The following is a 115,343-nucleotide window of genomic DNA, read 5'->3' as shown; positions in this document are numbered from 1 at the left end:
ACCCTGTGCGGGTCGGTTTTGTCGTATCCAAAGCCGTGGGAAATTCCGTGGTGCGGCATCGGGTATACCGGCAACTGCGCCATCTTATGCGTGCCCGCCTAAGTTTTTTTGACGACGGCGATCTCGTCGTCGTTCGCGCTTTTCCCGCCGCGGCGGGAAGCAGCAGCGCGCAACTCGGTGCCGATGTGGACCGAGCGCTCGCCAAGGCACGCGCGCACCGTTCCCGGCTGGTGAGCAACCCATGACACCGGCGCGGGAAAACGGAGAAACGGAAGAACGACGCAAAGAAAGCATGCTGGTACGAGCGGTGCGCTGGTACCAACGCACAATCTCAGCCGCGCGTCCCCCGCGGTGCCGCTACGCACCGAGCTGTTCGGCCTATGCGATACAAGCCATACAGATTCACGGGACCGGCAAAGGTACACTTTTAACCGTGTGGCGCTTGCTACGGTGCAACCCGTTGACGAAGGGCGGCGTAGATAGAGTGCCACCACCGGGTCAGTGGCCAAAGAAACCATTGGACCAAGATGAGCTTCTCGAGCTTTACGCCAAAGAAGACGCGTTAGACGATAAGAACAACGCTACGGGCAATCCCAGCCAGGATCGCCCAGCAGCGTGAGGAGAAACTAAGTGGATACAATTCTCGCTCCCTTTATGTGGGCGGTCTCGTGGGTGATGTACGGCATCCATGAAGGCCTCGTACTCCTGGGTATGAACCAGGGCGCCGGGCCGGCCTGGGTATGCGCCATTATCGGTCTGACCATTGTGGTTCGTCTGCTCATCTTGCCGCTGTATAACCGGCAGATTCGCGCTTCCCGGGCAATGCAGGTGCTGCAACCCGATATCCAGAAGCTGCAGAAGAAGTACAAGGGAAAGCGGGACCAGGTGTCCATGCAGCGTCAGCAGGAAGAACTGCAGGCGCTCTACCGCAAACACGGGGCCTCCCCCATGGCATCGTGCTGGCCCATGCTCGTGCAGATGCCGATTCTCTTCTCCCTGTATCGGGTGCTTATTAACTTCCCCTCCATTGCGACGGGTAAGCGTGGCCCCATCGGGCCGATTACGCAGTCGGTTGCGCAGGATTTCGAAGACACCACCTTCTTTGGCGCCCCGATGTCCGCCACTATTTCCACCGCAGGACAATTTGCTAATGCCACCCAGGTGCGGATTGTCGCCGTCGTTCTGGTTGTCATCATGATCGTCAGTATGTTCTGGACGCAGCGTCAGCTCATGACGAAGAATATGCCGGAACAAAAGGATCCGAATAACGCAGCCCTGCGCATGCAGCGCATGATGCTTTATGGCATGCCGCTGATTTACGTGTTCTCCGGTGCGGTATTCCCGGTGGGCGTGCTCATCTACTGGTGTGCCGGTAACCTCTGGAATATGTGCCAGCAGAGCTGGTTCATTCGCCACAACCCCACTCCCGGTTCGCGGGCCTATATCGAACGCGAAAAACGCATCCTGGAAAAGCGCAAGCGCAAGGGGCTTACCGATGAGGAAATCGCCGAACTGGAAGCCGAAGAGCAGAAGGGCGGCCAGCGTTACCAGCCGATGAGCAAGGAACGCGCGAAGAAAGCCGGGCTAAGCCCGGATGCGTATCTGCCGCGTCCGGAGGATGAGGACGATGACGATAAGCCTGCCGTCGGTAAAGATGGTTTGACGGATGAAGAACGCGCCCGCAAGCGCTACGAGCGCCGCCAGGCCGAACGGGCTCGCGCCCGCGCCAAGAAGAATAAGAAAAACCGCGGGAAATAACACCCGGCTACCGGCGTAGAACAAGCTAAACTTAGTCAAAGAAAAGGAACGGACGGGTTGCGCAAAATCTTGGCAGCCCCAGAAGGGGATCCCCCGGATACCAGGAGAAAGAATGAGCGAAACGTCTGAGGATATTAAGAAGCTTGATCGCGAAGGCGATATTGCGGCTGACTACCTCGAAGAACTGCTGGATATTGCTGATCTCGACGGCGATATTGATATCTCGATTGACGAAGATCGTGCCACGATCGCCATTGTTACCGAAGGGGAAGCTGATGAGCGGCTGCGGCGCTTGGTGGGCCGGCACGGTGCCACTCTTAATGCACTCCAGGATCTAACCCGCCTCGCGGTTCAGGAAAAGACCGGGGAACGCTCGCGCCTCATGTTGGATATTGCGGGGTACCGCGATGAGCGGCGCGCCAAGATTGAGGAAATCGCCGCGGAAGCGATCCGCGAGGTACAGGAAACCGGCGACGAGATCGAACTCGATCCCATGAATCCCTTCGAGCGCAAGGTGGTGCACGATGCTGCTGCCGCTGCCGGACTCGTTTCCGATTCCGAGGGTGTAGGCGCGGGGCGTCACGTGGTCATCAAGCCCGCGGATGAGGATTAAGGCGAGGATTAATACGCATATATGGCGGAAGAACATCCGATGATCGAGGTTCCTCCTGCCGCCGGTGCCGAATATTTCGGTACGGCGACATGGGGAACCTTGCTTCATTTTGCGCGCCTGCTTGAAGAAGAAGGCGAGGTGCGCGGACTGGTGGGTCCGCGCGAACTGGGCCGCTTGTGGTCCCGGCACTTGCTCAATTCCCTAGCTATTGAGGAGTTCATCCCGGCCAAAGCCACGGTGGGAGATGTGGGTTCCGGCGCCGGTTTCCCCGGAATCGTACTGGCAATTGTGCGGCCAGATGTTACCGTGACCCTGATCGAATCCATGGAACGGCGAACCGAATGGTTACGCTACGTGGTGAGCGAATTAGGTTTGCGGAACGTGAAGGTGCGGACCGCCCGTGCTGAACAGCTCAAAGGCCGTTTCGCTGCGGATATTGTGACTGCCCGGGCGGTGGCGGCTCTCAAAAAACTACTGCCGTGGACGATGCCGCTGGTTAAACCCGGGGGCCGGTTGGTGGCTCTCAAGGGTGAGCGTGCCGCGCAAGAAATTGACGACGCCGCAGCGCAATTGCAGCGTTACGGAGCTATGGAGGTCGCGGTTCATGCGGTAGTTCCCTTCGGGACGGATGAGGTTACTCGGGTAGTAGAAGTGGTGAAAAAGGCGTCGTAGGTAGCTACCTTAGCGCGCCTCACCACTTAGGCGTGTGGCCAAGTAACGAGTGGAACGCGTGTCGGTTTCGCCGGGTATATCGAACAAATGTTCGTTATATGTGGTCGTTGTGGATAACGTACGTGACGCAGATGACGGCGGCACAGAGACGCCCTAATACCGGCTAGAATATTCTGAAGTAAGGAGGGCGTTATTTATGAGTGATCCCCGCAAAAAAGTTGGACGTCGTGCTGCGCCGAGTTCGGCACCTTCGCCTGCACCACAGGATCGGGACACTCCGATTGCCCGCGAACTTCGGGAGGATTTTAAGCGCCTCAAGAAGGTAAAAGCGAGTAAATTCCAGAAGCCGGCGCACACTCGCGTTATTGCGGTGACGAACCAAAAGGGTGGTGTCGGTAAAACCACCACTGCTGTGAATATGGCGGCTGCCCTCGCTCTTAATGGTATGCGGGTTTTGCTGGTTGATGCGGATGCGCAGGGGAATGCTTCAACCGGCTTGGGTATTAGTCCGAGGGAAGAACGCACTGACGTTTACGAAGTTTTTAAGGGCGAAGCGCGGCTTGAGGATGTTCTTATTCAACTCGAGGATATTCCGAATCTTTACGTGGCACCCTCGAGCATCACCTTGGCGGCCGTTGATTTTGAATTAGGCCAGGTTCCGGGGCGTTATTCTATTTTACGGGACGCGATCCGGGAAACAATGGATAGTTTCGCGGCGCAGGGCAAAGCTTTTGACTTCGTCTTTATTGATTGCCCGCCGAGTATGGCGCTGTTGCCGGTGAGTGCGCTGGTGGCTGCTGATGAGGTCCTGGTCCCGATTCAGGCGGAGTTTTATGCCCTGCAGGGTGTGGCGCAATTGGTGCAGACGGTTGAAGACGTACGCTCGTCTCGGAATGAGAAGTTGCATATCTCGGCTTTTATCGTGACGATGGTCGATACTCGTACAAATCTGGCGAAAGACGTATCGGAAGAAGTTCGGGCACACTTTGGTGATCGGGTACTTCATACGGAGATTCCTCGATCTGTGGCCGCTGCGGAGGCCCCGTCTTTTGGGAAGAGTGTGCTCACCCACGACCCCCGAAATCGGGCTGCTATTGCGTATCTTGCGGCGGCAAAAGAATTTTCAGCTCTCTCATAGTTAGGATCCATCGTGGCAACTCGCAAACGGCGTGGTTTAGGTAGTGGACTCGGTGCCCTCATTCCACCGGAACAGGCGGAGAATACCGAGAGTCCCATCGATATCTTTTTTGGAACTACGAAGAGGAAGGACGAAGGCGCGAGGGAGAAAGAGGATTCTCAGCAGAATGAGCGTTCTCATCGCGACGAGCCCAATCCCCTTGATCTTGGATATGGTCCGGTAGGAGAAAATGTTTCACGTGAAACATCGGGCGGTTCTCAGCATGCGGCTTCGAAATCGTCGACCGGCCCATCTAAGAAAAAAGTGGCCGGTAAGAAATCTGAAGCTAATAGCGGAGCAGTCCAGGCTAAGAGTGCTAGTGCAGAGTCTAAGGATGTAACAGCCGAGCAGACTATGGAAAGCTTGACAACCGCAGGGACCGCTGTAGCTGAGGCGCGCAATGTTTCACGTGAAACATCGGATGATGATCTTGTTGTAGTTCCGGGTGCCACCTACGGCGAGATTGACGTGAGTGTCATTGTCCCCAATCGCTCCCAACCCCGCACCAATTTCGACGATGATGATTTAGAGGAACTCTCACAGTCCATTAAGGAAGTAGGAGTTCTACAACCTATTGTCATTCGCCCGCTCAGTAAGCCTTTGGATAATCACCCCGAGGCACGTTACGAACTCATTATGGGCGAGCGGCGTTGGAGGGCGACCCAGCGGGCTGGCTTAACTCATATTCCGGCAATTATTCGGCGTACCTCAGATGAGGACCTGCTCCGCGATGCGCTTCTCGAGAATTTACATCGGGCGGATCTTAATCCTTTGGAAGAAGCAGCTGCATATCAGCAACTACTCGAGGATTTCCAATGCACCCAAGATGAGCTTGCGAAGAGGATTGCACGTTCACGGCCGCAGATCACCAATACGCTACGACTTCTGAAGCTCCCCGCTTTGGTGCAGCGGCGTGTTGCAGCAGGTGTACTCTCGTCCGGGCACGCGCGTGCCCTTCTTGGTCTCGCAGACGCTGGCGCAATGGAACGGCTCGCGCAGCGGATTGTGGCAGAAGGACTTTCTGTTCGAGCGGTTGAGGAAATCGTTGCCCTCGGGGATGAGTCGACCCCAGCTTCCGCGCGCCGAGTTCGGGTCAAGCGTTATGAAAACGAATTAAGTTCGGTAGCAACGCAACTTGGAGATAGGCTCAATACTCGCGTGAAAGTGGATATGGGTCGTACAAAGGGAACCATGCGCATCGACTTTGGTTCCCTTGAGGATCTCAATCGTATTCTGAGTGTGCTGGCACCGGATGTGACAGGTGTAGATATTCCTGAAGGGAAAGATATCTAGTAACAGGTTGTTTGTTGGTCTTGTGGATTACGGGGCAATGTTTCACGTGAAACATTGCCCCATTTTGTGATGAGACGGCGTTGCTTGCATGTGCTGTAAATAGTGTGGCGGTAGTTGGGAAATAGCGAAACTGCGAACACTAGGACGGGAGGATCCTGTTTTAGGACGTTTCACGTGAAACATTATAGTGGCCAGGGCAAGTTAGATCCGCGTGTTAATGACGCTGTCAGCACGATCGAAAAATAGTCCAGAATACCGCTCCAAGCGTGACTCACTGTCAACGATATGGAAATTACCCAGCTGTACATAGTTCGAACGATAACTTCAACCGGATCTTAGCGTGTAAAAATCTTCCTCCAGGAGAGTACTTTGCTCTAAGGAGTAGAAAGCGGGCAATGTTTCACGTGAAACATTGCCCGCTGCTTGGGGATTCTCCTGAAGTTGCTATGCGCGCTACTTCGCCATATCGGGGAGATCTTCCGGTTCGCTGACATCTCGATCCGCTGCACGGTGCAGGATTTGCAGGTAAAGCGATTCGGGACTGGTTCCATTTTCCCTTGCATATGCTTCGACAGCTTGGGGAAGTAGCGACGTCTCCGTCATTCCCGGTGCAATATTAACGTCGATGACGTACGGCGCACCATCTTTCAGGATCAGGTCGATTCGGGACACATCGCGAAGTCGGAGGGTGGTATGTGCTGTGAGTGCGGCCTCCGTAACCCGAGCGTTTTCCTCATCAGAAAGACGAGCCGGTACATAGTACTTAGCACGACCGGCGAAGTAGCGCGCGTCGTAATCATAAGGCCCATCGGTTTCAATTTCGACCGGAGGAAGCGCGATAGGTCCATCGGCTCCATCAATAACCGAAACAGAAACCTCAGTTCCATCGATAAAGGTTTCGACATGCGCTTCTTCCCCGTAAGCAAAGCAATCGACCATTGCGCGGGGGAGGTCCCCCGGCTTATCAACGATAGTTACTCCCAGCGCTGATCCACCCAAATTCGGCTTCACTACCAGCGGGAACTCATAGCGTTCCCCGAGAAGATCAAGAATAGGCGCGACCCCGACTTCTCGGAAAAGAGCTTCCGGGAAGCTAACCGACCAGGGAACAGCAAGCCCGGCGTGGCGCAAAAGTGATTGAGCAACTGTTTTATTAGAGGCGATGCGAGCGGCGTTCGCCGTCGATCCTACGAAACGGTACCCACTGAGAGAAAGCAGATCTTGAAGAGCTCCGTCTTCTCCGGTTGCGCCGTGCACCAGTGGCCAGACCACCGTAGGATTCATGGAGTTGAGGCGCTGGAGCAAGGTTGCATCAACATCGAGAACCTTGACCTGCGCGCCCGCTTCCCGCAGGAGCGTGGCGACCCGACGCCCCGAACTCAGCGATACATCGCGTTCGTGCGTGAGACCACCGGCAAGAATAGCAACGGTCAGAATATTGTCCATTTTCCCTCCGGACTTCACTCTACTCATCAGTGATGAGAACCGATAGCAATCGAATTACTTCGTTGCCTGTGGCGAGGAATCATCCACGCCGAACATTTGGACTAGATCATTTTCTTGGCTAATAACTTCACCGAGCCTGCGCACGCCCTCGGTAATACGTTCCGGGGTGGGGTAGCAGAAAGACAGGCGCATATGGTCATTACCCTGGCCGTCGGCGAAGAAGGCAGTGCCGGAAACGTACGCTACGAGGTTCTTCACCGCGCGGGGCAGCATTTCATGCGCGTTCAGGCCGCCGGGTAATTTTACCCAGGTATAGAAGCCACCGCGTGGCTTATTCCAGGTACACATGGGCATGTATTTCTCGAGCGCAGCCTGCATGGCCTGGCCCCGCTCGGCGTACATACCGCGGTATTCCTTGACCTGCTGGTACCAATCATAGGTACGCAGATACTCCGCGATAGCGAGCTGACCAAAAGTGGTCGGGCACAGGATCGCATTTTCCGCGGCGAGAGTAAGACGAGCACTCAGCGCAGCCGGTGCCAGCGCCCAGCCCACCCGGAACCCCGGTGCGAAGGTCTTGGAGAAAGATCCCAGGTATACAACACCATCCGGGTTGAAGGTTTGGATGGCAGGAATGGGGTCACCGTCAAAGCCAAGCAGACCGTAGGGATTATCTTCCACGATAAGAACATGGTGCTTATCGCAGATTTCGGCAATGCGCCGGCGGCGTTCCTCAGATTGGCTTACACCGGCAGGATTATGGAAATTCGGGATGGTGTACAGGAACTTGATCGGCTTCCCAACTGCCTCCAGATCCTTGATGGTTTCCTCAAGTTGCTCCGGAATTAGGCCATTGGCATCCATTTCTACGTGCACCACATGCGCTTGGTACGCACGGAAAGTTCCCAAGGCCCCAACATAAGAAGGCGCTTCGGCAATAACAACATCACCCGGGTTAATGAAGATTTGGGAAACAAGATCGAGGGCCTGCTGGCTGCCGGTCGTAATATTAATGTCGTCCGGGTGGGCGCGAATACCTTCGGGCCGCATAACCTCCACGATCATTTCACGCAGCTCTTCGGTGCCCTGACCGCCGCCGTACTGTAGCATTTTAGCTCCGTTATTACGGATGAGCCGTGCGGTCATTTCCGCGAGGAAGTCTAAAGGTAGCCCGCTAATATTAGGCATTCCCCCAGCAAGAGACACAACCTCGGGGCGATTTGCAACCGCGAAAAGCTGACGAACCTCAGATTGCTTCATTCCTAAAGCTCGATCAGCATAGACATTGTACCATGGATCAAGTCTGGTAAATCCGGGACCGGCGTGCTGCTCGCCCATACGTTCTCCTTCTCTTTTAACACACTAAGTGTGCCACGCTCGCGGCCGCGATAAAACAATGTTCGCCGGTGTGCTTCACGCATCACTCAATCGCGGGACCAATGCGGGGGACTACCGCGGAGCTACCGCAGTCCAGGCGTGTGAGTCCTATGGGGCAGTAGCGTACCCGCAAAGAAAGGTGTCTGTCAGCTCCACGCTTATTCGGATCCCGCGAGTTTGGGGAGTTTCACGAGTCCCCGAGGCCCGGGAGTTGTGCCAGAAGTTCAGCGCGGATCTCGAGTTTAGGAACCAACCCCGCAAAGCGTGCATATTCCCTGCCCTGGTGCACAAGAAGCAAGGTTGGCAGCCACTCGAGCCGCGGAATGAAAGCAGCGACTTCCTCCCACGGATTCGACGTGCAAGTATCGGCGGAACCGGCATTCGCAGGGTCACTATCCGTAGGGTCACTATCCGCGGGGCAACCACTCACAGGCCTACCTTCCGCGGGATCAATACCGTCATAACCCAGAGCATGCTGAATTGCGCGGGTTACTTCCGCGGAGAGCTCCGAAAAATCGATCTGATGCTCCGGAGCGCCACCGGGCAGAATATGCTGAGTCACAGCGCCCGCTCCAGCAGCAGCGGTGGTTTCGTAACCGCGCCGCGGGCCCACGGGTGGCTGGGTAAGAACATCGAGGTTGACGCACCACGCGTCGAAGCTTACGTCCGGCATTAAACGATGAAGGTCGACGACGCTCTCCTCGAAAATCACGCGCATTGGCCGATCATAGGGAACCCACGAAGCCGTGTAGAGCAGCAACGTAGGAACCTCAGGTCGATACCTGGGCATGGTGCCTCCTTCCGGCCTAGCGGGTAGAAACCCTAGCTCCACCATCCTAAACGTGAACCGGCGAGGCGGATCAGAAATCCACCTCGCCGGTTCGAAATAATAAAATGAGCGGTATCCGCGCTGAATTACGCGGAATTCTCACCGTGGAAGTTCCGTAGCGCTCCCATCACAAGAGTTACGCCGCACCACCAGCTGCGGCAGCCTGCTGGGCCGCAAGGTTCTCGAGGTAGCGTTCCGCATCGAGAGCCGCCCGGCACCCGGTGCCAGCTGCGGAAATAGCCTGGCGGTAGTACCGATCCACGACATCCCCGCAGGCGAAAACTCCGGGAACCGAGGTTTCGGTGTGCGGGTGGTTCACGACGATATAGCCGTCGTCGTCCAACTCAAGCTGACCGCCAAGGACGTCCGTACGAGGTAGGTGACCAATGGCAACGAAAAGGCCGGTCACATCGAGATTCGAATCTTCTCCGGTCACGTTGTTGTGGAGAGTAATAGCGTTCATGGATCCGCCGTCTTCCCCGCGAATATCCGTGACTTCACTATTCCAGTGCATCACGATCTTGGGGTTGGCCAGGAGGCGGTCCGCCATAATCTTCGAGGCGCGCAGCTCGTCGCGGCGGTGGATGACATGTACCTTGGTGGCGAAACGGGTAAGGAAGAGAGCATCCGTAACTGCGCTGTCCCCGCCGCCCACCACGGCAATTTCCTGGTCTTTGAAGAAGAATCCATCACAGGTGGCGCAGTAGGAAACCCCGCGGGAGGCGAACATGGTCTCGCCATCCAGACCGAGCTTCTTGTAGGCCGATCCGAGGGCCAGGATAACCGTACGGGCCCGGAATTCGGATTCCTCAGTGCGCACGATTTTGACATCGCCGCTCAGGTCCATGGAGAGGGCGTCGTCGTACTCCATTTCGGCACCGAATTTTTCGGCCTGCTGCTGCATATTAGCCATAAGGTCCGGGCCGAAGATTCCATCCGGGAAACCCGGGTAGTTTTCCACCTCGGTGGTGGTCATAAGTGCGCCGCCGGCATCAATGGCACCGCCGATTACCAGCGGCTTGAGACCCGCGCGTGCGGTGTACAGCGCAGCGGTCCAGCCCGCCGGTCCGGATCCGACGATGATGACGTCACGAATATCGCTCTCGGTCATATTTCTCCTGTGTTTTTACGAGTGAGTGTGCCGCGTTGCGCGAGCACACCGCTCCCCATCGGGCACATCATTGGGTACAACGTCCCGGGATGTGCAGCTATTCCCAGCCGGTTGTAAACACCGACTGTAAACACCGCTTACTTCACGCTGATTTCGGAAATCTGCAGCTTGAACTGCCCCGCTGCGTTCTTGGGCAGCTCCGTGAACCACAGCACCACGTGATCACTGTTTACCGGCGTCGGTGCAGTAAGCGTTGTTTTCGCGCTCATGGGGCCTTCGTACACAACGGTGCCGCCGCTGGGTTGATCCGCGGTGGTGTCACGCCACTGCACATGTCCACCCTGGCCGCTCAACTGCAAAGTAACTTCCTTGACGGTGGACGGCTTCGCCAGCCGCAGCTCTATCCCCATCCCCTCTTTGAGCAAGCCAAATTTTGGATTTCGCAGGTATTCCCAGCTGGCCCATTCCGTCGCCGGATTCTTATCGATGGCGAGTGGAAGCGTCTGCGGGTAGTCTTCGTCAGCTTCACTCTTCTGCGGGTTAAGAAGATTCGCTGAAACAATCTGCGGCGTTGTGGAGTTGGGCGTGGCGCTCGCACTCGGCTGGGCACCCTGGCCTTCCGAAGCCTGCGGATTGGCCGAAGCTGTGGGCGCGGCAGAAATAACCGGCGGCCGGGTGGACACGTCCGTGGGCCGGAAGAAAGTGGTCACAGCAAAGTACAAAGCCACTGCGACCAGGGCAATGGCGCCCGCAACGATGAGCTTGGAGGAGTCGAAGATACGCGATCCGAGATCCCGCCCATTTTCCTCGTCGGTGATAATCGGCCGCGAAGGAGCGGGTGGCCGGGTGGCCGGCTTGCGATCTCCGCGGGTGCGGGCGGCAACTTTTGCCGGCGCTCCGCTCGCGCGCGCGACCTCGGAAATCGGGTGAATACGGGGCGCGGCCGGGGCAGAGTGATGAGAGGTAGCGGATGGTGGCCGGGTGATTGCGGCGGGCGCGACCGTGGCTGCGGATGTAGTTGCCGCTGCACTTCTCGGGGACGTATCACTTCCCCGGGATGACCCGCTTTCCTCGTCATCTCCAACGTTCATAATGGAACGACGCTGCGGGCTCGCCGCACTGTGAACACTGTTTAAGGCAACCGTGGGTGCGGTATCGCGATCATGTTCCTGAGCAGCGGCTTCACCCTCTGCGCTTTCATATTGGGTGGCATCGCGCTCAGTACGGGCACGTTCGGCAGCTTCCTGTTCCGCAGCCTCGCGTTCGTATTCTTCCAGCTCACGTTCCGCTTCGCGTAACGAGGGGAAATGCGGCTGGAATCGCGGTGTTGCGGGATCCTGGGCGACGTCGCCGCCAGCGACATTGTTAGCACTGTGGCTATCAATGTGGACTGCGGGAGTTTCCTCAGTTTTCGTTTCTCCCCGATCGGGGTGAGCAGTGTTTACCTCGGTTTCTTCATCGCGGAATTCCTCCGGGGAGACCCACTGCGGGTGGAGCTCCACCTCCGGAGCTGCGGTAATACCTAATTCGGTATCAACGTCACCCTCGAAATTCGCTCCGGACACACCTTCGGGATCCAATTCCTGGGATCCAATAGCGGAGGAGGCCGATGCGGCGGAGGGAGCAACGGGAGTCTCATGAGCTTCGGACGGTTCGCCGGTTTCGGCCGGCTCGCCAGGATCATCGGATATCTCGCCAGTATCAGCGGAGCGTTCGCCCGTTTCAGGAAGATCAGCTGCCTCGCCAAAGTCCCCCGCCGCGCCGGATGCATCGGTGGCAGCTGCGGCGTCGTCGTGCTCAGAATCAGCGGCGCCGAAGGAAACGTGACTGGAACCCAAGGTGACGCGGCCAATCGCGCCCCCGCGTACGTGCCCGCCCAGCGGATCGAAACCGAAACGGGAATCCCCGCCGCCGGGCAGCTGCGGCGCCACGAGTACCGGAGTGGGGAATTCACGCAGGTCAGGCCGATTGAAGGGGACGAGGCTGCGCAGTACTTCCCCGGGGGAAAGCAGACGTTCGGGGGAAAGCGTGCGCCGGAAAACCTCCCGAATATCATCGGGCAGGGAATCATCGCGCGCCAGCGCCTCGAGTGTAGTTTCATCCGCCTGCGCGCCTTCGAGCAAGGTCGCCAAGAAAAGCACCAGGTCCGCGGCCTCGGCGTTATTGAGACTGGCCGGATCGTATTCATCCGTGCGCGCACCGGCCAGAGCAGCGTCAATACCGATGCCGTCCAGGTACACATCCCCGGCATCGCCCACCCGCACCCGCGAAGGCGTGATGCGCAAATGCCGCATACCGCGCCCGGATACCTGGGTGAGGATCGCGGCGAGTTCACACACCACGGCCTTGGCTTGCTCGGGCGCGAAACCCTCCCCGTGCACATAGCCGGTAAGTGAGGTGCCCAGCGGGATCTCGCTCACCACGAAATTTTCGCCGACGGAAAGTGTGCGCACAATATGCGCGTCGTCAAGCAGCCCGGTGCGCCGTGCCGCGTCCAGCGCATCCGCGCGCGTGGGAATATCCCCGATGAGCAGCACCCGCACCGCGGTGCCAAGCGCATCATCCACGGCGTACCACTGCTCGGTACCCGCAATATCGAGTTGCTCTTCGTACAAATTCTCCAGGCGGTAGCGACCGGCGAGAGTCATGCCCCTGGTTCCGATGGCGCTCACAGTTCCTCCTTGCCGTGCCTCGCGGCCACATTACTCCTATGGTATTTCGTGTTCCTCGCGCAGTTTATCGACGGCGCGCGGCCCGGCTTCTTCCGCCGCGCTAGCCTCACGTAAATTGTGGAGATGTTTTTCAGGGTCGACGCCGCCCGAACGCCGCCCGCTGCGCAGACTGCGCGCGATCCCGCCGAGCAAAAGCACCGCGAGCAGGGCGCCAATAATATACGTCCCCGTGGTTTCCCACCCGGCGCGCACCCGCACATTAATATCCTGCACCGCACCGATCGGCGTACCCACCGGATCGGTCACCGCGGCCGTCACCGTGACATTCCCCGAGCCGGAAGCCTGCACCGGCACCGCTACCGTCACCGAGGCAGCCGGCGGAATCGTTGCCGCAACGGGATCGGAGGGCACGATGCGGAAATCTTCGGCGCGCAATTCCACCACCGCGCCCACCGGAACGGGAAGGGAATTATGCACGTGCACGGGCAGATCCGCACTTTCCGAAATGATATTGATTGTGGAGGAGGGCTGGACCGTGACGGCACCGGACATCTCCTCGGCCAGCTGCTTGAGCTGCGTGGCGAGTTCCTCGCGTTGCTCGTGGTGGTCGCGCAGCGCCACCCCTGCCAGTTGCGCGGCGTGATGGGTGACGGGTCCGGTTATATCTGCGGGCCTCGGAGTCAGAGAGGCCGTGGTGGAAATTGTGGTGACGTGCGCATCACCCCGGGCCAGCTGCGCCGCGGAAATCTCCCCGGGCAGCACGCGCTCCTCGGGAAGCTGGGCGCACTCGGCCGCCGGTTTCTCAAGAAGATCACCGGCCGCGGTGGGCGCCAGCCACGGCGCGCTCGTGAGAGCCCCGAGCGCGGCCCCGATATCGCGATCCGGCAAAGCACCGGCCCGCGCCAGCGCCCCGCTTTCCGGCCGGTCCACCAGCACCACCTGGGCGCGCGGTGCGGCGGGTAGCTCCCGGTAGGTAGCTGCCGAGAGCGCGAGGGCCGTTTGGCGGGCATCAATGGCGGAGAGGCGGCTCCCGGCGGCTTCCGGCAAACCTTCCCCACCTCCGGAGGCTAGTACATTTGCCTCATCTGAGCTGGGCAGATATCCCTGCACCAGGGCAGAGAGCACGCCGTCCGCACGCAGTGCCGCGGCTTCATCCGGACCCGTTGCAATTTCACCCGAATCGGCCGTAGCTTCGTTTGTGGCGGTTCCGGAATCCGCATCCGCAAGGCCCGCGCCTTCTGCGCCGGCACCGTGAGCTTCACGCAAAGAACACGTTTTATTCCCCTCCGCGTCGAGCGGAATATTCACCCGCCCGCTCGGGCTGAGCCAGGAGGCGTGCGTCGCATCCACATCGGTAGTGATGAGCGCCGCGACTCCCGCATCGCGCAGCGCCCGCGCGGTGGCCCGGTCCACGCCCAGCGCCGTTACCGCAATATCCGAACGCGCCGCGAAGCCGGAAGCCTGCGCCGCCTGCACCGCGTCTTGCCGTGCCAGGGCGAGCTTATCCGCACGCCCGGCATGGGTGAGCGCCGCGGCATCCACGTCCGCGCCCAAACCGAAGAACACGCTGGTCCCGGCCGCAGATTCAAAATTGCGCAGCGCGGCCCGCTCCGGATCGCCCCCGATAAGAAGCGGATCGACGGCGGCACTCACACCAGGGTGGGCAAAATATTCCAGGGTGCTCAAGCGATGGGGTAGCCGCTCGGCCTCCGATGCGGAACTTGGAGCCGAAGCCGTTGGTGAAGAACTAGGTGCGGTGCTTGGGGCCGACGGCGCAGCTGGGGCACTCGCCCCCTGGGATGCTGCCGGCGCGGAAGGCGCGGCGCTCGCGGCCGGGTTGGAAGCTGAGGTGACACTCGGTGCGGCGAGGCTTCCCGAGGTGGCGGAAGGTGTGGTGGGCGAAGGAGTGGCCGTTCCGGCCGGAGCTGAGGGTGCCGGTGGTGTGGCCTGCGGCTGCGGGCTGGCCCCGGGCGCGGGTGCGGTCAGGCTGGTGTAGACCTGCTCCTCGAGGGCCGGGGTGCTGCTCACATCGCTCAGGGAGCGCGTGACCGGCACAATTGCACTGATGGGGGCAGGCGCGGCGTCGTCGCCGGGAGCGGTGACAATAAAACTACGGTCCGTTGCCGTTTCCCCATCCACCACGGCACTGACCTGGACCCCGCGCGGTCCCCACTCGGCGGGAATCCGCTCCCGCGGAACCGAAAAGGTGACGCGGGTGGAGGTTCCGGGTGCAAGATCCGCATCGGGGGTGAGGGTGTCGTAGAGGGCCAAGCCGGCGGGCTCCGCGCGCATGAAGCTCAGCACCGCGCTGCGCGAGGACGGCACATAGCGCTGGATATAGAGCGAGACCGAGTTGAGATGGCGGGTTTCCGTGGTGGAATTCGTCACGGTGGCGGTGAGGGTGAGGGTGGCGTCCTTACCGAGAACCGGGGCGCCCACGTCCACGATGTCCACGCTGGGGGCGGCCGCCGGGCGCGCGGGTAGAACCTGCGCGGGCAGGGCTTGCGCGCCTAGCGGCACCCAAGCGCTTAGCGGCACCCAGGCAGCCACAGCCCCGGCAAGAGCACCCCGCCACATCATTCCTCCCCCGCGAGAATCGCGCGGGCCGAGGCCACGATACGGCGTTCATTGGGGTAGGCGAGCCGGGATGCCACCCGATCAAGGCGCACCCACTCGGCCTTTTCGGCTTCGTGATCCGGATCGTTATCAACGGTGATATGCCCGGTGATCCCCTCCAATAAAAAGTGGTGGACAACTTTATGGACGCGGTGGTTGGTGCCGGAGAACCAGTAATCAATGGTGGCTAAATGCATAAGCACCCGCCCGGTAATCCCGGTTTCCTCCGCAATTTCCCGCACGGCCGCTTCTTCGGGCGTTTCATTACCTTCCAGGTGCCCCTTGGGGAGGCACCACTCCAGCCGCCCGCCACGGTTGCGCCGCGCGATAACGGCCACATAGGCCTTCCCGCCGCGCACCCCGATCACGATTCCCCCCGCACTCGTTTCGTTCACCACCGGAAGCGAATGGCGCCGCGCAGAGGCCTGGTGCACGGCAGCGGCGCGCCTCCAGGATCTACGGCCCCCAAACTTGGAGGGCAACGGTGCTGACTTCGACATACCTCTAACACTACAACTAACGGTCAGAGCCCCCGGATGTGGCAACCTTTAAGGGTGACCACTTCTCAACAGACTCCGAAGACTCCAACAACGGACGATATGCCTCCGGGCCAGCGCCGCGCTCTCCTGCTCCTGGCAGGCCAGCGCGCCCTGGCGAATCTCCCGGACGACATCTTGCAACTAGCTTCTATCTTCTCAGATCACGGCGAAGAATTGGCCCTCGTGGGCGGCCCGGTTCGTGATGCTTTCCTCGGTGCCCCCATTCACGACTTTGATTTGACTACCTCGGCGCGCCCGGAAACCACCGAAAAACTCCTGGCCCACTGGGGAACCACCTGGGATATCGGGCGTGAATTTGGCACGGTGGGGGCGCGGCGCGGTGACGTCGTCGTCGAAGTAACAACGTACCGCTCCGATACGTACACCATCGGTTCGCGCAAACCCGATGTGGATTTCGGTGACAACCTCGAAGGTGACCTCACCCGGCGCGATTTCACCGTCAACGCGATGGCGGTGCGGCTGCCCAGCCTGGAACTGGTGGATCCGTGCGGCGGGGTGGATGACCTCCTCGCCGGGCAGCTGCGCACCCCCGTCACGGCCGCGCAATCCTTCGATGACGATCCGCTGCGGATCATGCGGGCCGCGCGTTTCGCCGCGCAGCTGCGTTTTGACGTGGCCCCCGATGTGCTGCGGGCCATGGCCGATTACGCCGAGCGCTTGGAGATCGTCTCCCAGGAACGCATCCGCGCCGAACTGGAACGCCTCATGACCGCGCCCGCCCCGCGCCGCGGCATTGAGCTGCTGGTGTACACCGGGGTGGCCGAGCGCGTGCTGCCCGAAATCGCGGCGCTCACCGATACCGTGGACGCCCAGCATCGCCACAAGGACGTGTACCAGCACACCCTCCAGGTGGTGGATAACGCGATCGCGCTGGAAGATGAGGAGGTGCCCGGGCCGGATCTCATTTTGCGCCTGGCCGCGCTTTTCCACGATATCGGCAAGCCGGCCACCCGCCGTTTCGAAAGCGACGGTTCGGTCACGTTCCGCCACCACGATGTGGTGGGCGCGAAAATGACCCGTGCGCGCATGCGCGAACTGCGTTTTGATAAAACGACGACGAAAAGCGTGGCGCGGCTAGTCGAGCTGCACCTGCGGGCTTTCGGATTTGGCGAACACGACTGGACCGATAGCGCGGTGCGGCGTTTCGTGCGCGATGCCGGGGAGCTCCTCCCGCGCCTGCTGCGCCTTATCCGCGCCGATATCACCTCCCAGAACCGGCGCCGGGTGGCGCGGCTGCACGCCGCGAATGACGAACTAGAACGCCGCATTATTGAGCTGCGTGAACGCGAGGAACTCGAGGCGGTGCGCCCCGATATTGACGGAACCCGCATTATGGAGCTGCTCGGCCTTGAGCCCGGCCCGCAGGTGGGTAAAGCCCGCCAGTACCTGCTCTCCCTGCGCCTGGACGAAGGCCCGCTGGGTGTGGAAGAAGCCGAAAAGCGCCTGCTGGAATGGTGGGACGCCCAGTGAAACTCGTTGGCGATCTGCGCTCCCTGGCCCGTTCGCGAGGATTCCTCAAGCTGCTCTCAGTCCGGCTCGTCACCCAATGCGGCGACGGCATGTTCCAAATCGGCCTGGCCTCGCTTTTCTTCTTCAACCCGGCCGCGAGCGCGGATGTGCACGGGGTGGCACTTTCCCTCGTGGTGCTGCTGCTGCCCTTCTCCCTGGTGGGGCCTTTCACCGGTCCTTTTATTGATCGGTGGCGCCGCCGCCAGATCCTGGTGTACGGCAACCAGATCCGGGCTGGGCTCGCGGCGGCGCTAGTGGTCACCACCTTGGCGAATATCGTGTGGCTCACTTACGTGCTCGCCCTCGTCACCCTCGGCCTCAACCGGATTCTCCTCGCGTGCATGAGCGCGGGGCTGCCGAACGTGGTGGAATCGCGCGAGCGGCTCCTCGTGGCGAATTCCCTGGTGCCGACCCTCGGGGGTGCCTCCACCGCGCTGGGCGCGATTCTGGCTTTCTTCCTACGCTTGGCGCTACCCGGGGAAGCGATGCAAAAAGTGGGGGCGCTGGTGTGCGCACTGGTGCTCTACCTGGCCGGATCCGGGGTAGCGAGCCTGCTGGGGCGCGATGAGCTGGGTCCGCACACCCGCCCGCGCGGTTCTTTCGGCACCGCACTTGTGGCGGCGGCGCGCGACCTCGTGGCGGCGCTGCGCTACCTTATTGCCCGGCGCACCCCGGCCGCGGCCCTCACCACCATGTCCCTGCACCGCTTCGTTTACGGAATGCAGTTCATCACCATCGTGCTGGCTGGTCGCAACCTCTACGCCGACCCGGCCAATGCCGATGCCGGCATCGCCTACTTCGGCATGCTGCTCGGCATGATGGTGCTGGGGCACGGGATGTCGATTATCCTCACGCCCCTCGCCCACGAACGCATGAGCCCGAGCTGGTGGGTGGTGTGCGCCTTGGTGGGCGGCACCGCCGGGCAGGCGATCATCGCGGCCACCACGAACCTGACCTGGGTGATGGTCGGGCTGTTTATTTTCGGGATCGGGGTGCAGGGCGCCAAAATCGCGGTGGATACCATCGTGCAATCCGATACCGCGGATACTTTCCGCGGCCGCGCTTTCTCCATTTACGATGTGCTATTCAATATTTCCGAATGCATCGCGGCCGGGGTGGCGATTCTCGTATTGCCGACCATCGGGTGGTCGTGCGGGGTGCAGCTTGCCCTCATCGTCATGGTGTGGTGCGTGGCGGGAGCTTATGCGCTTTTCGTGCGTTCCAGCGGCGGGCGGCCCACCCCGGTCACGCCCTAGCCGCGGCTATTCCGCGCTAACTGCGGTGGTTCCGTTCTAGCTGCCGCGGTTTCGCCCGTGCCGCCGCGTTTTTAGTACGACGACGCCACCGCGGCCCGCGCGGTACTTTCCTGCGGGGCGTGGGACCTCCGTGCGGGGTGTGGAAAACTGGCAAGATAAGAAGTAAATGACCCGGCGCGCATCCGCCACCGGGACTCCCACCAGGACGGAGGATCCTATGGCCGCCACTCGACCAGGTGATATTCCACGTGATCGTATTGCCCAGGCTATTAACACCCTGCCCACCCAGGTTGCTGGCTCCCGGGCGGGTAGCGATAGTGGCGGTGAGGAGAGCGCCGGAGGGGCGGCGTCGTCGGCCTTGGGAAAGGTAAGCGATGCGGAGAATTCCGGCGGCGGTGACCAAAGCGGCTCTGGGAACTCGGAGGCCGGGCGCGGTGCGGACGGGAGTAGCGGCGGGGATTTCGGGGTGAAGCTGCTGCACGCGGCGGCGCTCCTCACCATCGTCTGCGTGGGTCTCTACCTCATTCACGATTTTGTGGGGCCGGTGTTCCTGGCCCTCACCCTGGTGCTGACGGTGCGCCCGGTACACCGCCTGCTGCTGCGCCACCACGTGCCGCGGTGGCTGTCCGGAACGCTGACCGTCTCCATTATTGTGGTGGTGCTCCTCGCGGTGGTGGGTTTGACGGCGTGGTCCCTGGCCGGGCTGCCGCGCACCCTCATGAGCTACGAAGATAAATTCACGAAGCTTTTCCAGGACACCATGACCTGGCTGGAAAGCTTGGGGCTCAGCACCGATCAGCTCAGCCAGCGCCTGGGCGACGTGCTCAATATGGACACGATTATTTCGCTGCTCAGCCAGGCGTCCGGGGCGCTCATGAGCGTGGGGAGCCTCATGTTTGTGCTGGCGCTCGCGATTTTCTTCATCACGATTGACACGCTGTCCGTGCCGGCGCGCGCCCATATCGTGCGCGATCACGATCCGGATCTCTACCGTGCCCTGGCCTCCTTCGAAGGGCGGGTGCGCCAATACTGGCTGGTGGCCACCCTCTTCGGGTTGCTGGTCTCCACCCTCAATTATTTCGTCATGATGTGGTTGGGGATTCCGTTGGCACTGGCCTGGGCGCTGTGGACCTTTGTTACGAATTACATTCCGAATATTGGTTTCATCCTCGGCGTGATTCCGCCGGCGCTCATGGGCCTGGTGGATAGTGGGCCGGCCACCGCGCTGTGGATTCTGGTGATTTTCACCTTCCTTAATGTCACGATTCAGGGCGTGCTGCAGCCGAAGATCGTGGGGGATGCGGTGGGACTATCTACTACCGTCACTTTCCTGTCGCTGCTGTTCTGGGCGGTGGTGCTCGGGCCGCTCGGAACTATTCTTGCTGTTCCGCTCACCCTGTTTATCAAGGCAATTTTCGTGGATTCTTCGTCGCGTTCGCGCTGGGTGGAGGCTTTCCTCGTGCCCGAATCGAATGCGAAAACCCGGGCGGATCGCGGCGTTTACGATCTTGATGAACCGGTGCGCGAGATCTACCGGGATTTCACTTCGCGGGATTCCGAGGTGCGAACCAAGATGCGGGACCTGCGGAAGATTTCGCGGCGTCGTAAGAAAGGGATCCGCGGGTAGCTGCGGTTGCGGCGCCGCGCAACTCCGGTTCAGCGCGGGGCGGCGGGTCGCAGGCGTTGCGGGTAGCTTGGACCACGCGGGTTAGCCACGAGCGCGTGACCTGAGGCAGACTAGATACGCGGCGCGACCGCGCGCCGGTAGGGAGTAACGATGGCTGGAACGCGAACGGGTCGGACACAGAAGGAGCGCACGCGCACGCAAGCTGGGCGCGGCGCAGTTCCCGCGGGTCGTGCCGGAGCGCGCCGGGGCGGACCCGGCGCTGGCGCGCGCCGCAAGCGCTCCGTATGGAATTATCCGCGCCGCGGCAAGGGGCCGATTCACCGCTGGATTCCCTCGTGGCGTTTCGTGCTCGGGCTGTTCTTCACCCTGGGCTTCGGCGGGCTGGTTGCCCTGGTGACCCTCTATATTTTCCTACCTGTCCCCAGCCCCGATGATATTGCGACCGCGGAAAAAACCACTCTCTACTACCGCGATGGCAGCACCGAATTGGGCAGCATGTACGAGGTGAACCGCACCCCGGTCCCCCTGGAAACCCTGCCCGATTATGTGGGAAATGCGGTGGTTGCTTCCGAAGACCGCACCTTCTACTCCAATTCCGGGATTGACCTGGGTGGCATTGCGCGCGCCGTCGTCAATAATATTCGCGGCGGGGCGCGCCAGGGCGGCTCCACCCTCACCCAGCAGTACGTGGAAAACTACTACCTGGGCACCACCACCGATTACATCGGCAAAGTGAAAGAAGCCGTACTCGCGGTCAAGGTGGATCGCAATTCCTCCAAGCAGGACATTCTGGAAAACTACCTCAATACGATTTACTTCGGGCGCGGCGCCTACGGGATTGAAAGCGCGGCCCAGAACTACTTCGGGATCCCCGCCGCGCAGCTGAGCCTGGATCAGGCCGCGCTCCTCACCGCGGTTATTCCGGCGCCCTCCGCCTGGGACCCGGCGGTTGATCCGGAGCGAGCCGCCCAACGTTTCGACCGTGTCATTAACCGCATGCTCGAAGACGGCTATATCACCGCTGAGCAGGCCGCGGCCGCCACCATGCCCGCAACCATCGAGTATGTTGCAGCCAAGCAATTCAGCGGAACGAACGGCTACCTGCTGGCCGCCGCCCAGCAGGAACTTATCGCCACGGAAAAGTTCACCGAGGACAGCCTCAACCGGGGTGGCTATACGATTGTCACCACAATAGACCCGACCATGCAGCAGGCCGCGGTCGATGTCGTCAATGCTCTCCCCAAGGACCGCCCGGAGAACAACTACGTGGGCATGCTTTCCGCGGACCCCTCCACCGGAGGTATTTACGCGATGTACGCCGGCGCGGACTACCAGGAACGCCAGCGCAATACCGTCACGCAGGATCGCGCTCAGGCCGGATCAACATTCAAACCCTTCGGCGCGCTCGCGGCCCTCAAGCAGGGCAAATCCATCGACGGCACCTATTACAATTCCCCCGCGGAATTGAAAATTGGCGATATCACGATCAGTAATTTCGACGACGCCAATATGGGCAATATCAATATGCGCACAGCTACCGCGAACTCGGTGAATACCTACTACGCGCAGCTCAACGAGGAAGTGGGGCCGCGCAATACCCGCGCCGCCGCGATTGAGGCCGGAATCCCGGAGACCACGCCGGGCCTGGATAATTCCCTCACCAATGTGCTCGGTTCGGCTTCGCCCACCAATAAGGAACTCACCCAGGCTTTCGCCGGGTTTGCCAACCGCGGCGTGAGTGTGCCTCTCCACCTGGTCAGCGAGGTGCGTGACGCGCAGGGCACCGTGGTATACCGTGCGGATACGGCCGGTAAGCGGGTGCTCGACCAGCGTGTTGCCGATAATCTCAACGAACTGCTCCGGGAGCCCACCGGCCCGCGCGGGACCGCGGATCGGGCCGGACGGCTCGGCTTCCAGGTGGCCGGGAAAACCGGAACTTCCACGGACTTGAAATCCGCGTGGTTCGTGGGCTACAACCCGAAGATTATTACCACGGTGAATATGTTCCAGATCGGGCCGAACGGTGAGGAGGAATCGCTGGGCGGCTGGGGTGCCTACCCGTGGGGTATCGGCGGGAACGGCTACCCGGTGGATATGTGGGTGGACTTCATGAAGGCCGTGACGGGCGGTATGGATTTGCCGAAATTCCCCGAACCGGAGCTTATTGGGGACAAGCGCCCCAGCTACCGCCCCACGCGCCCCGAACCGGTGGAAGAAGTAACGACGACGCCCGAACCGAGCGTGGAGCCTACCGAGCAGCCCGCGCCGGCCACCGAGGCACCGCAGGAGCCGGAACCGAGCGCGACCGTGCCCCCGGAGCTGCAGCCCACCCGGATGCCCGCCCCGCCCACGGAAACGATCCCGCTGCCCACCGAGCCGGCCGAACGTGAGCGCGTTCCCGGTGCGGTTGGGTGAGTGCGGCTAGTGGGCTAGGTTGCTCCGCACTCTCGAAGTGTGAGCCACCCGCGTTTTAGACTGGAGTCATGAAGATCTATCCCTTCTGGGCGCGGGAGAGCGCCCCGGTATCTACCACCTCGGGGCCGGCCACGGTGGCGCAATGGGGCTGGTCCGCGAATTCGGGAGAAGAAGCGCAAAAAGTCGCGAAGGTGCGGCTGCAGCGCCTCGTTGATCGCATTACCGAGCTCGGTCATTTTCCCCGCGAGCGCCAGGCTCGCGCGGAATACTATCCGGGCACCCCGCTGCGCGAAGAGATTCTTTCTGTTCTCAGCGAGGTTAACGGCACCCCCACCTGTGCGATAACCCGGAACCGCTACGGAGCCGAAGTTCTCAATACCTCGGATATCCTCATCGCGGATGTGGACGTTCCCGAATTAGAAGAAGCAGCCCGCGCCCGCGGCCGCAAACGAGCCGGTAGGCGAGCCGGGGAACATGCGGCAGGATCCCCCAAGAAGCCCGGTTTCTTCGCTCGACTTTTCAGGTTCGGCGCGCAGAAACAGGAGCGGCCCGCCGGATCGGCTTTTGATCCCGCACCGGAACCGGCATCGACTACCGCATTGCCCGCCGCACCCGATCCCGCCTCCATCCCGGGGCTCATCACCGAAACAGCTCCGGTACGCCAGTACATGATCGAAGCCGAGCTCATCGCTTTTGACCGTATCGAGCACTTCGCGCGCCTCAATGCGGCCTGGCCGATTTTCGTTTACCGCACCTTCAAAGGTTTCCGCGTCATCGTGGCGGTTGAAGGTATTGCCGCGGACTCCGGGGAAGCGCAGATGATCCTCAACCAGCTCGGTTCCGACCCGCTCTATATGCGCCTGTGCCGCGTGTACGAATCGTACCGGGCCCGCCTCACCGCCAAACCCTGGCGAGTTGGGATGGCGGCGCCCGGCGTGCGCTGGCCCGAGTACGATGCGTCGTCGGCGCTCTGCGATCCGGTTGCGCGCGAGAAAATGCAACGATGGTTGGCACAGTACGACGACGCCCGCACCGGCCACGCCACCACGCGCTTCATTGCTGCGTTCGGGCCCGCTCCTACCGGGCGCGCCGCGGAGGTGGTCGAGCTGCACGCGCGCGTGACCGGAGCGGAGTCCGGCCTACCGCTGGCCTAAAGCTGGTTCACCGGGTGCCCCAAGTTTGGCCTGCCGCCTGCCTGCGGCCCGCCTGAACGGTGACCTAGAGCTGGAGGGTGCCCGCCCACTGGTTGGCGACCGTATCAAGGTAGCCGAGGTGGTCGTCGAACAAACCGGCGTATCTTTCGGTCATCTCCAGGGTGATGGTTCCTACCAGTTCCGTCCACGCGCGGATCACGGAGACGATGAGGCCGTCTGGGAGCTCGGCCAGCTCCGCATCGAGGGAACCGAAGGTCATGCGAATCCGCCACAAATCCACCCCGAGCGCGCGGGTTTCCGGGCCGGTCAGGGCTTTATTGCGCCCACCTTTGGCGATGCGAGCCAATTCGAGGGGGACGCGCAGGGCCGCGGCCGTGGTCATTTCCGGATTGGAAAAATCAATGGCGCTGGCACCGTAAATAAGCGAGAAACGATTCGGGTAAGCAAGGGCCCAGGTGTGGGCGGCACGCCAGGCCGCCACCCAGCGTTCCCGCCCCGATATTTTCTGGTCCGCCGCCCGGCGCATCGCTCCGGCCAGGTCGCGGTAGGCTTCGGCCGCCAGGGCGGTGAGGAGTTCTTCGCGAGAGCGTACGTGGCGGTAGGGAGCACCCGGGGAAAGCTCCAGGGAGCGAGCGATCGCGCGCATAGAAAGTTGTTCGCCGCCAGCGCGGTCAAGTTGCGCGCGGGCCGCATCCAGCAGCTTTTCCCGCGTGGTGGGTGCTTCACCTTCACTCATAGCTCGCTCCTGTGTTTGTGCCCGGTAGGCCGCCACAATAGCGGTGGAGCGACCTAGGGAAAGTCTACCGTTCCCCCTGCGTTCAGGGCCGGGATTCTCACGGAAATACAGGCGAAAAGGCGTGGGCCGCTCCATATTTAACCATCTGGAAAACACTGCCGGTACCGGCTAGACTGAGGGACTGACCTATCTGTTCGCGGGCCTAAGCATGCGAACGGGCCGGTCAACGCATAACCCTTCTGCCGCGGACGGACCGCGGCCGTTTAGACCAGAGGAGGTGGGTAGACATGCGTGAATACGAGATGATGATCATCCTTTCTCCGAACGTTGACGAACGTAATTTGTCGACCAACGTTCAGAAGCTGCTCCAGGTTGTCCCCAATGAGGGCGGCGAACTGGAAAAGGTCGATATTTGGGGCCGCCGGAAGCTTGCTTATGACATTAACAAGCACTCCGAGGGTATTTACGTCGTCGTCGATATGAAGGCGACTCCCGCAACTGCAAGCGAACTTGACCGCCAGCTCGGCCTCAATGAGGACGTGCTCCGCATCAAGCTCCTGCGTCGCGAAGCAAAGTAAACGTACCACCAGCGTAAGAACCGAATCTGAGAAAACAACGGGGTAATAGGAGCGATTATGGCAAACGAACCGGTCATTACGATCGTCGGTAACCTCACCGCCGATCCGGAAATGCGTTTCACGTCAGGTGGTGTGGCGGTCGCGAGCTTCACGGTTGCTTCCACCCCGCGCAAGCGCAATGCCCAAACTGATCAGTGGGAAGATGGCGAGCCAATGTTCGTGCGGTGCTCGGCGTGGCGTGACTACGCGGAGAATGTCGCCGAATCGCTGTCCAAGGGCATGCGCGTGCTGGTAACGGGCCGGCTTACGGTCAACCGTTACCAGACCCAGAACGGAGAACAGCGCGAAGGTCTGGAACTTCAGGTTGATGAAATCGGGCCCTCGCTGCGTTACGCCAAGGCCCAGGTCACGAAAACCAGTGGCGGCGGTAATTACAACCGCGGCAACCAGGGTGGCTACGGCCAGAACCCGGGCGGTCAAGGTGCGCCAAGCGGCCAGGGCGGGCAGGGCTCCTACGGGGGTCAGGCCAGCTACAACGCTCCGCAGGGCGGCTCGGCTTACGATCCGTGGAGCCAGCAGCCGCAAGCCCCGCAGGGCGGTTCCGCTTTCGACGATATGCCCCCGTTCTAAATTTCCGTCTGGATTTCAGTTCTAGATTTTCGGGATTACGCACACACCAGTTATTGACATTTTGACTCGGGCAACCGCCCCGCAGCGCGCCGCGCAGTGTAACGCGCGGGATTCACGGGGATTGCGCTAGGCACGAGTCGCAGCAACATTAGGAGACAACTATGGCGAAGGGACATCTTCGCAAGCCGTTGAAGCGGAAGACCGCTCCGGTGAAGGCCATCAAGGTCGGCAATATTGACTACAAGGACACCGCTACGCTGCGCAAGTTCATTTCGGACCGCGGCAAGATCCGCGCCCGCCGCGTGACCGGTGTCAACGTTCAGGAGCAGCGCAAGATCGCCAAGGCGATTAAGAACGCCCGTGAGATGGCTCTGCTTCCCTACTCGAGCAACGCTCGCTAAGGAGGCACATAATGAAGCTCATTCTTACGCACGACGTCGAACGCCTCGGCACCGCCGGTGACGTTGTCACCGTCAAGGACGGCTACGGCCGTAACTACCTGCTGCCGCGTGGCTACGCCACTCCGTGGACCAAGGGTGCCCAGAAGCAGATCGACCAGATGGCCGAAGCGCGCCGCAAGCGCTCCATCACCGATCTGGAAGCCGCGCACGCGCTGCGCGATGCGCTCAACGAAGCCGTGGTGCAGGTGAAGAAGGCCGCCGGTGAAAACGGCCGCCTCTTCGGTGCGGTGACCTCCAAGGACATTGCCGAAGCCGCCACTGAAACCGTGGGCAAGCCGGTGGACAAGCGTTGGATTACGCTTGCCTCCCCGATCAAGTCCCTGGGCAGCTACACCGCCAAGGTGCGGGTGCATGAGGATGTCACGGCATCCCTTCAGGTGGATGTGCTGCGTGCACCCAAGAAGTAATAGCTGATAGCTAGCTGATCAGCACGCGAAGGCGGGGGAGACCGGATGTGGTCTCCCCCGCCTTTGTGCTGCCCGGGCAAGTTTCGTGCTGCCGCTGCTACCGTGCCCGTTGCCGTACCACGCCTGTTCGCACTCCCACGGGCTCCACGAGTCACGTGCTCTACGAATCACGGGCCACGGGTCACCTTCCACAAGAACCTCAGAAGTCACACTGGCACCAGCGGGGGTGCTAGGTGTTTTCGGAGGTGTACTTCGTATGTACGACATCCGCAGTACACCCCGGAAAACACATACCGGGTCCGGCGCCCTACCTCCCCGGCCCTGGGCCATGGCCTAGCTCGAGCTCCCGAGCTGCACCCACTTTTCCCCGCGTACCCGCAGGTACATGGGCAGGGCCCGCGCGTTCATGCACACCCCGGCATAGCCGATCCACAGCCAGATGAAGCCGGACTGCCCGGACGTCCATTCCAGCAGAGCGAGCACCATGGGCCCGTACAGGGCGAGGGGGATAAACATCATCCACGCGAGGGTTTTAAGATCGCCCGCGCCAATGAGGACGCCGTCGAGAATAAATGCCACCGAGGCGATGGGGAAAAACACCGCGATGACGAGGAGCCCCCAGAAAGCCAGCCAGCGCACGTCCCCCGCGGTGCTCATGATCCGCACGATCAGCGGCGAGGTCAGAACAGTGGCCGCGCCCAGCACCGCGCCGACGCTCATGCCGCGGCTCAGGCAGCGCCCGAGCACCGTTCGCAGGCGTGATTCGTCGCCGGCCCCGGAGGCTTGGCCCACGAGGATTTGCGCGGCCATGGCGAGGGCGTCCAGCCCGTAGGAGGCGAAATTCCAGATCGTCATGGTGATTTGGTTCGCGGCCAGCGCTTCGGTGCCGAGTTGGGTCGCCCCGGTTATTTGCAGCAGGATCAGCACGCGCAGCACCGCGGAACGCACGATGAGGGGCACGGAATCGTGGAGGGCGCGGAGCACACCCACTCCACGCGGTGCGAGCGGGGCGTGGTGCTCGCGCGCATGATGTACGACGACGCCGGTAAGGACCACGCCCATGACCGTTTGCGCCGCTGCGGTACCGATTCCGGCTCCCGCCAGGCCCAACCCGGCCGGGTAGATGAAAACGAAGTTGAGGGGAATGTTGACGAGTGCGCCGAGTACCGAAACTTTGAAGGGCGTGGTGGTGTTCCCGAGCCCGCGCAGAGTTCCGGTGGCGGCGAGGACGACGAGCATACCGGGGAGCCCCGCGGCGGAGAAACGCAAATAGCGTGCCCCCTCGGTGATAACGACTCCCTCCGCCCCGAAGACCGCCAGAATCTGGGGCGCCCAGATAGCCAGGATCGCTCCGAGCAGCACGCCCAGGGTACCGGCTAGCCAGAGCCCATCCATGCCCTGGGACAGGGCGGCTTTCATGCGCCCGGCTCCCACGTAGCGGGCGGTGGCGGAGGTGGTGGCGTAGGCCAGGAAAATGCACAGCCCCACGAGGGTGGTGAGAATTGTGGAGGCGAGGGCGAGGCCGGCAAGCGGCCCGGTGCCCAGGTGGCCGACCATAACGGTATCCGTGGCGACGAGGAGTGGTTCGGCCAGGAGAGAACCGAGGGAGGGTAGGGCCAGGCGCGCGATCTCGCGGTCGATAGCGTGCTTGGTTGTGGGGGTCTTGGAGCTGGTCGTACCGGAGTCAGTGGTGCAGGACTCGTCTTTGTTGGCACTGTTCGCGCGGTCCCCAACGGGGCCGTCATGATGCTTCTCGGGTGTCGTCACGTCCGCTAGCTTAGCTGAGTCACACCCGAGCGAGCCTACTTGAGGAAAGCCTCAACGTGAGTGACGTCACGTAGTTAAGATGTGGAGAACTCGAAGTCATATCTTTCCACAGTTGTGGACAAACTTGGGGACGGGATACCGGGGATTTCCCCCACTCCATCCACAGTTGTGGATAGTTGTGGGTACAAATGGTGAACAATCCCCAAGCTATCCACAGTTTGTCCACCGGTTATGCACGGATACCCCGGCGTGTTTACACATCCGCGCAGGAGAATTAACTTGAAATTCACCTCGTAAACGCGTTACGAAAGCCAGTGGAGATCTATCGCCGAGAAAGGGAAGCTATGTCCGTCATCAATAACGGTGCAAAGATGCAGGGGTCATCTTTCGAACGTACCCCTCCCCAAAACCTCTCGGCGGAACAATCTGTTTTGGGCGGGATGCTGCTCTCCAAAGATGCCATTGCCGATGTGGTGACAGTGCTGACCGCCGATGATTTTTACCATCCCTCAAATGCCACAGTCTTCACGGTTATCCTGGAGCTTTTCGGGCGTGGGGAGCCGGCAGATGCCATTACCGTGGGTGCGGAACTCAAGAAGCGCGGGGATCTTGAGCGTATCGGCGGGCTGCCGTATCTGCACACCCTGGTTGCTTCGGTGCCCACGGCTGCGAATGCCGGATATTACGCGAATATTGTGCGCGAACAATCCCAGCTGCGCGGCTTGGTGGAAGTGGGCACCCGCATCGCCCAGCTCGGCTACACCACGGACGGCGCGGATGTTATGGGCCTCATTAATATGGCCCAATCAGAAGTTTTTTCTCTCGGGCAATCGCGTGAGGCCACGGACTACGCCACGATGGCGGAAATCGTTCCCGGGCTTTTGGATGAGCTGGAGAAGAACGCGGAACGCGCCGGCCAATTAGAAGGTGTGGCTACCGGGTTTATCGACCTGGATGCCAAGCTCAACGGCCTGCGCGCCGGGCAGATGATTATTGTGGCGGCCCGCCCGGGTGCGGGTAAATCCACTCTGGCGATGGATTTTTGCCGGCAGGCTGCCATCCATAACCACCAGCCGGTGGTCTACTTCTCCCTGGAAATGAACCGTACGGAGTTGTCGATGCGTTTGCTCGCTGCCGAAGCGGGAGTGTTCCAAGATCGCATGATTAAAGGTGAGATGACACAGCAGGATTGGGACAAAGTCGCCGGTGCCGTCGAACGTATTTCTACCGCGCCGCTCATTGTGGATGATTCTCCGAATCTCACCTTGCCGGAAATCCGTGCGAAATCGCGCCGGCTTAAGCAGCAGCACGATATTCAGATGATCGTGATTGACTACCTCCAGCTTTTGGCTTCGGCCGGGAAGGTTCCCGAATCGCGCCAGCAGGAAGTCTCGGAGTTTTCGCGTTCGATTAAGTTGCTCGCTAAGGAATTGGAAATTCCTATTATTGCGGTGGCGCAGCTCAACCGTGATTCGGAAAAGCGTAATGATAAGCGCCCTCAGGTGGCTGACCTGCGTGAATCGGGTTCGCTGGAGCAGGATGCCGACGTCGTCCTTCTTATCCACCGCGATGATATGTACCATCAGGATTCTGAGAAGGCAGGCCTGGCGGAAGTCATTATCGGCAAGCAGCGTTCCGGGCCCACCGGCACGGTAGAGGTGGCTTTCCAGGGCCATTACGCGCGTTTCGCAAATCTCGCGGAAAACTAAGCCTGTGGAGCAAAATCGCGGGGGTGCCGCTGCCGATCTGCAACGCACCCCCGCGTAAAATACTTTTTCTACCACCGGCACTCTGCCGCTGGGTTAGTTAAGCCAACTCGAGGCTGTCCCGTACCGCGGCGAGGAGCCGGCAGACGCGCGCCTGCGGGAGCGGTTCGGAGGAGAGCTGGTTCTCCACGTAGGAGAAGGAGATCCCGGTGCCCGGGTCCGCGAAGGAAAGGCAGCCGCCGCGCCCATTGTGCCCGAAGCTGCCGCGGGAGAGCATGGGTTCGCGCTGGCTTCCCAGCTGGAAGACCAGCCCGTAGCGGGAGGTCGAATCACATAGGACTTCGTCGAAGCCTTCGGCGCGAGTGGCTGATACCGCGGTGATGAGCTCGGCGTCGTAGCGCGCATAGCGCCCGTCGCAGAACATGGCGTAGAGGGTTGCCAAGGAGAGCGCATCAGCATGCCCGTTGATAGAGGGCATTTCCGCATCGAGGAAATGCGGGTCGGTGATGGCCGAATCGGTATCCTTCGGGGATTGGTAGGCGTAGGAGGTTGTGGACTTCGGGTCGGCCTGGGCCTGGCGCAGCGCCCCGCCCCAGCCTTGGGTGCGAGGCCCCCAGAAATGCTTGGCGATGCGCGACCGCTCGGATTCGGGGCAACCGATCCACACGGAAAGGTTGAGGGGAGCCCGGAAGTTTTCTTCCAGGTAGTGCTTGGGAGTGAGGCCGGAAACCCGCCGCACCAGCTCTCCGGCCAGATAGCCCATGGAGAGTGCGTGGTAGCCGTGTTTGGTTCCGGGCTCCCAGCGCGGGGCCTGGGCGGCGAGCTCGGAGGTAATAAGATCCCAATCGAATAGCGCGCTCGCGGGCAGAATATGGTCAAAACCGGGCAGGCCGGCGGAGTGGCTGGCCAGCTGACTCACCCGAATATCTTCTTTGCCATTGGCGGCAAATTCGGGCCAATAGTCTGCCACTCGCGCATCCGGATCGATAAGCCCGCGTGCCACGGAATCCGCGAAGCAAATCCCGGTCAGGCCTTTCGTTTGGGAGAAAATAAGCTGCACCGCGTTATCCGGGTAGGGCGTGCGTTCCTCGATGGGGTCTTCAACGACGGCGCCATCGGCCACGCCGCCCCCGGTATTTGCACCGGCAGGCGGGTTCCAGCCCCCGTAAATATTAACCACGGGTTCGCCGTGCCAGAGGACCGCGATTTGCCCGCCGCGATCCTGGTTGGTGGCGATGGAGGCGGCGAAAGCGTCCACCACCCGTGCAAATTCCGGGGCGTAGGAGCCACGGATGGAATCGCGCGCCTGCGTGAATGTTGTCATGGATTCCTCCTTGAGTGCGCCGAGGGTAGTGATTTTCCCTCGGCAAGGTCCATATACGGGTGCGCGGTGGCTAGCTGCTCACGCATCCGGGAAAAGTAATACTCCTGAAATTCCAGTGCTTCAATCCAGAGGCGTTGCGCGCTCCGGGTGGCGCAGCGGTAGTTACGTTCGCGCCCCAGGCGCGCCAGGTATCCGTCGATAAAATTGAGCTGTTCAGGGAGCGGCATGGCGTCCATATTGTGATACAGCAGGGTGTCGTGGATGCGGTAGACACTGAAACGGTCCACGTTATCGCAGTCTCCGACCGACTGCGCGAGCACGCTGGCCTCCGCCGGGTATTCGCGCTGGCCGCGATATTCGGGGGAGTCTTCCGGATATTCGCTGCGGCCATCGGTGTGCATGGCGATGCCCTGGCAGATCTCCGTGACTTCCGCTTCCGGCATGCCCAGGCTTTCCAAAAATGGGCGGACGATTCGCGCGCCGGCCCGGCCGTGATCTACCGGCCGCGCGGAATCAAATTTCCCGATATCGTGCAGGAGGCAGGCAATTTCGAGGGTATCTACCGCGAGGCCTTCGGACATCGCGACCCCGCGCCCGATGGCCGCGACCCGTAAACAGTGTTCGTAGCGGTAGCGGCGGGCGCGCGCGCTGGCCGGGGCACCTTCCAGGTGCTCGCGCAGGAACGCGAGGGCGGGGCGCAGGTACGGATTCGTTGTCACGTTTCTATTGTGGCACGCCGCGCCAGCTCCCTTCCGTACTTAAGTGCTACGACGACGCTTGCGCACCCGGCGCGCCACTATCCGCGCCAGGTAAATCCCCACCGCTCCCAATTCCCAGATGAGGGCTTTCGGGGTGGTGGAGGGCGCAAGGCTGGCCCCGCGCATGACCGGGCTGAATCCGAATTTCACCGCGAAGTACCGGGTGCGGGGTACGTGCTGCCAGGAGGTCACGATGACCGCGGCGATGGTGCCATCCGGGAGCAAGCCGGGAACCGGCTCCCGCCCGCGGAGCAACGCGGCGCAATCGCCCATATTTTCTTCGGTGGTGCGCGAGTGGCTTTCTGCCAGGATCGCGCTGCGCGGCACTCCGCGAGAGGCGAGCCAGGAGGCCATGACCTGGGCTTCGCTGGGCACGCTGGGTGAGGACCGCCCGCCCGAGCAGATGAGGGCGGGGCGTGCCCCGCGCGACCGCGCGTAGCGATATTCGGCCAGGGCCCGTGCAAGGCGGCGTTTCAAACTCCCGCTGGGCAGGTAGCCATGGCGGGTGTGCATGATCCGGCCGCCCAGCACAATAATGACCGGGACGGCCGGATCGATGCCGGGCATGGCCTAGTCCTGATCCTGGTAAGCACCCTGCCACACGGTGGCGAAGGGGGTATTGGCTTCCACGCGGGCCTCAATACCGGCGGTCACCATATCCTTGGCACGCTGCACGGCTTCGTGGATCTCTACGCCCTTGGCCAGTTCCGCGGTGATGGCTGCGGCCAGGGTGCAGCCGGCACCCGATACGCGCTCTTCACCGATCTTCGGGGCGCGGTACACGGTGGCTTTCTCACCATCCCAGAGCACATCCACGGCATCCGGGCCGGGGAAATCAATCCCGCCCTTGACCACCACGTTCTTCGGGCCGAGCTCACCGATACGCTTGGCGGCTTCGATGAGATCCTCCTCAGTTTCCAGCGTATCCAAGCCGGAGAGGGTACGAGCCTCAAAATTATTTGGGGTGGTGACGGTGGCGAAGGGAAGAATCTTGGTGCGCAGCGCATTATCGGTATCCAGTGCCTGGCCCGGTTCCTGACCCTTGCAGATGAGGACCGGATCCACCACCACATTGTCCCATTCCTGGGAAGCGAGCCCGGCGCGCACTGCTTCAATAGTATCCGGGTGGCCGAGCATGCCGACCTTCGCGGTGCGAATATTCTGGGAGCGCAGCGCCGCTTCCATCTGGGCGCTAATCACTTCCGGAGGGACGGGCACGAAGCGATGGTTCCAGTTATTGTTCGGGTCGAAGGACACGATACACGTGAGCGTGCCCATGCCGTACACCCCGAGCTGCTGGAAGGTCTTCAAATCAACTTGGAATCCAGCACCGCCGGTAGCTTCAGACCCGGCGATGGTGTATGCAAAATACATTCCGCTCCTTTTCCTTACGGGTTCCTGGCACGGTGACGTTCACCTGATATTCCGCCCCGACCCACCGGGGCGTGACCTGCCTTTCACCACTTCTATGCTAGCGAAGGGCTACGCCATATTTATGGGGCGTTTTATGCGCTGGACACCAAAGCTCCGGCATTAGCCCAGCTCAGCGCGCGCGTCCAGGCCACCGCCCGGTTCAGGCCAGCCCGGTCCAGCCCCGCCCAGCTCAGCCGCTATTCCCCGTTGCGACGGAAGGTATCGGGGTGGCGCCCGGTGCGCCCGGCTTCGAAACGATCCATATTGTCGATCTCCTCGGCTTCTTCTTTGAGGAGAGTGAAATCGAGGCAGGCCAGGTTTTCAGCCAGGTGCGCGGCGGAGGACGCCCCGGGGAAGACGATCCGCCCGCGCGAGAGGTGCCAGAGCAATACCAGTTGGGCAACGGTGCACCCCTTAGCAGCCGCCAGCTCGGCAAGCACGGCGTCGTCGTTCACAGCCCCGCGCGCCAGCGGCGCCCACGCTTCCACGCGAATCCCGGCATCGGTGCAATACTGCGTGACCTCGGCGTTCTGGAAATAGGGGTGCGCTTCGATTTGATTGACGGCGGGCTGGATCTGCGCGGCGAAACGCAGCGCCTCGAGGTGGTGACGCTCGAAATTGGATACGCCAATCGCCAGGGCGCGTCCGTCGGCCACGAATTCCTCCATGACCTGGTACGCCTCCACGTAATCGCCGCTGAGCATGGGCCAGTGGATGAGGAAAAGATCAACGTAATCGGTGCCGAGCTGCGCGAGTGAACGCGCGAACGTTTCCCGCACGGCGCGCGGGGCGTGATTGGGGTTATCGAGTTTCGTGACGAGGAAAATATCTTCGCGATCCACGCCGGATTCCGCGATTGCCTGGCCGACCGCGGCTTCGTTGCCGTACATTTGCGCGGTGTCGATATGCCGGTAGCCCATGGCGAGTGCCTCGCGCACGGCCCGGCGCGCGGTGGCATCGTCCATGCGGTAGGTTCCGATTCCCAGTTGCGGAATCCAATGGCCGGAATTGAGGGGAAGAAGCGGGATTGTTGCCATGGCTCTATTCTTGCAGAAGGTACGACGGCGCAGCCGCACTCTGGCCCCCGGCCAGTTACTCTAACATTGTTAGAGTAACTTTAGAGTAGCTTCGGGAGAGCCCGAGAAAACGTTGCTATGGCGCGGATTTCTACTCTCACACCAGATGTTAGAGTACTTTAGAGTAGATGTGAGAGTAGCTGTTATAGCTACCGGGAAGCCCCGAGCCACCCGCCCCGGCGCCCGGGTGGCTTACTCACAGCTCAGAGCGAATCAATGGCATTTTTGGCGGTCACCAAATCCGCGCCGGTGCGCTCGCGGCCCCGCAGAAATGAGAGCTACCGTACAGCCGGCGAGAACTGCGCCTCGCTCAGGTAATCTTCACGGTATGAGCGCGGTTACCTATCGTTTTCAGGGCTACACAGTCATCGAGCACCGCATCCAGGTGCCCCTTGATTACTTTGGTGCGTTCACCGAGCTGCCCCCGGATGAAAATATCGCCCATGTTCCCGCTACTATCACGGTGTTTGCGCGGGAAATCGTGCGGGCCGGCCGCGAGGATGCGCCGCGATTGGTGTATCTGGAAGGCGGGCCGGGTCACGCGGCACCGCGCCCTGCGGGGCTGAGCGGCTGGCAGGACCTGCTACTCAACCACTATCGCCTCGTCCTGCTCGATGAACGCGGCACCGGCAATTCGTATCCGCTTGATTCCCTCACCATTACCGCGGCCGGCAGTCCCGCCGCACAGGCAGCGCTGCTGTCCTGTTTCCGCCAGGACTCTATTGTGAACGACGCCGAACACCTGCGCCGCCACCTCCAAGGCGATGAACCGTGGAGTGTGCTGGGGCAAAGCTTCGGGGGTTTCGCCGCGGTATCCTATCTCTCCCACGCGCCGGCGGGGCTGCGCGAAGCCATGATCACCGGCGGGCTGCCCAGTCTGGACGAGGGCCCGCAAGCCGTGTACCGGCAGACTTTCCCGCGGCTGGCCGCCCGGCATCGCGCCTATTTCGAGCGCTACCCGAATGACGAAGATACCGCCTGGTATATCGCCACCCACCTGGCGGATGTGGAAGAAATCCTGCCTACCGGGGAGCGCCTCACCCCGGCGCGGTTCCGCCAGCTCGGCCAGCGCCTCGGCTTCACCTACGGCTTCGAGCAGCTCCACTACCTGCTTGAAGACCCTGTCTGGTCCTTCCGCGGGCAACGCCGGCTACGCCCCGGTTTCCTTCAGCGCGTGGGAGAAGCGGTGTCCGCCGCGCGCGCCCCGCTCTATTTCGCGCTCCAGGAAGCCATTTATGCACAATCGGGCACCGGCCCGCTGGCCTGGGCCGCTCACCGGGTCCGCGGGGAATTCCCCGAATTTGCTATTCCCGCGCTCGCGATGGGCGGGGTGGGTGAAACTGATCTGCGCAAGGAAGGGCTGGGCTTCCGTTTCTCCGGGGAAAGTGTTTTCCCCTGGCAGTTCGAGCAGGATCCGGCGCTGCTTCCGCTGCGCGGGGCGGCTAATGAGCTGGCCTTCCGCACGTCCTGGCATGATCTGTATCGCCCGGATGTGCTGGGTGGCAACCAGGTGCCGGTGGCGGCGTGGATTTTCCGTGAGGATATGTACGTGCCGGCCGATATTTCCCTGGAAACCGCGGGGCGGATCCGCGGCCTGACCGCGCTGGTGAGTGATGATTACCAGCACGATGCGCTGGGCCGCGATCCGCATACCGTGATCAGTGCGCTGCTCGAGGCGGTGCACCGGGCGCGGTAAACGGTAGCTCAGCGGCCCCGGCCGCTCACGCCGCGCCACCGCGGTAGGTCCCGGCCGCTACTCGGTAATCCCCACCCCGCCGGTTTCCCGATTCATCCGAATCGCAAAAGCGCGCGCTTCGTCCAGGTCGATGCCGTCGAGGAGGTGGGCGCGGGCGGCGGCGTCGTCCTCAGCGCGCAAACGCGGTACCGAGCGCTTGATGCCGTTCTTCCCCACGAAATCGCGGTAAAAATCGCGCAGAATGTCCATATCTGCCTCGACGTCGCCGGAAAGATACAGGTGCTTCCACCACCCGTACGTTTTGGTGCGCGAATCAATGAAGCCGAGGGTGATGGGTAGGCGCCCGGCCAGGCCCATACGGTAGAAACCAGATTTCCAGTACTGAACGTCCTTCCGGGTGCCTTCCGGTGCGAGCGCCACGCAGAATTCTTCGCTGCGTTCGGCCTGTTCGAGCAGCGAGCCCACGATTCCGCTGGGGTGGTTGCGATCCACCGAAATTCCACCGACAGCGCGCACGATCGCCCCCAGCACCGGGGCCTGCACGAGCGAATTTTTGACCAGGAATTTCATGGAGCGCCCGTAACTCCAAAACGCGACAATATCGTAAATGCCATCCCAATTGGAGGAATGCGGGGCACCGATGAGGATGGTTTTTGGCGCGATGGGTTCGTGCACAAACGTCCAACGGGAGCAGGCGCGGAAAATGCGCGCGGCGGCGCTACGGAATGCCATGGGGGTCCTTTCGCGTAGGGTGGCGTCTGGCCGGTATTGTACCCGCTTCTTGCGCAGCGCTTTTAAGTACGACGGCGCAGCGCCGGCCAGGTGCCGTGCCTAGATAAAGAAACGGAATTCGGGCGAGCCGGGTTCGACCTTGTGAATATCAATCCCGGAGCGGTCCATGCGATCCAGCAGGTCAGCGAGGTTTTCCGGGTGTTGGATATCGATACCGACCAGCGCCGGGCCGGTTTCACGGTTGGTTTTCTTCGTGTATTCGAAGTACACGATGTCTTCGTCGGCCACGAGCACGCGATCGAGGAATTCCTTGAGCGCTCCGGGTTTCTGGGCGAAGGTCACCAGGAAGTAGTGGCGTAGCCCTTCGTAGACCATCGAGCGTTCCAAAATATCGGCATAGCGGGACACGTCATTATTTCCACCCGAAATCACCGCGATGAGCGGGCGCGGCGTGGCGGCGGGATCGGCGCCACTGCCGGAGAGAGCGGCGTCGTCGTTCCCACTAACGCGGGTTTCGACCAGGGTGTTCAGGCGCCCCACCGCGGCCGGGGCGAGTGCGCCGGAAGGTTCGGCAATAATGCCGTCCACCTGGTAGAGGTTGAGCATTTCAGTGCACAGCGCGCCTTCGGGCACGGTGATGAAGCCGTCCACCAGGTCGCGCGCCACGGCGTAGGTGAGGTCCCCCACGCGCGCCACCGCGGTGCCGTCCGCGAAATTATCAACGGAGTCCAGCGTGACCGGCCCGCCCGCGGCCAGCGCGGCCTGCATGGAGGCGGCACCGGTGGGTTCCACCCCGATCACGCGGGTCTGCGGGTGCGCGTTTTTCACCCAGATCGCGGTGCCGGCCAGCAGCCCACCGCCGCCCACCGGCACGAGTACCGCTTCGGGTTCCTGTCCGCTTTGCTCCACACACTGTTCGTAAGCTTCGGCGATGACGGTGCCCTGCCCGGCGATAATCGGGGCGGCGTCGAAAGGATGCACAAAGGTCGCACCGTGCTCAGAGGCGTAAGCCAAGGCGGCGCCGGCTGCGGCGTCGAACGTAGGCCCGCCAATAATCTGTTCCACCCAGGCGCCCCCGATATCGCGGATGCGTTCGCGTTTCTGGCGCGGAGTGGTGGCGGGCAGGAAAATCTTGCCGTGAATCCGCAGGTGGTTGCAGGCGTACGCCACGCCCTGCGCGTGATTGCCGGCCGATGCGCACACCACCCCGGCGGCGCGTTCCTTCTCCCCGAGCGCGTGAATCGCGTTGTATGCCCCGCGGACTTTATAGCTGCGCCCGACCTGCGTATCTTCGCGTTTGAGATAAACGGGCCGGCCAAGGGCGGCGGAGAGGCGCTCGGATAGCTGCAGCGGGGTGCGGCGCACCGTGCCCGCGAGGGTGCGGGCGGCTGCGGCGATGAGCTCGGGTGAAGGTAATTGAGTCATCCTCCTATTGTGCCGGGATGCGGGTGCGATGGCGTGGCTGTTTCACCACGTGGGTGCGCGCGTCTACGATGGAAGCATGATGGAACCCGGCCACGGCCCCGGCGTCGACGCGGACGCCGATTTCGAATTCGAACGCAAATTCCTGGTGCGCGAACTGCCCGACGACGTCGCCGAGCACGCCTCCACCCAGGTCATCATCCAGGCATACACTTTCGCGCAAGACGGCTACGCGGTACGGGTGCGGGTACGTTTCCCCGATGCGTTCGTACCTTTTGATGAGTTCGACGACGCCGCCGACTTCCGCGGTGGTTACGAACGCCGTGCGCTCGCGCGGATGCTGGGGGCGGGATGCCCGGCGAGCGCATCGGTGGCGGTGAAATCCCCGGTGGTGAGCGCGGAACGCTACGAGAAGGAAATGGAAATTGATACCGATGTGGCCGTGCAGATTCTGCGGCGGTCGGTGGACCTGGTCCTCAAGAATCGTTTCTCCCTGTGGATTGATGAGGACGGGTGGGAATTCGATGCTTTTGGCGGGCAAAACGCGGGGCTTATTATCGCGGAAGTGGAGCGGCGCGCGCCGGTGGTGGATCTGAAAATTCCGGATTTTTGCGCCACCGAGGTTTCCGACGATCTGCGTTTCACCAATGACCATCTTTCCAAGGACCCGTGGATGCAATGGGGTGCGGCCTATATGGAGGAGCTGGATGCGCGCGGGCCGCATTTCCTGGACTTGCGCACGCCGCAGCAGCGCGAGCCCGAGGGCGAAGGTGCGTGAGCGCGCTATTTCCTGAGCCGAAGTAGCATTGCTTATTTCAGTTCCGATATGGCGTACTGAAACGAGACCTACGGGGCGTGTAGGCGCGGGTGCATGGCCGGAATATCGTTGAATTCCCGTTGAATGTGAGTAATGGCACGGCTGCGGGTGTCTCAAAAACTGCAAGCATTGTTGCGCATGCGTTTAGACTTATACAAGTACTCACTCGTTGTTACATTAACGGACCTGTGTCGCCATATTGGCGTGCACACCACGGCATGTGTATCACTCAACCTGAGGTGAGCGGGTTGCTTGATCCTGCCGTTGAGGGGCGGCGTACAAACGTCGCCCCTCTTTATTTTCAAAGTCGCTCGACTTGTTAAGAAATTAGGCTGATAGATAAAAGCGGGTCTTGTGATGGTGTGTCGCTATCTTGGACTGTTCCCTAAATGTAATGCGGTTGTAGTAAGATTCTTACTACAACCGCTGTAGGGGGTGAGAGGGTGCTGAGGAGCTTTACTGTCAAGAATTTTGCTTCGTTTAGGGATGAGGCAACGTTAGATTTACAAGCCACCAGGGAGCGGCAGCATTCGGAAACGCTGATGCATTTTCAACGTGCCCGGTGGCTTCCACTCACCATGATTTTCGGCCCGAACGCCTCGGGGAAATCGGCCTTAGTCCGTGCTTTCAAGGCGCTCCGCGGGCTTATTTCGGTTCGGCAGGATACCCGCGAACCGCTCACTCCACACGCTTTTGGGGAGCATGCCAAGCTGCCGTGTGAATTTACGATTGAATACTCGGTTCCGGTGGGTGGACGTGAGAAAATCGCGCGGTATCACGTGGCTGCAACGAATGCACGTGTGGTAAAAGAGTCTCTTCATCAGGTTCTTTTCGATGGCAGCCTCGATCTGGTTTTTGAACGGAGTAACCCGCAGGGGTACCCCGCGTCTTCCGTTACGTTTGGGGAGAAGTATTGCGGGGATGACGTGCTGCTTTCCTTCGGGAAAACGGTGTATCAGAGTACGTCGCTTTTGGGAGTAATCGGGCGTGATGATCGTGCACCGGCTTTCATCCAGGCGGCCTTTCGGTGGTTCTTCGATACTTTGCAGATCGTCGAACCGGATTCCCAGTACATACCGTTGCTCGGCAATCTTGACAGCGATTCCGCGTTCCGTGGAGCTATTTCTGCGGTACTTTCTCAAAGTGACACCGGAATTCAATCGCTCTTCACGCAGGAAGTGGATCTATCGCGGGTTCCTTTCACGCCGAAAGAGCTCATGGAGATTATGGAGATCGTCGCTAGTGGTAGGGATGTTCTCGCTTCGGCGTATAAAGAGCGATATCTCTTTACGCAGAAAGAAGACTCACCGGAAGAGATGACGGTGAGGGCTCTAAAAACTCTGCATGCTGAGGGCGTCACTTTCGACATTCTCGAGGAGTCGGACGGCACCCAGAGGTTCATTGACCTCCTCCCGATGCTTCTTGATTTGCAGACACCGGGCGTTCGCCGTGTTTATGTGGTGGATGAGTTGGAACGCTCGCTTCACCCCGCGTTGACCCGGCTTTTGGTGGAACGCTATTTGGAGGGGTGCTCCAAGGATACGCACACGCAGCTGATTTTTACGACACATGAAACGGAGCTACTCGATCAGGAATTGATTCGCCGGGATGAGGTGTGGCTGACGGAAAAGGTCGACGGCGCAGGCCAAGCATCCGAGCTCGTGGCGCTTTCTGACTATGCGCCGCAGGAGCTGCGCAAGGGGATGTCTTTGCGGGATGTCTACCTGAGTGGCCGCGTCGGAGCGCTTCCTAGAAAGATTTAGGAGCCGAAGATGGCGCGGAAACGAAATCAGCGGCCTGTCCGCAAACACCGTAAGCGAGTTGTCGTCGCCTCTGAGGGTGCTACCGAGCGCCTATATATCGCGTCGCTCATCAATGCTGATCGTTCCCTCACGTACACGCCTGTATCGGTCGGCAAACAGGGATCTGTTAAACAGCTGTTGCGAAAAATACGCGGAGAGCTTCAAAAGTACCCGCTCGAAAAAGAGGAGCATGCCTGGATCATCCTGGATGGCGACACGCTTGATTCTTCAGGGTGGGACATGCTCTCAGAATGGATGAACGGGCACGCGAATCGCCACGTGCTCGTCTCGAACCCATGCTTCGAAACGTGGCTGACTCTCCATTTTGATCCTCACCCCAGGGCTAAGACAGCGGCGCAGGCACTCGACGAGGTGCGGAAGTATGTACCCACATATAGCAAAGGTCAGGCAATCAAGGCGGTGCAGGACACGCTTCGCCCGCTACTCTCGGAAGCGGTCCGCAACGCGCAAGCCCGGGAGCAGGCGACAAGGGCTCCCGGGGTGTCTCTTTACGAACAGCTGGGATGCTCGCAGATCTACGAATTTATCGTCGCCTACGAAATTATCGCGGCTTTCGAAGGTCCATGACGGTCGGAGTAGTCCATTCCGCCCTAATGCCGGGTTCTGCTTCTAAGGCACGTGCCAGCGCCGCCACATAATAATTTCGAGGGAATTCCTCTCCGTCTTCTCGTGGCATTGTTATAACCGCATCGCACGATATGAATCGTTGTGCGATGCGGCCGTGATCGCGCGCTAACTCTAACAGTTCACACGCGATGCCGTCAGGGATTCTTGAACGTGCTTTTTCCCAGGCACGTAGGGTTCGCGGATCTACATCTAAAATGCGTGCAAGCTGCGTTGTGGAAAGTCCCAGCAAGTGTCGATAAGCCATGAAGACGGGCGCGTCCATAGAGGTAGTCCTTTCCGATATGGATCTGTAGGTCCATACACTTCTTTGACAAGGAGTTCAGGATCATTTTGGATTCAGAGTCTCTCGGCGTTTGCCGGCTCAAGTAAGTGGCCGGTGGTTGCGGTAAATGAATGTTATTTTCACCCATTCTTGATTTCCACGAAACTCTGACTCCCCTTGTCATAGCGGTACCGGGTGTTTTCCCCGTTTTGAATGAGCTCAACGGCGGTGGCGATGGCTTCGCGCGGGACGATGAACCATTCGCTCGGGTCGTAGTTTTTGCCCTCGCTATCGATTTGCGAGAGGGATACTTTTACGTCCGCGAAGATCTGGTGGAGCAGGTGCTCTAGTTTCGCAGCATTGACATCGTAAGTCACGTACGTGTCTACGATTTCGACGGGTGCCATGAGGTAGGTGGGTGATTGTTCGGCGCCAGCGATGCGCTTTTCTACCGGCCCGCGCGAGAACCCTATCTTGTGGAGGTTGCGCAGGCTGGAGATTTGCGGATCTGTGGAGAGGGAACACAGCACATAGATCCACCCGGTTGGAGTCTCGTCCGGGGAAGCTTCGCTGGCAATTTCACTAGATGCCTCAACATCCGCCGAGGGTTCGGCGTAGGCAAGGTCGTAAGCAACATCGGCGGGTTGGGTGATGATCCGGCCGTCTTCTTCTGCCATTCGTCCCGCGAGGGATTGGCGGTAGAGATCAGATTCTGTCCCGTTTTCAAAAATAACCCGCAGACGTTGCCTGGTAATTGTTTTGCCGGCACTGGTGACAGTTTTTTCGTCTTCTCCTTCGGAGTCGACGTATCCCATAACCCCGTTCAGGACGAAATACAGCCCGTCCCGAATCACGTTGATTCCCGTTTCTATACTCTTATAAGGTTTCTGCTCCACGACCCCGGCCGAAAGCTGTGCATGCTTGGCTTTGAAGAGCGGCTCAAACTTCTCAAACTCTTTTGCTTTCACGCGTTTGGCCACGTAGTCCGGCGCTGCATTAGTCCGCGGAGGCGCAGCGGGGAGCCGGGACACATCGGTGATCCCGTATCCGTCGTCCAGGAGGTTGAACTCATCGGAGGCCAGAACATCGTCGATGCTCTGCGGGGCTTCTTCGCGGGTGAGTAGCCCGAATTCAGTGTCGAGGTCCTTGAGCTTTTCTAGCTTTTCGGGATCGGCACGGATTCCTTCCAGGCGCGCCCCGAGCTTGCGTTCTCCGATAGCGCGGGTGTGCGGATCAGGTTCGCGCCCTTCTTTGGCCCTGAAGTCCACGATTTCCAGGAAGGCGCGTTCTAGCCGGTCTTCACTGGTGAAACGCCGCGGGGCCGGAGGGGCGTCAAGCAACCCTTCGGTATCGGAGGCGAGGATCTTCGCGAATTCTGCTTCAAAATCGAAATCAGCCATTAGTTCTTATCCCCCTGGGAAGCATCGGCGCCTGCGGTACGTACTGGTACCGGAACGTCTTCGGCATGCTTGCCACCGCTGCGCACTGCCGCGGGTTCGATCGGCTCCACTCCGGCCGCAGCTTCAGCTGCCGCTTCGGCCGCCGCTTTCTCAGCATCCCGCTTTGCTTTTTCGCGTTGCAGGATAAGCAGCCCTTCGGCGTACATTTTTTCGGTAGGGTCGTCGCTGCGCACGTCCGGGCGGCGGCCATTGACCTTGACCCAGTCGGTGATTGCGGGCCACATTTCCATTGCCTCTTCTGGCTTCAGGGTGATGCGGGTAGCGGCAATGGCATCTTGGATGATGCGCAGCACCGGGCTGGAGACCTGCTTGGACATCACTTCGAAGGCCTTCTGGAAGGGGTTGATGGATTCGATGAGGTCGATATTGATCTCATCAATATCCACGAACTTGTTCCCCATTTCCACGAAACGCCGGTCTCCCACGGTCCGTACTTCGCCGGATTTGATCACGGAGGAGACCACCACTTGCTGGCGGATTTGCTCGACTTCTTTCTCAGTGATGTCCGGGTAGGTTTGGCGAATGATGCGCGGGATAAGCACCTTGTTGATGACTTCGGGTTCCGCAGCCCCGGCCGCGGCCCGCGCCACCTGGTCATCTTGCAAAATATTGGCCTTCAGGTCATCAATACCGGTGGCGATAATCTCCTTGGCGCGCTTCGTCGTGGGCTCCACCAGGCCTTTGACTTCCAGGGTGCCGGGATCCGGGGCTTCGTCTGTGTTCCGCTTGGCCCGGAAGTTGTAGTTCGGGGCAAGCACCTGTTCCATGAGCAGCGCCGCGGTGATGCCTTTCAGCACGTTATTGACGGAGAGCGTCACTTCGTTTTGGGTGGCATCCGGTTCGGCCAGCAGGTTCGTGAATTGCGCGTGGCTTTTCCCGGGGCTATCGCGGGTAACGCGCCCAATGATCTGGATGAGTTCGGTATGTGAGGCACGGTAGCCAACCGTGAGTGCGTGTTCCGCGAAAGGCCAGTCGAAACCTTCTTTCGCCATCCCGAGCGCGATGATGATATCGGCGGCGTCGCGATTCTTCGCGGCCACATCGGTCAAGTACACCAGGGTCTTAGCGCGCGCTTTCTCATCGCTATCGTCCACAAGGTCAGCCACGCGCAGCACGGCACCGGTATCGCGCCGCCGCACGAAGATCATGCATTCGTCCCCGGGGAAACGCGGCTCTACCTGTGCAACTTCTTCGGGCGAAAGTACTTCGCCAATAATGTCGAGGATCTTCCCGACTTCTTCGTACTTGTCCTTGGTGGATTCCCCGGAGTTCACGGAGGGGATATGCAGAATGGTTTTCTTGTCGAGGTCCAGCACTTCCGCGATGGCGTCGGTGTAACGGCCCTGGTAGAAGTGGTGGCCGATCCCTAGTGTTTTCAGGTACTGGTAGCCGTTGAGCTGGTCGTAGTAGTTGAAAGTGACGGGCGTGAATTTCGCTTCGTCTTTCGGGTCCAGCACAGGCACGGAGTCACCACGGAAATAGGAGCCGGTCATGGCGATGATATGCGCGTCGGACTGCTCCATAATGGCATGCAGCACGGAGCCGAGCCGGTTGTTATCCAGGTCTGCGGAGACGTGATGGAATTCGTCAATCGCGATCACGCAGCCGTTGAAATCCTCAGGTTTAGCCTGCTCAAAGGCGAAACGCAGGGTGGCGTGCGTGCAGACGAGCGTGGCATCCGGCCCTTCCAGGAAACGCAGGAATGCAGCGACTTTCGATTCGTTGCTGCCGGGTGTGCAGAGGTTGTTCGCGGGTTTGACGTCCCAGTCCGCGAAGAAGCCGTAGGTGGTGAGGTCGGTGGGCGCGAAGGACGCACCGATGGAGCGTTCGGGTACCGCCACGATGACCTTGCGCCGGCCCTGGTTGAAGAGCTTATCGAGCGCAATAAACATGAGCGCGCGCGATTTCCCGGAAGCGGGCGGCGCCTTGATGAGCAGGTACTGGGAGGCGCGCTGTTCATAGGCACGGGCCTGCATTTCCCGCATCCCGAGCTCATCGGTGGCAACCGATTTCCCGGTTTGCGCATAGGTCACGTCCACAACGTTTTCGGTGGCCACGGCTACTTCCCTTCTGCTTCGATCATCTGCTGATACTTCGCGAATAGCACCGCGAGGCGTTCCTCATCGGATGCGAACGGGGTGCTCTTATAAAGTCTATCGACGGCTTCGTCATTTTTTTCGTGTGCTTCGCGGAGGTTGCGCGGCATGAGGTCTGGGTCGTAGAGCTCGGCTAAGGTTTTTTCGCAGTGGTATTCGCGCACATCGAGTACGCGTAGCGCGCGTTTCGTGAGTTCTTCTTTCGACGACGCCGATAACTCTGGCACGGGGAAAGTGTTATAGACGAGGGTGTTTGAATAGCGTAGTCGGGTTTCTAGTCTGCCGCCAACAGCGCGTAGCCAGGCCATGTGCATCTTTGAGGTCAGCAAGGCAAACAACCACGGCTCGGCATCGTAAACAGCGAAAGCCAGGTTGGAGATGACGGTGTCCGGACCCAGGTACCCGATAGGTACGTAATCGCGGCGCTCCGAGGATACACTCGGCACAATAATTGAGTCGGTGGGCTTGTAACGGATCTCATCGAAACTCCAGGGGATGCTAGCGAGTTTTTGCGTAGCTTTTCTCACGCTGGCTAACCGCATCTGAGTGACGTGCTCAAATCTGCGTTTTATCTCAGGAATTGTACTTGCCTCATCGCGATTGTCTTTGGTGAACCAGAGACAAAAACGGTCCTTCCCGTTGATCAATTCGTCAGCACCGATAAAGCTTTTTACGACATCGGACAGTTGTGGGTAGTGGGTCAGAATGTCTTCTGCCTCCAGTGGGGAAAGAACAAGATTTCCTCCGTCACGGGGTAACGACCCCAGTGTCATCGGGGGGAGAAAACGGCACAACGGCTCCCGGGTTTTTTGTCGAACAACAACGGATCGTCCCTCGACCAGATAAGGATTAATATTCGAGGCTGACACTTGGATATCGCCGGTGATGAGGTACTTCTTTTCCTCACTTTCATTACGCAAGCTAATGACAGCGACAGTTACTCCCGCATTATGCGACGCGTTATTCGTCCACTTAAATGAGGGGTATGCGTACCCGATCTCAATGCTTCCGGTAAAGACATGCGGGTAAAGCAATTCAACTTGGAGGCCCTGGAAAATGGAATTGGTGGTAACAAAAGCCAGCTTGGCCTTCGTTCCCTTGATATACCGAGAGCCTTTGATGAGCCACAAACAGACGTAGTCCAGATCCTTGGGGTATTTGGGGGAGTCGAAGACGTGTGTGAAGTCTTCTTTCTGTTCGGCGGTCTGTTTTTTGGATCCTACATATGGTGGGTTTCCGATTAAATAAATTTCGTCGGTGCCGTTGTTGGGGCAGACCTCGTTCCAGTCGATGCGGGTCGCGTTGCCGTGCACGATATGCCCGGTCTCCTTGAGTGGAATGAGGGGAATATCCAGGCCGAATTTGGCTTTGAACTCCTGGTTCATCTGGTGCTTGGCGATCCAGAGGGACAGGATAGCCATCTCCACGGAGATGTCGTCAATTTCGATGCCATAGAAGTTCTCAATATTGATCACCGAGGAGCCAAAGCCCAGGGTGGCAGCGCCGAGCTTCTCTTCCTCACCCATGCCGAGCAGGCCCCAGCGGCCCGCCGAAGAAAGAGAATCAATGCGATCGAGGATGGCATGCTCGAGCTTGCGCAATTCCTTATATGCGATAACTAAAAAGTTGCCGCTGCCGCTGGCCGGATCAAAAAGCTTGATTTTTGAAATTCTTGTGAGGAGTTTCTTGAGTCGCGGTACCGATTCGCAGGCTTTGTCGTATTCGTTCCAGAGCTCATCCAGGAAGAGCGGCTTGATTGTTTTGAGGATATTGGGCACCGAGGTGTAGTGCTGGCCCAGGTTGGCGCGCTGGTCCTTATCTACCACCGCCTGGAACATGGAGCCGAAAATATCCGGGTTGATTTCCGACCAGTTCAGGGTGCCGAGCTCCAGGAGCGAATCGCGCGCGTGCTTGGTGAATTGGGGGACTGTCAAGGAGGCGGCGTCGTCGTTATTAATGCGGAAAAGGCGACCATTGACGTAGGGGAAGCTCTGCAAGTAGACGGGTTTATCGGACGTGTTCGGGGTGTCCAGCGCGTGGAAAAGTGCGGTGAGGAATGCGGCGGTGTCGGAGCCGTCGCGCTGGGTGTGTGAGCCGACCGCGCTGGTGAACTGGCCTTTTGCGAAGATGCCGGTATCCTCCGCGAAGAAGCAGAAGAGGAGGCGAGTGAAGAAGATGTTGAGGCTGTGGGGAGATTTGTCCTCGTGGAAGAGGTTGGGGTTGGCGGCGAGGAGTTCGTCGTACACCTTGCTCATGTGTTCGGCGGCGCGGCGGTCCGCGTGGGTATCCGAGGAGAAGTGCTGTTTCTCCATATTCGCCCAGGGGAGGAAGAAGGTGAAATCGCTGGCGAGTTTGGCGAGGGGGATGCTGAGGGAATCGCCGGTTTTGGTATCAATTGCGGCGAGGGATTCGTAATTCGTGGCGATGACGAAGCGGGTATTGAAGCGGAGCGCGGCATCGTTGGTTTTCATTTCCAGCGCGGCGGCCATGAGGTCACGGCTGGTTTCAGCCAGGTAGATCTTGTTTTTCCACACGATATCGCGCTCCGGGTTTTCCGCGACGTTGAGTGAGCTGGCGGTGGTGGAACGCAGGCGGGTGACGCTGGATTTGGAGATGCCGTAAGCGAGGAGGAGGTCGAAGAAGAAATCGCGAGTGAAGGGCGCACGGGAGGTGAGTTTCTTGACGTGCTCCTCAATACTCTGGAGGGTGATGGCCACGGCCAGCTCCTTTCGCGGACGGGCCCGGGCACGGCGCAGGTGCTGCGGCTCGGGCGGTACGTTCCTATCTTAGAGGGGGCTTGCGACAGAAATTTTGGGGAGTCGAGCTCCGACTACGATGGAGGCAATCAAACGGTAGTCCGGCCAACAGAGAAGTAGGGTGCAGCCAATGATGGAAGGCAGGCTTAGAGCTGAGCGGCTTAAAGCGCTGCTGGACATAAATCAGGCGACGTGGCAGGAGCTCAGTGACCAGCTTGGCGTGAGCCAGTCCTTTATCTCCGAGCTGTTCCGGAACGGAAGCATGTTCGATGAGGAACTTGCGGTGCGCGCGGCTCAGATCTTCCACGTGCCGCTGTCCTTCTTCGCGGTAGACGATTCGAAGTTCGCCAGCATAACCACAACTTTCAGCAAATCCGGTTTCGCTGCGGGCACTGCTGGGTGCGCGGAAACTGCTGAGCGCAGAGAAGCCGCTGAGCTCGCGGCCACCGCTGAACGCAAGGTCAACCAGCTCGCGCGAGAAGTTAACCGCGCCTGGGATGCTCTCTCGCGAGAATCTGGGTACCTCGATTTCCCCAGTAACGATCTGCTCGCCTTGGGCTTAGGTGTGGAAAAGGTTGCTGAACAAACTCGCAAGGTTCTCGGACTTAGCGCCACGGAGCCGATTCAGAATGTCACCCATATCCTTGGGCTTCTCGGGATTGCTGTGGTGTACCCCTTACTGGAGGACGTGGAAGACGCCGGGCACCTCGCGATTTCCCTGCCTAGCAGGGAAAATACTCGCCCAGCGGTCAGTATTGTGCACCGTACGGAAGGCGCGCGCCAGCGCCTCACCCTCGCTCACGAACTTGGGCACCTTCTATTCGATCAGGGCCTTACTCAGCCGATCCCTTCCACTCGCGCTCCGCAAGAACGCCGTGCCTACGACTTCGCGGGGGCACTTTTGCTTCCAGAATCCGTGGCCCGGGCACGTATTAATGAAACGACGCCGCTACGTAGCTTGCTAGATATCAGGCGAGAATACGGAATCAGTGTGGCAGCCACCGCCGTGCGTGCCCAGCGCCTTGGGATCATTACGCAGCACCGTTTCCGGAGTCTGCAGATTCAGCTGGCTAACGCCGGCTGGCGTAAGCGCGAGCCGGTGATTGTCCCTCCGGAAAAGCCTTCCTTGTTCAGGCAAGCGGCGGAGCGAGTATTCGGCAAGAAAGCCCTGGCTTTTAGGATGTCCGAAGTTTTGGGGCTCAAACCGGAATGGATTAACTCCTGGCTGCATCTCGATTCCGCCGCCGATACCGCTAGTGTGGAAAAGTTCGGTGACGGTGGCGAATCGCAGGTTATCCAGTTGCGCCAGAGATAAGCAGAGCGAAAAGAGGATCAGCCCACACCAAGAAAACTTGGGCAGGCTGAACTATTGGCTTGATCTTAGCGTGTAAGTCTGCGCCCGTTCAAGTGAATTAATCCGTGTTTGCATCTATGGCGCGGATGCGCGAGCCGCGCCCATTCAGAGACCTTTACGGATCTTGCGGAGTTCGCGCATCACTACTTCGGCATCCTCAGGAGTCTGAGCGTAAAGGCAAAATTTGTACTTTATATCCTAAGCGACGGTAGAAAAGTGGCCCAGTTTTCGACCGTGCACGGAATCCTATAGGTTCTAAAGCGGAAGGTATTTGAGCACTTCCGTGGAGAAGTGCGGGTGGAAAGTCTTTGAGGTTGAACGTGACGATCACATCTCAATCGCTACGGAGTGCGGTCGGTATCCAGGTAAGCCGCGCGCATTAGTTCCTACTGCCCATCTCTCGGATTGCCTGGGTGATAACTTCGGGATCTTCGTCGTAATCGCCCATGGCATAGGAATCTACCATGAGAGCATCGAGAGCTTCACGAGTTTGCTGCCACTGCTTTTCTCGATAATTCAGTACATCCGAGAGCCAGAGCCGGCGGTGGGTGGTAATTTTCCGGAAGGGTATAGCGCCGTCTTCGCATAGCTTCACCACGGTCGGGCGGGTCATATTCAACATATCGGCAGCTTCCTGAGTGGAGATTTCCCTATCTCCATCAGGTTCTTCCTGCACGGCCATCGAAATTTGCGCCCGCAGCGGGGGTGGAACTTCTACAGCAATACCGTCAAAAACCAATTCGATCCTGCGTGACTTAGCGAGAAGCCGGCGGATTCGATCCATGATCTCCGGATCAATCTGCGCGATTTTGTCATCATGTGAAACAGTTGTCACATCACACCTCCTTTTCGTTTCTTTCGTTTCTAGTGTAGTGGGCGACGCTCATCGAGGGAAGACTTCATCACGCTGGTTGGGGAACCCCGTATCGCACTCGCCTTGGCCAAGCCGCTACGATAGGGCACATGGCTCAAGTTCCGGTGTCCGCTATTCATCCTGTTGCCCCTGACCACCTGGGCGCCGTCGCCCTTTTTAGTGCGCCGATTGACGTGCGCGCGGCGCTGGAACGCGTGGAAGTGGACGGCCAGGCCCTCGATGTCCACCTGGATGAGCTCCCCGGCGGGCAGGTCTTCAATTTTCTGGCCAGTGGCGTGACTGTGCTGCTCACGCCCGTCTCCGGGCCGGCCGCGCTGGAGGGCGCCACTCCGCCGCACGCTTTCCACATTATGATGACGTTTTTCTCCGATATGGCGCGCGCCGGGGAGGACATGCCCGACCCGGTGAGCGACGAGTTCGCGGCGCGGCGTCGTACCTCTATGCACACGCTGCACCGGGTGTACACGGCCGTGATCCGCTCGCTCATGGGCGAGGAAGCCGCGGTGGGTGTGGCGCGCCCCGAGCTGGGCATCATCTACCCCGCCGATGTGGTGACCGGCTATCGGATCGACGCCGCGGATCCGTTCCTACTGTGGATTTACGTGCCGATGCGCGCCGGCGAGCTAGTATCCGGACGCACCGTGGGCCTGCCGCTTTTCGGGCACCTCGACCTCGAGGTGAAGGACAGTCACCGCCCGCGCGAGGCCGTGTACGAACTGCTCGCGAACACCGCCGGATATATTATCTCCGACGGCGCAACCCTCATGCCAGGGCAAACTCTGGGCACCGCCGCGGATGAGTCCATCGCCATCGCCCAGGGCCGCGATGGCGACACCCCCACGTTGCGGTTGGTGTACTAAATCAGAAAAACAAAAGGAGGGTGCCGCAGCCCCTCCTTTTCATGAGTTTCCGTTATGTTAGCGCCAGTCGAGTGATGGCAACGGGGGACGCTTCCAGATAGTGGGTAGGCGGAACTCCGCCTTCCACTGGCCGCTATCCGGCCCGGTACTGGGCCGAACCATCCAATAATCTTTGGCCGCATATCCTTTTTCGAGCGCCAGTTTCATAACGGTTCCCAATTGTTCCCCGGGGAGGAAAAATGGATCCTGTTCTGTCCTCCAGAGGTACTCTTCTTCATCATCCCACTCGTTTTTAAGGGGGACTCCCCTGTATCCATTTACGTCTGCGTTGCTCTCGTCAAGGTAGAGCTGCGAGATGCACCCATCGAGTTTTTTATAGGGATTTTTCCCTAAAACGTTAAGGAGAATGTTGCGTCCCACCCGGACTTCTTATTCTCGTATTCGAGGAGATCCTCAGGTGGAATGTCGAGACGCCACCAAGAGTCTTTGACGTTGATGATATGACGATATGGAGACATCGCATGCATCATGGCGGAAACCATGACGGACATGCTCACGCCCGTTTCTTCGGCAAAGAAACCATCACGGGGAGGGAAATCGGCCTCGAAAATGGACTGTGGAGTTTCCAAGGTGACGACATCGTTCTCTGTATCAAAGGTGAGAAGAATCGTGTCCACGAGCTACCCCTTTCTTAGTAAATCCAATCCCCGCTCTGGGTGAAGATGAAATCGTCACCGGGGTACTTGCTGAGCTTCACACAGCCGATAATGAACTCCACCAGCGCCCAAATGCCGATAGTGAGCCAGTTAAACAGAATCATGCAGATTCCGATACCTACCTGACCGCGCAGGAAACGGTGGACGCCGAAGCCGCCCAGGAAGAAAGCAAGGAGCACGTAAACGATCTTGTTGACCGTGCGGAATTGCGGCTCTTGGTAGTAAGCGGGCGGGGCTGTGGGATACGCCTCCGGAGCGGTGGGGTACGGCTGTCCCGGCCCCTGATACGGCTGCCCCGGAAGTGGATACTGCTGGTTCTGTTGCGGCCCCCGTTGTGGGTACGGTTCAAAAGCGCTCATTGATCCAATCTTTCCTTGTGCCCGGTATGTCACGAGCTCCTGCCGAAAAGTATAGCCGGCGGGCCCGTGAGCTGGGCTGCTATGAGCTGTGAGGAAACGCCCGGCACCTGGTGAGGAAACGCCCGGCCCCGTAAAAGCAATAGCTGCGAGGCCTCAAAAGCGGCGACCGCGAATACGCAAGACTGATAATGAAAAGCCCGCAATAGTGATAATGGCACGAGAAACGGCTAGTCTCACAGCATGGCTTATATTCGGCGCGCGGTTGATACAGTGCTGCAACAAGACCTGGAAATCATGGGTGGCGTGGTGATTGAAGGTGCGCGCGGCTGCGGCAAAACGGAAACGGGTATATTCCACGCCAAATCAGAATTCCGCGTGGACCAGGCATCCAACCAGCGCCTCGCGGAACTCAATCCCCAGGGAGTTCTGGAAGGCGATGTTCCCCGGCTCGTTGATGAGTGGCAGCTCGCCCCGATCCTGTGGAACGAGATCCGCCACGAAATCGACGCGCGGCGCGCCCCTGGCCAGTTCATTTTATCGGGCTCGGCCACCCCGGCCGATTCGATTACCCGCCACACCGGAGCCGGCCGGCTCTCCCGAGTGCGCATGCGCCCCATGGCCCTGGGCGAAGCCTATCCGCGGGAAGACCGCATCACCCTGAACGAGCTACGCACCACCACAAACGTGCGCTACGTACCCGGGGCCCTTAGCTACCCCGAACTCGCGACCGAAGCGGTGCGAGGCGGCTGGCCCTTCCTTGTCTCCTCGCAAAATCCTGCCTTTATCCGATTCGTCCACAACTACGTGGACAATATCGCGCATGCGAACCTCGCGCAGGTGGACGCCCGCTTCGATCCGGAACGGGTGCGGCGCCTACTGCGCTCCCTCGCCCGCAATATCGCGAGCGAAACCGCGGCCACCACCCTCTCCCAAGATATTTCCGCGGGCGGCGGCCAGCTCTCCCCACAAAGCGTACGAAGCTACCTCGATGCACTCACCCGGATTTTCATTGTTGAGGAGCTCCCGCCCTGGAGCGGATCCTTGCGCTCAAAAACCCGACTCCGCAAACAGGCGAAACTGCATTTCTGCGATCCCTCCCTGGCGCTCGCGGCCCTCCGCGCAACCCCGGAAGAGCTCGCGAATGACCCCGACTATTTCGGTCAGATTTTCGAATCGATGGCGGTCCGGGACATCCGCACCTACGCGGAGCAGATCGATGCCACCTGTTTCGGTTACCGTGATGAGAGCGGCCTGGAAGTAGACATTCTGCTGGAGTTCAGCGATGGTCACTGGGCAGGCATCGAAGTGAAACTTGGCGAATCGGATCGCGCCGTGAGCGCAGGGGAGCGCAATCTACTCCGGTTGCGTGACGCCCGCATGGTGAAAGCCCCGGATTTCCTGGCGGTGGTGACCGGCGGCCGCACCGCATTCACGTTGCCAAGCGGCGTTCATATTCTTCCCCTGAGCACCATGGGGCCTCTAGTGCAGTGATGCTATCTCCCAAAGATCGCAGAAAAATCCCCTCACCAATTCCGTGGCGAGGGGAACGCTTTACCCGAGAACCGGGTGCTGACTGTAGTAGCTTTGCAATGACTCCTTGGAAATGAGGCGGTCTCCAATTTCTATGGGTGAAAGCCCTTCCCGCATATTCTTCCAGGGGTCCTCACTATGGGTGCGAGCCGAAAGTTGATTGCCGCTGAGCTGAGCGAGGCGGTCAACGACCTCGTTCACGATCTGCGCTTCATCGGCCGTGATTGTGCTATCAAGTTCGCCCTTGCGGATAATGAACTTTCCGCGGTGCTGGTTGAAGAGCGCAGGGCTAACCGGACCACCTCTCCAAGCCTGGAAATCCTCCGGGAAAAGAGGATACCCGCGCGTAGCGAGGCAGTGAGCTTGACTGTAAAAAGCGAGCTTCTGCATCTTCATAGTGGTCATATCTCCACAACGTTGCAAAATATATCCGGCGACATGTGTAATAGATGCCATTCGAGTGCCTCCTTCCACCCTGTAGTCTAGTGAACATGACGGGTTTTGGCACTGAGGGTTCGGTGACACGCAGCGCTGCGAAGAAGGCGTCCAAACTCCTTGCTTCGGAAGATGAGAAAGAAGCCGCAGCGGCGCGCGCGATTATCCAGCAATGGCGAAAGCAGCATCTCGAGCCAACGTGGGGAGTATTTGATTCAGCTCGGATGGTGTGCCAATCTCTGAGCGGTGCCCTCGCAACATTCCGTCTTAAACGAATGGAGTCTATCGAGAGCAAGATCCTCCGGCCAGGTAAAAACTACGATGCCGGGGCGATGGATGATATCGGTGGCTGCCGGATTATTCTTCCGGGGATGAGTGAGCTTGACGCAGCGCGAGAGCTCATAACCGATGCTATTTCGGTCCGAAAGGTAAAAGATTACGTTTACCTCGATGCACCTCCGAGTGGATATCGTTCTATCCACCTACTTGCCCAGAACGAAGGCAAAGAAAAGGGCCTTAGCTACCGCGTTGAAGTTCAGCTCCGCACAGAGCTTCAGCACGCCTGGGCGACCGCCATTGAGGCAGCAAGCAACGTTTACGGCGAGAATTATAAAGACCCTGCGCCGAGAACAATGTCGGAAATCGGCGTGAAGCGATTGGAGTTTTTCCGGCTGGTATCCGCCGGTTTTGCACTGAGTGAAGGCGTTTTGCTCGATCAAGGAGTTCCCCAAAGTATTGAGGAAATTCGGGAAAAGCTCCACGGTTCTAGCGTTAGTAAGAGCATCGTGGATGATCTCGAACTCGTGACCGATGATGTTGTTCAGTTAACAGAAGGGCACGAGGATCCCGGTTTATATCTCCTGATATTTGAGCGTGAGAGACAGGAAGTTGCTGTTCAACATTTTGATAATGAGGATCCACGCAAGGCACTTGCGGCATATAACGAGCTTGAGGAGGAAAACAGCAGGAAGGGAGCTGCAGCGGCAGGTCTTTCCGATGGTGTTCTGGTGTACTCAGATAATCCGGAACGCCTCCCACTCGCGTACCCGAATTATTCCAGCAATGTGAATGTATTCCTGAAACGGTATCGGGAAATCTTCCAGTTGGAAGATGAATAACGCGGTTTCTTGCAGCTGACCCGCATACTGAGCTACGACACATGCCCACGTGCGCGCATCCCGCTATAATCATGACCGTCCGTGCGGTGGCAGAGCCGGACACCATAACCATATTTTTTCAACACGCATGGAAAGGTCACGATGAGCTCGCAGTCCACCGCGCCGCACGGCGCCAGCACGCATCCTGAGTCACACCCCACCACACCCGCACCCGCGCTCGCGGACGGCCTGGTCACCCCGAATGGCGTCAGCCCGAACACCACCCCGGGCGCTACCGGCACCGCCGCCCGCTTCGCGGACGTCGCCCGCTCTCACCTCTTCGTCTACGTGGCGGTTTTCTTCGTCTCCTTCCTCCTCATTTCCAATATCGGCGCCACGAAGCTCATCACCCTGAATATTGGCGGTCTTGATCTGTATTTCGACGGCGGCGCGATGCTCTTCCCGCTCACCTACATCATCGGTGACCTTCTTTCCGAGGTCTACGGTTTCAAAGTCGCCTCCCGCACGATCATCCTCGCATTCGGGGTGCAGATCCTGGCCTCCTGCTGTTTCTGGCTGGTGCAGATCGCCCCGCCCGCCCCGGATTACGCCAACCAGGAAGCATTCGAAGCGGTGCTCGGCGTGGTGCCGCGCTTCGTGGCGGCCTCGGTATTCGGATTCCTCTTCGGCCAGCTCTCCAATTCCTACGTTCTGGTCTGGATTAAGCGCCGCTTCGGGGAACGCGCCCTGTGGGTGCGCCTCATTTCCTCCACCATCGTGGGCGAATTGCTGGACACCATCATTTTCTGCTTCGTGGCCTGGGGTGCGGATATCGCGGCTGGCAATGTCGAGTTCTGGTCTATCATCAATCTCTCCTTGGTGGGCTGGCTCTATAAAGTCGGTATCGAAGTGGTGTTCCTCCCCCTGACCTACGCCGTGGTTGGTGTGGTCAAACGCCACGAAGGCTTACGATAGGCAGCGGGCCGGTGGCGGCGTCGTCGTACTAAAAACAACGCGAGCGCGCGGCACAGCGCCCGGGCACACGCGCGTGCCGCACACAAGAACCGCACCGCAACAGAAAGGTGAGAGCGTGACAACAGGATTTACGATCGGGACGCGCCTGGACGCGCGCGTGGGGGACCTCACCGGGCGGCCGCTGGGACGCACCGGCGTTATCCACACCCCGCACGGCGATATCGCCACCCCGGCGTTTATTCCCGTCGGCACGAAAGCCACTGTCAAAACGCTCACGCCCGAGCAGGTGCGCGGTATCGGCGCGCAGGCGGTGCTCGCGAACGCCTACCACCTCTATCTGCAGCCCGGCCCGGAGATCCTGGACGCCGCCGGCGGCCTATCCGCCTTCATGAACTGGAACGGGCCGACCTACACGGATTCGGGCGGGTTCCAGGTGCTCTCGCTCGGCTCCGGCTTCAAGAAAGTGCTCACCAATGAGTACGCCGGGAAAAACGCCGGGCGCGCGGATACCGAATTGGCGCGCGATAAAGAGCGCCTCGCGAATGTGGACGACGACGGCGTATGGTTCCGTTCTCACCTCAACGGCTCGCGCCACCGGTTCACCCCGGAGGTGTCCATGGGGATCCAACACCAGCTCGGTGCCGATATTATGTTCGCCTTCGACGAGCTCACCACCCTCCTCAACTCCCGGGCCTACCAGGAGAAAAGCCTGGAACGCACCCGCCGCTGGGCCGAGCGCTGCCTGGCTGAACACCGCCGCCTCACCATTGAACGCGCGGGCAAGCCCTACCAGCAGCTTTTCGGCGTGATCCAGGGCGCGCAGTACGAGGACCTGCGCCGCAAAGCCGCGCGGGACCTCGGTTCCATGTGCGTGGACGGGCAGGAATTCGACGGCTTCGGGATCGGCGGGGCCCTGGAAAAGGAGAAGCTCGGGACCATCTGCGCCTGGGTCAGCGAGGAACTACCCGAAACGAAAGCCCGCCACCTCCTCGGGATTTCCGAACCGGATGATTTCTTCGCCGCTATCGAAGCCGGCGCGGATACCTTCGATTGCGTCAACCCTTCCCGGGTGGCGCGCAATGCCGCGATCTATTCACCCGACGGGCGTTTCAACGTGACCCGCGCCCAGTTCCGCACCGATTTCGGGCCGCTGGTGCCCGAGTGTGAGTGCTACACCTGCCAAAACTATTCGCGCGCCTACCTCAATCACCTTTTCAAGGCGAAAGAAGCGCTGGCGGCTACGCTTGCCACCATCCATAATGAGTACTTCACCGTGCACCTCGTGGACACCATCCGCGCGGCCATCGAATCCGGCGATTACGCGGCCTGCAAAGAAGAAACGCTCGGACGTTTCTACCGCGGCCAGTGGGGGCGCGCCTAACTGGAGCGCCTAAAACGCGCGGTGCGCCGCCTCGCTCAGCTTCCGGAAGGTTTCCGGATCGGGGAATCCGGACACTTCGTAGCGCGGCGGCCACACGTTCTCGAGAGGCTTGAAGCCCTCGGGCCACACATCGCGGGCCACATCCAAGCGAATGGTGATATTGGCGGCTTCGGGATCGGCGTCGTCAAGGTAATTAATGAAATCTGCAACCGCAGGGATGGATCCGTAGTGATCCGAGCGGCGCCACTGCGTCAGGCTCACCGCGCCTTCGTCCAGGTCATGCACCTCGTAGAGGGCCACGTGGCCCATCTCCTCGGGCCAGCGCGAGAGGAATTCCTGCTGGTGATCGTACATGCGCCCACGGAAGGTGGTGCGCAGATTCGCCAGCGGTGCGTAGGCCGGGTGATCCGGCATAGGAATCCATTCCATCCAGCCGTCCGCGGCCACGGTGTGGGGGAGCGGGTAGATAGCGTCGTCGATATCGTAATCCTGGAGCAAACGGTTGAAGAGCGCGGGAAGTTCCGGATCATCCGCCAGTACCACGAACAGGCGCGAACGCGAAGCCGGCACGAAAAGCGGCAGCGCGCCGTCATATTGCTTGCTGATGGAGTACGCCACCTGCTGGACCAGATCCACATCCGCGAACCAGGAACTCTGGTAGTTATTCGGCTCGGTAAAAGCCAGCACCCGCGCACCCGCGTAGAGCATGACGGCCAGCTCCAGGGCCGCGTAGCCCGATTGCGCGTTCAGGCCGCGCAGTGATTCCACCGCGTGCCCGAAGATCGGACCCAGATCATCCGTTCCCGGAATCAGATCCAGGTCCGAGAAATACAGCGGAATGATGTTATCCGGGGTGTCCCGCGCCAGGCCCACGCCAACGAAATCCGTGAGCGGCAGGTAGATAAAGGAATCATCCTCGCGCCGGTTGACGCGCGTGAAATAGTCCGCGGCGCGCACAATCGGCATAATCGGCCCCTCGGTGTCATCCTGTTCCTCCGAGAGCTCCGCGAGCGCGGGATCGTGGTGCGGGAAGCCGGGGTCGCTCGGATCCATGGTTCCGAAGAATTGCGCGAAGATATCCCGCCAGGACAGATTTTTCTGGCCGCGGCCCGGAGGGGTGCCGGGCATTTCGGGCGCGTTGCTTCCCGTTGGCGCCCCGGTTCCGGTAGCGCTTGCGCTGCTTTCCGCTCCGGTGTGGGGCGACGCCGCTCCCGGCTGGGTGGACCCGGCCGCGCCCTCGGTAACCTGCGGGGTGGTGGCCCCGGATACGCCGATAGTAATGAGGCGGTTGAGAAGTTCGCGCCGGCGTTCTTCGGGAGCATCCGGGTCGATCATCTCAAAGGGGCGGAAGCGGAACGTGCGTCCGTCCGGGAGCAGAACATCCAGCCAGGGCCCGTCGGAATTAACCAGCGCGCCGTCAAGTTCAGGGTGAGCGGTGGCGACCTCGAGGGCCCAATTCATGAGCGACATACCTCTATTCTGGCAGAAAGTGGCGCAGGCCGCTTGCCGGGCGCGGTATCCTTGCAAGCAGAGATGTGACTCATGGAACCAGGTCGAGGAGGAGCCATGCCGTCCTATTCTTATCCCGGTGATGGGCTGCTGGCCTGCGTGCCCGGCCTGGTGGTGTTCACGCCCGCGCTACCCGCGGATCCGGCCGCGATATGGGAAACAGTGCGTGCCGGCCATGATTTCCCCGCTCTTCTCACCCATCTGTGGTCCGCGCTGGGCGCGGATTTCGCGTTGTTCTACGCCGACGGCCCGCTGCTGCGGGTTGCCGCCCACGGACTCATTGTTCGCGATGCCACCGGCCGCGCGGTCGCGGATGGCAGTAACGCCCTGACCTGGCAGGAAGCCGCCACTACCCAGGACACCACGGTCACCGTGGGGAACGTTGGCGCTGCGGGTGCGGAAAATGCGGCTTTTGGTGGGAACGACGGCGCAGCTCCCGCACCGGGCCCGGCCCTCCCCTTGGAACGCGGTATGGCCCGCGCCGGAGGCGCTCGTATCAGCCTCAGCCCGGTTTTGAGCGGCCGGCCGGCGGCCCCGGTTGAGCGCCCGGCGGCCCTGCCCGCTGATCGCCCGGCGGCTGCGGTACCTCCGGCACCGCCTGCACCCCCGCTGCCTCCGGCCGCGCAGGTGGCGCAGGTGGCAGAGAGCGCCCCGGTGCCCAGCTATGCCGCGGCCACCGAAGCTTACCCGGTGCAGAGCACCGAGCCCTATCCTTCCTCCGGCATACCGGCCCCGCTCCCGGCGATTGAATTGCGCTTCTCCTTCGGGGAAAACGTTATGCTGGGCGGGGTGAGCCCGGCTCTCAAAAATATTATTATGGGGCGCCGCCCGCTTCTCGATGCCGCGGGCGCGGGCGCGGATCCGGCTGCCACCCAGCTCCTCCCGGTTCCCTCCCCGCGTCAGGAAATTTCACGCACCCACTGCGAGGTTGCGGTGGAGACTGGCGGCGCATTTCTGCGGGACTGCCATTCCAATAACGGCACCTACCTCAGGCACGGAGATGGCCCGCTGCGCCGCATCGAGCCGGGTCACGCGGTCCGCCTGGAGGAGGGTGACCTGGTAGATATGGGTGACGGCGCCAGCTTCACGGTTCATTACCGCAGCTAGCGCCGCCGCACCACGTAGACCAACTCTCCTGCTTAGCTACTTCCGGTACAGCGTTTTGCGCTGGTAGTGCGGTTCGCTCGTGACATTCACGCCGAGGGAACGGAAAATACCATCGTCTACGGAGCCGAGGATCGTGGTGGTATGAACATCGCAATTCTGCAGATCCTTGAGCTTGCTCAGCGCCGCTGCCGCGGTGGGATCGGAGGCGGCGGAAACCGAGAGCGCAATAAGCACCTCATCGGTGTGCAGGCGCGGATTACGCGAGCCCAGGTGCTCCGTCTTAAGGGTCTGGATCGGAGTGATAGCTTCCGGAGCCAGCAGCTTCACCGAATCGTCAATACCGGCTAGCACCTTGAGCGCGTTAAGCAACACCGCGGCGGAACAGCCCAGCAGTTCCGAGGTTTTCCCGGTCACGATGGTGCCATCCGGGAGCTGGAGCGCGGCGGCCGGCCCACCCGTGGCCTCGGCTTTGCGCAGCGCCGGGGGTACCACCGGCCGGTCGGTGCCGGTCACCCCGAGCTTGGCCATAATAAGAGCGATGCGTTCTGAGCATACGGGTTCGGATTCGCTGCGCTTCTCATCGACAAGCGCGCGGTAATACCGGCGAATGACTTCCTGGCGGGCGGCTTCGCGGCAAACGTCGTCGTCGGAAATACAATATCCGACCATATTGACGCCCATGTCCGTGGGGGATTTGTACGGTGTTTCCCCGGAAAGTTCGCGCAGCAGCAGGCTGAGCAGCGGGAACACCTCGACATCGCGGTTGTAATTAATCGTTTGCACGCCGTAGGCGACCAGGTGGAAGGGGTCGATCATATTGACGTCGTCCAGATCGGCCGTCGCCGCTTCGTAAGCGAGGTTGACGGGATGATCCAGCGGAATATTCCACACGGGGAACGTCTCAAACTTCGCGTAATTCGAGGTGATGGAATGCTGATGGTCGTGGTAGAGCTGCGAGAGGCAGGTGGCGAGCTTGCCTGAACCCGGCCCCGGCGCCGTCACCACAATGAGATCACGCTGCGTTTCCACGTATTCGTTCTTCCCGAAACCGTCCTCGGAAACAATGAGCGCGGTATTGGACGGGTAACCCGGGATGCGGCGATGGCGCGCCACATTGAGCCCCAATTTAATAAGACGACGGCGGAAATCACGCGCCTCGTGGTTATCTTCCTCGTATTGGGTGAGCACCACGGAATTGACCATGAAACCGGCTTCGCGGAATACGTCCACGAGGCGCAGCACCTCATCCTCATAAGAAATGCCCAGGTCAGCGCGGTGTTTTGCCTTGAGATCACGCGCGTTCGCGGCAACGACGATTTCCAGCTCATCCTTCAATTCGGCCAGCATGGCGATCTTATTATCCGGGGTGAATCCGGGTAGCACGCGCGAGGCGTGGAAATCATCGAAAAGCTTCCCGCCCATCTCCAAATAGAGTTTCCCGCCGATCTTTTCGCGGCGTTCCCTAATTTTCTGGGACTGGAGCTTAATGTATTTTTCCCGATCAAATCCGATGCTCTGCAATGAGGGGATATGGGGGGAAGGGGAAGGGGTTTCTGTAGTAGGGATGGAGTTACGCGCGTTTTTATCAGCCACGCCGGTTCGCCTCTCTCGGTCACCTCAGCAGTACCGACAAAGTGTAGCGCCTCGCGTCGGATTTCGCATCGAGCGGGTGGGTGTGTGCGGGCGTGTGTGAGGGCGTGGGGTGCGTTTGGGCTGGCTGCGGGTGCGCGAAGGTTGCGAACGGGCAAACCCGGGTGTGTTTAAACCGTTGCGCTCATCGGTTGAGTCCGCAACAATAGGGGGCGACGTTGGGAGGAGATATGCCAAAGATTTCTGCGCCAACCGTCCGCGAACATCGGGAGCTTATGACAGCTCGGCTCGTGGACGCCGCGGAAAAGATTCTCAAAGATGAGCCGGGCAAAACACTATCCGCCGGGGCGGTGGCCGCGGCTGCGGGTATCGCACGCAACTCCATTTACCGCTATGTCGGGTCGGTTGATGACCTGCGGCTCCTGGTGCTCGAACGCAATGTGCCCAAGTGGCGCGCCCAGGTGATGGGCCAGGTCGATATGAACGCCGAACCGCGTGAACGCCTCGCGCAGCTGGTGGTGGCCTGCATCCGCCAGTCCGGCCAGCGTGAATCACATAAATGGCTCATGGGGCTCATGCGCTCAGCCCGCGGGAAAGTTTCGGATAAGGCCACGGCGCATACCAAAATGGGTGTGGATAAAGCCCACGGTTTCTTCACCGACGCCCTCAAAATGTGTTGGAAAGATACCGGCATTGCGCATCCCGATATTTGGGCCTCGTTTAGCCGTGCCCTCATTTTCGACGCATTTCGCCAGGTGGAAACCGGCGCGTCGCTCGAGGATGTGTGCCGGATTGCCCGCCACACTATTCTTGCTATGTCCGCCGGGCATACAGATGACGAACTCGAGAAAGAACCACACGCATGACACACGCGCGCATCGCGATCAACGGCTACGGCAACCTGGGCCGCGGGGTGGAACAGGCCCTCAGCCTCGCCCCCGACCTGGAGCTGGTGGGGGTCTTCACCCGCCGCGAAGGCGTCATGACCGCCTCCGGCCCAGCATTCCCCGCCGCCGAACTCACCGATCCGCAGCTGCGCGCCCGCTGGGCCGGCAAAATCGACGTCGTTATCAATTGCGGTGGCTCGAAATCGGACCTCGATACGCAAACGCCGTTGGTTGCCTCCGGTTTTAACGTGGTGGATTCTTTTGATACGCACGCGCGGATTCCTGCGCACTTCGAACAGGTCGACGACGCCGCCCGCACGGCCGGCACCCTCGCTCTCATTTCCGCAGGCTGGGACCCGGGCCTCTTCTCGCTTCAGCGGTTGCTGGCCGAGGCAGTTTTGCCGGCTGGGCACTCAGAAACTTTCTGGGGACCGGGCCTGTCCCAGGGGCATTCGGATGCGGTGCGGCGGGTACCGGGTGTGAAAAACGCGGTGCAGTACACCGTTCCCAAGGAGGACGTGCGGGCTGCGGCCTTGGCTGGAGAAACGGAAGGCCAGCTCAGCGCGGGTGATAAGCATCGCCGGATCGTTTACGTGGCGTTGGAAAACGGTGCGGATCCGGAGGCGGTGCGCCAGGCCATCGTGACGATGCCGAACTACTTCGCCGAGTACGAAACTGAGGTCCACGTTATCTCCGACGAAGAGTTTGCCGCCGAACACACCGGGATGGCCCACGGTGGCGATGTGATCCGCCACGGGACTACCTCGCCGGGTACCTCGCACGCGCTGCACTTCAACCTCGCGTTGGATTCCAATCCGGAATTCACCGGTTCGGTGCTGGTGGCCTGCGCCCGCGCGGTGGCGCGTATGCATGCCCGCGGGGAACGCGGGGCGGTTACCCTCTTCGATGTTCCGCCGGCTTTGCTCCACCCGGCCAGCGCGGCGCAGCTGCGCGCGGATTTGCTGTAGGGCGTTTCGCGGTGATTGTCTTCGCTACCTGCTACGCCCTGGGGTATCTCCACCGGGCGAAAAAAGCTCAGCACCCGGAGTAGGAGCAGCTCATCGCGGGTGCATGATTCCCGCGTAAAATTGCCGAAACATTGGTCTGGGCAGGGCTGCGATCTTCGGTTAGGCTGTGGCTATGTCGATCATCTATGGCCCCACGTACACAAGTCTTGAGCAGATTCGCGCACGCATGGACGCCATTCTGTCCGAACTGAGGATTTCGCGCGAAGAGTTTGAAGAACGGATGGCTGAATATACGCTCAACCGGCGCGAAGCTGGGTTCCGTGATGAGTTTGAAACCCTCCAATGGTGTGAGGAACTGTTCCTCGATGATCTCGAGGAGGAAAGCCGTGACGGGCTCGCTTGATGAGGAAGTTGCGGATTTTGCGGAGAATATAACAGCTACAGGGAGACTATTCGACGAATCCTTTGCTGTTCACATTACTAATGTTCGTGCGCCCCGCAAGGGTGGTCGTATCCTCCGCGGTTACCTCAAGCTTCGCGCTGCACCTCAATAAAACCACCAGTGAGCCGCTTGTGCGCTGGGATTACAACCGTAACCCGCGCTCGAAAGATGTTCCGCTGGCCCATCTGCAAATTCATGCGCATCGTGACGCATGGACGCATGTCATGCTAGAGGGTGGAGCTACCTCACGGCGTGCCCGAAAAAGAGTTATTGATTCTTCCCGGACGCCCACGTTATCGGAACTCCATTTTCCGGTCGGTGGAAAACGTTTCCGTCCCAGTTTGGAAGAAGTATTACTTTTCCTTATTTCAGAACTGGGTGTTTCGTGCGAACCTCAAACGAAATGCGTCCTGGAAAGTAAACAATCGGAATGGGAGAAAATACAGGCCCGGGCGGTTGTGCGGACCCACCCGGACCAGGCGCTTATCGTTCTTCGTGAACTAGGAATGATCTAGATCAAATTCGCGGAGGCCAGCCATTCCTCCAGCGCGCTATCCGTGGCTGCCTCGTGGATATTCTCACCGCGCACGGAGAAGGGCACGCCGGTGGTTGCCTCTGGAGCTAGGTTCGTGAACGTCGATTCGATTTCCACCTTCGGTGAGCCAGACCAGGTGGTGAAGGGAAGTACCAGCTGGTCCGTGAGTCCAGCGGACTTCAGGTAGGTCTGCACCACCGGGGGGACCTGCTCGCACCAGACGGGGAAACCGACAAGCACGACGTCGTACCCACGTGCAGCCGGAGCCGGGGCCGTAAGCTCCGGGAAAATGCCGTCCGCAAGTTCACGGGTGCACTGGGCATGTGCCTCATTCGGATCTGCAGGATAAGGATGAACCGGGACAATCTCAAAAGTATCCGCACCCAAACGCGCCGCGATTTTTTCGGCCAGTACTTTGGTATTCCCAATTTCGAGATTGCGCACCTCTCCGTCCCAGAAATTCAGGCCGGCACGCGAGAAGAAAGCTACGAGGCAGCGCGGGCGGGGCGCATCCGCCGGCGTTTCCTGCTGAGCCGCACGAATTTCTGACATCGGAATATCCTTCCCGCGAAGTGAGCCCTCCGCACTGAGAATTGTGACCTGAACATCACCCATTCTGCCACCGTGCCCGGGCTGCCAGCGGGTCTTTATACCCGGGGCGTCGACGCTTAATTCCTGAATTGGTTCTCAATCATTCGGGTGCCGGCACCTCATCATGCACCCACCAGCCCCGCATCATTCATCCTCCACTTCCCTAATCATTCGCGCGTCCGCGCGCCAGCACCACCCGAGTTTCCAGCGGCGTAACCACCAGAATGCTCGCCAGGCACATGGCCAAACCAAGGACCGTAATAATCCCGAGTTTCGTGAAAGCAGCGCTATCCATCCGGGCACCCCACGAGTAATTCGTCATAAGAGACATACCCACCCCGAGCGCGGTGGTCAGCGCCGTCGTTACTACCAAGGGAATAAAGGTTTGCAGGATCCGAATCCGCGTGAAGACCGCCGTGGGGAAACCGAGAAAACGCAAGGACTGCGTCTGCTGCGCCGATTCAAAAACGAGGGAAGCGTGATTCGTGAGACTGGACAGCGCCACCACCGCAAAACCGAAACCGAGAGTCACCATGACGCCCGTGCCAATATCTGCGGACACCAAGCGAATCGCCACCGAATCTGAACCGGTCCGTTCCGGAAGTGTGGAGGTGTAGCCACCAATGAAACACAGCAGTGCGAGAGTGGAAACACTGCGCCACACCGCGCGCGGGTCGTTGAGAATCCGCCGCGCCGCCATGAGGAGCGACGCGTGGCGCGAGCGCACGAGCGGATAGGCCAGCGCCTGAACAATGAAGGAAGCCGCCACCGAAAGCGCGAAAAGGAAGACCAGCAGCACGCCCGCCATCATCATGATTTGCACGATGGGAGTGGAACCACCACGAGCATTAGCCACCAGCACGTACATTATTCCGGCGACGGCGAACACCGCGAGGCGCCAAGCCCGCAGCGCACGCGGAGTTTCGCGGCGCGCCACTCCCAGGGGTGAAATCGACACCCGCATCAGCCCGCCCAGTGCCGATACCAGCGTGACCACGAAAAGTAGCGCAATAACCGCGGCGATAAAGGTAACCGGCAGCAGCATCTGGGCCGGATTAATAGGCAGCCCGAGGAAACTTAGCGCGCGCCAACCCGGTAGGGTCACCAGGTACAGCACCGTGCCCAAGGCGGTGCCCAGTAGCCACTGCACCACCGTTTCGCACAGGGAGATCGCAATTGTTTGGGTGCGGGTAGTACCAACGAGGCGCAGGGAGGCCAGACGCTGGGAACGATCCTGCGCGCCCAGCCGGGCGGCCCCGGAAGCTAGGGAAGAAATGGGGATAACCAGGAGCGCCCCGGCAAAAAGCGCCAGGCCGAGATACATTTCCGTGAGGCCGGCGCCCAGGGTCTCGCTCAGGGCGTCGAGGTGGGCGGCCATGGCCGGGCTCGGGTGGAAATTCCAGTTATAGAACATGAAAATGCCGCCGGCGATGGTCAGTGCCATGGTGGCTGCCAGCGTGAAGCTGAGGACCGCGAGGATATCCAGCCAGGCATTACCGGTGCGGGCGCGCAACCGGGCCAGGGTGAGGCGGGGTGCGAAAGAAAGGACTCTCATTGCAGCTCGCCTCCGTTCGCGGTGGTGGAGTTAGCCGAATCGGCGTGGATAACGCCGTCGCGAATTTCCACGAGGCGTTCGCACCAGGCGGCCACATTCGGGTCATGGGTCACAATAATGAGGGTGGCCCCGCTCATTTTCGCGGCGGTGGTGAGGATCTGGGTGACCTCGTGGCCGGTGGCCTGATCGAGGGCGCCGGTCGGTTCATCGGCAAACACCACCGCAGGTTGGCCCGCTAAGGCCCGCGCAATAGCTACGCGTTGGAGCTGCCCGCCGGACATTTCCCCCGGGCGGCGGTGGCGTTCGGGTTCCACCCCGAGCCGCGCCAGCCACATATCCGCCGCCGCCAGCGCCTCTCGCCGCGGCTTCCCCTGGAGCAGCAGCGGCACCGCTACATTTTCCCGGGCCGGCAGTTCGGGAACCAGCTGACCATCCTGGAAAACAAAACCGAAATTCTCCAGGCGCATTTTCGAACGCTGCCCATCGGACATATCCGAAATCGGCTCGTTGCCCAGCAGCACCGTGCCGGCGGTGGGCGCAATAATCCCCGCCAGGCAGTGCAGCAGCGTGGACTTACCCGAACCGGACGGGCCCATAATCGCCACCGACTGCCCGCCGGGAATCCGCAATGATACCCGGCGCAGTGCCGCCACGTTCCCAAAATTCTTCGTGAGATTATTCGCCACCAAATCCGGGGCGACATTCTGTGTTGTATCCATGGCTCTAGTCAACTTCCGATTGGCCGGTGACGGCAGGGCTCGTACTCCACACTTATGGTAGAGCTAGGTCTACCATTGCCGGATTCGCGCGTGGGGGCGAGCCCGCGCCGGCTACCATGGCGGTATGACAACGCAGAGCACCGGGCACGGTGAGCACGCCACGGGCGTGGACATCGCCATGCACGTGGATAACACCCGAGCGGTGGCGCAGCAACTACGCCACGCCACGGTGCGCGGGGTGCTCGCGGGCGCCCTCGGCACCTTCGCCCTGATATTCGTGGTGGTGGCGGTACTCTCGCTGCTCGGCGGATTCAGCCCGATTCCGATCATCATCGGGCTGGTCGGCCTGCTGGCCCTGGGCGGGGCCGGGTGGATAGTGTGGCGCGGGAACGGGCGGGCGCTCGCGGACGTGGCTCCGGCGTCGTCGACCTGGATGGCGGAACCATCCGATCACCGCGACGTTGTGCACGCGCAACGCTCCATTGCCGCGGCTTTTGAAATTGAACGGCGCCGCATCGAACGCGACCTGCACGACGGCGCCCAGCAGTACCTGGTCGCGACCTCAATGGATGTGGGTGAGGCGGCGTTTCTGCTGGAAGGTGACGCGAGCGGCGCGGTGAGCTCGGCGGATCTTCAAGCTGCGCGCGAACGCATGGCGTCCGCGCAGGACCGCGCGGAACTGGCCCTCACCTCGCTACGCCGCACGGTGGCCGGTATTCATCCGAAAGTGCTCTCTGACCTGGGGTTGGAAGCGGCGGTGCGCGATCTGGTGGTCTCCGCGCCGGTGCCCGCCACCCTGCGGGTTCCGAGCCCGCTACCCGAGATCCCCGAAGGCGTGATCGCCGCCGCTTATTTCACGGTGGCCGAAGCGCTGACGAACGTTGCTAAACACGCGCCCGCCGCGACCGTGACCGTGCTGCTCATCGCCGACGATGACCTCCACCTCAGCATCACCGATACCGGCCCGGGCGGCGTGATTCCGGGTAGTGGACTGCGCGGGATCGGCGAGCGGCTCGCGACTTTCGGCGGTAGTCTGCGTATTTCCAGCCCGGTGGGCGGGCCCACGGAAATTTGCGCGCGCATCCCGCTGCTGCTGCATCGCGGGGAGTGGGGGAGCGGGGCCGGGGTGGCGGCGCTCAGCGAAAATCCGAGAACGGAGGGGACGGATGCGTCTGGTAGTCGCGGATGATTCCGCACTGTTTCGCGAAGGGCTATGCGGGCTGCTGGAGCGGCGCGGGCACACGATTGTGGCGACCGCGGCCACCGCACCGGAACTGAACGAGACGGTGCGCGCGGCCACCGCCCGCGGGGAGGTCCCCGACCTGGTCATCACCGATGTACGCATGCCACCCACCATGAGCGACGACGGCCTGCGTGCCGCCGTGGAGCTGCGCCGCGAATTCCCGTCCCTGGGCATTATGGTGCTCTCCCAATACGTCGCCCCGGCCTACGCGCGCGAACTCTTCCACCCGGCAGCCGGTGCCGGTACCTCCGGTTCCCCCGCGACTACGACCGCGGATGCAAGCGGGGACGATGCGCCGGGAGGCCTGGGGTATTTACTCAAAGATCGCGTGGCGCGGGTGGCGGATTTCGTGCGGTCCCTGGAGATTGTGGGGGTGGGTGGCGTTGTTGTGGATCCGGATGTTGCGGCCCAATTAATGGCGACGACGCCGTCACTTCTCACGGAGCTTACCTCCCGCGAACGTGAAATCCTGGAACTCATGGCGCGGGGCTATGCCAATTCTGCGATTGCCGCCGAGCTCTACCTCACCGGGGCGACCGTCTCCAAACACGTGGCGAATATTTTCCTCAAGCTGGGGATGCAACCCGGGGAAGAAAATCGCCGGGTGCGGGCGGTGCTGGCCTATCTGACGGAAACCTCGCGTGCGGGGTAAGCGCGTGGTGCGCCTACGCTCAGCGGGCGGGGTGCGCCGTTCGCCCGCGCCGCGGTTCGGGGTGAAAATTGTGTCGGAGGCCCGTGGGAGAATGGGAGCATGACCTCGGATCCCTGCGCTCGCCTGCTCGCTGCCCCGCCCGCGCTGTCGGTAGCAGCCCACCTCGATGAGGTGCGCGCAGCGCTGCCGCTCGCGGTGGTGAGTGCGCCGCCGGGAACCGGGAAAACCACGCTCATTCCGCCGCTCGTGGCCCGCGCGCTCGCGGAAGGCATGCGTGGAGGAACCGATGCGGGCGGTACTCGGCCCGGGCGAGTCCTCGTGATTCAGCCGCGCCGGGTGGCAGCGCGGGCTGCGGCGCGGCGCTTGGCCGAAATCTTCGGGGAACCGGTGGGCGCCACCGCCGGCTATAGCGTGCGCGGGGATTCCCAGGTGAGCCGGGAAACCCGCATCGAAATGATCACCCCAGGTATCGCGGTGCGCCGCCTGCAAAGCGATCCGGAATTGCGCGGTATCGGCGCGCTTATTTTCGACGAAGTGCACGAACGGCACCTCGATGCCGATCTTGCCCTCGCCCTTGCCCTGGAAGCCCGCGCGGCATTCCGCCCCGATCTTTTGCTGGTGGCCATGTCCGCCACCGTGGAATCTCAGCGCACCGCTGCGTTGCTGGAAGCTGGGGCCGCGGCGCCTGGGGAATCCCCGCGGATCGTGGATATTCCGGGTGTGCTCCACCCTCTTACCCTGCGGTACGCCCCACCCGGGCGCGGGGAAGAACCCCTCGGCACAATTTCGCGGGACGGCGCGCTCGGGGTGCGTCGGGAATTCCTGGCGCACGTGGCCCGGGTGGTGGAACGGGCCTTCCGGGAAGTGGAACTCGGTGACATATTGGTCTTCCTCCCCGGAGTGCGGGAAGTGGAGTACGTGGTGGGCTTGCTCGGCCATCTACCCGCCCGGGTGGCACCCCTGCACGGCTCCCTAACCGGCGCCCAGCAGGATGCCGCACTACGTGAAGTTGCGGGAACCCGCAGCATTATTGTGACCACCGCTATCGCGGAGTCTTCTCTGACGGTCCCCGGGGTGCGGATCGTGGTGGATAGCGGGCTCTCCCGGGAACCCCGCACCGATTACGCCAGTGGCATCAGCGGGCTGGTCACGGTGCTGGAATCCCAAGCCGCCGGTATCCAACGCGGCGGGCGCGCCGGGCGTTTAGGCCCCGGAACTGTTTATCGGGTCATGAGCGAAGCTACCTGGGCCCGCCTCGCGGAACGCTCCACCCCGGAAATCTACACGGCTGATCTCACCGATTTTCTGCTGCAAGCTGCCGTGTGGGGTGCCCCGGAAGGGCGCGGGCTCGCCCTCCTCGATCAGCCCCCGCAGCCGGGCGTGGCGGCCGGTATGCGCACCCTCAGCGCGCTCGGTTGCGTGGTGGCAGAACACGGTGCCGGGGATGATACAGCCGGTGCTGAGCGGGCCTGGCAGGTCACTGACCTGGCCCGCACCCTCGCCCCGCTCCCGGTCAGCACCCGGCTAGGCCGCAGCCTGCTGGAAACTACCCCGCGGTTAGGGGCGGGCACAGCAGCTCAGATCGTGGCCGCGCTCGCGGAATCGCCCCGGCTCCCCGGGGCCGATCTGGCACGGTGGCCCACCGCCGTCTCACCGGCCTGGGCCCGGCAAGCCCAGCGCCTCGAGAAACTCGCCCGCCGCGCCCTGGGTGATGCGGCGGCAACCGGTAGTGAGCAGAGTAAAACCGGTCCATCTAGCTTCGGGAAACCCAGCCGGGCTGCTCGTAATGATGATGCCCTCGCCCTCGTGACCGCCTGGGCTTATCCGGATTTGCTGGCCCGCGCGGTGGATAGCACCTCAGGGCGCTACCTTCTGGCTAACGGCAGCGGGGCAATACTCCCGCAAGGCTCTCCGCTCCTCGGATCACCCTGGCTCGCGGTAGCCGACGTGAGCGCCAGCCAGGGCCGGGCGGATGCACTCATCCGCGCCGCAGTACCCGCAGATGAAGAACTCGCCCGCCAAGCCGGCCGCGGCCTCATCGCCACCGGCACCGCAATCAGCTACCGAAAAGGCCGCCTACGCGCCCGGCAAACCACCCTCCTAGGAGCCATCGAACTCAGCGGCCGGGATGTGGAGCGCCTCCCGCGCGCAGCCGCCACCGCGTGGGTGAGCGCTGCGGCCAGCTGCGGAACCCTCCCGCTCGAATTCACCGCCGGAGCCCAAGCCCTGCGCGAACGCCTCGCCTTCCTTCACACCGTCCTCGGTGAACCCTGGCCCGATATGGAAGAATCCGCACTCCGCCAGCGCATCGAGGAACTAGCCGGGCCTGAACTCGCCGCACTCGCCCGGGGCGGCAGCTGGGGAAACCTGGGGGCCGGAAATATTGAACGCCTACTGCCCTGGCCGGAAGCCACCCACCTTGATGAACTCGCCCCCGCCAGCATTACTATCCCCACCGGGGAACAACGCACCATCCGCTATGCGGGAGCCCGGCCCACCGTACGCCTGCGCGTCCAAGAAGCTTTCGGCTGGGCCCGTACCCCGCGCCTGGCCGGCGGGCGCATCCCCGTCACCCTCGAACTCCTCTCCCCGGCCGCCCGGCCCGTTGCCATCACCGACGACCTCGCAAGCTTCTGGGCCGGCCCCTACGCCCAAGTGCGGGCGGAAATGCGTGGCCGCTACCCGCGCCACCCCTGGCCGGAAGATGGCGCTACCGCCAGCCCCACCAAGCGGGCCCGCCCGCGCCGCTAAATCGGGTGCGTGCCGCTCAGCGCGGGCGGGTAGGCGCAGTCCCGCAGCTAAAGTACACCCAGGCCGTCCCGGACTATGCCTCAGTAGCCAAAGGTCAGGGTGCCGGTTTCGTCGTCGTCGGCAAACTCCCGGCGAATAGAAGTAGCGGCCCCGGCAAGATTACGCAAACGCGCCCGCAGCGTCTCAACCGTGAGACCCGCCATCGGCAAACAAATCCGCAACTGCAAGTACCCGCCGGACATCACCGCATCGCCATCCAAAAACTCGCCGATCCGCTCCAAAACATCGCGGGTACGGGCCTCCGTCGGCGACTCCACCAGCGATGCCGCCACGTAGAGCACATCCCCCAGCCCCGGAACATTCGCGTAACTCGCGATCATCTCCTGCTTATCTGACTCCGAACGCCACACCACCTCGAAACGGTAATGCACCCCGTCCGGCTGCGCCTGCGCATGATAATCAGCAACAAGTACCTCATACAGGCCCGCCGCTGTAGTCACATCGCGGGCATCGCGTTCGTCACGCCCAGACTTCTTAGACATCAGCCTCCCCTTCCCGAGCGGATTCCGACAGTGCATCCGCACCGCTCAACGCCCGGGCCTGCGCCGCCACCAATGCCGCGCAGGCAGTCAGCTGCGCAGCCGGGGCTGGCAGCGCCACCGCGTAATGAATATGGGTACGACCCCCCAGCAAGCGAATTCCGCCAATTGGCAGCGTATCCGCCGCGCGCAACACCGCGATAAGATCCGGGCCGGTCGGGTCAATACCAAAATGCTCGAGCACCGCCGCCGCATTGCGGGAAAGCACCGAATCTGATTGCGCATAGGCCTGCGCCCCAGGTTGAGCTGCGGGCGCGGCACCATGCTGAGTGTCAGGCTCTGTGCCTGCCTGCCTGTCAGGTTGAGTGGCAACGGCACCAGACGCCGCGGATGCGGCGGCGCCGGCGTACTTACGCAGCTCCGCGCCGGTGAGTACAGGTGCCGCAAGATGAACGACGGTGCGGCTATCGCGCCGGGTTGACTGCCCGGGCCAGGCTGTTACCGGCACCCCGTGAGTGACAAAACGTAAAGCCGGAGTTTCATCCGCCCGCGCACCCGCATAACTAGCACGCAAAGCCGCGGCGGCTTCCTCCCATGTTGTGAACTGTGATACCACCTCACCAGTATTCCACGTTGGCAGAAAAATGCGGCACAGGCCGGGCGCGCCGCGTACAATAGAGAACATCCCGTCCGTGCTTTCCCGCGGGCGGCCCCTGAGCATCCTCGTGATTTTTCCGCGGCCCTCGAGTAGCAAAGGACGGTACCAGCAGCCATGGCGCATGGAGCACATCTGGCCCCCGAGAGTGACAACCAGGCGGATGCCTCCGCCTTGGATCGGGCCCTGCTTGCTATGGTCGCCGAAGCGGCACGCCTGACCGCCCCGCGCATGTGGATCAATCGCCTGCGTTTCTCATCCCGCCGCGCAGCGGTAGCTGCACGTAGCCGCCTGCAACGCAACGGTTGGGTGCAACAATCGCAACTCTCCCAATTTGGGCGCTCCAAAGATTCCTGGATGCTCACGCTATGGTCCGCCACCGCCGTGGATAATGGTGTTATTGCCGATTCGCGTTCCTACCTTGAACTTATCGCCGCCGCCACCACCGGGCGCTACCTGGGCTGGGAGGCCTCGCTACTGCCAGCCCTGCGCGAATGCGATAACCCCGATTATTACCCGGAAGGTAGCATCGGTTGGCTCGCCCCCGGGGATGAGAATTATCTACACGAAGCACGCGAAGAAGCGAAGAAACTGGTACCGCGCGGCCGGGAACTACCCCGGAATTTACGGGATATTTGCGCGCTGCTGCCCGAATTGCGCGGCCAGCGCTCCCGGCAGGCCCTCGCCTCCGGGCTCGGAGTGCTTATCGGGGACCGGCTGGTGGCCCATGCGCCGCTTGCCTGGGTGGCCTATCGCCAGTGCGGCGGTTTTTATCCCTGCCTGCTGGGGCTGGAACGCGATACCGCCTATTTCCCCGAATCTATCGTTGCCGAAGCTTATGACGCCGAAGCTGACCTGTGGGAACGCCTCCGGGAAGCGGTGCTGGAACTACCCGCGGCCGAGCAGTAACGAATACCGCGCCGCACCTTCAATTTGGCTGGCAATCCACCCCGGCCGCTGCCCGCTGATCTCAAAAGCGTGGCTGAAATAAAGATCTGTGCCGTGTACCACCACCCCGCCGAGTGGAAGAGCCGCAGCCTGGCGGGCTGCCTCCCGCACCGCATTGGCGCTAGCGTCACCCAGGCGCAAGGTCACCGCCGCGCTATCCGCCCCGCTGACCAGGGTATTACGTAGCATCACCACCGGAACCTCAGAGCCATCCACGCGGAGCGTGGCCCCGAAACCGTATTCGGCCTGAGCCGCATCGCGCTGCCCGAGTAACGGAGCGAGCGCGGAAACCAAACCATTCCAGCGATACACCCCGGCCGTGCCCAGGAGTTCATCGAAACGGGTATCCACCCCGGCCGGGTCTGTGAACTGATCGGCATCTCCGGGTGCATTACCCACAAAAGGATTCATTTCCGGGCGCGCGGAAAACGTATCCTCCAGAATATCCCCCGCGCCGGCCACCGCCTCCGGCCCGAAAAGATCATCCTTTGTGGGGGGAACGTTATCGAGACCGCGCACGAATACCGCGGTAGCGTCAATAGCGGCGACGACGAGGAACTTCACCATGCTGGTCAGCCGCGAAAAAGGCAAGCCGGCCATGCGCAAAGCCAGATGCAGGACCACCTCATCCCCGACAATGCGTACATCCCCCAGAGAGAAGGTCTCAAAAACCCAGCCGGCCAAGCCGGTCACATCGATGAGATCCGCCCGGCCCACCCCGCAGCGCAGATTGAGATAGGAACGCCCCTCCCCGTCGCGGGCCGGAGAAAGCTCCACAGTTTTTAGGTTGTGCCCGATCGCCACGGCCAGGCGCAGCCCTTCCGTGGAGGCCACCGGCCGCATCCCTGCCCGGCACGCGGTGACCACGCGTTCCCAGGTATTAATGATGTAGCCAGGTTCACCGGGTTCGGCTTCCGGAATATCGCCGAGGGAAGCGGCGATGGTGTCAATTTCCCGTCCGATAGCATCCATCTCATCCATGGGGGAAGTCTACCCGGGGCCTACGACAGCAAAATGTGGTGTTCACGTTCGGCGGGGCGGTGGGCGATATCATATTAAGTAAAAATATGGCGAATAACCGGGGAGAAAGTCCCGGCTGTGGAGTGACGCCCTCGCGCGAGGGGCTAAACTCGCGTAGGATTAAGCCCCGTCACCAAAAAGTAAGGGTACCCTTACTTACGAGCGCTGGGCCTCCTCACGGGTGTATCCACTCAGGACCTCAACGCCCAGTATAAGCCAGAAAGGGGATGGTGATGGGAATGGGATATAAACGGGGTGCGGTACGGGCCGGCCTGGCCGCGCTGCTGGTGAGCATGCTTGCCCTGGTGGGGGCCTGCGGGACTGCGTCGTCGCAAGGAAAAAACGCAGGAAGTGAGAAACCGCAGGTACTCACCACCTTCACGGTACTGGCAGATATGGCGCGGAATATCGCCGGCGAACATATGGAGGTCGCCTCGATCACCAATCCGGGGGAAGAAATCCATGATTATCAGCCTTCGCCCGGTGATATTAAGCGCGCAGAAGGCGCCGATATCATCCTCTACAACGGCCTGGGCCTGGAGCGATGGTTTGAGAAATTCGTAGAGAATTCCACCGCCGAACGCGTTAACCTCTCCGATGGAATTGAGCCGGTCGCCATCGCGGAAGGTGATTACCAGGGCAAACCGAATCCGCACGCGTGGATGAGTCCGAAGAACGGCAAACTCTACGTGGATAATATGGTCGCCGCTTTTTCTAAGGTAGATCCCGATCATGCCCAGGCCTATCGCACCAACGGCGAAAATTACAAGAAGCAGCTGGATAACATCGCCGCAGATATGGACGCAGCCCTGGCTACCATTCCCGAATCCCAGCGCGCGCTGGTGAGCTGCGAAGGTGCTTTCTCCTACCTCACGCGCGATCACGGCCTGCAAGAAAAGTACCTGTGGGCAGTCAACGCCGAAGGCGCGCAAACCCCCAAGGCCAAGGCCGACCTTGAGAATTTCGTGCGCACCTCCGGGGTGCGGGCGCTGTTCTGCGAATCCACCGTGGACGACAAAATGGCGTCCGTTGCCGAAGACACCGGTGTTCCGGTAGCCGGCTTACTGTACGTAGACTCGCTTTCCGAGGCGGACGGTCCCGTGCCCACCTACCTCGATTTGCTTCGGTACGACGCCGATCTCATCACCCGCGGGCTCACCGGCAAGGCCGGCGAATCCGCGAGCGAACCCACGAAACCAGCCGGCAAGTAAACGCCGCTCGCATATAAACGCTGCTTTCACGTGAACGTTGCTAACACGGCAACGATGTTCGCAATATATGCAGCTCGCACCTACGCACAATCGCAGAAAGGCGGAGGAACGGTGGCAACACCAATAGAATCTCCGAAATACGCTCTGGAGGTGAGCGGTGTTCACGCGCGCTACGGCTCGGTGCAAGCCCTCACCTCGGTGAGCTTCGGGCTGACCCCGGGTGTTATTTGCGCCCTCGTGGGGCAAAACGGCTCGGGTAAATCCACCCTCATGAAATCAATTATGGGATCGGTGCGGCACGGCGGGGATATTACGATCCTCGGCCAGAGCGGCACCCGGGCCCGCAAAGCCGGCCTGGTCGGCTACGTTCCCCAAAACGAAGGCGTGGACTGGGCTTTCCCGGTGAGCGTCCGCGAGGTGGTGACCATGGGCCGCTACGGCTTCATGGGCCCTACCCGCCGCGCCCGCGCCGAAGATCGGGAGGCGGTGCGCCACGCCCTCGACATGGTAGAAATGACCCCCTACGCCGAGCGCCAGATCGGATCGCTTTCCGGTGGGCAGCGCAAACGCGTATTTATTGCCCGCGCCATCGCCCAGGGCGCCCAGCTCATGCTCCTCGATGAGCCCTTCGCCGGGGTGGATAAACCGTCGGAAACCATGATTATTGCGCTGCTCCAGAAACTGGCGGCTTCCGGGGTAACTATCCTGGTCGCCACCCACGACCTGGCCGGCCTGCCCCAACTGTGCTCCGAAGTGCTCCTCCTCAACCGCCGTGTTATTTTCCACGGCCCGGTGGCCGAAGCCATGAAGCCCGAGCACCTCATGCAGGCTTTCGGCGTCGTCCCCGATCACCACGAACCGGACCCGGCCGCGGACCCGGCCACGCATCTGCGCAAGGCAAAGGAGAATCGCTAGTGTGGTACGAACTTTTCGTTGAAATGTGGACGCACCCCTTTATGGTGCGCGGGGCTACGGTCACCCTCACCGCGGCGATAGTGTGCGCGGTCATCAGCTGCTGGCTGGTGCTCATTGGCTGGTCACTCATGGGCGACGCACTCTCGCACGCGATTCTGCCCGGCGTGGTTATCGCTTATGTGCTCGGGATGCCCTTCTCCCTGGGGGCGGTCATTGCCGCGCTCATCGCGGTGGCGCTGATTTTCCTGCTGCGCTCCACCTCGCGAGTCAAAGAAGATGCCTCCATGGGAGCAGTATTTACTTTGTTCTTCGCGGTCGGGTTGATCCTTATCAAACTCAACCCCTCCAATGTGGACCTCAACCACGTCATCTTCGGTGATCTGCTGGGCGTCACGCGCGCGGATATGATCCAGGTGGTCATCCTGGCCCCCCTCGCGCTCGCGATTCTGCTGTTCAAGCGGCGCGATCTGACCGCCTACGCTTTCGACCCTACTCACCTGCAAGCCATCGGCATCCGGGCCCGCACGCTCGGCGCGATTTTGCTCTTCTGCCTGGCGCTCACGGTGGTGACAGCCATGCAGGCGGTGGGCGCGATCCTCATTATCGCGCTGGTGATCGTGCCGGGAGCCACGGCTTACCTGGTTACCAATCGCTTCCGCGTCATGCTCATATTCGCCCCGGTTTTCGCGGCGGTGTGCGCGCTGGTGGGTCTGTACGTTTCCTACTGGCTCGACCTGCCTTCCGGCGCCGCGGTGGTCACGGCCCAGGGCCTCATGTTCCTGGTGGTCTGGTTGATTTCCCCGCACGGTTTGCGCGGGAAGCTCGAGGGCGCGCGCACCCGCGCTGCGGTTTCTATCTAGTACGACGACGCAGCTAGCGGGCGGTAGCCTTCCCCTAAAATATCGGTGCGCCAAGAAACAGGTGTGGCCCAGACCTTCGCGGTTCCGGGCCACACCTGTTTTTAGTTGGCTAGGCGCTGCTTAGCTGGGCGCTGTGCCGCGCTTAGCTAGGCGCTGCACGTGGCTGTGCTGTGCTGCGCTTAGCCGGGAGTTACTTAGCTATGCCGGCGCCGTACCAGCAGCCCGGTTCCCACCAGGGCGAGGGCGCCAGCAAGCAGCCAGGCACTTTCCGCGCCGGTGGCGGTCAGCTTCTTCTTGACAACGCGGGTGGGCTTGCTCGAAGCCGTCGGTTCGGCCGTGGGTGCGGTGCTCGGGGCCGCCGGTGCGGCTGTCGGAGCAACGGTCGGCGCGGCGGTCGGAGCGGTTGTGGGCGCAACCGGATCTGTCGGCTGAGCCGTGGGCGCTACCGTTGGAGCAACAGTCGGATCTGCCGTCGGATCGGTGGTTGGATCAACGGTCGGGTCAACAGTAGGTTCAACCGTGGGCTCCGGCGGAATCGGTGTTCCCGGGGTGAGCGCTGCAGCCTTCTGGGTGAAGCTCACCTGCGCGTTGAGAACAGTGCTGCTCCCATCGGCAAAAGTCACCTTGATCGGCAGCTCGTGAGTACCGGTGGCAGCCTCCTTCCCGATTGTCACGGTAAGTGCGCCGTCGTTCGGATTAACCGCAACATCCCAGCCCTTCGGCAGGGTCGTGCCTTCATTGAGCGCGTAAGCACCGTTCGCGTTGAGCGCGGGCGTGACCGCGGCACCGTTAGCCTCCGCGAAGCTCGGGGCGGCCACGTTCACGGTGACCGGATCCAGATTCTCGCGCGAGGCGGAGGCCTGCTGATAAGCGGCGTTCACCGCGGTCACGGTGACCTGCGCGGTAGTCGAGACAATATCTTCCACCCAGGTACCCGCGGCGTCCTGCGTTTTCACGGCGCGCTTGTAGGTGACCGGGTAGGTGCCGGGCGTGCCAGTATCCACCTGGGACGCGTCGATAATCACGCGGGTGGGAATGCCGGTTCCGTCCGGGGCATCGTAATTCGCGGTGGAGTAGGTGATGACCTGCTTCGCATCGGTGAGCGCCTGCGGATTGCGGTCGCTTGTGAGGGTGGCCAGGTCGAGGTTGCCCGCCTGCGCTGCCTGCTCCGCGAGGCCGCGAATCGTGCTCAACTGGGCGCGTGCATCATAGGCGCTGTATTGCGGAATCGTGACATCGCTGGCCTCAACAACTTTGACCAAGCGCACGTGCGCATTGGAGAGCTCCGCGGCGAGCGGGGCATAAGCGCCCTCGTTCATCGCGATGGGAGCGCCCTGGGCGTCCACAAAACTGGGCTGTTGAGCGGACATGCTATAGGTGTACGCCGGCATAATCTCGGTGGCGGTTGCCCCAACGGAGTATCCCTTATCTCGGATCGCATCCCGAATCGGCATGAGGTCAACGTCGTAGGAGTTAATCTCGGCCGTTGAAATCTTCGAGATCATGCTCTCGTAACCGGAGCACTGGGACCGCAGCCCGTTGGTGTAGGTGGTCTGGTATTGCAGATTGAAACCATCAGCAAAGGGGACCTTCTTCGCGGCATCCACATCCCGGTGCTTGACCGTGGGCATGGCCTGCTGCACAGCAAGGGGGACCTGGGTAAAGGGGCCGGACAGATCGTTGTAATTGGCAGCGCCGGACTTCTCCACAGCCACGAACTTCCCGGTGGTGCCGTGCTGGCTGGCCGCCCCGCCGTTATCGAGCTCGGTGAGCGGGGTGAAACCGCGGAAGCGGATAATCCGCATATAACCCTGCGGCTTCTTCGACATCGCTTCGCCATAGTCGGTTCCCGAGAGGGTGAGGGTGTGGTTCTTGAGCGACGCCACTGGCATCAAACCCTTGACCGTGGCAACATCCTGATTGAACTTGAGCGGGACGTCCAGGGTGATCACATCATCCGGGCCGGTAGAAGCCGGGAGAGTGCCGCGGAGCCACACCGTTGCGACGTTATCCCAGTCCGCATCGGCCATCATGGCGAGTGTCTTTTGAGTGTTGTCCTTGAGGATGAGCCAGATGGTGACCTTGGTGGATACGCCGGAGGCGGTGATGGCTTCTTTGAGCTTGGGGCCATCGACGACGAAACCTGAAGCGTCTACCGGGGCGCCGGAGGTATTGTATGCGGCGTCGCCATCCATCCATCCGACCTGGTAGCTGAGTCCGTAGAGCGGAGATGCGGTGTTATTACGCACCTGGATGCGGGCGGTGAGCTCGGTGGTCTTGGTGAGGTCGATGAGGTTATTACGCATGCAATTGAGGCGGTTGCCTGTATCGCGCTGCGGATCGCCCGGCATCGGGAAATTGTTGGAAGCCGAGCCGTCGGCGGCGCGCAGTTGCATGCCTACGCTGAATTTTGCGTCTTTACCGTTCTTATCTTGCGGGGTGATGAGGCTGCCATCACCGACTGCAAGGCCCGAAACGATGGCCGGGCTGGGGTTATCCGCTGTGGGAACGTCCGCCACGGCGAGTGGGGCTACGATTCCGCATCCCAGGACCGTGAGGGCGGATAGTGTTCCGACGGCGAGCTTGCGCATCTTTGCCATGATGTCCTATCCAGAGTCGTGATTACTTATACTTCTAACCCTAAATGAAATTTGGTGTTAGTTAAAGCGAATATGGTGGGACAAAGTTCAAGTAGTGCGAGCTGAGTGAATGGCTGGCGGGGGGCTGGGTAGGGCTGAGTGAGAATCGGCGGTGCTGTGCGAAAAGGAGGCGTGAAGCGGGTGTGCGTCGTCGTAAAAAGGTATAAACTCAAATTATCGAGGTGACAAACTTCGCGCAAGGGTGCGAGGAAAGGGGTCGCCTCGGGCGTCGCGGTAGTCGCGAGAAGGGTGCACGGTCATGGGCGTTATTCGGGGCGTGACGGAAGAAGATATTCTCGCGTTTCTTCGCGAGCACGGCATTGAGGCTGGCGCGAACTACCTGGTGGTGCGTAAGTATAGAAGTTTCTTGGGCGGAATTGGCAAGCTCCTGGTGTCGAACCTGTGGAATGCAATCGACGCGGCGGTGATCCGGGTGCTGGTGGTGACCGATGCCGAGTTTATCGTGATCAATCCGGAGGGGAAGTCGGGGCTGTCGAATATTTCGCGGGCGGACGGCGAGCGTTTCCAGCGGTACCCGTGGGAGAGCGTGATCGATTTTCATGTGGAGCGCAAAGCCACTACCGCACTTATTAGCTGGACCGCGGAGGGCAAGGCGCAGACCTGGGAAGCGGATATTAACCATCCGGGAGTTTTCAGTTTCAACCCGGTCAATTTGCCAGCGTTCCTGAAGCATTCGCGTTAGGTTGGTTTTGTGGCGGTGCTTGGTGGCTTCGGGCTTGAGCGTCGAAAAAGAAATTGCTCCCCACCGGGATTTGAGTCACCGAGGAGGAGCTTCGCGCGCTCGAAGGGATTCGAACCCCCGACCTTCTGATCCGTAGTCAGATGCTCTATCCACTGAGCTACGAGCGCACAGTCACGAGGTGGCTACCAGCAAGCTCCTCAATAAAAAATTGAGGAGGCGAGCGATTAACCCGCCTCGTTTTGCGACAGATAAGAGTTTACATCGTTGCTCGGCGAGAACAAAATTTAGAGGCCAGGTGCGTTATGTTTCACATCTGGCCTGGCTGGGTTTGCGGTCATTGTTGGGTAGTGGCGAGAGGTGAAGTTGAGTCCCGCACCGGCGCTTCGTTTGGTAGCGTCGCTGAACTGATGGCGGATCTCAATGAGGCTGACTAGCGTCTTCCGTACACATCAGTTCAAGCGCGATGCCAAGGCGCTGTTCAAGAAGCATTACGACGCCGCGAAGCTGGCGAAGGCTATTGAAGCACTGATGAGGCAAGATCGCGGTGAGCTGCGCACGCGGTATCGTGACCATGCGCTGCGGGGAGGTTGGAAAGGCTGAAGTGTGTGCATCTCCCATTGCTGTTCGTCAGCTGTCCAAGTAGATTGACTAGTGATAGACCCCCGGTCAGGCCTCTAGCTTTTAGCAATGCACAAATGACCGGGGCCTTTCTCTACAGGCAGGCTAAAGACGCGTCGGAGAGTGGTGGAAACAAGACTTGGTGCGAATTGGATGTGTTCTTGCCGGAGAAGCTGGGGTTTGGCCCGCTAATTCGTACATTTTCGGGCATGTGGAACTGCCTCATTACGTGCGCGTTGTGCGATTTTGATCCGAATTTGTGCGGCAGCTATTTTTACTCGCTCTGGATCCGTGATAAGCCGTTCGGGATCAATGTCCGCATCGCTTTCAATTTCGGCAAGTAGTTCCTCGTCTGTTCTCATTGTTAGAAGCCTTTCCGTTCGAGAAACTTGCGCTCGACACGCTCGATACCGAGCCGTCATCGCGTGAAAATGTCCCCGCAGCATCGCCCAGGGGCATACATTGAAGAACATCTTGACCCATGTTGAGCCGCTCGCTACCAGTATTGGGTAGCCGGGGGTGGGTAAAAAGTAGGAGCCAGCTATCCCCTCGGTGGGGGAAGGGGATCCCTGACCCTCTTTTCGCCGGCATCTCAATACTATCAGCGTGTAAATCTATCTCGCAGTCCCGAACGGAGGCGCTGTTCCTCAAATCGCCCCTTTTATTTTCGTCGCGTACCCCGGTTTGGGGGTACAAATCTCCACCCCTTGGGTTGTACCCCCAAAAGTATCCCCGAAGTACCCATAAGTACCCCTAAAGACCGGTCAAGAGTGGCTACGGGGGAGCGTTCCAAGCCCCACCATTCCCCGACTTTCCCGCGCCAGCTCAACAAAAACTAAGCCCTCAGGCCGATTTCTCGAACTGAGAGCTAGATCACATGCGGAGAGTAAGGGATTCGAACCCTTGGTGCGGGGTCGCCGCACAACGGTTTTCAAGACCGTCTCATTCGGCCGCTCTGACAACTCTCCAAGCAGCGCCGCCCACGCGGGCTGCAAAAGGCTAGTTTAGCGTAGTTTCGCGCGCTGCCACACCCGCCTGGATTCTAAATCGGAATGCAACAGCGCTGCGGTGCTATCTATAGCGCCACCACCTACGCCGCCGGCACCGCCACGTCAAGTTCTGGGCCAAACTGCCCCACAGCCCCAAACTCACCCACCGGCGTGAACTCCGGCAGCAGGATGCGCTCCATCAGATGCGCATCCATATCCGCCGAGTGGTTGCCGGAATGGGTCATGCCGGTGTCCTCAAATCCCTGGCGAGCGTAGAAGCCGCGCAGCGGGCCCACGCAATCCAGGCGCACCCGGTCGTAGCCGTAGGTGACTGCCAGCTGGGCCATCGCGGCCAGGATCGCCCGCCCGGCGCCCTTCGCCTCAACGGCCGGATTGGCCATGAGGGTGTGGAGGTAGAGGGCGGGCCTGTCATCGAACCAGATGAGCGGGTCGGAATGCAGGGCCCGCACGGCGGCGGTGATAGTGCCATCGGCCGCGCGCAAAGCCCAGAATTCGCCGGCGTCTACCTGCTCGGCGATTTTCCACACCGGCAGCGAGCCGAGGGGCCACTGGCTGTTACCTGCGGCGGCCATAGTTTCTTCGATGGTGCGGCGGATGGTGGCGAGGGTGGGGATATCCTCACGCGTGCACCGGGTCAGGTGAGTCAGTTGAGTGGTCATGAGAGTCGTCGTCCTCCGCAACTCGGTCCCACAGGGGAAATTCGGTCAGGAATTAGCCAGCGCTTGGCATGCGCGAAGCAAATATGCGCTGCTGTTAGGTTGGGTTGGGGGTGGCGTCGTCGTACCGGACGAAACACCGGGGGTGTCACGCGGTCATGGGCCGCTGAACGTTAGCGTAAAACAAGAAAAGTCTTCAGTGCAAGCTCTAGTAACGGTCAAGAATCGGTATCGTTGCTGTACGCGAACAGCTGGAAACGCGGGTGGTACCGCCCGGCCTCGCTTGCTGCACACAGGATTTTACACAGCGCGGCGGCCCTGTCAAAACGTGGTGTGCACCACCGGCACGTGTCTGCCGTGAATGAAGGGCGACGACGCCGCGCCTACCGCTCACCAGCCCTGTTATCCCGCGGAAACGTGAGCGGCGGCGCCCCAGCGCCGGGCCGCGGCATTAAGTCTGACAACCACATAGGATGGTGCCATGACTTCTCTACATAAGGACCCGCACAATGATCGTGCGCAGGCCACCGCGCCCAGCGCTGGCGCCGCGGCTGGCCGTTCGGCCCGCGCGCTCGTCACCCGTACCGCCGACCGTGATTTCCGCATCCCGGCCGTGCTGCATCGCGATAACCAGCTGACCGTCTTCTTCGATGAACGCCCGCATCCGAGCGGGGATTTTGACTGGGAAAACCTGGGTGGGGCAATGGCTGCCGACCTGCCTAATCCCAACCGTATTTGCTATATCACCGCCAAGCTCCCCGCGCCGGGCACGCCGCTGCGCGCGCAGGACCTTGAATTTTCTGCTCCGCTCCCGGTTCCGGGAACTCCTGCGGTGTGCGGGGATCCGTGTGTGGCCGGCGCTCCGGTAGCCAGTGCTACGGGCGCGGATGCCGCAGCGCCAACCGCCGCCGGGAACGATGCCGGCATCACCCTGGCCTACGCCGCCTCGGAAGAAATCGGCTATTTCGGCTCCCGCTTTGATGGCCCGCGGCTGGAAGCTTGGATCGCCTGGGGGACCAGCCTCGATTCTCTGAGCCATACTCGGGTGGACGATGAGCTCTATAGTGAGCTGCGTTGCGATGGTCTTTTCGCCACCTCCGGCTCCACCCCGCTGCTGGGCGATACCGCGCTTCTCCCATACGTGACGAACCGCGGCGGGGAGGCGGTTATCTACGTGGTGCATGTGCGTGCAGGCAAGATTGTGGCGGTTTCCGAGCCGATCCGCCCGGTGGGTACCCCCGGCTTGGACGAAACCACCCTCGAGGTATGCGGGGGAGAGGTCATCGCGAATATCCGCCTCCAGGGTCGCGGTGGGCGCGTGGTGGCACGCTCGAGCGATGGCCTGAGCTGGTCTGAACCGCAGCCCCTGAACTTCCCCGATCCGGGTTGCAACGCCAAGCTCATCACCTGCGGAGATAGCACCGTCCTCATCCATCCGCATTCGGATACCGCGCGGGAGAACGGCGCTATTATTGACGACGCCGGACGCCTGCTCCGCTCCCTGGGCCCGGGCGAATTCGGTTACTCTGACGCGGTGTGGCTCGCGGATAACCTCGCCGTCGTTTTTGAACGCGAGAACTCGCTCTACCTGGACCTGATCCCGGGCGAGGAACTGCGCTAACTAAACCGGAAACGTAGCCGCGTGGCACGCCACGCAACGGGGCCGGGTGAGCTGGAAATCCAGCCCACCCGGCCCCGTTTGTATCTCGCTTATCGCGCCGCGAGGTGCTTCTCAGCGCGAGGTGCTTTTTTCAGCGAGATGGGGAGCGCTTAGCGCCGCACGCCAGGCGTGTCGATGCCATCGCCATCCCAGTCACCAATGAGGAGCTGATCGCCGGGCTTGCCGTAGGCGACGCTCATCACGGTATTGCCCTGCGCATCGGCGGTGTAGATGATGTTGCCGCGGCGCACCCCAACGGTGTCCACGCCGTCGCCATCCCAGTCACCCACGATGACCTCATCGCCCACGCGGCCGAAGCTGAAGACAGCGTCCGCATTTCCGGATTCCAGGGAGTTCTTCACGAAGAACTGGTTGCCGCGTACCGCCGCGAAGGTCGCGATGCCGTCGCCATCCCAGTCACCGGAGATGAGGGTATCGCTGGCCTTGCCGTAAGCGATGACGCTATCGGCATTGCCGCTGGTCAGCGAGTTCTTCACGAACACCTTATTGCCGCGAATAACCGCGAAGGTGGCCTTGCCGTCGCCATCCCAGTCACCCACCACAACCTTATCGCCGGCCTTGCCGTACGAGAATACGGTGTCGGCGTTGCCGCCGCCCAGGGAGTTCTTCACGAAGAACTGGTTGCCGCGGCGCACAGCAACGGACTTGCGGCCGTCACCGGTCCAATCGCCCACGAGGACTTCGTCGCCGGCACGCCCATAGGAGAAGACGAGGTCAGCAACTGTGGATGTCCACGAGTTCGAGAGGTAGTTGGCGTTACCGTGCGATTCGGGAACCGCGGGTTCGCTTGGCTCCGGTGTCGGTTCCGGGCTGGGAGTGGGGCTCGGGTCCGGAGTGCCCGGCGTCGGGTCAGTGCCCGGAGTCGGTTCTGGCGAAGGTGCCGGTTTATCGGGCGTCGGATCCGGCTTGGGGCTCGGATCGGGAGTGCCCGGCGTGGGATCGGTGCCCGGAGTCGGCTCGGGTTCGGGGCTCGGCTCCACGCAGGTATCGGAAACCTCGGTCATCTTGTACACCGCGATTTCTGCGGCGGAGGCCAGGGAATCGGCGGTGCGCCCGTAGGTGCCGGTAATGCGCAGGCGCAGGAACTTGGTGTCCTTAGTGTCCACGAAGAAGGTTGCCGGCTCCGGCGAATTCTCGAAGGTGCCTTCGGCAATCTTCACCGCGCTCTCAGCGTCCTTACCGGCCCACAGTTCCGCGGAGCGGATGCGGCCGTTATCCCCGCCGAAGCTGCGCGGGTGCACATCCACCCGGCCGATATTCTCGGCCTGGGGCAGTGCCAGATCAATATCCAACGGCAGCTTGATCGTGGAGCTCCACGGGCTGTGCCAGATGGTATTGAGATCGCCATCGAAGAGGTTATCGGTGCCGTTATCCTCGCGGGTAGTTTCTGCTGCCACTTCATTCGCGAGCTTCACGCCCGGCACGTAGACCGGCCGCGATTCGCACTTGCGATTGATGAGGGTGACCTCGGCGAAGCCATTGGCCGCCACCTTGTCACCGGAAGTAATGCGGAACGGGATGGTTTGATCACCCGAACCGGCCAGTACCTTCGCGCCAATGGTTACCGGCACCTGCACGATGCGGGTTTCCCCGGCCTTGAGGGTGCCCAGCTCCACAGCTTCGGCTTCCCACCCGGCGGGCAGCTCACCGGGGGTGGCCACCACACCAGCGAGATCCTCGCTGCCCATATTCGTCACCGATAGCGGAATCGTGGACTTACCGCGATACACCTTGGCGTTCTCCGCGGGTACCGCGGAAACAGGCAGGGAGTTCAGCCAATCCAGGGTGAAATGCGCGTAGAGCATGTCGTTGTTATCGCCCTCGTAGAAGATGCCGTACCGGCCATCATCCATGGCCCACATCGTGGAGTACGACATAGCACCTTGCTTGAACTGCTTACCAACTGACCACGTGCGTCCGTCGTCGTACGAAATACGCACGAGGCCGTTCGAACGCGAGGTCGCGGACGACGAGGAGTACAGCAAAATCTTCGCCTGCGCGCTGCCTTCCGGAGCGTTCGGGAACGCGCGGATAATCGAGGCGTTATTGCGCGGGTCGGGCAGCTGCCATTCAACCTGCATCGGGGTGTAGGTCTGGCCGCCGTCCTTCGAGAAGGCGATCTTGCGGGCCATGATGCCGTCCGAGGACCGCGAGTTGAGCATGACGGTGCCGTCGGAAAGCTCCACGACCTTGTTCTCGTCCATGTTCCCGTAGACCGGCTGGCCGGGGGTCCAGGTGGCGCCGTTGTCATCCGAGTAGACGGAGACGGCGGCGTAGCCCTTGCCGTTCGGCATGGTCATCGTGAACTGCTGGATGAGGCGGCCCTTATGCGGGCCGTACTTGAGCTGGATACCAGCGCCGGAGGCCGCGAAGCGGGAGCGAATATTCTCATCGAAGGTGATGTCCTTGGTGATGAGACGCGGCTTCGACCAGGTCTGGCCGTTGTCATCGGAGTAAACCACCTGCGCGTGCAGGGCCCGCCGGTTATCCGGATCGGTGCCCGGCTGGGAATCCTGGAAACGCACATCGTAGGAGAACACCGAGAAGAGGAAAATACGCCCGGTTTCTTCGTTGACCACGAAGGAAGGATCCGAGAAGCCGTACTTATCGGCGTCGCGGATATGTCCCTTGCCCTGGAGGATTTCCTCCGGTGCCGTCCACGACTTTCCGTTGTCCTTGGAGATACGGAGAGTGATGTGATTCGGGTTGGGGGAGTCCATGCAGGAATCCGGGCGGCCGTCATAAGCCGCGAGGATCCAGCCGTTATTCGCTTGGGCGAGGGCCGGAATGCGGTAGCAGTAGTTGTCCTTATCCCCGGCACGCGCGAGGCGCACGGTTTCCATATCCCCACGTTCGGTGGGGATGGTGGCCGGGTCGGGCCGCTTACCAATCTCCTCGTTGATTACCTTGATGGCGGGCAGCTCGGCGCGGATATTATCCTGAAGCACCCGCGTGCCATCGCGATCCTCCGTGGCGCGGAAGACCACGTAGGGGGTGAAGGTGCCACGCTTGGCATCTTCGGCGGTCACCTTGTAGGTGATGGTATTGCAGCCCTTGGTATCTCCGGCCGCCAGATTACCCCAGCGGCAATTCGGGGTGCCGGTGGTCAGGAAGCGGTTGAGGTTGGACTGGTAGGGGAAAGCCGTGATCGTGCGATCTGAGGTATTCGTGTAGGAGACACGGAAGGTCAGTTCCTGGCCGATGCGCAGCGGTTCTCCACCGTCATCGGTGCGCTCGAAGTCCACGGTCATGTACTGCTGGGGTGCGGGGGTTTCCCCTTCGCGTTCCTCCAGCCGGGCAATCGCGCTGGCGTTCACCCCGACCTTGCCTTCCACATTCACAACGAAGTCAAGCCCGATATCGTCGTCGTACGCGACAGCATCATTACCGATGGTGACCGGAATAGAGACCGTACGGGTTTCGCCGGCCTCCAGTTTTCCGATCTGTACCTGCTCAGCGGACCAACCGCGCGGCAGCCACAGCGGCGCCATAACCGGATTTTCGATGGCGGTGCTACCAAGATTAGATACGTTGATCTTCACCTTCGCTTCACCGCGGTTGACCACCACGCGCTCGGGGGTGGTGGAGAGCGGTACCGAGTTCAGCCAATCGAAGCCAAAGTGGGCGTAGAGCATGTCATTGTTATCGCCCTCGAAGAAGATGCCGTAGCGGCCATCTTTCATCGCCCACATCGTGGAGTAGGCCATAGCGCCCTTCTTGAAGAGCTTGCCCACCGACCAGCTTTCGCCGTCGTCATAAGAAACGCGGATGAGGCCGTTGTGTCGCCCGTCTGCGGAGGACGAGGAGTAAAGCAGAATCTTCGCCTTATCGCTGCCCTGCGGCGCGTTCGGGAAGGCGCGGATAATCGAGGCGTTGTTATGCGGATCAGGCAGCTGCCAATCGATTTGCATGGGGCTGTAAGTCGCCCCGCCGTCCGTGGAATACGCAATCTTGCGGGCCCACACATTATCCGAGGAACGAGAGTTGAGCATGAGAGTGCCGTCGGACAGCTCCACGACCTTGTTTTCGTCCATGCCGCCGTAAACAGGCTGGCCCGGGGTCCAGGTCTCGCCGTTGTTATCCGAGTACACGGAAACCGCCGCGTAACCGCGGTTATTCGGCATGGTCATCGTGAACTGCTGAACCAGGCGGCCCTTGTGCTCGCCGTACTTAAGCTGGATACCAGCGCCGGAAGCGGCGAAGCGGGAGCGAATATTCTTATCGAAGGTGATGTCATCCGTGATGATGCGCGGCTGGGACCAGGTCTCGCCATTGTCATCCGAGTAGACCACCTGTGCGTGCAGCACATTGCGATCATTGGGATCCGTTCCGGGGCGCGAATCCTGGAAACGCTTGTCATAGGAGAAGACGGAGAAGAGGAAAATACGGCCGGTTTCTTCGTTCACCACGAAGGACGGATCGGAATACCCGTACTTATCGCGGCTGTAAAGGGTGCCCTTGCCCTGGAGGACTTCCTTCGGCTCAGTCCAGGATTTTCCGTTGTCCTTGGAGATACGCAGGGTGATGTGGTTGGGGTTGGGGGAGTCCATGCAGGATCCGGGGCGGCCGTCGTACGCGGCCAAGATCCAACCGTTATTCGCCTGTGTGAGAGCCGGAATACGGTAGCAGTAGTCTTCCTTATCGCCCGCGCGTGCCAGGCGCACGGTCTCCATATCCCCACGCTCGGTGGGGATGGTGGCCGGGTCCGGATCCTTCGGAGCCTGCTCATTAATGAGGGTCACCGGCGCCAGTTCCTGGCGGATACCTTCCTGGAGGACCTGGGTGCCGTTGCGATCCTTGGTGGCGCGGAATTCCACGAAGGGGGTGAAGGTGCCCTTGGCGGCATCCTCCGCGGTTACGGTGTAAGTGGCCGTTGTGCAGCCCTTGGTGTCACCTGCTTTGAGGTTCGCCCAGCGGCAATTTGGAGCCGTGGGAGGCAGGACGCCCTTGAGATTCGACTTAAAGGGGAACGCGGTAATCGCGCGCTGCGAAAGATTTGTGTAGGAAATCTTGAACGTCATCTTTTGGCCGATGCGGAGCTCATTCCCGTTGTCATCGGTTCGTTCAAGGGTGAGCGACATGTAGTTCGCGGCGTTCGCGGTATTTTCCGCCTCCGAAGCTGCGGTGCTTTCGGCGGCTCTGTTAGTAGGTTCGGTTGCCGTTTCGCTGTTTTCTGGCGTGCTCTCCGCGGCGAGAGCGCTTGACGTGCCTGATTCTAATTCGTCAGCAGTGAGGGCCGGCGGCTGCGCAGTCTCGAGGACTTCCGCTGCCTGAGGTTCGGGCTGCGGGGGCGTTTCCCCCGGGCTGGCCCACGCTGTCAACGGCGTGACCGTGAGAGCAACCGTGGCTGACAGTGCCACGAATGCACTCCACCCACGCCGGGCGCGAGGAGTTGACATTGTGCTGTTACCTTTCTGGCAGACATCATCGTCTCGTCTGACGCTATTGTCAGACAACAACGAAAATAGCACAGCAACTCCGCGCTTGGAAAGTATTGTCAGACAACACTGCCTAGTGGAACAGCGTTCCGGCCGCATAAAACAGCGTTTCGGGCATGCAGAACGACGTTGTGGTCATGCTGTGGAACGTTGTTTTGGTGGATGTCGCGGCCGTGGCGGGTCTATTTCCCCGCGCTTCGGTACGACGGCGCAGCGCAGTCAGCACGTAGCTCCGCAAAGAAGTCCAATGCCCCGGTAAGAATATCTGACATGGCCAGATAGCGCTCCACCGGGGCTCCGCTACAAGCCTATCGGGATGGGAATGCCGAAACAATGATTCTGGCTCACGCCATAATTTTTAGTTTGGAACTGAAGGATAAAAAGCGTGCGGGCGGAGGGCACTCGGGCTACTGGCCGCAAACAGAGATCCAGCCCACTCTCGACCGAAGTCGAGGCGGGCTGAACGATTATGTATGTTCTAGCCAGCTTTGGGAGCCGTGGACAAGATGCGCATCCCGCCTCACAACACCCCGGAAACCCGCGACGTTGGATCTGCAATATCGGCAAAGGAGGCGGCTCGCTGCGCCCGCGCGGCAATATCCGCAGCCCGCTCGGCCCGCTCGGCCCGCTCAGCCTCCCGCTGCTGGGCAGCGGCCTGAGCGGTAAGCGCTGCCGGCGGCGCTTCCGGATCCCCGCAATCCCCGAGCGTGCTTTCCGCGCTACCCCCGGAACCCCCGGAATTCGCGTGCTGCTGAACTGCTTCATGGCGGTCAATAATCATATTGAGGGGCCGGTAGTGGTCAATGACTGCCCCGCGATACGCGAAAATATCACCATCTTCGGCGGCCTGAATAATACGTTTATGTGCCTGAGCGGTTTCGAGGAGGAGTTCGTCAACGTCGTCGTCTAAATCGCGCAGCGCAATAGAGTGCACCACCCACAGTGCCGTGACCATCTCTAACGCGACCTCGTTATCGAGCGCGGACGTCATCGCAATGTGGAACTCAATATCTTCGTGCTGGAAATTTTCCCCGCGCAGTGCTTTTTCGGTCATCCGCGCCACGATGTCGTGCAGGTTATCGTGATGGGTGCCCGACAGTGCCCGCACCACGCCTTCCGCCATCCCCAGGTCCAGATATTCGCGCAGCTGGGCCACGCTTTCCACCGCGCCCGTACCGGCGCCGGCCCGCGCGGAGGAGCGCAGCAGCAAAGATTCCACCAGCGGGGAGAGGGACATATTCGCCACCTGGGTGCCCTTCCCGCGCTGCGAGGTAACGATATCTAGCGCCGCCAGCTTGGACAGGGCCTCGCGCACCGAGGAACGTGACACCCCGAGTTCCCGGCACAGCTCCGCTTCGGTGGGGAGCTTCGCGCCGGGTTGTAGGCGTTCTTCAATAATTCGTTGTTTCAAAGCGTCCATGACCAAATCGGCGCGATCCGAGCCGGAACCGGTGTGGCCGCCGGTGGCCCGCATAGCGCCCTGCGTGGCATGTGACTGCGCGTCGTCGGGCATCATGACACCTAAGGTATCGGAAAACGGATGTTTTCAAAAGATGCGCGCAGAAATATTGAAAAGGGTCACGTTACGCTCGTTTTCGCGCACTTTCATTCCGTTCGGGGCAGTTTCGAGGTGGTTTCGGCGTGGTACGACGACGCCCGCGCGGCCGCCGCCGCGCGGGGTGCACCCAGCCGCCGGACGTCCCGCTTTCCAGGTTCATCACAAATTGGTCACAGTTTACTCACAAGCCAGATACCGGGCTTGCACAAAGTTGTCAGACAATCTAGAGTCATAGGTACGCGACGCTAAAGATGGTTGTCGCACGCGAAAAAATAGCGGAAATTCGGCAGTGAATTTCCGGAAGAACTCAAAGGAGAGGACACTTCAATGACACGCATGAAGTGGGGCGCCAAGGCCACGGCCGTGCTGGCCGCTGGTGTGCTGGCGCTGTCCGGCTGCGGTGGCGGTGGATCTGACACCGGCAAGAGCGGTGGAGATGCACCCGAGAAGGCCGCAGTTCCCTCGGGACAGCCGGCAAAGGGTGGCACCATTCGCGCGGCAGCCGCCTATGAATCCAATAACTACCATCCTTCGTCTACCTCGTCCGCGCTGGCAACCGGCGCGAATATGCACGTGGTGGAGGGTCTGTACGAACTGGATTACCACGACTACAAGCCCTACCGCGCTCTGGCCAAGGAAGATGCGCCCACCAAGGTGACCGATACCCAGTACGAAGTTTCGCTGCGTGACGGCGCGAAGTTCTCGGACGGCACCCCGGTGACCACGGATGACGTGGTCAAGTCCTTCGAGCGGTCCACCGCTGAGGGCAATATTTACCTGCCGATGCTCAGCTTCATTGACAACGTGCAGAAGAAGGATGACAAGACTGTCACCATCAACCTGAAGCATCCCTTCTCGCTGGTTAAGGAACGTCTGGCCCTCGTCAAGATCGTTCCGGCTTCGATGAGCGATGATGAGCTGACCTCGAAGCCCATGGGTACCGGTCCGTGGAAGTACGATGAGATCACCAGCGCCCACATCAAGTTCTCCCCGAATGAGAACTACAACGGGCAGTTCCCGGCCACCGCGGAAGCGATGCAGTGGGAGATCCTCAAGGACGATACCGCTCGTACCACCGCCTTCCAGCAGGGCACCGTGGATGTTATCGAAGCGGCCCCGGCCGATGCCGAAGCTCTTATCAAGGGTGCCGGCGGTGTGATTGACGCGGTTCAGGGCTTCAACCTGCCCTTCCTGCTCTTCAACACCAAGAAGGCTCCGCTTGATAACAACAAGGTGCGCCAGGCATTCTTCTACGCTGTTGATACTGAGAAGCTGATCTCCAACGCGCTCTCGGGTAATGCGAAGGCCGCCAAGTCCTTCCTCCCGGAGAGCCATCCGAACTTCCACGAAGCTTCCACGGTCTACAAGTACAACCCTGAGAAGGCCAAGGAACTGCTCAAGGAGGCCGGTGTTGAGAACCTCGACATCAAGCTGCTGACCACCGATCACCCGTGGATCACCGCACTGGCTCCGCAGATCAAGAACGATCTGGCTGCCGTTGGTATCAACGCGACCATCGAATCCCAGGCTTCCTCGGCGCTCTACGCCAATAACCTGGACGTCGATAACCCGACCTTCGATGTTGCTCTCGCCCCCGGCGATCCCTCGGTCTTCGGTCAGGACCCCGACCTCCTGCTCAGCTGGTGGTACGGCGATAACACCTGGACCAAGAAGCGCACCCAGTGGGGTGGCTCCGAGAAGTTCAAGGAACTGCACCAGTACATGGATAAGGCTGTCACCCTTGAAGGCGACGCCCAGCAGCAGGAATGGAACAAGGCCTTCGATCTGGTATCCGAAGAAGTTCCGCTCTACCCGCTCTTCCACCGTCAGATGCTGACCGCGTACTACCCGGACAAGGTCACCAACTTCTCCCCGATCTCGACGACCGGCCTTGATTTCATCAACGCTGGCGCCGCGGCTGGAAAGTAAATAATCGCGTGACTCAGCGCTGACGACACGCGCGGCGCTGGTTCAAAGAACACACGGTAATGCGAGGGCCGGGGGTGGTGTAAACCCCACCCCCGGCCCGAGCTTTGCCCAAATACTCCCTCAAATAGTCAACGCGGGGCGCCGCAGCCCCGAGGAGATATTGCAGTGAACAACCTTCTCAGACTCATCGGGCGCCGCCTGTTGGTGCTTCCGATCATGGTTCTGGGCGTTGCCTTCCTCGTCTTCTTCCTGATGTCCTTCTCTAAGATCGATCCGGCCTATTCGGCCCTCGGTGAAGGTGCATCTGAAGAAGCTTTGGAAGCCTACCGTCAGGCCATGGGACTCAATGATCCCTGGCTCGCTCAGTTCTGGAACTTCCTCGTCAACTTCGTGCAGGGCGACCTGGGCACGTACGGCGCCAACCAAGCTTCGGTGGCCGAGCGCGTGGGTGAGGCCTTCCCCATCACCATGCAGTTGACCTTCCTCGGCCTTATTATCGCCGTTATTCTCGCTTTCGTCTTCGGTGTCATTGCCGCGCTCTACCGCGACAAGTGGCCCGACAAGATCATCCGCGTCTTCTCCATCGCTTTCATCGCAACGCCTTCCTTCTGGCTGGCCGTTCTTATGATCCTGGCGTTCTCCGTCAATATGCCTCTGCTTCCGGCATCCGGCGCGCTCCCGGCTTTCAGTGAAGACCCGGCCGGTTGGTTGGCGCGCATGGCGCTGCCCGCTATCGCCCTGGGTGTCCCGGTGGCCGGTTCCCTCACCCGTGTTATTCGTACCTCGATGGTGGAGGAACTCGATAAGGACTACGTGCGTACCGCTATCGGTGCAGGTATCCCCAAGCGCGTGGTGGTTTCCCGCAACGTGCTGCGCAATGCCCTTATCTCCCCGGTGACCGTGCTCGGTCTACGTATCGGCTACCTCATGGGTGGCGCTGTGGTTATTGAAGTTATCTTCAACATGCGCGGCATGGGTATGGCTATCCTCGAAGGCGTCCAGCAGAACTACCCCCTCCTGGTGCAGGGCGTGGTCCTCGTGGTGGCCTTGGCCTTCATCGTCGTCAATATTGTGGTTGACATGCTTTACGTGCTGATCAACCCGCGTATCCGGGAGGTCTAATCATGAGGCGTAAACTCACGGAAAAGATGGAACGCCCCGGTGTCCGGTTCAAGCGTTTCCGCAATATGACCCGCGGCGCCCAGCTGTGCGTCGTCGTTCTGGTGCTCATTGCCCTCGCGGCCGTTTTCGCACCCCTTATTTCTCCGCACGACCCGCAGGCAATTGAAGTTGCCCGCCAGGCACCGAATGGTGATTTCCTCTTCGGTACTGACGAAAAGGGCCGTGACATTCTCTCCCGTATGATCTACGGTGCCCGCTACTCGCTGGTTATCGGCTTCGCCGCTACCGCTTTCGCGCTCTTCTTCGGTGCGATCTTCGGTGCGCTGGCGGCGGTCTCCCGCAAGTGGATCTCCGAAGTGATCATGCGCTGCATGGACATCATCATGTCCTTCCCCGGCATCGCGCTGGCCGCGGTGTTCGTCTCGGTATTCGGCAATACCCTGCCCGTCATCATCATGGCGATCGGCTTCCTCTACATTCCGCAGATCACCCGCGTGGTGCGCGCGAATGTTATGAGCGAATACGGTGAAGATTACGTGCGCGCGGTCATCGTTTCCGGCGCGCGGGCTCCCTGGATCCTCATCAAGCACGTGGCGCGCAACTGTATCGCCCCGGTCATGGTGTTCACCACCGTGCTCGTGGCCGACGCTATTGTTTTCGAAGCCTCGCTGTCCTTCATCCAGGCCGGCATCGCCGAGCCCACTCCCACCTGGGGTAATATCCTCGCCGACGCTCGCGGCGGCGTGCTCCTGGGCCGGTGGTGGCAGGCGCTCTTCCCGGGCCTGGCCATTATGATTACGGTGCTCTGCCTCAACATCCTCTCCGAAGGTCTCACGGACGCCATGGTGGCGGCCCCCAAGGCCGCGGCTGTTCCCGATAACGTGGACGCGAACGCCAAGCGTGAAGAGGACCGCCTCCTCGTGGATCCGGTGGCCGCTTACGCCGCCCAGCACGATGCGCTGGTCCAGCGTCTGGAGGAACTGCGCCAAGCAGAAGAACGGCGTACCGACCGCTTCGAACCCACCTCGCAGGAGGCCCCGGTTATCGAAGTGCGCGACCTGTGCATCAAGTTCCCGCGCCACGGCGATGTCAATGTGGTAGACCATGTGTCCTTCAATGTGCGCGCCGGTGAGACGATGGGTCTCGTGGGTGAATCCGGGTGCGGTAAGTCCATTACCTCCCTGGCGATTATGGGCCTGCTCGATAAGTCCGCCGATATTAGCGGTGAGATTATGTTCAACGGGCAGAACCTCCTCGAGCTCACCCCCAAGCAGCACAACGAGCTGCGCGGGCATGAGATCGCGATGATCTACCAGGACGCACTGTCCTCCCTCAACCCCTCCATGCTCATCAAGGCACAGATGAAGCAGCTGACCAGCCGCGGGGGCACCCGCACCGCCGAAGAGCTCCTCGAGCTGGTGGACCTGGATCCCAAGCGGACCCTGGAGTCCTACCCGCACGAACTTTCCGGTGGCCAGCGCCAGCGCGTGCTTATCGCCATGGCGCTCACCCGTGACCCGAAGCTGGTGATCGCGGACGAACCGACCACCGCGCTTGACGTGACGGTTCAGGCCCAGGTGGTGGAGCTTCTCAACCGCCTGCGCAAGGAACTCGGCTTCGCGATGGTCTTCGTGTCCCACGATTTGGCGCTCGTTGCCGAAGTGGCGCACTCGATCACCGTCATGTACGCCGGTCAGGTTGTGGAGCAGGCATCCACGAAGGAACTGCTCACCGACCCGCACCACGAATACACTCGCGGTCTGCTCGGCTCGGTGCTCTCCATCGAAGCGGGCGCCGGCCGGCTCCACCAGGTGCCCGGCACGGTTCCCTCGCCGCGCGACTTCCCGAAGGGCGATCGTTTCGCCCCGCGGTCCTCGCATCCGACGGTGGGCCTGGACACCCGCCCGATTATGAAACGTGTGGGCGAGACGTGGCACTTCTACGCCGCCCAGCCCGACGCTCCGGACCCGGCCACCACCAACCTGGTGCCCAAGGAATCGCTGCGCGCGTCCAGCGCTGCCGAGACCGCTACCGGCGCCGCAGCTTACACTGCTGGCGAAGCCGCCGATGGCGCAGCCGGCCCGGATGCCCAGAAGTGACGAAGGAGGAAAGATCATGACAACTCTGGATACCGAAGCTCGTCACGCTGCCGGTGCGTCCGTAGCGGACCGGCCTACCCTTTCCGATGTGCCGATTATCGAGTTGCGCGACGTTGACGTCACCTTCCGCACCCGTACCGGCTCCATCTTCAATCCGAATAAGGTGCGCGCCGTGCGCGGCGTCAACCTCTCCCTGATGCCCGGCCAGACCATCGGCCTCGTTGGCGAATCCGGTTCCGGTAAGTCGACGACGGCGAACGTGATGTGCGGACTCCAGTCCCCCACCGGCGGCAAGGTATTTTTCAAGGGTGAAGAAGTCACGAAACGTACCGCTGCCCAGCGTCGCCATATCGGCCGCGTGGTCTCGGTGGTGTTCCAGGATCCGGCCACGGCGCTTAACTCGCGTATGACCGTACGTGACCAGCTCCTCGACCCGATGACGGTCCACAAGATCGGCACTCGCGAGGAACGCTACGGCCGCGTGGAAGACCTTATCGGCATGGTGGGCTTGCCCCAATCGGCGCTTGACGCGCTGCCCGGGCAGCTCTCCGGTGGACAGCGTCAGCGCGTGGCTATTGCCCGTGCGCTGGCCGTGGGCCCGGACGCGATCATCGCGGACGAACCCACCTCAGCCTTGGACGTGTCCGTGCGCGCCCAGATCCTCAACCTGCTCACCGATCTCAAGCGGGATCTGGGGCTGGCGATGGTTTTCATCACCCACGATATTCAGACGGTGCGTTACGTATCGGACAAGATCGCGGTGATGAATCACGGAGAGATCGTGGAATGGGGAGACGCCAAGGACGTGCTCCACAATCCGCAAAATGACTACACGAGAACCCTATTGGCAGCGGCGCCCTCGCTGCTTCACCCGAAATTGGAGGCATAGTCCCATGTCAGATCCTCGTTTCCGCGGCGTTATCCCCCCGACAGTCACGCCGCTGACCGAAGAACGCGAACTCGATAAGGAGTCTTTCGCACGCTCGCTCAACCGGATGCTCGACGCCGGAGTGCACGGCCTGTTCGTGCTCGGCTCAACCTCCGAAGTGGTGTTCAGCACCGATGCGCGGCGTCGTGAAATCCTCGAAACCGCGGTGGAAGTCGCTAACGGGCGTGTTCCGGTGCTCGCCGGCATTATCGATATGCAAACCGAGCGCATGATTGAGCACGCGCGCGATGCCCAGGCCATCGGGGTGGACGGCATCGTCGCAACTGCGCCCTTCTACGCGCTGGGTGGGGAAGCGGAAATTGAAGCGAACTTCCGCTACATCCGCGATGCCGTGGACCTGCCGCTTTTCGCCTACGACATCCCGGTGTGCGTGCACAAGAAGCTCTCCATTGACCTGCTCATGCGGTTGGGGCGCGAAGGCGTGCTGACCGGTGTTAAGGATTCTTCTGGCGACGACGTTAACTTCCGCTTCCTGCTGGAGGAGAACAAGGCCGCCGGTAACCCTCTCAATATCCTCACGGGCCACGAAGTGGTTGTGGATGGCGCCTACATGGGCGGGGCGGATGGATCCGTTCCGGGCCTGGCCAATGTGGCACCGCGCCCCTACGTGGAGCAGTGGGATGCCGCGCAGGCCGGGGACTGGAAGCGCGTTGCTGAATTGCAGGACGAGCTTGCCCATCTCATGCGCATCGTCATGGTGCCCAAGGGCGTGCAGGGCTTCGCCGCTGGCGTGGGCGCTTTCAAGGCGGCCATGAAGGAACTGGGGGTTATCGCCTCTAACCAGATGCCGCGGCCCGTCAAGGCCCTCGAAGGTGAGAACGTCGAAGCTATTCGCGGCGTGCTCGCCAGCTGCGGGCTGCTCTAAGGAGCACTCATGAAGGTAGCACCGTTCCAGCCCGGCTCCGAGTTTTCGCTGCTCGGGCTGGATATCGGGGGAACCAAAATCGCGGGGGCGGTGGTGACCTTTGCGGCCACCGCCCCGGGCGGTGATGCCCCGCGCATCTCCCTCGAGGCCAGTATTCCAACCGAGGCGCGGCGTGGTGGAGCCCGGGTGCTGGCGGATATCGCAGATTTCGCGGAACGCCAGATCGCGGCAGCCAGTGCCGCCGGAACGCCGGTGAGTGGAATTGCTATCGCCAGCGCCGGAGTGGTGGACGTGGAGACCGGGTGCATTACCTCCGCCACGGACACCATGCCCGGCTGGGGCGGTCAGCCCCTCGGCCCACATCTTGCCGAACGCTGCGGCTTGCCGGTGCGGGTCCTCAATGACGTGCACGGGCACGCCCTCGGGGAAGCAACGTACGGGGCGGGCGCCGGCGCGCGTACCGCCCTTGTTATCGCTGTGGGAACCGGGCTGGGCGGCGCGGCCGTTATTGATGGCCGGATCCTTTTCGGTTCGCACGGGGTGGCCGGCCACTTCGGCCATATTCACCATCCTTATGCCGCCGGATTGGTGTGCTCCTGCGGGCGCGATGGCCACGTGGAATCAGTGGCCTCGGGTAGTGGGGCGGCCCGCCTCTACGCCAAGCGCCAAGCCGAAGCGCACGTGAAGGGCGCGAGTTACGCTGCCGCGGCAGCGGCTTCCCTCACCGGGATCGCCGATGTTCCCGAAAGTGCCTACCGGAAGGCCCCGGGCGCGCAGCGCCCCGTCGTCGTGCGGGGAGGTCGAGAACTGAAAGCCCTCGTGGACGCGGGCGATATGTTCGCGCGCGAGGTGTTCACGGACGGTGCTTTCGCACTCGGGCAGACCCTGGGCGGGCTGGCTAATTCCTTTGACCCGGACGTTATTATCCTGTCTGGCTCGCTTATTCACGTGGGTGAGTTTTGGATGGAGGCGCTGCGTAAGGGCTACCGGCGCGATGCCATGGTGGGCACCGCTGCCACCCCGATTGTGGAGGGTAGCCTGGGATCGCAGGCCCCGCTTATCGGCGCGGCCGTCCATTTCTTGCACACCGCCGGTTAGCGTGGCGCGCGGGTGGCGCGCTGGGAGCGCCGAACTGTCTCGCCGCGGGCTGCGCGGGCCGCGCTGGGAGCGCCGGCCGCACGAAGCGCGCCACATAACTACAACTCTGCATTTCTCGTTATAACTTAGGAGTTATCGTGCATCCGATGATCGAATCTCTCCGCGGGCGCCTCGTTGTGTCCTGCCAGGCGTACGTGGGCGAACCGCTGCGCCACCCCGAAACGATGGCGCAGATGGCCCTCGCCGCCGAGCGCGGGGGAGCGGCGGCGATTCGCTGCCAGGGCCTGGCGGATATTTCCGCGATTAAAGGCCAGGTGGAAGTGCCTGTCATCGGCCTGTGGAAAGAGGGCCACGAAGGCGTTTTCATCACTCCGACCCTGCGCCATGCCCGCGCCTGCATCAGCGCCGGCGCCGATATCGTGGCGCTCGATGCCACGTCCCGTCCGCGTCCGGATGGCCTGAGCTTCGCGGAAACCGTGGCTGCTCTTCTCGACGACGGCGCCCTCGTTATGGCGGACTGCGGCTCGATTGATGATGCCCGCGCCGCGGCGAAGGCCGGCTGCCATATCCTCGGAACCACCCTGGCGGGCTACTCCGGGGACCGCCCGAAGACCGACGGCCCCGATATTGAGCTGCTGGCCCAGATGGTCGCAGAATTCCCGGAGATCCCGGTGGTCTGCGAAGGGCGTATCCACACTCCGGAGCAGGCGCGCGCTGTTATGGAAGCCGGTGCCTGGGCGGCCGTCGTCGGAACTGCTATTACGCACCCGACCACGATCACCACGTGGTTCCGCGAAGCCGTCGAAAACTAAAACTTCATTTGGGTTCCCGCGCGTAACTGAAACGCGGGGCCCGCGAGCACTGACCACTGCCGCGTTTCACGTGAAACGCGCCCGGGAAAGGACGAATCTCATGCATATCGGAATTTTCGCCACCGCGGACGAAGCCTCCCGCGAGGGCGCACGTATTATTCAGGATCTTTTCGCGCGGAACGCGAAGGCGACACTCGGGGTGGCCACCGGTTCCACGCCGGATCTCCTCTACGCGGCACTGCGCGAGGCCCACGCGGCCGGCGAATTTGATCTTTCCGGCGCCAAAGCTTTCGCGCTGGACGAATACGTGGGGCTGGATCCGGAGCATCCGGAATCTTACCGCAATGTGCTACGCCGCAACCTGGTGGGGGATGACAAGACCGGCCTGACCGAGGAGGGGCTCAATACTCCCGATGCGCAGAACCCGGATCCGCAGGCCGCAGCCGCCGACTATGACGCCAAGATCGGCGCGGCCGGCGTGGACTTGCAGATCCTTGGCATCGGCGCAGATGGGCATATCGGCTTCAACGAGCCGGGTGGTTCGCTGGTGTCACGCACTCACGTGGAGGCGCTGGCCCCGCAGACCATCAAGGACAATGCGCGGTTCTTCGACGGTGATGAAGCAGCCGTCCCCACCCGCTGCATCACCCAGGGCCTGGGCACCATTATGGAAGCGAAGAAGCTGGTGCTCTTCGCCTTCGGCGCCAATAAGGCCGATGCGGTGCGCGAGCTGTGCGAAGGCCCCATCAGCGCCTTCTGGCCCGCCACGATTATTCAGATGCACCCGGATGTCACCGTGCTCCTGGACGAAGAGGCCGCCGCGCAGCTCAAGCTGACGGACCTGTACCGTGCGCGTTGGGAGATGATCTAAGTGTTTTATCTGGGGCGCGTTCTCAACGGGTACGGCCGCGAGGTTGGGTACGGCATTGAGACCGACGACGCCGGTACGCTGGCCCGGGTTCTCACCGCTGTGGAGGCCGCCGCGGTAACCGCGGGGCTGGCGGCGGAGCGGGAATCACGCGGAATCGAAGCTCGGGCCGCGGAGGCTTTTGGGCTGGGCGCTGATAGCCCGCACGTGTGCCGGGCACATGTTATTACCCCCGGTCTCGTGGATATTCACTGCCACGGCGGTGGCGGTTTCGCGTTCCCGGATAACTATACGGAAGAGGAGATCGCTACCGCGATCCGTACCCACCAGCGCGGGGGGACCACGGCGATGTTCGCTTCCTTGGTTTCGCTGGCTGATCCGCTGCCGCAGATTGAGGCGCTTGTGCCGTTCTGCGAACGCGGGGAGCTAGCCGGTATTCACCTGGAAGGCCCGTACATTTCGCGGGAAAAGTGCGGGGCGCAAAATCCCGAGGTGATCCGCCCGGTGGATGAGGCCGAGCTGCGTTCCTGGCTGGAAGCCGGGCGTGGCTGGATTAAGACGATGACCGTTGCCCCGGAAGCGGAAGGGGCCCAGCGGGCTGCCGAGCTGCTGCTTGAGTACGGCGGTAAGCCGTCCTGGGGGCATTCCCACGGGGACGGTGCGGTTACCCGGGCCGAAATTGCGCGCACCCTGGAGGTGGCGCGCCGGCACGGGTACACGCCGTTGGCGGCGCTGGGTGATGGCAGCGGTAGCGCCGTCGGGCAGGAAGCCGCACAAACTGTCACACATCTTTTCAACGCGATGACGGCTTTCACGCACCGGGCACCCGGGCCGATCCGTGAGTACATTCAGGCGGCGCGGCGCGGTTTCATCAGCGCCGAAGTGATTGCCGATGGCTACCACGTGCATCCGGATCTTGTTGAGGATGTGGTGGCCTACCTTGATGAGCCGGATCTCGGGGCCGGGTTCGCAGGTGTGCACGGTGCCGGAAACGGGGCGGGCGCCGCGGGTGCCGGCGCGGGCCAGCTGGGTATTCCCGGGGCTTTCTTCGTTACGGATTCTTTGGCCGCGGCCGGCATGCCTCCCGGGAAGTACACCCTGGGCGGACTCGCGGTGGAAGTGCGCGACGGCGCCTGCTACTTGGAAGGTACCGATACTCTGGCCGGCGGTGCTTCGGTGTTGGCTGATCAGGTGGCCCTCTTTGCCGGGCGCGGGAAGCTGACGCTCCCGCAGCTGGTGCGGGCCACGGTGGCCGGACCGGTCTACGCCGGTGGCGTCTGGGATGCTCCCGGAGTCACGGTGGACTTCACCCCGGGCAAGCCGGTCAATCTTGTCGCCTGGAATGAGGCGATGACCCCGCTGGCGGTTGTCCGCGAGGGAGTGGAAATTTCCCACTCCTAAGCATCGGGTTCCATGCCGGGCCCGGGAGTTCCCACGCCGGAACGTGCCGATGGCCCACGTTGGAAGTATGTGCGGGCACGGCAGCACCACAAGCCGGGAAGCGTTCACTGCCTCCCTCGGGCAGGATCGGGCGTGTCGATCCTGCCCCTCTCCACGGGGCGCGGGCTCAGGCCCGCGCCCCGCTTTCTTTGCTCCGTCAAAGTCCCAAAAACAAAGTGGTACTGGAGCTACAGCCAACGCCCGATTTTCTGTCGTGGAGTACCACTCTGTTCGTTCCGCTGTCGTGGAGTACCACTTTGCTGGGCAGCAGCTGGTGACAGCGGGTTAGCCCCGGCGGGAGGCAGGTGTGTTTTTCCGAGGTGTACTTCGCGTGTACGACATATGCACTACAGCTCGGACACCACATGCCCCCTCCCCAGGTGCTGGTGTGACTATTGGGGTAGTGAGGCCTGTGAGATTCGCGCGGGCCGGTTGCTGAGGCTTCTCGAAATCAAAGTGCAACGGCAGCTACATTAAGAAATTGTTTTGATGTTGTGGGCTCGCACCCTGCGCGGTTCACTGTCGTGAGGTTGTGCTTTGTGGCTCTACACTTAGGCAAGTAACACCATGTGTACAAGGCCAGCGCGAACCCGAGAAAAACCTGGAAGCTTTGCGCAAAAAATGGCAGCAGAGCTGGAAATCCGCGCCCACTCCTGGCAAAATTGAGTATGTCGCACAGGGCGACTGTGTCAGAGTGGACACTCTGAAGTCACAGCATTTGTACATGGCCCGGGTATTCCGGGTGCGGGGGCATTGTGGCCTGTTAATGGCTTCGTGGTCTCAGGGGATTGGCGGCCTTTGGGTGCGCTGGTACCGAACGGGTTGCGCAAGCCGGATGGGCGTCGTCGCCCCGCAACTGCTGGAGCTTCGGGTGCCCATCACGGCACTCTTCACTCGGATCGTCCGGCACGTACCTGCCGGTGAAGGGACCAGTAATGGCATCTGTAACATTTGAGAACGCATCGCGTATCTACCCGGGGTCGGATACCCCGGCTGTCAACCAGCTCAACCTCGAGATTGCTGACGGGGAATTCCTTGTTCTTGTTGGCCCGTCCGGCTGCGGTAAATCAACGTCGCTGCGCATGCTGGCCGGCCTGGAAGATATTAACGACGGGCGTATCTACATTGGGGACCGCGATGTCACCAATGTTTCTCCTAAGGATCGCGATATTGCGATGGTGTTCCAGAATTACGCTCTCTACCCCCACATGTCGGTGGCGGAGAATATGGGCTTCGCGCTGAAGATTGCGCGCACCCCGAAGGAAGAAATCGATAAGCGCGTCAAGGAAGCCGCCCAGATTCTCGACCTGACCGAGTACCTGGATCGCAAGCCGAAGGCGCTTTCCGGTGGGCAGCGCCAGCGCGTGGCGATGGGCCGCGCGATTGTGCGTAACCCGCAGGTCTTCCTCATGGACGAACCGCTCTCCAACTTGGACGCGAAACTCCGTGTACAAACCCGCACCCAGATCGCGACTTTGCAGCGCCGCCTGGGCACTACCACGGTGTACGTTACCCACGACCAAACCGAAGCGCTGACCATGGGCGACCGCATCGCCGTGCTCAACTTCGGGGTTTTGCAGCAGGTGGGCAGCCCGGATGAGCTGTACAACCGGCCGCAAAACGCTTTCGTGGCGGGCTTCATTGGCTCGCCGGCCATGAACCTCGGCACCTTTAATATTGAGGGCGACGACGCAGTTCTCGGCCAAGCGCGCATTCGCCTTCCCCGTGCGGTGATCGACGCAATCACTCCGGATGACAAGGGCAAGGTGATCCTGGGCGTGCGCCCCGAATCCTTCACGGAGCTCACGCGTGAACCCGGGGAAAGCTCGGTGCCGATCGTGGTGGATATGGTGGAGAACCTGGGTTCGGATAACTACGTTTATGGCGAGATCGCCGGCGTGGAGAAGTCCGGTTTCGGCTCGGGCGATGGCTCCTCCCAGGTGGTTGTGCGAATTCCACCGTTCAAGGCCCCCGCGGTGGGTGACACCGTGTACGCCACCCCGAATCTGGATGCTATCCATGTCTTCCACGCCGGGGACGGCACCCGCATCAACTAGCCCGGGGCTGGCACCGGCATTCCTGAGGCGATGCTGGGCAGCTAAGGCAGTGGCCTGATTCCCAGGGCCGGGGCGCGGCGCGCCCCGGCCCTGCGTCGTCGTTGTAGATAAATGACGCAAAAACTAAGCCGTGTATGAAACGTACCCCGCGCATATCGTGGCGAAAATCACGTGCTTTCAGCTGCGATTATGCGTAATCGCGGCGCGGAACTGCCCGGATGTGACTTTTCCGCAGTTCAACACGGGTGATGCGGGGCGTCCGCCCGGAGGCGCTCGGGCGTTTCTATCCCGGGATTCTGCATACTTTCAGCGTAGTATGCACTCGATGAGACCTACTGCTCAAAACTTTTCAGGCGCGGTGCCTAGACTTGCCAGCATGACGGAAAGTGCCACTCCCGCTGCCTACCCCGGTGCGGGCGTCGTTCGCGCGCTGGCGGAACGACCCCGCATTCTTGTTGTCTGTACCGGGAATATTTGCCGATCTCCCATGGGGGAAATCGTGCTGCGCCAGCGGTTGCGCGAGGCCGGTATTGATATTGCGGTGGCCTCCGCGGGGGTTTCGAATGAGGAATCCGGTAATCCGATTTACCCGCCCGCCCAACGCACCCTCACCGAACACGGCTATGACCTGCCCGATCACCACCGGGCCCACCGCGTCACCTCCGATGAACTGGAAAACGCCGGCCTGATTCTGGCCATGACCACCGGCCACGCCCGGGCGGTGCGCCGGCTGTGCCGCTCCCTGTCGCTTTCCCTGACCAATATTCACCTGTGGACCGAGTTCGCGCTGCCGGAGGTGGGGATCGCGCCGGAGGGCGTATTCGGGCACGGCGGGGTTCTTTCCGACGATGCCGGGCGAGCCTCGGGCCGCCAGCATTCTTCCGATTTTTATTATTCATCTGGCGAGTACGATGTGCCCGATCCGTGGGGCGGTTCGGCGCGCGAATTCGAAGCGACACTCGCCTGCGTAGAAGCCGGCTCTGAGCGCCTGGTGGAGCTGCTGCGCGGTAACCTGCCCGCAGCGCGGTGAGCGCTCAGCCCGCAGTGAGCCCTCAGCCCGCGGCGCGCACCCGTATAGTTATGCGGCGGCGGGGCGTATTGTTCGGCGCACTCGCGGTGGTGCTGATTGCCGTGGCTGTGCTGGCCGTGCGCCAGCTCCTCGCGACCACCTACTATTCGCCCGCGGCCGTGGCCAGCCGTTACATGGATGCCCTCGAAGATGGCCGCGCTCGCGATGCGCTGGGCCTTACCGATCCCGGCGCGCTTTCCGGCTCCCTCGCCCTGCTGAGCGACGAAGTCTATCGCGCTGTCCCGGGCCGGCCCGCTGATTTTCAGGTGCGCGAAACCCGCCGTATCGAAACCGAAACCGCCGTGCGCGTGGAAGGCGTTGTCAGCTACAACGGGACTCAAGAACCCCTGAGCATCACTCTGGTGCGCCGCGGCACCACCGCGATCCTGAGTCCGCGCTGGCAGGTGAGCGAGGGTGCCCTCGGGCAGTTGCGCGTGGAGCGCGATGCCGATCAAGCTTCCGGTAACGGCACCACGCACATTACCGGCAGCGAATCACCGGCCTCCGCCGGCACAGGCTCCACTCCTCCCGCTCTCACCAGCATCAACGACGTACCCGTCGCCCTCTCGCCGCAGGAATCCGCCCCGGCTTTCCCTGGTGATTACACCGTGGCGGCGCCCGGAGATTCGCGCTACCTCACCTTCGGTGCCGGCGCCACCGCCACGGTGCGGCCCGGCCAGACCGCGACCGCGCGTCTCAGCGCCCAGGCCACTCCGGCCGCGGGCGAACGCGCGGTGGAACTGGTGGAACGCCTCGTGGAAAGTTGCGTGCGCGGTGATGGTACGACGACGCCGCCAGCTGGCTGCCCGGCCGCTTTCCGCAAGGATCGCACTTTCGGGAACACCCGTAAAGAGAAGCTGAGCTGGAAAGAGAAGCCGCAGGTGAGCGCGGCTGTGGAAGGGCTGGGTGGAACAGTGAGCGTGCGGGGAGGCACGCTGGAGCGCAGCTATGAGTGGCGGCTTGTTGCTCCGTTGAGCTGGGAAAAGCGTTCGGATACCGCGCGGGTTTTCGAGCGGGAGCATACGGTTCGCTTCCGGGTGGAGAACGGGGATGTGGTGCTGGAAAGTGAAAGCCTGCGCTAGCCCGGGTTACCATGGAAAGCGCGGATTGACCCGCAAAGGGGCTGCCGGCACGCAGCGCGGCCGGAGCGCCCGCGAATAGCGAGGTACCAGAAACCGCCTGCAAGCAACGGCGAGCGGATAACTGCTGGCGACTAATTATGCGAGGGAAGAGGAAGGACGTATGAGCACCAACGTTGTGGCTGAGATTTGGCGGGAAGGCAACCTCCCGGCGGCGCGGCCTATCGATCATGCCCGGCGGGTATGCACCGGCACCCTGTGGGGCCTGGGCGCGGGTGTGGTGCTCGGACTTATTGCGTTCCCGAATGCCCTGGTCGGTTCGCGTGCGCTCTACCTAATCCCGGCCTTCGCGGTGGTGGCTTTCCTGCTGGCGCTGCCCTGGCTGATCCGCGATAAAACGCCGGCTGCTCCCGGCGTGGATGTGGTTGCTCGGGTGCTGGGGACCGACGAAAGCCGGCGCATGCGCACGGTCGGCAATAGCCGGCGCAAGCAGGCCCTCATGGTGCCGGTGGTGGTTCGCCCGGTGGATAAATCCGCGGATTTCCGCACCGTTATTGCGGTGCATGGCGCCGAGCAGGCCGGCTTCGCGGAGAGCAAGCCCGGCACCCTGCTCCCGCTGCGACAAACCGAAAAGGGCTACGGCGGGCTCGCCAACGTGGAGCAAGCCAGCCCGGAACAAGAAGCCCTCATGCGCTCCTTGGAACAGCGCCCCAAGCTGCTGCCCAATACCGCGCCGGTGCTCCCGTTCAAGCCGCAGTCCCTCGACCGTGTCACCACCGGGGACCAGCTGGAATGGTGGGGCGGAATGATTGCTGGCGCGCTGCTCGCCGCCGTCATCATGGGCATCGTCAGCCTCCTGTAATTACAAGAAGTACGACGACGCATTCCGCTCCGGCGGGGCGGGGTGTTTTTCCGAGGTGTACTTCGCATGTACGACAAATGAAGTACAGCTCTCACAACACATAGCGCCCCCGCTGGGATTCTTGTGACTGGTGTGAATTCTGAGATGCACGCGGCTCTTATGGAGTTTAGCTAGCCAATAGCTTCTGGATGCGCTTGACGGAAACCTTTTCCTTGGTGCCCAATTGCTGGGCAAAAAGCGAGACGCGCAGTTCTTCCAGGAGCCAGCGGGCGTGGTCAAGTACCCGGGCGCGGCCCGGATCGAAAGCCGCGTAGCTGGCTTCTTCACGGGCACTCTCCACCGCGTCCGCCGCGGTTTGCACCTGCCAAGCGAGTGAATCATCGGCTGCCGGATTCACCGCGGCCTTCTCGATACGCAGCTTCGCGGCCTGAAGATAACGCGGCAGATCCCAGAAGCGTGCTACCGGCGTGGCCCGCACAAAATCGGCGGGCATGAGCGCATCCAGATGGGCGCGCTCGTCGCTCATGGTGGCAAGCAGCGCCACCGAGCGGTTATCCCGCACCAGCTGCTCCACTTCCGCCCACGCAGCCGCAGCCTTGCCCGCACCCTGCGCAATCAGGAACACCTCGTCCTCGAACTCATCGCGAGCCCAAGCCTGCAACTCCTCGAATTCACGCCCGGAACGCAGCTCCTCCGGGCTAGCATCATTGGCCGCACCCCAGCGGTCGGCAAGATTCCGCGCCGCCGCCCACTGCACATCAGCCACCAGCGCCGCCGTAGAAGGCGCCGGGCTACCCGCCAGCTGCAAAGCCAGCTCGCCATCCCAACGCGAGGTAATCCGGCCCTCGGGCAGCGCCAGCGCATCCGCGAGTAAACGAATCACGCCGCCGCGATGCACCCGCACCTGTTCGCCCGGCTCCGCCACCACATCCAGCACAACCTTTCCGGCGCGGTCAGCAAGCGCAGGGTAAGCACGAACCGTCCCGGCCGGGCCCTCAGTTTCAATAACCGCCGGGATAATCCCCTGCTCCACCTCGGGCCAGCCGGTCAAAGCATCCCCGGATGCGAGTTCGGCGGCGGCCGCACCTTCCGAACTGGTGGTGCTGGCCGAACGTGCAGCTGGCGTACCGGCGGATGGGGCGCCCGCAGACTGTGCGCCCGCGGAGTGCTCCGTGCCCTGTTTCGCCGAGCTCGGCTTGCGCAACCGCGCCCGCGCCTCATCAAGGGCCTGGGCCACCGCCCCGGCCACCACGTTTTCCACCGCTTCCTTGGTTTGCGGGGCAAGACTGCGCTGCACATACTCGAGCGACGTCGATTCCTCAAGCACCGCGCCCCGCTCCGAACGCACCCGGAAATTCACAGTCAGATGCGCGGGGAGATGTACCTCCTGCCATGCGGCGTCGTCGATCTCAATACCCCGCACGCGGGCCGTAGCCGCGCGAAAAGCGTCCTCGAAAGAAATCGGTTCCGTTCCGTGCACCGCCTCCTCCCAACCGGGCAGCACCGCGCGGATATCGCGGGCCACGTCGGGAGCGGGTACCAGGTTGCGGCGTACGCGTTTGGGCAGCGCACGAATCGTGGCGACCACCAGTTCGTCAAGCATCCCGGGCACCAGCCAGTCGAAACCTTCCGGGCGTAGCCGCGGCAGCAGGGCGATGGGCACGTCCACGGTGATGCCGTCGTTGAAGGAGCCCGGCGCGAAAGTGTAGGTAATGGGCAGGGTGATATCGCCCTGGTGCCATTCGGCGGGGAAGTCCTCTTCGCCGGCGCCGCCAGCGCCACCCAGCAAGAAATCCTGCGTGAAATCGAGCAGCTCGGGCCGGGCTTGCCGTTCCTTCTTCCACCAGGAATCGAAATGCCGCCCGGAGACCACGCTCTCCGGGATGCGCTCCTCGTAAAACGCGGCCAGCGCATCATTATCAGCCACCAGGCCGTGGCGGCGCAGCTTATCTTCGGTGCGGCCCGCCTCCTCGAGGGCCGCGCGGTTGCGTGCCAGGAACTCGTGGTGCGTGCGCCACTCGCCCTCAACCAGGCCGTGGCGAATAAACATCTCGCGGGCTAGCTCGCGCGCCGCATCCGAACCGGAAGTGGCCAGCAGCACGGGGCGGTCCGCCACCAGGGTCACCCCGTAGAGCGTCACCTTTTCGTGGACCATCGCCGCGCCGTTCTTCGCCGACCAATACGGTTCCGAGTAGGAACGCCGCACCAGCTTCTTCGCCAGCGGCTCGATCCACTCCGGCTGGATCGCGGCCACGGTGCGGGCGAAAAGCCGGGAAGTTTCCACCAGTTCGGCGGCCATCACCCACTCGGGGGTGCGCCGGTGCAGGCCGGAGCCGGGCCAAATCACGAAATGGGTGCCGCGTGCGCCCAGGTAATCACGGCTGCGCGGGGAATAATTGCCAATATTGGACAGCAGCCCAACCAGCAGCGACCGGTGAATCGCCCCCGACTCCGGGGTATCCGAACCGCGCCCGAGCTCGCGGCAGGCGTGGGCTACCGCCCCGGAATTCGGAGCCCCGCCCAGCTGAGGCGCCCCGGCCCCGGCTTCGGTCGCGGCGCGGATCTGCTTCGAGCTGGGCAGCGCCAGGCGGCGGATCGTTAGCTCCAACGGTCGCGCCATCTGCTCAAGCTGCGCCACCACGTCCGCCCACTCGCGATACCGCAGGTAATTGAGGAATTCCGCCCGGCACATGCGCCGGAACGCCGAACCGGACAGCTCGCGCGCCTGGGTGCGCAGATAGCGCCACAGCGTCAGATAGGCGAGGAAATCCGACGACCCGGCCGTGAAACGCGCGTGGAATTGGTCGGCCTGGGCGCGTTTCTCGGTGGGGCGCTCGCGCACATCCTGCACCGACAGCGCCGCCACCAGCACCAGCACTTCGGAAGCGCACCCGTTGCGCTGCGCTTCGATAAGCATGCGGCCCAGCCGCGGGTCGATGGGAAGGCGCGCGAGCTGGCGGCCGATGGCGGTCAAGCGCGGGGCGTGGCGGCTGTCCGCCCCAAACGCGCTCGCGGCCCCGAAACCACCCTCGTAACTAATCGCCCCGATTTCTTCGAGAAGCTGGGTGCCGGCCCGCACCGCACGTGCCTCCGGCGGGTCAATAAAGGGAAAATCATCGACGGCGCCCAGCCCGAGCGCGAGCATCTGCAAAATAACCGCGGCCAGGGACGTGCGCTGAATTTCGGGCTGGGTGAATTCGGGCCGAGCCAGGAAATCATCCTCGGAATAGAGCCGAATCGCCACCCCGTCCATAACACGCCCGCACCTCCCCGAGCGCTGATTGGCGCTGGCCTGCGAAATTGGCTCAATGGGTAGGCGCTGAACCTTCGTTTTATTCGAGTAGCGCGAAATACGGGCCGTGCCCGGGTCAATCACGTACCTAATTCCGGGTACCGTCAGCGAGGTCTCGGCAATATTCGTGGCCAAAATAATGCGCCGATAGGGCCCGGGCTGGAAAATGCGGTGCTGTTCCGCCGCGGAAAGCCGTGAAAAAAGCGGCAGGACCTCCACGGCACCCGGAGCGCTGGACCTCCCCCCGGGGGCCACATATCTTGCCCCGAGCTCATCATCGAGGGCCTTCGCGGTATCCCGAATCTCGCCCTCCCCGGAGAGGAAGACCAGAATATCTCCCTCACCTTCCGCCATGAGCTCCTCGGCAGCCGCCACGATTCCACTCACCTGATCGAGTGCCGCGGCCCGGCCCGGGGTGCGCGGCGCGGTTACGCGCTGCGCACCGGCGTCGTCGTACTGCTCCTCGTGTTCCGTGTCCTGTTCCTCATCGAGGGGACGATACCGGATTTCCACCGGGTACGTGCGTCCGGATACCTCGATAATCGGCGCGGTGTCGCCGGGGCGCCCGCCCGCGCGGTGCTCGCCGAAATGCGCGGCGAATCGCTCGGTATCGATGGTTGCGGAGGTGATGATGACTTTGAGGTCGGGACGGGCGGGGAGGAGGCGCGCGAGGTAGCCGAGGATGAAGTCGATATTGAGGGAGCGTTCGTGCGCTTCGTCGATAATGAGGGTGTCGTAGCGCAGCAGTTGCGGATCGGATTGAATTTCCGCGAGGAGGATACCGTCCGTCATGAGTTTGACGAGCGTGGTGGGGCCCACTTCTTCGGTGAAACGCACCTGATAGCCGACGGCGCCGCCAACTCTTTGCCCCAGTTCGGCCGCGATGCGTTCGGCAACCGAGCGGGCCGCGATGCGCCGCGGCTGCGTGTGCCCGATAAGCCCGGTGATGCCCCGGCCCAGCTCCAGGCAGATTTTCGGCAGCTGGGTGGTTTTCCCGGAACCGGTTTCCCCGGCGATAATAACCACCTGGTTCGCGGCGATGGCGGCGCGGATCTCCGCGCGCCGGGCGGAAACGGGCAGGGTTTCCGGGTAGGTGATGTGCGGGACAGCCGCTCGGCGCGCCTCGAGTTGCGCCGGGGTGAACGGCCGCGGGCCGCGCGGGTTGCGGTTGCCGCCGGCGTTGCGGCTGTTGTGGGTACCGCGCTTGGAACGACGACGGCGCAAAGCGCCACCTTCCTGCCGGCCGGTCGAGCCATCACCGTTGCGCTGGTGGGTGCGGGCGTGGCGGTTTGCCTCGCCCTTGCCGGAGGGCGCTGCGGGTTCCTGAGACTTATCCATATCGTGCCTCATTATTCCACGCCTTTGTGAGCCGAGGTTGCCCGCGGGCGAGGGAAACAGGTGGGGCCCGGGCGATTGCCCGGGCCCCACCTGCGTCGTCGTGCTTAAAAGCGCCGCGGCTCAGGCGTGACTACACGTCAGAGCGCGAGAAGCGCCAGCCGCCCAGGGCAAGCAGCACCACCGCCAGCGCGCACCACAGCCCCAGGCCGAGGGCCGGGCTGGAAACCGTGAACGAGGTGACGTCGGCGCCGGCGTTGAGGCCGGGCGGGCTGAGCGCCGCGGTGAGGAGCATCGGCGGGAGGTAGGGGATCACGAAGCTGCGCACGAACTCGGAAGGGATAAGCGCGAGCACCGGGGAGAGCATCATCACCGCGAGGATGAGCACAATGGTGCCGGCAGAACTGCGCAGCAGATATCCGATTCCCAGGGCCATCCACGCGGAGGTGACCATGGCGATGATGAAGTTAAGGAAGAGCCACCAGGCATCGCCGCTGAAACCGATGGTGAGACCGAAGAGGGTGCCCACCACGGCGCCCAATCCTAGGAGCACCAGCGTGGTGACCAGGGCGACCAGGCTGAGCGCGAGGGTGCGGGCGGCCACGTTGCGCCAGCGGCGCGGGTCGGCGCTCACGGTGGAGCGCATGGTATTCGCGGCGTATTCCGAGCACACCGTGACGGCGCCGAAAGCCACCATGATGATCTGGAAAATGCTGCTCGCGCTGATGAGGACGTATGCGGCGAGGGTATGCTCCGCCCCCATGGCGGTGGCGTACGCATTGAGTTCGAGCTCGCTGGAACCCCAGGCGGTGAGCGCGGTGATCGCCAGGGAGAAGAGCGTCCCGATGACGAGCGTCCAGCGCAGCGAAGGTAGCGTGAGGATCTTGCGCAGTTCGGAGCGCAGCGAGCGGCCCAGCGTGACTCGGTAGTTCGGAGCCGCGAATTGGCTGATGCGCGGGGGAACATAAGCGGTACTCATCGGTGGCCTCCCGGGAGGTTCGTGGTGGGGCGGCCCGCGCCGTATTCGACGTCGTGGCCGGTCAGGTCCATGAAAATATCTTCCAGCGAGCGGTGGACGGTAGTCAGTTCGTCCAGCTGCACCCCCGCCTCAAAGGCGATTTTGCCGATGTCCGCGCGTGAGCCACCCGGGATCGCGAAACGAGCGACCGGGGCGACCGAGGCGCCCGGCGTGGCGTGCCCAACCGGCGTGGCGTGCGCGCCCGGCGTGGCGTGCCCAACCGGCGTGGCGTGCGC

The 115,343-nt window shown here is 61.5% G+C and carries 94 protein-coding genes, 2 tRNA genes and 1 pseudogene (1 of these 97 running past the window's edge); 56 read left to right on the top strand and 41 right to left on the bottom strand.

Features of this window, described 5'->3' with window-relative positions:
- The 7 genes from rnpA to HMPREF9237_RS01985 form a co-directional block, all read left to right on the top strand.
- Positions 1-245: the 3' portion of a ribonuclease P protein component gene (gene rnpA / locus HMPREF9237_RS09875; protein ID WP_016442052.1), read on the top strand. It extends 130 nt beyond the left edge of the window; only the last 245 of its 375 coding nucleotides appear in the window; its start codon lies beyond the left edge, outside the window; the stop codon is at positions 243-245.
- Positions 242-619, top strand: coding sequence for a membrane protein insertion efficiency factor YidD (yidD, locus tag HMPREF9237_RS09165; protein ID WP_081637278.1), 378 nt, complete (start codon positions 242-244; stop codon positions 617-619). The genes rnpA and yidD overlap by 4 nt, the downstream gene beginning before the upstream one ends.
- An 11-nt stretch (positions 620-630) precedes the next feature.
- Entirely contained in the window at positions 631-1,758 is a 1,128-nt protein-coding gene (gene yidC, locus HMPREF9237_RS02005) for a membrane protein insertase YidC (protein WP_016442051.1), read from the top strand.
- A 112-nt stretch (positions 1,759-1,870) separates the two neighbouring features.
- Positions 1,871-2,371, top strand: a complete 501-nt coding sequence (locus HMPREF9237_RS02000; RefSeq protein WP_016442050.1) for a protein jag — start codon at positions 1,871-1,873, stop codon at positions 2,369-2,371.
- Positions 2,372-2,392: 21 nt separating this feature from the next.
- The gene (gene rsmG, locus HMPREF9237_RS01995) at positions 2,393-3,043 is read left to right on the top strand and encodes a 16S rRNA (guanine(527)-N(7))-methyltransferase RsmG (RefSeq protein WP_039898197.1); all 651 of its coding nucleotides are present in this window, start codon (positions 2,393-2,395) and stop codon (positions 3,041-3,043) included.
- A gap of 196 nt (positions 3,044-3,239) precedes the next feature.
- Positions 3,240-4,181: a ParA family protein gene (locus HMPREF9237_RS01990; protein WP_016442048.1), complete on the top strand. Its 942-nt coding sequence runs from the start codon at positions 3,240-3,242 to the stop codon at positions 4,179-4,181.
- A 12-nt stretch (positions 4,182-4,193) separates the two neighbouring features.
- On the top strand, positions 4,194-5,513 hold the full coding sequence (locus HMPREF9237_RS01985; protein ID WP_016442047.1) for a ParB/RepB/Spo0J family partition protein: 1,320 nt from the start codon (positions 4,194-4,196) through the stop codon (positions 5,511-5,513).
- Between the two features lie 453 nt (positions 5,514-5,966).
- Here HMPREF9237_RS01985 and HMPREF9237_RS01980 read toward each other — a convergent pair whose 3' ends face one another.
- The 7 genes from HMPREF9237_RS01980 to HMPREF9237_RS01950 all read right to left on the bottom strand — a co-directional run bounded on the left by HMPREF9237_RS01980 (position 5,967) and on the right by HMPREF9237_RS01950 (position 15,998).
- The gene (locus HMPREF9237_RS01980) at positions 5,967-6,959 is read right to left on the bottom strand and encodes a D-alanine--D-alanine ligase family protein (RefSeq protein ID WP_016442046.1); all 993 of its coding nucleotides are present in this window, start codon (positions 6,957-6,959) and stop codon (positions 5,967-5,969) included.
- A 54-nt stretch (positions 6,960-7,013) separates the two neighbouring features.
- The gene (locus tag HMPREF9237_RS01975; protein WP_016442045.1) at positions 7,014-8,297 is read right to left on the bottom strand and encodes a PLP-dependent aminotransferase family protein; all 1,284 of its coding nucleotides are present in this window, start codon (positions 8,295-8,297) and stop codon (positions 7,014-7,016) included.
- 226 nt (positions 8,298-8,523) lie between these two features.
- Positions 8,524-9,126, bottom strand: coding sequence for a hypothetical protein (locus HMPREF9237_RS01970; protein WP_016442044.1), 603 nt, complete (start codon positions 9,124-9,126; stop codon positions 8,524-8,526).
- Between the two features lie 175 nt (positions 9,127-9,301).
- Positions 9,302-10,276 (bottom strand): thioredoxin-disulfide reductase, encoded by a 975-nt coding sequence (gene trxB / locus HMPREF9237_RS01965; RefSeq protein ID WP_016442043.1) that lies wholly within the window; start codon positions 10,274-10,276, stop codon positions 9,302-9,304.
- Positions 10,277-10,413: 137 nt separating this feature from the next.
- Positions 10,414-12,948, bottom strand: a complete 2,535-nt coding sequence (locus tag HMPREF9237_RS01960) for a hypothetical protein (protein ID WP_016442042.1) — start codon at positions 12,946-12,948, stop codon at positions 10,414-10,416.
- Positions 12,949-12,984: 36 nt separating this feature from the next.
- Positions 12,985-15,528: a DUF6049 family protein gene (locus HMPREF9237_RS01955; protein WP_155875776.1), complete on the bottom strand. Its 2,544-nt coding sequence runs from the start codon at positions 15,526-15,528 to the stop codon at positions 12,985-12,987.
- The gene (locus HMPREF9237_RS01950) at positions 15,525-15,998 is read right to left on the bottom strand and encodes an NUDIX hydrolase (RefSeq protein WP_016442040.1); all 474 of its coding nucleotides are present in this window, start codon (positions 15,996-15,998) and stop codon (positions 15,525-15,527) included. The genes HMPREF9237_RS01955 and HMPREF9237_RS01950 overlap by 4 nt, the downstream gene beginning before the upstream one ends.
- A 102-nt stretch (positions 15,999-16,100) precedes the next feature.
- Between HMPREF9237_RS01950 and HMPREF9237_RS01945 the strand changes: the two genes are divergently transcribed.
- The 5 genes from HMPREF9237_RS01945 to HMPREF9237_RS01925 all read left to right on the top strand — a co-directional run bounded on the left by HMPREF9237_RS01945 (position 16,101) and on the right by HMPREF9237_RS01925 (position 24,085).
- Positions 16,101-17,594 (top strand): CCA tRNA nucleotidyltransferase, encoded by a 1,494-nt coding sequence (locus tag HMPREF9237_RS01945; RefSeq protein ID WP_016442039.1) that lies wholly within the window; start codon positions 16,101-16,103, stop codon positions 17,592-17,594.
- Positions 17,591-18,889, top strand: coding sequence for an MFS transporter (locus tag HMPREF9237_RS01940; protein ID WP_016442038.1), 1,299 nt, complete (start codon positions 17,591-17,593; stop codon positions 18,887-18,889). The genes HMPREF9237_RS01945 and HMPREF9237_RS01940 overlap by 4 nt, the downstream gene beginning before the upstream one ends.
- 217 nt (positions 18,890-19,106) lie before the next feature.
- Complete coding sequence (locus HMPREF9237_RS01935) at positions 19,107-20,516, top strand: AI-2E family transporter (RefSeq protein ID WP_016442037.1); 1,410 nt, start codon at positions 19,107-19,109, stop codon at positions 20,514-20,516.
- A gap of 150 nt (positions 20,517-20,666) precedes the next feature.
- Positions 20,667-22,931 carry a transglycosylase domain-containing protein gene (locus tag HMPREF9237_RS01930; RefSeq protein ID WP_016442036.1) on the top strand — a complete coding sequence of 755 codons (2,265 nt, stop codon included), beginning with the start codon at positions 20,667-20,669 and terminating at the stop codon, positions 22,929-22,931.
- Positions 22,932-22,999: 68 nt separating this feature from the next.
- Positions 23,000-24,085, top strand: coding sequence for a hypothetical protein (locus tag HMPREF9237_RS01925; protein WP_016442035.1), 1,086 nt, complete (start codon positions 23,000-23,002; stop codon positions 24,083-24,085).
- A gap of 64 nt (positions 24,086-24,149) precedes the next feature.
- On the opposite strand, the gene HMPREF9237_RS08785 is transcribed toward HMPREF9237_RS01925, so the two are convergent.
- Entirely contained in the window at positions 24,150-24,821 is a 672-nt protein-coding gene (locus tag HMPREF9237_RS08785; RefSeq protein WP_016442034.1) for a TetR/AcrR family transcriptional regulator, read from the bottom strand.
- A gap of 287 nt (positions 24,822-25,108) precedes the next feature.
- Here HMPREF9237_RS08785 and rpsF point away from each other — a divergent pair, with 287 nt between their 5' ends.
- From rpsF to rplI, 4 genes are all read left to right on the top strand, one after another.
- Complete coding sequence (gene rpsF / locus HMPREF9237_RS01915; RefSeq protein WP_016442033.1) at positions 25,109-25,399, top strand: 30S ribosomal protein S6; 291 nt, start codon at positions 25,109-25,111, stop codon at positions 25,397-25,399.
- A 57-nt stretch (positions 25,400-25,456) separates the two neighbouring features.
- Positions 25,457-26,029, top strand: coding sequence for a single-stranded DNA-binding protein (locus HMPREF9237_RS01910; protein WP_016442032.1), 573 nt, complete (start codon positions 25,457-25,459; stop codon positions 26,027-26,029).
- A 161-nt stretch (positions 26,030-26,190) separates the two neighbouring features.
- Positions 26,191-26,430 (top strand): 30S ribosomal protein S18, encoded by a 240-nt coding sequence (gene rpsR, locus HMPREF9237_RS01905; protein WP_016442031.1) that lies wholly within the window; start codon positions 26,191-26,193, stop codon positions 26,428-26,430.
- Between the two features lie 11 nt (positions 26,431-26,441).
- Entirely contained in the window at positions 26,442-26,897 is a 456-nt protein-coding gene (gene rplI, locus HMPREF9237_RS01900) for a 50S ribosomal protein L9 (protein WP_016442030.1), read from the top strand.
- 333 nt (positions 26,898-27,230) lie between these two features.
- On the opposite strand, the gene HMPREF9237_RS01895 is transcribed toward rplI, so the two are convergent.
- Positions 27,231-28,664 carry an MATE family efflux transporter gene (locus HMPREF9237_RS01895; protein WP_016442029.1) on the bottom strand — a complete coding sequence of 478 codons (1,434 nt, stop codon included), beginning with the start codon at positions 28,662-28,664 and terminating at the stop codon, positions 27,231-27,233.
- A 344-nt stretch (positions 28,665-29,008) separates the two neighbouring features.
- Between HMPREF9237_RS01895 and dnaB the strand changes: the two genes are divergently transcribed.
- Entirely contained in the window at positions 29,009-30,373 is a 1,365-nt protein-coding gene (gene dnaB / locus HMPREF9237_RS01890) for a replicative DNA helicase (RefSeq protein ID WP_016442028.1), read from the top strand.
- A gap of 97 nt (positions 30,374-30,470) precedes the next feature.
- Here the strand turns inward: dnaB and HMPREF9237_RS01885 are convergent, their stop codons facing one another.
- The 5 genes from HMPREF9237_RS01885 to HMPREF9237_RS01865 form a co-directional block, all read right to left on the bottom strand.
- Positions 30,471-31,694 (bottom strand): serine hydrolase domain-containing protein, encoded by a 1,224-nt coding sequence (locus HMPREF9237_RS01885; protein WP_016442027.1) that lies wholly within the window; start codon positions 31,692-31,694, stop codon positions 30,471-30,473.
- Positions 31,691-32,413, bottom strand: coding sequence for an HD domain-containing protein (locus HMPREF9237_RS01880; RefSeq protein WP_016442026.1), 723 nt, complete (start codon positions 32,411-32,413; stop codon positions 31,691-31,693). The genes HMPREF9237_RS01885 and HMPREF9237_RS01880 overlap by 4 nt, the downstream gene beginning before the upstream one ends.
- 39 nt (positions 32,414-32,452) lie before the next feature.
- A complete protein-coding gene (locus HMPREF9237_RS01875) occupies positions 32,453-33,019 on the bottom strand; it encodes a YdcF family protein (protein WP_016442025.1) in 567 nt (188 codons plus the stop codon).
- Positions 33,020-33,022: 3 nt separating this feature from the next.
- A complete protein-coding gene (gene thiD / locus HMPREF9237_RS01870) occupies positions 33,023-33,826 on the bottom strand; it encodes a bifunctional hydroxymethylpyrimidine kinase/phosphomethylpyrimidine kinase (RefSeq protein WP_016442024.1) in 804 nt (267 codons plus the stop codon).
- 236 nt (positions 33,827-34,062) lie between these two features.
- The gene (locus tag HMPREF9237_RS01865) at positions 34,063-34,902 is read right to left on the bottom strand and encodes an aldo/keto reductase (protein WP_016442023.1); all 840 of its coding nucleotides are present in this window, start codon (positions 34,900-34,902) and stop codon (positions 34,063-34,065) included.
- 367 nt (positions 34,903-35,269) lie between these two features.
- Here HMPREF9237_RS01865 and HMPREF9237_RS01860 point away from each other — a divergent pair, with 367 nt between their 5' ends.
- Positions 35,270-36,637 (top strand): alpha/beta fold hydrolase, encoded by a 1,368-nt coding sequence (locus tag HMPREF9237_RS01860; protein ID WP_016442022.1) that lies wholly within the window; start codon positions 35,270-35,272, stop codon positions 36,635-36,637.
- A 57-nt stretch (positions 36,638-36,694) separates the two neighbouring features.
- On the opposite strand, the gene HMPREF9237_RS01855 is transcribed toward HMPREF9237_RS01860, so the two are convergent.
- Complete coding sequence (locus tag HMPREF9237_RS01855) at positions 36,695-37,369, bottom strand: 1-acyl-sn-glycerol-3-phosphate acyltransferase (RefSeq protein WP_016442021.1); 675 nt, start codon at positions 37,367-37,369, stop codon at positions 36,695-36,697.
- Between the two features lie 99 nt (positions 37,370-37,468).
- Complete coding sequence (gene ilvA / locus HMPREF9237_RS01850) at positions 37,469-38,794, bottom strand: threonine ammonia-lyase IlvA (protein ID WP_016442020.1); 1,326 nt, start codon at positions 38,792-38,794, stop codon at positions 37,469-37,471.
- Between the two features lie 76 nt (positions 38,795-38,870).
- Between ilvA and HMPREF9237_RS01845 the strand changes: the two genes are divergently transcribed.
- From HMPREF9237_RS01845 to HMPREF9237_RS01835, 3 genes are all read left to right on the top strand, one after another.
- Entirely contained in the window at positions 38,871-39,569 is a 699-nt protein-coding gene (locus HMPREF9237_RS01845; protein WP_039898187.1) for an adenylate cyclase, read from the top strand.
- 581 nt (positions 39,570-40,150) lie between these two features.
- Entirely contained in the window at positions 40,151-41,371 is a 1,221-nt protein-coding gene (locus HMPREF9237_RS01840) for an AAA family ATPase (protein ID WP_039898185.1), read from the top strand.
- Positions 41,372-41,380: 9 nt separating this feature from the next.
- Positions 41,381-41,998, top strand: a complete 618-nt coding sequence (locus tag HMPREF9237_RS01835; RefSeq protein WP_016442017.1) for an RloB family protein — start codon at positions 41,381-41,383, stop codon at positions 41,996-41,998.
- A gap of 462 nt (positions 41,999-42,460) precedes the next feature.
- Here HMPREF9237_RS01835 and HMPREF9237_RS01825 read toward each other — a convergent pair whose 3' ends face one another.
- From HMPREF9237_RS01825 to HMPREF9237_RS01815, 3 genes are read right to left on the bottom strand one after another with little or no spacing between them, the layout of a single operon-like run.
- Positions 42,461-43,720 (bottom strand): GIY-YIG nuclease family protein, encoded by a 1,260-nt coding sequence (locus HMPREF9237_RS01825; protein WP_016442015.1) that lies wholly within the window; start codon positions 43,718-43,720, stop codon positions 42,461-42,463.
- Positions 43,720-45,837 carry a DEAD/DEAH box helicase gene (locus HMPREF9237_RS01820; protein WP_016442014.1) on the bottom strand — a complete coding sequence of 706 codons (2,118 nt, stop codon included), beginning with the start codon at positions 45,835-45,837 and terminating at the stop codon, positions 43,720-43,722. Before HMPREF9237_RS01820 ends, HMPREF9237_RS01825 begins: the two co-directional genes overlap by 1 nt.
- 2 nt (positions 45,838-45,839) lie before the next feature.
- Entirely contained in the window at positions 45,840-48,593 is a 2,754-nt protein-coding gene (locus HMPREF9237_RS01815) for a DNA methyltransferase (RefSeq protein ID WP_016442013.1), read from the bottom strand.
- A 169-nt stretch (positions 48,594-48,762) separates the two neighbouring features.
- On the opposite strand from HMPREF9237_RS01815, the gene HMPREF9237_RS01810 reads away from it, so the two are divergent.
- Positions 48,763-49,947, top strand: coding sequence for an XRE family transcriptional regulator (locus HMPREF9237_RS01810; RefSeq protein WP_016442012.1), 1,185 nt, complete (start codon positions 48,763-48,765; stop codon positions 49,945-49,947).
- Between the two features lie 418 nt (positions 49,948-50,365).
- On the opposite strand, the gene HMPREF9237_RS08780 is transcribed toward HMPREF9237_RS01810, so the two are convergent.
- On the bottom strand, positions 50,366-50,821 hold the full coding sequence (locus HMPREF9237_RS08780) for a helix-turn-helix domain-containing protein (RefSeq protein ID WP_016442011.1): 456 nt from the start codon (positions 50,819-50,821) through the stop codon (positions 50,366-50,368).
- Between the two features lie 128 nt (positions 50,822-50,949).
- Between HMPREF9237_RS08780 and HMPREF9237_RS01800 the strand changes: the two genes are divergently transcribed.
- Positions 50,950-51,720, top strand: coding sequence for a DUF4261 domain-containing protein (locus HMPREF9237_RS01800; RefSeq protein WP_016442010.1), 771 nt, complete (start codon positions 50,950-50,952; stop codon positions 51,718-51,720).
- Between the two features lie 57 nt (positions 51,721-51,777).
- Here HMPREF9237_RS01800 and HMPREF9237_RS09405 read toward each other — a convergent pair whose 3' ends face one another.
- The 3 genes from HMPREF9237_RS09405 to HMPREF9237_RS09160 are packed head-to-tail and all read right to left on the bottom strand — an operon-like array spanning position 51,778 to position 52,795.
- Positions 51,778-52,140: a hypothetical protein gene (locus HMPREF9237_RS09405; RefSeq protein WP_016442009.1), complete on the bottom strand. Its 363-nt coding sequence runs from the start codon at positions 52,138-52,140 to the stop codon at positions 51,778-51,780.
- Positions 52,110-52,397, bottom strand: a complete 288-nt coding sequence (locus tag HMPREF9237_RS01795; RefSeq protein ID WP_016442008.1) for a hypothetical protein — start codon at positions 52,395-52,397, stop codon at positions 52,110-52,112. Before HMPREF9237_RS01795 ends, HMPREF9237_RS09405 begins: the two co-directional genes overlap by 31 nt.
- A gap of 14 nt (positions 52,398-52,411) precedes the next feature.
- Positions 52,412-52,795, bottom strand: a complete 384-nt coding sequence (locus HMPREF9237_RS09160; RefSeq protein WP_016442007.1) for a TM2 domain-containing protein — start codon at positions 52,793-52,795, stop codon at positions 52,412-52,414.
- 240 nt (positions 52,796-53,035) lie between these two features.
- Here HMPREF9237_RS09160 and HMPREF9237_RS01785 point away from each other — a divergent pair, with 240 nt between their 5' ends.
- A complete protein-coding gene (locus tag HMPREF9237_RS01785; RefSeq protein WP_016442006.1) occupies positions 53,036-54,286 on the top strand; it encodes an ATP-binding protein in 1,251 nt (416 codons plus the stop codon).
- Between the two features lie 60 nt (positions 54,287-54,346).
- Here HMPREF9237_RS01785 and HMPREF9237_RS01780 read toward each other — a convergent pair whose 3' ends face one another.
- Positions 54,347-54,781 (bottom strand): Panacea domain-containing protein, encoded by a 435-nt coding sequence (locus tag HMPREF9237_RS01780; RefSeq protein WP_016442005.1) that lies wholly within the window; start codon positions 54,779-54,781, stop codon positions 54,347-54,349.
- A gap of 35 nt (positions 54,782-54,816) precedes the next feature.
- On the opposite strand from HMPREF9237_RS01780, the gene HMPREF9237_RS01775 reads away from it, so the two are divergent.
- The 3 genes from HMPREF9237_RS01775 to tgt all read left to right on the top strand — a co-directional run bounded on the left by HMPREF9237_RS01775 (position 54,817) and on the right by tgt (position 58,213).
- A complete protein-coding gene (locus HMPREF9237_RS01775; RefSeq protein ID WP_016442004.1) occupies positions 54,817-55,878 on the top strand; it encodes a RelA/SpoT domain-containing protein in 1,062 nt (353 codons plus the stop codon).
- A gap of 141 nt (positions 55,879-56,019) precedes the next feature.
- Entirely contained in the window at positions 56,020-56,832 is an 813-nt protein-coding gene (locus tag HMPREF9237_RS01770) for a queuosine precursor transporter (protein WP_016442003.1), read from the top strand.
- A 145-nt stretch (positions 56,833-56,977) separates the two neighbouring features.
- Positions 56,978-58,213: a tRNA guanosine(34) transglycosylase Tgt gene (tgt, locus tag HMPREF9237_RS01765; RefSeq protein ID WP_196800246.1), complete on the top strand. Its 1,236-nt coding sequence runs from the start codon at positions 56,978-56,980 to the stop codon at positions 58,211-58,213.
- Between the two features lie 9 nt (positions 58,214-58,222).
- Here the strand turns inward: tgt and HMPREF9237_RS09570 are convergent, their stop codons facing one another.
- Positions 58,223-59,683: a hypothetical protein gene (locus HMPREF9237_RS09570; RefSeq protein ID WP_196800222.1), complete on the bottom strand. Its 1,461-nt coding sequence runs from the start codon at positions 59,681-59,683 to the stop codon at positions 58,223-58,225.
- Between the two features lie 96 nt (positions 59,684-59,779).
- Here HMPREF9237_RS09570 and HMPREF9237_RS01755 point away from each other — a divergent pair, with 96 nt between their 5' ends.
- The gene (locus tag HMPREF9237_RS01755) at positions 59,780-60,829 is read left to right on the top strand and encodes an FHA domain-containing protein (protein ID WP_016442000.1); all 1,050 of its coding nucleotides are present in this window, start codon (positions 59,780-59,782) and stop codon (positions 60,827-60,829) included.
- 36 nt (positions 60,830-60,865) lie between these two features.
- Here the strand turns inward: HMPREF9237_RS01755 and HMPREF9237_RS01750 are convergent, their stop codons facing one another.
- On the bottom strand, positions 60,866-62,350 hold the full coding sequence (locus HMPREF9237_RS01750; RefSeq protein WP_039898180.1) for a DUF1846 domain-containing protein: 1,485 nt from the start codon (positions 62,348-62,350) through the stop codon (positions 60,866-60,868).
- Between the two features lie 299 nt (positions 62,351-62,649).
- On the opposite strand from HMPREF9237_RS01750, the gene HMPREF9237_RS08775 reads away from it, so the two are divergent.
- From HMPREF9237_RS08775 to HMPREF9237_RS01730, 4 genes are all read left to right on the top strand, one after another.
- Positions 62,650-63,285, top strand: coding sequence for a hypothetical protein (locus tag HMPREF9237_RS08775; protein ID WP_016441998.1), 636 nt, complete (start codon positions 62,650-62,652; stop codon positions 63,283-63,285).
- Positions 63,282-64,274 (top strand): diaminopimelate dehydrogenase, encoded by a 993-nt coding sequence (locus HMPREF9237_RS01740; RefSeq protein WP_016441997.1) that lies wholly within the window; start codon positions 63,282-63,284, stop codon positions 64,272-64,274. Before HMPREF9237_RS08775 ends, HMPREF9237_RS01740 begins: the two co-directional genes overlap by 4 nt.
- 172 nt (positions 64,275-64,446) lie before the next feature.
- A complete protein-coding gene (locus tag HMPREF9237_RS01735; protein ID WP_016441996.1) occupies positions 64,447-64,677 on the top strand; it encodes a hypothetical protein in 231 nt (76 codons plus the stop codon).
- Positions 64,678-64,757: 80 nt separating this feature from the next.
- On the top strand, positions 64,758-65,231 hold the full coding sequence (locus tag HMPREF9237_RS01730; protein ID WP_016441995.1) for a hypothetical protein: 474 nt from the start codon (positions 64,758-64,760) through the stop codon (positions 65,229-65,231).
- Here HMPREF9237_RS01730 and HMPREF9237_RS01725 read toward each other — a convergent pair.
- The 3 genes from HMPREF9237_RS01725 to HMPREF9237_RS01715 all read right to left on the bottom strand — a co-directional run bounded on the left by HMPREF9237_RS01725 (position 65,228) and on the right by HMPREF9237_RS01715 (position 68,116).
- Positions 65,228-65,803, bottom strand: coding sequence for a flavodoxin (locus HMPREF9237_RS01725; protein ID WP_196800221.1), 576 nt, complete (start codon positions 65,801-65,803; stop codon positions 65,228-65,230). The genes HMPREF9237_RS01730 and HMPREF9237_RS01725 overlap by 4 nt on opposite strands.
- A 202-nt stretch (positions 65,804-66,005) precedes the next feature.
- Complete coding sequence (locus tag HMPREF9237_RS01720; RefSeq protein ID WP_016441993.1) at positions 66,006-67,397, bottom strand: hypothetical protein; 1,392 nt, start codon at positions 67,395-67,397, stop codon at positions 66,006-66,008.
- Complete coding sequence (locus HMPREF9237_RS01715; protein WP_016441992.1) at positions 67,394-68,116, bottom strand: ABC transporter ATP-binding protein; 723 nt, start codon at positions 68,114-68,116, stop codon at positions 67,394-67,396. The genes HMPREF9237_RS01720 and HMPREF9237_RS01715 overlap by 4 nt, the downstream gene beginning before the upstream one ends.
- A gap of 124 nt (positions 68,117-68,240) precedes the next feature.
- Between HMPREF9237_RS01715 and HMPREF9237_RS01710 the strand changes: the two genes are divergently transcribed.
- From HMPREF9237_RS01710 to hrpB, 3 genes are all read left to right on the top strand, one after another.
- Positions 68,241-69,305, top strand: a complete 1,065-nt coding sequence (locus tag HMPREF9237_RS01710) for a sensor histidine kinase (RefSeq protein ID WP_016441991.1) — start codon at positions 68,241-68,243, stop codon at positions 69,303-69,305.
- Complete coding sequence (locus tag HMPREF9237_RS01705; RefSeq protein ID WP_016441990.1) at positions 69,283-70,011, top strand: response regulator transcription factor; 729 nt, start codon at positions 69,283-69,285, stop codon at positions 70,009-70,011. Before HMPREF9237_RS01710 ends, HMPREF9237_RS01705 begins: the two co-directional genes overlap by 23 nt.
- Positions 70,012-70,110: 99 nt before the next feature.
- Entirely contained in the window at positions 70,111-72,762 is a 2,652-nt protein-coding gene (hrpB, locus tag HMPREF9237_RS01700) for an ATP-dependent helicase HrpB (RefSeq protein WP_016441989.1), read from the top strand.
- An 80-nt stretch (positions 72,763-72,842) separates the two neighbouring features.
- Here hrpB and HMPREF9237_RS01695 read toward each other — a convergent pair whose 3' ends face one another.
- Complete coding sequence (locus HMPREF9237_RS01695; protein WP_016441988.1) at positions 72,843-73,304, bottom strand: hypothetical protein; 462 nt, start codon at positions 73,302-73,304, stop codon at positions 72,843-72,845.
- Positions 73,297-73,917: a hypothetical protein gene (locus HMPREF9237_RS01690; protein ID WP_155875770.1), complete on the bottom strand. Its 621-nt coding sequence runs from the start codon at positions 73,915-73,917 to the stop codon at positions 73,297-73,299. Before HMPREF9237_RS01690 ends, HMPREF9237_RS01695 begins: the two co-directional genes overlap by 8 nt.
- Positions 73,918-74,073: 156 nt before the next feature.
- On the opposite strand from HMPREF9237_RS01690, the gene HMPREF9237_RS01685 reads away from it, so the two are divergent.
- Positions 74,074-74,865, top strand: a complete 792-nt coding sequence (locus HMPREF9237_RS01685; RefSeq protein WP_016441986.1) for a hypothetical protein — start codon at positions 74,074-74,076, stop codon at positions 74,863-74,865.
- Here the strand turns inward: HMPREF9237_RS01685 and HMPREF9237_RS01680 are convergent.
- Complete coding sequence (locus tag HMPREF9237_RS01680; RefSeq protein ID WP_155875769.1) at positions 74,845-75,885, bottom strand: hypothetical protein; 1,041 nt, start codon at positions 75,883-75,885, stop codon at positions 74,845-74,847. The two genes, HMPREF9237_RS01685 and HMPREF9237_RS01680, sit on opposite strands and share 21 nt — an antisense overlap.
- A gap of 272 nt (positions 75,886-76,157) precedes the next feature.
- Between HMPREF9237_RS01680 and HMPREF9237_RS01675 the strand changes: the two genes are divergently transcribed.
- The 3 genes from HMPREF9237_RS01675 to HMPREF9237_RS01665 all read left to right on the top strand — a co-directional run bounded on the left by HMPREF9237_RS01675 (position 76,158) and on the right by HMPREF9237_RS01665 (position 78,910).
- Positions 76,158-77,135: a metal ABC transporter substrate-binding protein gene (locus HMPREF9237_RS01675; RefSeq protein ID WP_016441984.1), complete on the top strand. Its 978-nt coding sequence runs from the start codon at positions 76,158-76,160 to the stop codon at positions 77,133-77,135.
- Between the two features lie 111 nt (positions 77,136-77,246).
- Complete coding sequence (locus tag HMPREF9237_RS01670; RefSeq protein WP_016441983.1) at positions 77,247-78,050, top strand: metal ABC transporter ATP-binding protein; 804 nt, start codon at positions 77,247-77,249, stop codon at positions 78,048-78,050.
- Between the two features lie 23 nt (positions 78,051-78,073).
- Complete coding sequence (locus HMPREF9237_RS01665; protein WP_039898504.1) at positions 78,074-78,910, top strand: metal ABC transporter permease; 837 nt, start codon at positions 78,074-78,076, stop codon at positions 78,908-78,910.
- A gap of 194 nt (positions 78,911-79,104) precedes the next feature.
- Here the strand turns inward: HMPREF9237_RS01665 and HMPREF9237_RS09565 are convergent, their stop codons facing one another.
- Positions 79,105-81,510, bottom strand: a complete 2,406-nt coding sequence (locus HMPREF9237_RS09565; RefSeq protein WP_016441981.1) for a YPDG domain-containing protein — start codon at positions 81,508-81,510, stop codon at positions 79,105-79,107.
- A gap of 298 nt (positions 81,511-81,808) precedes the next feature.
- On the opposite strand from HMPREF9237_RS09565, the gene HMPREF9237_RS01655 reads away from it, so the two are divergent.
- Positions 81,809-82,252: a hypothetical protein gene (locus HMPREF9237_RS01655; RefSeq protein WP_016441980.1), complete on the top strand. Its 444-nt coding sequence runs from the start codon at positions 81,809-81,811 to the stop codon at positions 82,250-82,252.
- Between the two features lie 94 nt (positions 82,253-82,346).
- On the opposite strand, the gene HMPREF9237_RS01650 is transcribed toward HMPREF9237_RS01655, so the two are convergent.
- Positions 82,347-82,419: transfer RNA gene (locus tag HMPREF9237_RS01650), tRNA-Arg, on the bottom strand.
- A gap of 253 nt (positions 82,420-82,672) precedes the next feature.
- Between HMPREF9237_RS01650 and HMPREF9237_RS01645 the strand changes: the two genes are divergently transcribed.
- On the top strand, positions 82,673-82,852 hold the full coding sequence (locus HMPREF9237_RS01645; RefSeq protein WP_016441979.1) for a type II toxin-antitoxin system YafQ family toxin: 180 nt from the start codon (positions 82,673-82,675) through the stop codon (positions 82,850-82,852).
- Positions 82,853-82,947: 95 nt separating this feature from the next.
- Complete coding sequence (locus tag HMPREF9237_RS01640; RefSeq protein WP_016441978.1) at positions 82,948-83,214, top strand: hypothetical protein; 267 nt, start codon at positions 82,948-82,950, stop codon at positions 83,212-83,214.
- A 536-nt stretch (positions 83,215-83,750) separates the two neighbouring features.
- Here HMPREF9237_RS01640 and HMPREF9237_RS01635 read toward each other — a convergent pair.
- Positions 83,751-83,838, bottom strand: a tRNA-Ser gene (locus HMPREF9237_RS01635).
- A 122-nt stretch (positions 83,839-83,960) separates the two neighbouring features.
- On the bottom strand, positions 83,961-84,539 hold the full coding sequence (locus tag HMPREF9237_RS08770; RefSeq protein WP_016441977.1) for a GNAT family N-acetyltransferase: 579 nt from the start codon (positions 84,537-84,539) through the stop codon (positions 83,961-83,963).
- A 478-nt stretch (positions 84,540-85,017) separates the two neighbouring features.
- Between HMPREF9237_RS08770 and HMPREF9237_RS01625 the strand changes: the two genes are divergently transcribed.
- Positions 85,018-86,157: a sialidase family protein gene (locus HMPREF9237_RS01625; RefSeq protein WP_016441976.1), complete on the top strand. Its 1,140-nt coding sequence runs from the start codon at positions 85,018-85,020 to the stop codon at positions 86,155-86,157.
- Positions 86,158-86,306: 149 nt separating this feature from the next.
- On the opposite strand, the gene HMPREF9237_RS08765 is transcribed toward HMPREF9237_RS01625, so the two are convergent.
- Positions 86,307-91,616 carry an exo-alpha-sialidase gene (locus HMPREF9237_RS08765; RefSeq protein WP_196800220.1) on the bottom strand — a complete coding sequence of 1,770 codons (5,310 nt, stop codon included), beginning with the start codon at positions 91,614-91,616 and terminating at the stop codon, positions 86,307-86,309.
- A gap of 559 nt (positions 91,617-92,175) precedes the next feature.
- Complete coding sequence (locus HMPREF9237_RS01615; RefSeq protein WP_081637271.1) at positions 92,176-93,171, bottom strand: FadR/GntR family transcriptional regulator; 996 nt, start codon at positions 93,169-93,171, stop codon at positions 92,176-92,178.
- Positions 93,172-93,540: 369 nt separating this feature from the next.
- Here HMPREF9237_RS01615 and HMPREF9237_RS01610 point away from each other — a divergent pair, with 369 nt between their 5' ends.
- The 13 genes from HMPREF9237_RS01610 to HMPREF9237_RS01550 all read left to right on the top strand — a co-directional run bounded on the left by HMPREF9237_RS01610 (position 93,541) and on the right by HMPREF9237_RS01550 (position 109,462).
- Positions 93,541-95,142, top strand: coding sequence for an ABC transporter substrate-binding protein (locus tag HMPREF9237_RS01610; RefSeq protein WP_016441973.1), 1,602 nt, complete (start codon positions 93,541-93,543; stop codon positions 95,140-95,142).
- Between the two features lie 165 nt (positions 95,143-95,307).
- Entirely contained in the window at positions 95,308-96,264 is a 957-nt protein-coding gene (locus HMPREF9237_RS01605; RefSeq protein WP_016441972.1) for an ABC transporter permease, read from the top strand.
- A 2-nt stretch (positions 96,265-96,266) separates the two neighbouring features.
- Complete coding sequence (locus tag HMPREF9237_RS01600; protein ID WP_016441971.1) at positions 96,267-98,363, top strand: dipeptide/oligopeptide/nickel ABC transporter permease/ATP-binding protein; 2,097 nt, start codon at positions 96,267-96,269, stop codon at positions 98,361-98,363.
- A gap of 16 nt (positions 98,364-98,379) precedes the next feature.
- Positions 98,380-99,252, top strand: a complete 873-nt coding sequence (locus HMPREF9237_RS01595; RefSeq protein ID WP_016441970.1) for an ABC transporter ATP-binding protein — start codon at positions 98,380-98,382, stop codon at positions 99,250-99,252.
- Positions 99,253-99,256: 4 nt separating this feature from the next.
- Positions 99,257-100,177 (top strand): dihydrodipicolinate synthase family protein, encoded by a 921-nt coding sequence (locus HMPREF9237_RS01590; RefSeq protein WP_016441969.1) that lies wholly within the window; start codon positions 99,257-99,259, stop codon positions 100,175-100,177.
- A gap of 9 nt (positions 100,178-100,186) precedes the next feature.
- Positions 100,187-101,275, top strand: a complete 1,089-nt coding sequence (locus HMPREF9237_RS01585; protein WP_016441968.1) for an ROK family protein — start codon at positions 100,187-100,189, stop codon at positions 101,273-101,275.
- A gap of 137 nt (positions 101,276-101,412) precedes the next feature.
- Positions 101,413-102,087, top strand: a complete 675-nt coding sequence (locus HMPREF9237_RS01580; protein WP_016441967.1) for an N-acetylmannosamine-6-phosphate 2-epimerase — start codon at positions 101,413-101,415, stop codon at positions 102,085-102,087.
- Between the two features lie 100 nt (positions 102,088-102,187).
- Positions 102,188-102,958, top strand: coding sequence for a glucosamine-6-phosphate deaminase (locus HMPREF9237_RS01575; protein WP_016441966.1), 771 nt, complete (start codon positions 102,188-102,190; stop codon positions 102,956-102,958).
- On the top strand, positions 102,959-104,356 hold the full coding sequence (locus tag HMPREF9237_RS01570; RefSeq protein ID WP_016441965.1) for an N-acetylglucosamine-6-phosphate deacetylase: 1,398 nt from the start codon (positions 102,959-102,961) through the stop codon (positions 104,354-104,356).
- A gap of 974 nt (positions 104,357-105,330) precedes the next feature.
- Positions 105,331-106,452 carry an ABC transporter ATP-binding protein gene (locus HMPREF9237_RS01565; protein ID WP_016441963.1) on the top strand — a complete coding sequence of 374 codons (1,122 nt, stop codon included), beginning with the start codon at positions 105,331-105,333 and terminating at the stop codon, positions 106,450-106,452.
- Positions 106,453-106,828: 376 nt separating this feature from the next.
- Positions 106,829-107,482 carry a low molecular weight protein-tyrosine-phosphatase gene (locus HMPREF9237_RS01560; protein WP_016441962.1) on the top strand — a complete coding sequence of 218 codons (654 nt, stop codon included), beginning with the start codon at positions 106,829-106,831 and terminating at the stop codon, positions 107,480-107,482.
- Between the two features lie 68 nt (positions 107,483-107,550).
- Positions 107,551-108,603, top strand: a complete 1,053-nt coding sequence (locus HMPREF9237_RS01555) for a hypothetical protein (RefSeq protein ID WP_231366646.1) — start codon at positions 107,551-107,553, stop codon at positions 108,601-108,603.
- 160 nt (positions 108,604-108,763) lie between these two features.
- On the top strand, positions 108,764-109,462 hold the full coding sequence (locus HMPREF9237_RS01550; protein WP_016441960.1) for a hypothetical protein: 699 nt from the start codon (positions 108,764-108,766) through the stop codon (positions 109,460-109,462).
- A 166-nt stretch (positions 109,463-109,628) separates the two neighbouring features.
- On the opposite strand, the gene hrpA is transcribed toward HMPREF9237_RS01550, so the two are convergent.
- From hrpA to HMPREF9237_RS09560, 3 genes and pseudogenes are all read right to left on the bottom strand, one after another.
- Positions 109,629-114,104 carry an ATP-dependent RNA helicase HrpA gene (hrpA, locus tag HMPREF9237_RS01545; protein ID WP_155875765.1) on the bottom strand — a complete coding sequence of 1,492 codons (4,476 nt, stop codon included), beginning with the start codon at positions 114,102-114,104 and terminating at the stop codon, positions 109,629-109,631.
- Positions 114,105-114,222: 118 nt separating this feature from the next.
- On the bottom strand, positions 114,223-115,068 hold the full coding sequence (locus HMPREF9237_RS01540; RefSeq protein ID WP_016441958.1) for an ABC transporter permease: 846 nt from the start codon (positions 115,066-115,068) through the stop codon (positions 114,223-114,225).
- A pseudogene (locus HMPREF9237_RS09560) lies at positions 115,065-115,343 on the bottom strand (hypothetical protein); the annotation flags it as partial. The pseudogene HMPREF9237_RS09560 and the gene HMPREF9237_RS01540, both read right to left, overlap by 4 nt.

Source organism: Actinotignum schaalii FB123-CNA-2 (genome assembly GCF_000411135.1).
Lineage (GTDB): Bacteria > Actinomycetota > Actinomycetes > Actinomycetales > Actinomycetaceae > Actinotignum > Actinotignum schaalii_A.
Note: the sequence above shows the minus strand (reverse complement) of the source record. Positions and strands in the feature narration are given on the sequence as shown.

Bases quoted from the DNA above. Each gene is read 5' to 3' on its own strand.
- HMPREF9237_RS01730 (WP_016441995.1), top strand. From the start codon at position 64,758: ATGTTCGTGCGCCCCGCAAGGGTGGTCGTATCCTCCGCGGTTACCTCA.
- HMPREF9237_RS01715 (WP_016441992.1), bottom strand. From the start codon at position 68,116: ATGGATACAACACAGAATGTCGCCCCGGATTTGGTGGCGAATAATCTC.
- rsmG (WP_039898197.1), top strand. From the start codon at position 2,393: ATGGCGGAAGAACATCCGATGATCGAGGTTCCTCCTGCCGCCGGTGCC.
- HMPREF9237_RS01885 (WP_016442027.1), bottom strand. From the start codon at position 31,694: ATGACAACATTCACGCAGGCGCGCGATTCCATCCGTGGCTCCTACGCC.
- HMPREF9237_RS01560 (WP_016441962.1), top strand. From the start codon at position 106,829: ATGACGGAAAGTGCCACTCCCGCTGCCTACCCCGGTGCGGGCGTCGTT.
- HMPREF9237_RS08785 (WP_016442034.1), bottom strand. From the start codon at position 24,821: ATGAGTGAAGGTGAAGCACCCACCACGCGGGAAAAGCTGCTGGATGCG.
- HMPREF9237_RS01655 (WP_016441980.1), top strand. From the start codon at position 81,809: ATGGGCGTTATTCGGGGCGTGACGGAAGAAGATATTCTCGCGTTTCTT.
- HMPREF9237_RS01935 (WP_016442037.1), top strand. From the start codon at position 19,107: ATGGCCGCCACTCGACCAGGTGATATTCCACGTGATCGTATTGCCCAG.
- thiD (WP_016442024.1), bottom strand. From the start codon at position 33,826: ATGTATTTTGCATACACCATCGCCGGGTCTGAAGCTACCGGCGGTGCT.
- HMPREF9237_RS01945 (WP_016442039.1), top strand. From the start codon at position 16,101: ATGTGGCAACCTTTAAGGGTGACCACTTCTCAACAGACTCCGAAGACT.
- ilvA (WP_016442020.1), bottom strand. From the start codon at position 38,794: ATGACTCAATTACCTTCACCCGAGCTCATCGCCGCAGCCGCCCGCACC.
- yidD (WP_081637278.1), top strand. From the start codon at position 242: ATGACACCGGCGCGGGAAAACGGAGAAACGGAAGAACGACGCAAAGAA.
- HMPREF9237_RS01595 (WP_016441970.1), top strand. From the start codon at position 98,380: ATGACAACTCTGGATACCGAAGCTCGTCACGCTGCCGGTGCGTCCGTA.
- HMPREF9237_RS01600 (WP_016441971.1), top strand. From the start codon at position 96,267: ATGAGGCGTAAACTCACGGAAAAGATGGAACGCCCCGGTGTCCGGTTC.
- HMPREF9237_RS01785 (WP_016442006.1), top strand. From the start codon at position 53,036: ATGGCTTATATTCGGCGCGCGGTTGATACAGTGCTGCAACAAGACCTG.
- rpsF (WP_016442033.1), top strand. From the start codon at position 25,109: ATGCGTGAATACGAGATGATGATCATCCTTTCTCCGAACGTTGACGAA.
- HMPREF9237_RS01925 (WP_016442035.1), top strand. From the start codon at position 23,000: ATGAAGATCTATCCCTTCTGGGCGCGGGAGAGCGCCCCGGTATCTACC.
- HMPREF9237_RS01855 (WP_016442021.1), bottom strand. From the start codon at position 37,369: ATGGCATTCCGTAGCGCCGCCGCGCGCATTTTCCGCGCCTGCTCCCGT.
- HMPREF9237_RS01550 (WP_016441960.1), top strand. From the start codon at position 108,764: ATGAGCACCAACGTTGTGGCTGAGATTTGGCGGGAAGGCAACCTCCCG.
- HMPREF9237_RS01910 (WP_016442032.1), top strand. From the start codon at position 25,457: ATGGCAAACGAACCGGTCATTACGATCGTCGGTAACCTCACCGCCGAT.
- HMPREF9237_RS08770 (WP_016441977.1), bottom strand. From the start codon at position 84,539: ATGACCACTCAACTGACTCACCTGACCCGGTGCACGCGTGAGGATATC.
- HMPREF9237_RS01970 (WP_016442044.1), bottom strand. From the start codon at position 9,126: ATGCCCAGGTATCGACCTGAGGTTCCTACGTTGCTGCTCTACACGGCT.
- HMPREF9237_RS01675 (WP_016441984.1), top strand. From the start codon at position 76,158: ATGGGAATGGGATATAAACGGGGTGCGGTACGGGCCGGCCTGGCCGCG.
- HMPREF9237_RS01800 (WP_016442010.1), top strand. From the start codon at position 50,950: ATGGCTCAAGTTCCGGTGTCCGCTATTCATCCTGTTGCCCCTGACCAC.
- HMPREF9237_RS01770 (WP_016442003.1), top strand. From the start codon at position 56,020: ATGAGCTCGCAGTCCACCGCGCCGCACGGCGCCAGCACGCATCCTGAG.
- trxB (WP_016442043.1), bottom strand. From the start codon at position 10,276: ATGACCGAGAGCGATATTCGTGACGTCATCATCGTCGGATCCGGACCG.
- HMPREF9237_RS01865 (WP_016442023.1), bottom strand. From the start codon at position 34,902: ATGGCAACAATCCCGCTTCTTCCCCTCAATTCCGGCCATTGGATTCCG.
- dnaB (WP_016442028.1), top strand. From the start codon at position 29,009: ATGTCCGTCATCAATAACGGTGCAAAGATGCAGGGGTCATCTTTCGAA.
- HMPREF9237_RS01975 (WP_016442045.1), bottom strand. From the start codon at position 8,297: ATGGGCGAGCAGCACGCCGGTCCCGGATTTACCAGACTTGATCCATGG.
- HMPREF9237_RS01740 (WP_016441997.1), top strand. From the start codon at position 63,282: ATGACACACGCGCGCATCGCGATCAACGGCTACGGCAACCTGGGCCGC.
- HMPREF9237_RS02000 (WP_016442050.1), top strand. From the start codon at position 1,871: ATGAGCGAAACGTCTGAGGATATTAAGAAGCTTGATCGCGAAGGCGAT.
- HMPREF9237_RS01645 (WP_016441979.1), top strand. From the start codon at position 82,673: ATGAGGCTGACTAGCGTCTTCCGTACACATCAGTTCAAGCGCGATGCC.
- HMPREF9237_RS01930 (WP_016442036.1), top strand. From the start codon at position 20,667: ATGGCTGGAACGCGAACGGGTCGGACACAGAAGGAGCGCACGCGCACG.
- hrpA (WP_155875765.1), bottom strand. From the start codon at position 114,104: ATGAGGCACGATATGGATAAGTCTCAGGAACCCGCAGCGCCCTCCGGC.
- hrpB (WP_016441989.1), top strand. From the start codon at position 70,111: ATGACCTCGGATCCCTGCGCTCGCCTGCTCGCTGCCCCGCCCGCGCTG.
- HMPREF9237_RS01590 (WP_016441969.1), top strand. From the start codon at position 99,257: ATGTCAGATCCTCGTTTCCGCGGCGTTATCCCCCCGACAGTCACGCCG.
- HMPREF9237_RS01840 (WP_039898185.1), top strand. From the start codon at position 40,151: ATGCATTTTCAACGTGCCCGGTGGCTTCCACTCACCATGATTTTCGGC.
- HMPREF9237_RS01610 (WP_016441973.1), top strand. From the start codon at position 93,541: ATGACACGCATGAAGTGGGGCGCCAAGGCCACGGCCGTGCTGGCCGCT.
- HMPREF9237_RS01875 (WP_016442025.1), bottom strand. From the start codon at position 33,019: ATGCCCGGCATCGATCCGGCCGTCCCGGTCATTATTGTGCTGGGCGGC.
- HMPREF9237_RS01725 (WP_196800221.1), bottom strand. From the start codon at position 65,803: ATGTCAGAAATTCGTGCGGCTCAGCAGGAAACGCCGGCGGATGCGCCC.
- HMPREF9237_RS01705 (WP_016441990.1), top strand. From the start codon at position 69,283: ATGCGTCTGGTAGTCGCGGATGATTCCGCACTGTTTCGCGAAGGGCTA.
- HMPREF9237_RS01585 (WP_016441968.1), top strand. From the start codon at position 100,187: ATGAAGGTAGCACCGTTCCAGCCCGGCTCCGAGTTTTCGCTGCTCGGG.
- HMPREF9237_RS01640 (WP_016441978.1), top strand. From the start codon at position 82,948: ATGACCGGGGCCTTTCTCTACAGGCAGGCTAAAGACGCGTCGGAGAGT.
- HMPREF9237_RS01615 (WP_081637271.1), bottom strand. From the start codon at position 93,171: ATGATGCCCGACGACGCGCAGTCACATGCCACGCAGGGCGCTATGCGG.
- HMPREF9237_RS01955 (WP_155875776.1), bottom strand. From the start codon at position 15,528: ATGATGTGGCGGGGTGCTCTTGCCGGGGCTGTGGCTGCCTGGGTGCCG.
- HMPREF9237_RS01710 (WP_016441991.1), top strand. From the start codon at position 68,241: ATGACAACGCAGAGCACCGGGCACGGTGAGCACGCCACGGGCGTGGAC.
- HMPREF9237_RS01780 (WP_016442005.1), bottom strand. From the start codon at position 54,781: ATGGCATCTATTACACATGTCGCCGGATATATTTTGCAACGTTGTGGA.
- HMPREF9237_RS09160 (WP_016442007.1), bottom strand. From the start codon at position 52,795: ATGAGCGCTTTTGAACCGTACCCACAACGGGGGCCGCAACAGAACCAG.
- HMPREF9237_RS01980 (WP_016442046.1), bottom strand. From the start codon at position 6,959: ATGGACAATATTCTGACCGTTGCTATTCTTGCCGGTGGTCTCACGCAC.
- HMPREF9237_RS01810 (WP_016442012.1), top strand. From the start codon at position 48,763: ATGATGGAAGGCAGGCTTAGAGCTGAGCGGCTTAAAGCGCTGCTGGAC.
- rpsR (WP_016442031.1), top strand. From the start codon at position 26,191: ATGGCGAAGGGACATCTTCGCAAGCCGTTGAAGCGGAAGACCGCTCCG.
- HMPREF9237_RS01860 (WP_016442022.1), top strand. From the start codon at position 35,270: ATGAGCGCGGTTACCTATCGTTTTCAGGGCTACACAGTCATCGAGCAC.
- HMPREF9237_RS01755 (WP_016442000.1), top strand. From the start codon at position 59,780: ATGCCGTCCTATTCTTATCCCGGTGATGGGCTGCTGGCCTGCGTGCCC.
- HMPREF9237_RS01665 (WP_039898504.1), top strand. From the start codon at position 78,074: ATGTGGACGCACCCCTTTATGGTGCGCGGGGCTACGGTCACCCTCACC.
- HMPREF9237_RS01735 (WP_016441996.1), top strand. From the start codon at position 64,447: ATGTCGATCATCTATGGCCCCACGTACACAAGTCTTGAGCAGATTCGC.
- HMPREF9237_RS08765 (WP_196800220.1), bottom strand. From the start codon at position 91,616: ATGTCAACTCCTCGCGCCCGGCGTGGGTGGAGTGCATTCGTGGCACTG.
- HMPREF9237_RS08775 (WP_016441998.1), top strand. From the start codon at position 62,650: ATGCCAAAGATTTCTGCGCCAACCGTCCGCGAACATCGGGAGCTTATG.
- HMPREF9237_RS01695 (WP_016441988.1), bottom strand. From the start codon at position 73,304: ATGTCTAAGAAGTCTGGGCGTGACGAACGCGATGCCCGCGATGTGACT.
- HMPREF9237_RS01680 (WP_155875769.1), bottom strand. From the start codon at position 75,885: ATGGATGAGATGGATGCTATCGGACGGGAAATTGACACCATCGCCGCT.
- HMPREF9237_RS01540 (WP_016441958.1), bottom strand. From the start codon at position 115,068: ATGAGTACCGCTTATGTTCCCCCGCGCATCAGCCAATTCGCGGCTCCG.
- rplI (WP_016442030.1), top strand. From the start codon at position 26,442: ATGAAGCTCATTCTTACGCACGACGTCGAACGCCTCGGCACCGCCGGT.
- HMPREF9237_RS01625 (WP_016441976.1), top strand. From the start codon at position 85,018: ATGACTTCTCTACATAAGGACCCGCACAATGATCGTGCGCAGGCCACC.
- HMPREF9237_RS01575 (WP_016441966.1), top strand. From the start codon at position 102,188: ATGCATATCGGAATTTTCGCCACCGCGGACGAAGCCTCCCGCGAGGGC.
- HMPREF9237_RS01835 (WP_016442017.1), top strand. From the start codon at position 41,381: ATGGCGCGGAAACGAAATCAGCGGCCTGTCCGCAAACACCGTAAGCGA.
- HMPREF9237_RS01565 (WP_016441963.1), top strand. From the start codon at position 105,331: ATGGCATCTGTAACATTTGAGAACGCATCGCGTATCTACCCGGGGTCG.
- HMPREF9237_RS01825 (WP_016442015.1), bottom strand. From the start codon at position 43,720: ATGGCTGATTTCGATTTTGAAGCAGAATTCGCGAAGATCCTCGCCTCC.
- HMPREF9237_RS01775 (WP_016442004.1), top strand. From the start codon at position 54,817: ATGACGGGTTTTGGCACTGAGGGTTCGGTGACACGCAGCGCTGCGAAG.
- HMPREF9237_RS01720 (WP_016441993.1), bottom strand. From the start codon at position 67,397: ATGAGAGTCCTTTCTTTCGCACCCCGCCTCACCCTGGCCCGGTTGCGC.
- HMPREF9237_RS09570 (WP_196800222.1), bottom strand. From the start codon at position 59,683: ATGTCGCTCATGAATTGGGCCCTCGAGGTCGCCACCGCTCACCCTGAA.
- HMPREF9237_RS01685 (WP_016441986.1), top strand. From the start codon at position 74,074: ATGGCGCATGGAGCACATCTGGCCCCCGAGAGTGACAACCAGGCGGAT.
- HMPREF9237_RS01845 (WP_039898187.1), top strand. From the start codon at position 38,871: ATGATGGAACCCGGCCACGGCCCCGGCGTCGACGCGGACGCCGATTTC.
- HMPREF9237_RS01990 (WP_016442048.1), top strand. From the start codon at position 3,240: ATGAGTGATCCCCGCAAAAAAGTTGGACGTCGTGCTGCGCCGAGTTCG.
- HMPREF9237_RS09565 (WP_016441981.1), bottom strand. From the start codon at position 81,510: ATGGCAAAGATGCGCAAGCTCGCCGTCGGAACACTATCCGCCCTCACG.